The organism is Kitasatospora sp. NPDC041917 (genome assembly GCF_055589745.1).
On the sequence record NZ_JBVJBI010000005.1, the window covers coordinates 170,263 to 285,605 of the forward strand.

The 115,343-nt window shown below is 74.6% G+C and carries 86 protein-coding genes, 1 tRNA gene and 2 pseudogenes (2 of these 89 only partly in view); 44 read left to right on the top strand and 45 right to left on the bottom strand.

Annotated features, from left to right (window positions below; translation table 11 throughout):
• From ACZ6EM_RS08130 to ACZ6EM_RS08140, 3 genes are all read left to right on the top strand, one after another.
• Positions 1-1,419: the 3' portion of a 4-coumarate--CoA ligase family protein gene (locus ACZ6EM_RS08130; RefSeq protein ID WP_465772031.1), read on the top strand. The gene continues 180 nt to the left of window position 1, outside the view; the window shows 1,419 of its 1,599 coding nt (coding positions 181-1,599); the start codon falls outside the window, past its left edge; the stop codon is at positions 1,417-1,419.
• A gap of 113 nt (positions 1,420-1,532) precedes the next feature.
• The gene (locus tag ACZ6EM_RS08135) at positions 1,533-2,153 is read left to right on the top strand and encodes a TetR/AcrR family transcriptional regulator (RefSeq protein ID WP_452179777.1); all 621 of its coding nucleotides are present in this window, start codon (positions 1,533-1,535) and stop codon (positions 2,151-2,153) included.
• 146 nt (positions 2,154-2,299) lie between these two features.
• Positions 2,300-4,777, top strand: coding sequence for a SpoIIE family protein phosphatase (locus tag ACZ6EM_RS08140; RefSeq protein ID WP_465772032.1), 2,478 nt, complete (start codon positions 2,300-2,302; stop codon positions 4,775-4,777).
• Positions 4,778-4,843: 66 nt separating this feature from the next.
• On the opposite strand, the gene ACZ6EM_RS08145 is transcribed toward ACZ6EM_RS08140, so the two are convergent.
• The 7 genes from ACZ6EM_RS08145 to ACZ6EM_RS08175 form a co-directional block, all read right to left on the bottom strand.
• On the bottom strand, positions 4,844-6,415 hold the full coding sequence (locus tag ACZ6EM_RS08145) for an MFS transporter (RefSeq protein WP_465772033.1): 1,572 nt from the start codon (positions 6,413-6,415) through the stop codon (positions 4,844-4,846).
• Positions 6,412-7,059: a TetR/AcrR family transcriptional regulator gene (locus ACZ6EM_RS08150; protein WP_465772034.1), complete on the bottom strand. Its 648-nt coding sequence runs from the start codon at positions 7,057-7,059 to the stop codon at positions 6,412-6,414. Before ACZ6EM_RS08150 ends, ACZ6EM_RS08145 begins: the two co-directional genes overlap by 4 nt.
• Before the next feature lie 204 nt (positions 7,060-7,263).
• Positions 7,264-7,656, bottom strand: a complete 393-nt coding sequence (locus ACZ6EM_RS08155; protein ID WP_359913654.1) for a cell division protein SepF — start codon at positions 7,654-7,656, stop codon at positions 7,264-7,266.
• A gap of 282 nt (positions 7,657-7,938) precedes the next feature.
• Entirely contained in the window at positions 7,939-8,451 is a 513-nt protein-coding gene (locus ACZ6EM_RS08160) for a DinB family protein (RefSeq protein WP_401043638.1), read from the bottom strand.
• Positions 8,452-8,518: 67 nt separating this feature from the next.
• Positions 8,519-9,235, bottom strand: a complete 717-nt coding sequence (locus tag ACZ6EM_RS08165; RefSeq protein ID WP_380549738.1) for a TVP38/TMEM64 family protein — start codon at positions 9,233-9,235, stop codon at positions 8,519-8,521.
• 90 nt (positions 9,236-9,325) lie between these two features.
• Positions 9,326-10,096, bottom strand: coding sequence for a dienelactone hydrolase family protein (locus tag ACZ6EM_RS08170; RefSeq protein WP_465772035.1), 771 nt, complete (start codon positions 10,094-10,096; stop codon positions 9,326-9,328).
• Between the two features lie 95 nt (positions 10,097-10,191).
• Positions 10,192-11,436, bottom strand: a complete 1,245-nt coding sequence (locus ACZ6EM_RS08175; protein ID WP_380549743.1) for an MFS transporter — start codon at positions 11,434-11,436, stop codon at positions 10,192-10,194.
• A gap of 109 nt (positions 11,437-11,545) precedes the next feature.
• Here ACZ6EM_RS08175 and ACZ6EM_RS08180 point away from each other — a divergent pair, with 109 nt between their 5' ends.
• The 7 genes from ACZ6EM_RS08180 (at position 11,546) to ACZ6EM_RS08210 (ending at position 17,805) form a co-directional block, all read left to right on the top strand.
• On the top strand, positions 11,546-12,730 hold the full coding sequence (locus tag ACZ6EM_RS08180) for an ROK family transcriptional regulator (protein ID WP_401051722.1): 1,185 nt from the start codon (positions 11,546-11,548) through the stop codon (positions 12,728-12,730).
• Positions 12,731-12,821: 91 nt separating this feature from the next.
• Positions 12,822-13,238, top strand: a complete 417-nt coding sequence (locus ACZ6EM_RS08185; RefSeq protein WP_359913640.1) for a TOBE domain-containing protein — start codon at positions 12,822-12,824, stop codon at positions 13,236-13,238.
• Between the two features lie 96 nt (positions 13,239-13,334).
• Positions 13,335-13,790, top strand: a complete 456-nt coding sequence (locus ACZ6EM_RS08190; protein WP_465772036.1) for a hypothetical protein — start codon at positions 13,335-13,337, stop codon at positions 13,788-13,790.
• A gap of 5 nt (positions 13,791-13,795) precedes the next feature.
• Complete coding sequence (locus ACZ6EM_RS08195) at positions 13,796-14,491, top strand: glycerophosphodiester phosphodiesterase (protein ID WP_401051727.1); 696 nt, start codon at positions 13,796-13,798, stop codon at positions 14,489-14,491.
• The gene (locus tag ACZ6EM_RS08200) at positions 14,488-15,585 is read left to right on the top strand and encodes a winged helix DNA-binding domain-containing protein (protein WP_452179769.1); all 1,098 of its coding nucleotides are present in this window, start codon (positions 14,488-14,490) and stop codon (positions 15,583-15,585) included. The genes ACZ6EM_RS08195 and ACZ6EM_RS08200 overlap by 4 nt, the downstream gene beginning before the upstream one ends.
• A 98-nt stretch (positions 15,586-15,683) precedes the next feature.
• Positions 15,684-16,784: an AI-2E family transporter gene (locus ACZ6EM_RS08205; protein ID WP_380549752.1), complete on the top strand. Its 1,101-nt coding sequence runs from the start codon at positions 15,684-15,686 to the stop codon at positions 16,782-16,784.
• 103 nt (positions 16,785-16,887) lie between these two features.
• The gene (locus tag ACZ6EM_RS08210) at positions 16,888-17,805 is read left to right on the top strand and encodes a Vgb family protein (protein ID WP_465772037.1); all 918 of its coding nucleotides are present in this window, start codon (positions 16,888-16,890) and stop codon (positions 17,803-17,805) included.
• Here the strand turns inward: ACZ6EM_RS08210 and ACZ6EM_RS08215 are convergent.
• From ACZ6EM_RS08215 to ACZ6EM_RS08225, 3 genes are read right to left on the bottom strand one after another with little or no spacing between them, the layout of a single operon-like run.
• Positions 17,796-18,353: a GAF domain-containing protein gene (locus tag ACZ6EM_RS08215; protein WP_465772038.1), complete on the bottom strand. Its 558-nt coding sequence runs from the start codon at positions 18,351-18,353 to the stop codon at positions 17,796-17,798. The two genes, ACZ6EM_RS08210 and ACZ6EM_RS08215, sit on opposite strands and share 10 nt — an antisense overlap.
• Complete coding sequence (locus ACZ6EM_RS08220) at positions 18,337-19,209, bottom strand: S8 family peptidase (protein ID WP_465772039.1); 873 nt, start codon at positions 19,207-19,209, stop codon at positions 18,337-18,339. Before ACZ6EM_RS08220 ends, ACZ6EM_RS08215 begins: the two co-directional genes overlap by 17 nt.
• Positions 19,206-22,322, bottom strand: a complete 3,117-nt coding sequence (locus tag ACZ6EM_RS08225) for an adenylate/guanylate cyclase domain-containing protein (RefSeq protein WP_465772040.1) — start codon at positions 22,320-22,322, stop codon at positions 19,206-19,208. Before ACZ6EM_RS08225 ends, ACZ6EM_RS08220 begins: the two co-directional genes overlap by 4 nt.
• A 341-nt stretch (positions 22,323-22,663) precedes the next feature.
• On the opposite strand from ACZ6EM_RS08225, the gene ACZ6EM_RS08230 reads away from it, so the two are divergent.
• The 3 genes from ACZ6EM_RS08230 (at position 22,664) to lanKC (ending at position 26,819) form a co-directional block, all read left to right on the top strand.
• On the top strand, positions 22,664-22,840 hold the full coding sequence (locus ACZ6EM_RS08230) for a hypothetical protein (RefSeq protein WP_380636940.1): 177 nt from the start codon (positions 22,664-22,666) through the stop codon (positions 22,838-22,840).
• 159 nt (positions 22,841-22,999) lie between these two features.
• The gene (locus tag ACZ6EM_RS08235) at positions 23,000-24,220 is read left to right on the top strand and encodes an MFS transporter (protein WP_465772041.1); all 1,221 of its coding nucleotides are present in this window, start codon (positions 23,000-23,002) and stop codon (positions 24,218-24,220) included.
• 40 nt (positions 24,221-24,260) lie between these two features.
• Complete coding sequence (gene lanKC, locus ACZ6EM_RS08240) at positions 24,261-26,819, top strand: class III lanthionine synthetase LanKC (protein ID WP_465772042.1); 2,559 nt, start codon at positions 24,261-24,263, stop codon at positions 26,817-26,819.
• Positions 26,820-26,859: 40 nt separating this feature from the next.
• On the opposite strand, the gene ACZ6EM_RS08245 is transcribed toward lanKC, so the two are convergent.
• Complete coding sequence (locus ACZ6EM_RS08245) at positions 26,860-28,764, bottom strand: AfsR/SARP family transcriptional regulator (RefSeq protein ID WP_465772043.1); 1,905 nt, start codon at positions 28,762-28,764, stop codon at positions 26,860-26,862.
• Positions 28,765-29,434: 670 nt separating this feature from the next.
• On the opposite strand from ACZ6EM_RS08245, the pseudogene ctaD reads away from it, so the two are divergent.
• The 4 genes and pseudogenes from ctaD to ACZ6EM_RS08265 form a co-directional block, all read left to right on the top strand.
• Positions 29,435-31,105 (top strand): annotated as a pseudogene (gene ctaD / locus ACZ6EM_RS08250) (aa3-type cytochrome oxidase subunit I); the annotation flags it as partial.
• Positions 31,106-31,377: 272 nt separating this feature from the next.
• Positions 31,378-31,911, top strand: coding sequence for a hypothetical protein (locus ACZ6EM_RS08255; protein WP_452180845.1), 534 nt, complete (start codon positions 31,378-31,380; stop codon positions 31,909-31,911).
• A 197-nt stretch (positions 31,912-32,108) separates the two neighbouring features.
• The gene (locus ACZ6EM_RS08260) at positions 32,109-32,828 is read left to right on the top strand and encodes a response regulator transcription factor (RefSeq protein WP_359900914.1); all 720 of its coding nucleotides are present in this window, start codon (positions 32,109-32,111) and stop codon (positions 32,826-32,828) included.
• 336 nt (positions 32,829-33,164) lie between these two features.
• Positions 33,165-33,521 carry a pyridoxamine 5'-phosphate oxidase family protein gene (locus tag ACZ6EM_RS08265; protein ID WP_359901048.1) on the top strand — a complete coding sequence of 119 codons (357 nt, stop codon included), beginning with the start codon at positions 33,165-33,167 and terminating at the stop codon, positions 33,519-33,521.
• A 21-nt stretch (positions 33,522-33,542) separates the two neighbouring features.
• Here ACZ6EM_RS08265 and ACZ6EM_RS08270 read toward each other — a convergent pair whose 3' ends face one another.
• Together ACZ6EM_RS08270 and ACZ6EM_RS08275 are read right to left on the bottom strand one after the other, a co-directional pair.
• On the bottom strand, positions 33,543-34,124 hold the full coding sequence (locus tag ACZ6EM_RS08270) for a TetR/AcrR family transcriptional regulator (RefSeq protein ID WP_401053874.1): 582 nt from the start codon (positions 34,122-34,124) through the stop codon (positions 33,543-33,545).
• Positions 34,121-35,269: a saccharopine dehydrogenase family protein gene (locus ACZ6EM_RS08275; protein ID WP_465772044.1), complete on the bottom strand. Its 1,149-nt coding sequence runs from the start codon at positions 35,267-35,269 to the stop codon at positions 34,121-34,123. Before ACZ6EM_RS08275 ends, ACZ6EM_RS08270 begins: the two co-directional genes overlap by 4 nt.
• Before the next feature lie 38 nt (positions 35,270-35,307).
• Here ACZ6EM_RS08275 and ACZ6EM_RS08280 point away from each other — a divergent pair, with 38 nt between their 5' ends.
• On the top strand, positions 35,308-36,147 hold the full coding sequence (locus ACZ6EM_RS08280; RefSeq protein WP_465772045.1) for an alpha/beta fold hydrolase: 840 nt from the start codon (positions 35,308-35,310) through the stop codon (positions 36,145-36,147).
• 66 nt (positions 36,148-36,213) lie between these two features.
• Here the strand turns inward: ACZ6EM_RS08280 and ACZ6EM_RS08285 are convergent, their stop codons facing one another.
• Positions 36,214-37,911, bottom strand: coding sequence for a sensor histidine kinase (locus ACZ6EM_RS08285; RefSeq protein WP_401054870.1), 1,698 nt, complete (start codon positions 37,909-37,911; stop codon positions 36,214-36,216).
• Positions 37,912-38,303: 392 nt separating this feature from the next.
• Here ACZ6EM_RS08285 and ACZ6EM_RS08290 point away from each other — a divergent pair, with 392 nt between their 5' ends.
• Positions 38,304-39,155: a universal stress protein gene (locus ACZ6EM_RS08290; protein ID WP_401054869.1), complete on the top strand. Its 852-nt coding sequence runs from the start codon at positions 38,304-38,306 to the stop codon at positions 39,153-39,155.
• A 236-nt stretch (positions 39,156-39,391) separates the two neighbouring features.
• Positions 39,392-40,399, top strand: a complete 1,008-nt coding sequence (locus ACZ6EM_RS08295; RefSeq protein ID WP_452180943.1) for an Acg family FMN-binding oxidoreductase — start codon at positions 39,392-39,394, stop codon at positions 40,397-40,399.
• A gap of 110 nt (positions 40,400-40,509) precedes the next feature.
• On the opposite strand, the gene ACZ6EM_RS08300 is transcribed toward ACZ6EM_RS08295, so the two are convergent.
• Genes ACZ6EM_RS08300 through ACZ6EM_RS08310 form a run of 3 tightly spaced genes read right to left on the bottom strand, consistent with a single transcriptional unit; the run spans position 40,510 to position 43,459 of the window.
• Positions 40,510-41,022, bottom strand: coding sequence for a copper chaperone PCu(A)C (locus ACZ6EM_RS08300; RefSeq protein ID WP_465772046.1), 513 nt, complete (start codon positions 41,020-41,022; stop codon positions 40,510-40,512).
• Between the two features lie 41 nt (positions 41,023-41,063).
• Positions 41,064-43,301: a heavy metal translocating P-type ATPase gene (locus tag ACZ6EM_RS08305; RefSeq protein WP_401055276.1), complete on the bottom strand. Its 2,238-nt coding sequence runs from the start codon at positions 43,299-43,301 to the stop codon at positions 41,064-41,066.
• A complete protein-coding gene (locus ACZ6EM_RS08310; RefSeq protein ID WP_465772047.1) occupies positions 43,298-43,459 on the bottom strand; it encodes a hypothetical protein in 162 nt (53 codons plus the stop codon). Before ACZ6EM_RS08310 ends, ACZ6EM_RS08305 begins: the two co-directional genes overlap by 4 nt.
• Positions 43,460-43,783: 324 nt before the next feature.
• Here ACZ6EM_RS08310 and ACZ6EM_RS08315 point away from each other — a divergent pair, with 324 nt between their 5' ends.
• Positions 43,784-45,550, top strand: a complete 1,767-nt coding sequence (locus tag ACZ6EM_RS08315) for a TROVE domain-containing protein (RefSeq protein ID WP_465772049.1) — start codon at positions 43,784-43,786, stop codon at positions 45,548-45,550.
• Here the strand turns inward: ACZ6EM_RS08315 and ACZ6EM_RS08320 are convergent.
• The 3 genes from ACZ6EM_RS08320 to ACZ6EM_RS08330 all read right to left on the bottom strand — a co-directional run bounded on the left by ACZ6EM_RS08320 (position 45,488) and on the right by ACZ6EM_RS08330 (position 47,872).
• Positions 45,488-45,889 carry an NTP pyrophosphohydrolase gene (locus tag ACZ6EM_RS08320; protein WP_401045574.1) on the bottom strand — a complete coding sequence of 134 codons (402 nt, stop codon included), beginning with the start codon at positions 45,887-45,889 and terminating at the stop codon, positions 45,488-45,490. The genes ACZ6EM_RS08315 and ACZ6EM_RS08320 overlap by 63 nt on opposite strands.
• Before the next feature lie 71 nt (positions 45,890-45,960).
• A complete protein-coding gene (locus ACZ6EM_RS08325; protein WP_465772050.1) occupies positions 45,961-46,374 on the bottom strand; it encodes a PPOX class F420-dependent oxidoreductase in 414 nt (137 codons plus the stop codon).
• 139 nt (positions 46,375-46,513) lie between these two features.
• Positions 46,514-47,872: a D-alanyl-D-alanine carboxypeptidase family protein gene (locus tag ACZ6EM_RS08330; RefSeq protein WP_452191710.1), complete on the bottom strand. Its 1,359-nt coding sequence runs from the start codon at positions 47,870-47,872 to the stop codon at positions 46,514-46,516.
• A gap of 191 nt (positions 47,873-48,063) precedes the next feature.
• On the opposite strand from ACZ6EM_RS08330, the gene ACZ6EM_RS08335 reads away from it, so the two are divergent.
• On the top strand, positions 48,064-48,261 hold the full coding sequence (locus ACZ6EM_RS08335) for a hypothetical protein (protein ID WP_359900946.1): 198 nt from the start codon (positions 48,064-48,066) through the stop codon (positions 48,259-48,261).
• Between the two features lie 84 nt (positions 48,262-48,345).
• Here ACZ6EM_RS08335 and ACZ6EM_RS08340 read toward each other — a convergent pair whose 3' ends face one another.
• Positions 48,346-49,200 carry a TetR/AcrR family transcriptional regulator gene (locus tag ACZ6EM_RS08340; RefSeq protein WP_465772051.1) on the bottom strand — a complete coding sequence of 285 codons (855 nt, stop codon included), beginning with the start codon at positions 49,198-49,200 and terminating at the stop codon, positions 48,346-48,348.
• An 81-nt stretch (positions 49,201-49,281) separates the two neighbouring features.
• Here ACZ6EM_RS08340 and ACZ6EM_RS08345 point away from each other — a divergent pair, with 81 nt between their 5' ends.
• The 3 genes from ACZ6EM_RS08345 to ACZ6EM_RS08355 all read left to right on the top strand — a co-directional run bounded on the left by ACZ6EM_RS08345 (position 49,282) and on the right by ACZ6EM_RS08355 (position 55,057).
• Entirely contained in the window at positions 49,282-50,133 is an 852-nt protein-coding gene (locus tag ACZ6EM_RS08345) for a siderophore-interacting protein (protein WP_452179937.1), read from the top strand.
• Between the two features lie 305 nt (positions 50,134-50,438).
• Positions 50,439-53,936 carry a S8 family serine peptidase gene (locus tag ACZ6EM_RS08350; protein ID WP_465772052.1) on the top strand — a complete coding sequence of 1,166 codons (3,498 nt, stop codon included), beginning with the start codon at positions 50,439-50,441 and terminating at the stop codon, positions 53,934-53,936.
• A gap of 152 nt (positions 53,937-54,088) precedes the next feature.
• Complete coding sequence (locus ACZ6EM_RS08355; protein WP_401045590.1) at positions 54,089-55,057, top strand: alpha/beta fold hydrolase; 969 nt, start codon at positions 54,089-54,091, stop codon at positions 55,055-55,057.
• Positions 55,058-55,087: 30 nt separating this feature from the next.
• On the opposite strand, the gene ACZ6EM_RS08360 is transcribed toward ACZ6EM_RS08355, so the two are convergent.
• The 3 genes from ACZ6EM_RS08360 to ACZ6EM_RS08370 form a co-directional block, all read right to left on the bottom strand.
• Positions 55,088-56,512, bottom strand: a complete 1,425-nt coding sequence (locus ACZ6EM_RS08360; protein ID WP_401045593.1) for a vWA domain-containing protein — start codon at positions 56,510-56,512, stop codon at positions 55,088-55,090.
• Complete coding sequence (locus tag ACZ6EM_RS08365; protein ID WP_401045595.1) at positions 56,509-57,381, bottom strand: AAA family ATPase; 873 nt, start codon at positions 57,379-57,381, stop codon at positions 56,509-56,511. Before ACZ6EM_RS08365 ends, ACZ6EM_RS08360 begins: the two co-directional genes overlap by 4 nt.
• 185 nt (positions 57,382-57,566) lie before the next feature.
• A complete protein-coding gene (locus ACZ6EM_RS08370; protein ID WP_359900971.1) occupies positions 57,567-58,235 on the bottom strand; it encodes a Tat pathway signal sequence domain protein in 669 nt (222 codons plus the stop codon).
• A gap of 585 nt (positions 58,236-58,820) precedes the next feature.
• Between ACZ6EM_RS08370 and ACZ6EM_RS08375 the strand changes: the two genes are divergently transcribed.
• The 4 genes from ACZ6EM_RS08375 (at position 58,821) to ACZ6EM_RS08390 (ending at position 62,479) form a co-directional block, all read left to right on the top strand.
• Positions 58,821-59,549, top strand: coding sequence for a TetR/AcrR family transcriptional regulator (locus tag ACZ6EM_RS08375; protein WP_401046126.1), 729 nt, complete (start codon positions 58,821-58,823; stop codon positions 59,547-59,549).
• 189 nt (positions 59,550-59,738) lie between these two features.
• Positions 59,739-60,395 carry a DUF6230 family protein gene (locus ACZ6EM_RS08380; RefSeq protein ID WP_359900974.1) on the top strand — a complete coding sequence of 219 codons (657 nt, stop codon included), beginning with the start codon at positions 59,739-59,741 and terminating at the stop codon, positions 60,393-60,395.
• Positions 60,396-60,397: 2 nt separating this feature from the next.
• A complete protein-coding gene (locus tag ACZ6EM_RS08385; RefSeq protein WP_359900976.1) occupies positions 60,398-60,928 on the top strand; it encodes a DUF6114 domain-containing protein in 531 nt (176 codons plus the stop codon).
• A 315-nt stretch (positions 60,929-61,243) separates the two neighbouring features.
• Positions 61,244-62,479: a globin domain-containing protein gene (locus ACZ6EM_RS08390; RefSeq protein WP_465772053.1), complete on the top strand. Its 1,236-nt coding sequence runs from the start codon at positions 61,244-61,246 to the stop codon at positions 62,477-62,479.
• 64 nt (positions 62,480-62,543) lie between these two features.
• Here ACZ6EM_RS08390 and ACZ6EM_RS08395 read toward each other — a convergent pair whose 3' ends face one another.
• The gene (locus ACZ6EM_RS08395; RefSeq protein ID WP_465772055.1) at positions 62,544-63,947 is read right to left on the bottom strand and encodes a selenium-binding protein SBP56-related protein; all 1,404 of its coding nucleotides are present in this window, start codon (positions 63,945-63,947) and stop codon (positions 62,544-62,546) included.
• 109 nt (positions 63,948-64,056) lie between these two features.
• On the opposite strand from ACZ6EM_RS08395, the gene ACZ6EM_RS08400 reads away from it, so the two are divergent.
• The 4 genes from ACZ6EM_RS08400 (at position 64,057) to ACZ6EM_RS08415 (ending at position 66,858) form a co-directional block, all read left to right on the top strand.
• Positions 64,057-64,305, top strand: coding sequence for a hypothetical protein (locus ACZ6EM_RS08400; protein WP_465772056.1), 249 nt, complete (start codon positions 64,057-64,059; stop codon positions 64,303-64,305).
• Positions 64,306-64,323: 18 nt separating this feature from the next.
• On the top strand, positions 64,324-65,295 hold the full coding sequence (locus ACZ6EM_RS08405; RefSeq protein WP_401046114.1) for an alpha/beta hydrolase: 972 nt from the start codon (positions 64,324-64,326) through the stop codon (positions 65,293-65,295).
• Between the two features lie 125 nt (positions 65,296-65,420).
• The gene (locus ACZ6EM_RS08410; protein ID WP_359901057.1) at positions 65,421-66,215 is read left to right on the top strand and encodes a spermidine synthase; all 795 of its coding nucleotides are present in this window, start codon (positions 65,421-65,423) and stop codon (positions 66,213-66,215) included.
• A 94-nt stretch (positions 66,216-66,309) separates the two neighbouring features.
• Positions 66,310-66,858, top strand: coding sequence for a hypothetical protein (locus tag ACZ6EM_RS08415; RefSeq protein WP_401054516.1), 549 nt, complete (start codon positions 66,310-66,312; stop codon positions 66,856-66,858).
• A gap of 27 nt (positions 66,859-66,885) precedes the next feature.
• On the opposite strand, the gene ACZ6EM_RS08420 is transcribed toward ACZ6EM_RS08415, so the two are convergent.
• From ACZ6EM_RS08420 to ACZ6EM_RS08435, 4 genes are all read right to left on the bottom strand, one after another.
• Positions 66,886-67,656 carry a hypothetical protein gene (locus ACZ6EM_RS08420; protein WP_465772057.1) on the bottom strand — a complete coding sequence of 257 codons (771 nt, stop codon included), beginning with the start codon at positions 67,654-67,656 and terminating at the stop codon, positions 66,886-66,888.
• On the bottom strand, positions 67,640-68,869 hold the full coding sequence (locus ACZ6EM_RS08425) for a hypothetical protein (RefSeq protein ID WP_452179931.1): 1,230 nt from the start codon (positions 68,867-68,869) through the stop codon (positions 67,640-67,642). Before ACZ6EM_RS08425 ends, ACZ6EM_RS08420 begins: the two co-directional genes overlap by 17 nt.
• Before the next feature lie 67 nt (positions 68,870-68,936).
• A complete protein-coding gene (locus tag ACZ6EM_RS08430; RefSeq protein WP_452179929.1) occupies positions 68,937-69,611 on the bottom strand; it encodes a hypothetical protein in 675 nt (224 codons plus the stop codon).
• A 179-nt stretch (positions 69,612-69,790) separates the two neighbouring features.
• The gene (locus tag ACZ6EM_RS08435) at positions 69,791-70,444 is read right to left on the bottom strand and encodes a helix-turn-helix domain-containing protein (RefSeq protein ID WP_465772058.1); all 654 of its coding nucleotides are present in this window, start codon (positions 70,442-70,444) and stop codon (positions 69,791-69,793) included.
• A 65-nt stretch (positions 70,445-70,509) separates the two neighbouring features.
• Between ACZ6EM_RS08435 and ACZ6EM_RS08440 the strand changes: the two genes are divergently transcribed.
• On the top strand, positions 70,510-70,992 hold the full coding sequence (locus ACZ6EM_RS08440) for an SRPBCC family protein (protein WP_401054440.1): 483 nt from the start codon (positions 70,510-70,512) through the stop codon (positions 70,990-70,992).
• Positions 70,993-71,301: 309 nt separating this feature from the next.
• Here ACZ6EM_RS08440 and ACZ6EM_RS08445 read toward each other — a convergent pair whose 3' ends face one another.
• The 11 genes from ACZ6EM_RS08445 to ACZ6EM_RS08495 form a co-directional block, all read right to left on the bottom strand.
• Complete coding sequence (locus ACZ6EM_RS08445) at positions 71,302-73,905, bottom strand: response regulator (protein WP_465772059.1); 2,604 nt, start codon at positions 73,903-73,905, stop codon at positions 71,302-71,304.
• Positions 73,906-73,942: 37 nt separating this feature from the next.
• Positions 73,943-74,488 (bottom strand): heme NO-binding domain-containing protein, encoded by a 546-nt coding sequence (locus tag ACZ6EM_RS08450; RefSeq protein WP_465772060.1) that lies wholly within the window; start codon positions 74,486-74,488, stop codon positions 73,943-73,945.
• 23 nt (positions 74,489-74,511) lie between these two features.
• Positions 74,512-74,928 carry a nuclear transport factor 2 family protein gene (locus ACZ6EM_RS08455; RefSeq protein ID WP_465772061.1) on the bottom strand — a complete coding sequence of 139 codons (417 nt, stop codon included), beginning with the start codon at positions 74,926-74,928 and terminating at the stop codon, positions 74,512-74,514.
• Between the two features lie 30 nt (positions 74,929-74,958).
• Complete coding sequence (locus tag ACZ6EM_RS08460) at positions 74,959-76,086, bottom strand: phosphopantetheine-binding protein (protein WP_465772062.1); 1,128 nt, start codon at positions 76,084-76,086, stop codon at positions 74,959-74,961.
• A 5-nt stretch (positions 76,087-76,091) separates the two neighbouring features.
• Positions 76,092-78,950, bottom strand: coding sequence for a type I polyketide synthase (locus tag ACZ6EM_RS08465; protein ID WP_465772114.1), 2,859 nt, complete (start codon positions 78,948-78,950; stop codon positions 76,092-76,094).
• 141 nt (positions 78,951-79,091) lie between these two features.
• Positions 79,092-81,377, bottom strand: a complete 2,286-nt coding sequence (locus ACZ6EM_RS08470; RefSeq protein WP_465772063.1) for an MDR/SDR family oxidoreductase — start codon at positions 81,375-81,377, stop codon at positions 79,092-79,094.
• Positions 81,374-94,657, bottom strand: a complete 13,284-nt coding sequence (locus ACZ6EM_RS08475; RefSeq protein WP_465772064.1) for a type I polyketide synthase — start codon at positions 94,655-94,657, stop codon at positions 81,374-81,376. Before ACZ6EM_RS08475 ends, ACZ6EM_RS08470 begins: the two co-directional genes overlap by 4 nt.
• Before the next feature lie 134 nt (positions 94,658-94,791).
• The gene (locus ACZ6EM_RS08480; protein WP_465772065.1) at positions 94,792-95,028 is read right to left on the bottom strand and encodes a DUF5988 family protein; all 237 of its coding nucleotides are present in this window, start codon (positions 95,026-95,028) and stop codon (positions 94,792-94,794) included.
• Positions 95,029-95,369: 341 nt separating this feature from the next.
• Positions 95,370-96,455 (bottom strand): response regulator, encoded by a 1,086-nt coding sequence (locus ACZ6EM_RS08485; RefSeq protein WP_465772066.1) that lies wholly within the window; start codon positions 96,453-96,455, stop codon positions 95,370-95,372.
• Positions 96,456-96,751: 296 nt separating this feature from the next.
• Positions 96,752-97,216, bottom strand: a complete 465-nt coding sequence (locus tag ACZ6EM_RS08490) for a HEAT repeat domain-containing protein (protein ID WP_465772067.1) — start codon at positions 97,214-97,216, stop codon at positions 96,752-96,754.
• Positions 97,213-99,024, bottom strand: a complete 1,812-nt coding sequence (locus ACZ6EM_RS08495; protein ID WP_465772068.1) for a glycoside hydrolase family 15 protein — start codon at positions 99,022-99,024, stop codon at positions 97,213-97,215. Before ACZ6EM_RS08495 ends, ACZ6EM_RS08490 begins: the two co-directional genes overlap by 4 nt.
• Before the next feature lie 476 nt (positions 99,025-99,500).
• Here ACZ6EM_RS08495 and ACZ6EM_RS08500 point away from each other — a divergent pair, with 476 nt between their 5' ends.
• From ACZ6EM_RS08500 to ACZ6EM_RS08515, 4 genes are all read left to right on the top strand, one after another.
• Positions 99,501-100,313, top strand: a complete 813-nt coding sequence (locus ACZ6EM_RS08500) for a class I SAM-dependent methyltransferase (protein WP_465772069.1) — start codon at positions 99,501-99,503, stop codon at positions 100,311-100,313.
• A 201-nt stretch (positions 100,314-100,514) separates the two neighbouring features.
• A complete protein-coding gene (locus ACZ6EM_RS08505) occupies positions 100,515-101,180 on the top strand; it encodes a DedA family protein (protein WP_380544087.1) in 666 nt (221 codons plus the stop codon).
• A gap of 158 nt (positions 101,181-101,338) precedes the next feature.
• Entirely contained in the window at positions 101,339-102,010 is a 672-nt protein-coding gene (locus tag ACZ6EM_RS08510) for an O-methyltransferase (protein ID WP_401054280.1), read from the top strand.
• 154 nt (positions 102,011-102,164) lie between these two features.
• Entirely contained in the window at positions 102,165-103,064 is a 900-nt protein-coding gene (locus tag ACZ6EM_RS08515; protein WP_359901043.1) for a Gfo/Idh/MocA family protein, read from the top strand.
• A 132-nt stretch (positions 103,065-103,196) separates the two neighbouring features.
• Here the strand turns inward: ACZ6EM_RS08515 and ACZ6EM_RS08520 are convergent.
• Positions 103,197-103,322 (bottom strand): annotated as a pseudogene (locus tag ACZ6EM_RS08520) (GNAT family N-acetyltransferase); the annotation flags it as partial.
• An 11-nt stretch (positions 103,323-103,333) separates the two neighbouring features.
• Positions 103,334-104,482 (bottom strand): hypothetical protein, encoded by a 1,149-nt coding sequence (locus ACZ6EM_RS08525; protein ID WP_465772070.1) that lies wholly within the window; start codon positions 104,480-104,482, stop codon positions 103,334-103,336.
• 524 nt (positions 104,483-105,006) lie between these two features.
• On the opposite strand from ACZ6EM_RS08525, the gene ACZ6EM_RS08530 reads away from it, so the two are divergent.
• The 3 genes from ACZ6EM_RS08530 (at position 105,007) to ACZ6EM_RS08540 (ending at position 110,538) form a co-directional block, all read left to right on the top strand.
• Positions 105,007-106,881, top strand: a complete 1,875-nt coding sequence (locus tag ACZ6EM_RS08530; protein WP_465772071.1) for a transglycosylase domain-containing protein — start codon at positions 105,007-105,009, stop codon at positions 106,879-106,881.
• A 198-nt stretch (positions 106,882-107,079) separates the two neighbouring features.
• Positions 107,080-107,274, top strand: a complete 195-nt coding sequence (locus tag ACZ6EM_RS08535) for a ribosomal protein L7/L12 (RefSeq protein WP_465772072.1) — start codon at positions 107,080-107,082, stop codon at positions 107,272-107,274.
• A 228-nt stretch (positions 107,275-107,502) separates the two neighbouring features.
• Positions 107,503-110,538, top strand: a complete 3,036-nt coding sequence (locus ACZ6EM_RS08540; RefSeq protein WP_465772073.1) for an ATP-binding protein — start codon at positions 107,503-107,505, stop codon at positions 110,536-110,538.
• Positions 110,539-110,846: 308 nt separating this feature from the next.
• Here ACZ6EM_RS08540 and ACZ6EM_RS08545 read toward each other — a convergent pair whose 3' ends face one another.
• Entirely contained in the window at positions 110,847-111,611 is a 765-nt protein-coding gene (locus ACZ6EM_RS08545; protein WP_465772074.1) for an alpha/beta hydrolase family protein, read from the bottom strand.
• Here ACZ6EM_RS08545 and ACZ6EM_RS08550 point away from each other — a divergent pair.
• Positions 111,547-111,789, top strand: coding sequence for a TetR-like C-terminal domain-containing protein (locus ACZ6EM_RS08550; RefSeq protein WP_465772075.1), 243 nt, complete (start codon positions 111,547-111,549; stop codon positions 111,787-111,789). The genes ACZ6EM_RS08545 and ACZ6EM_RS08550 overlap by 65 nt on opposite strands.
• Before the next feature lie 212 nt (positions 111,790-112,001).
• On the opposite strand, the gene ACZ6EM_RS08555 is transcribed toward ACZ6EM_RS08550, so the two are convergent.
• Entirely contained in the window at positions 112,002-112,445 is a 444-nt protein-coding gene (locus ACZ6EM_RS08555; RefSeq protein WP_465772076.1) for a hypothetical protein, read from the bottom strand.
• A 78-nt stretch (positions 112,446-112,523) separates the two neighbouring features.
• Complete coding sequence (locus tag ACZ6EM_RS08560; protein WP_465772077.1) at positions 112,524-112,907, bottom strand: PASTA domain-containing protein; 384 nt, start codon at positions 112,905-112,907, stop codon at positions 112,524-112,526.
• Positions 112,908-113,211: 304 nt separating this feature from the next.
• Here ACZ6EM_RS08560 and ACZ6EM_RS08565 point away from each other — a divergent pair.
• Positions 113,212-113,283: transfer RNA gene (locus ACZ6EM_RS08565), tRNA-Ser, on the top strand.
• A 3-nt stretch (positions 113,284-113,286) separates the two neighbouring features.
• Positions 113,287-115,343: the 5' portion of a hypothetical protein gene (locus tag ACZ6EM_RS08570; protein ID WP_465772078.1), read on the top strand. It continues 331 nt past the right edge of the window; the window shows 2,057 of its 2,388 coding nt (coding positions 1-2,057); the start codon lies at positions 113,287-113,289; its stop codon lies beyond the right edge, outside the window.

The following is a 115,343-nucleotide window of genomic DNA, read 5'->3' on the forward strand; positions in this document are numbered from 1 at the left end:
GAGACAGGCGTGCGCCGCGGTGACGTCGTCGCCCTCTTCAGCCCCAACTCGACCGCCTACCCGATGGCCTTCTACGGCGCGACCAGGGCCGGCGCCACCGTCACCACGGTCTCCTCCTTCGCCAAGCCCGCCGACCTGGCCGGCCAGCTGCGCGACAGCGGCGCCCGCTGGCTGGTCACCGTCTCCGCCTTCCTGTCGACCGCCCGTGCGGCCGCCGAACTCCTCGCCGAACAGGGCCACCCGCTGGCCGGGACCGTCGTCCTGGACGGCGCCGAGGGCCACCGCTCGCTCGCCGACCTGCTGGCCGCCACCGGCCCCGCCCCCGAGGTCGCCATCGACCCGGGCGAGGACATCGCCGTGCTGCCGTACTCCAGCGGCACCACCGGCCTGCCCAAGGGCGTGATGCTCACCCACCGCTCGATCGCCACCAACCTCGCCCAGTGCGACGCCCTCTACCGCCCCGCCGAGGGCGAACGGGTGCTCGCCGTCCTGCCCTTCTTCCACATCTACGGGCTGGCCGCGCTGCTCAACCAGCCGCTGCGCTGCGGCGCCACCGTGGTCGTGCTGCACCGCTTCGACCTGGAGCAGTTCTGCCGCACCGTCCAGGACCACCGGGTGCAGGCCCTGGTGGTCGCCCCGCCGATCGCCCTCGCACTGGCCCGGCACCCGATCGTGGACCAGTACGACCTCTCCTCCGTCGAGTACCTGCTGTGCGCCGCCGCCCCGCTGGACCATGAACTCGCCGACGCCTGCGCCCGGCGCCTGGGCCTGCCGCACCTGCTCCAGGGCTACGGCATGACCGAGCTCTCCCCGGTCACCCACGTCGTCTCCCCGCGCGAGGGCGACCCCTCGCCCGGCTCGGTCGGCCGAATGGTCCCCTCCACCGAGCTGCGGATCGCCGCCCTGGACGGCTCCGACGGCGACCTCGGCCCCGGCGAGCGCGGCGAGCTGTTGATCCGCGGCCCGCAGGTGATGAAGGGCTACCTGGGCCGCCCCTCCGAGACCGCCGCGGTGGTCGACGCCGACGGCTGGCTGCACACCGGCGACGTCGGCTTCGTGGACGAGCGCGGCTACCTGCACATCGTCGACCGGGTCAAGGAACTGATCAAGTACAAGGGCTACCAGGTCGCCCCCGCCGAGCTGGAGGCCGTCCTGCTCGGCCACCCGCAGATCACCGACGCCGCCGTGATCGGGGTCCCGGACGCCGAGGGCACCGAGTGCCCCAAGGCCTTCGTGGTCCGCGCCCCGGGCAGCGCCCTGACCGAGGAGGAGGTCACCGGGTACGTCGCCGGGCAGGTCGCCCCGTACAAGAAGGTCCGCGCGGTGGAGTTCGTGGACGCCGTCCCCAAGTCCGCAGCCGGCAAGATCCTCCGCCGCGAACTGCGCGCCCGCGAGGCCGGGCGCGCCGGCGTCCGCTGACCGGACCGGGCCGCCCCGGCGGCCGAAGACCGGCGCCCGTCTGTGAGGATCTTCCTGCCGCGCCCCGACCGGGACCCGCCGCGCCCCGATCGGAACAGGAACCGCCCGCCGCCATGACCAGCCACCCCGCCGCCCGCGCCCCGCAGCAGGACCGCAGCCGAGCCACCCGGGCCCGGCTGCTCGCGGCGGCCGTGGAATGCCTGGCCGAGCTCGGCTGGCACGGCTCGACCGTCACCGTCGTCGCCGAGCGGGCCGGGGTCTCCCGGGGCGCGGCCCAGCACCACTTCCCGACCCGCGAGGACCTCTTCACCGCGGCCGTCGAGCACGTCACCGCCGAGCGGCTGGCAGCCGTCCGCGCCCACGCGGACGACCTGCCGGCCGCCGGGCCGGACCGCACCGGGGCCGTGGTCGACATGATCGTGCGCCTCTACACCGGCCCGCTGTTCCGCGCCGCCCTGCACCTGTGGACCGCCGCCGCCACCGAGGAGGTGCTGCGTGAGCGGATCATCGCCCTGGAGGGCCGCGTCGGCCGGGAGGCCCACCGGGCCGCCGTGGAGTTCCTGGACGCCGACGAGAGCCGCCCCGGCGTGCGCGAATCCGTGCAGGCCACACTGGACCTCGCCCGCGGACTGGGCCTCGCCAACCTGCTCACCGATGACAGCCACCGACGTTCCGGAGTGATCCGGCAGTGGGCGGGCGTTCTGGAGAGTACGCTGCGGCCGGTACGCCCATGACGCCCGTACAACCGGAGCGGCCGGACGCCCCCTGACCAAGGGGTCGCCGGGCGGCCGATGTCCGTGCAGTCTGGAGAAGAATCCCGGCCGGCACGGACCGCGAGGCCCCCGGCCGGGCACGAGCCGAACCGGGGTGCTGCCTGATCATGCACGGACACGAGTGGGACGCGACCGACGCCGACCCGGCACCGGGCGGCAACCCCGGACGTTCCGACGGCACGTACCCCGAAGGCCATCGGCTCGTCCCGCTCGCCACGGTGCTGCTCCAGGACGACGGACTGATCCTGCACTGGAGCGAGGACGCCGAGGCCCTGCTCGGCTACTCCTCCGAGGAGGCCGTCGGCAGCTACGCCGCCCAACTGCTCACCGACGAGTCCGACCGCTCCGAGGTGCTCGGCCTCTTCCAGCGGATCATGGGTGGCAGCGGCTGGTCCGGCGTCTTCCCGGTGCGCCACCGCGACGGCCACAAGGTCGACCTGGAGTTCCGCACCTACCCGATCGCCGGCCCGGGCGGCACCCTGCTGCTGCTCGCCACCGCCTCCGACACCCGCGCCCTGCACGCCGTCGAGGCCGACCTCGCCGTGCTGGACGGCGTCTTCGACCGCTCGCCGATCGGCATGGCCGTCTACGACACCGAACTGCGCTACATCCGGATCAACGAGGCGCTGGCCCGGATGAACGGGGTGCCGGTCGCCGCCCACCTCGGCCGCCGGATATCCGCCGTGCTGCCCGGCATCAACAGCGCCGAGATCGAGCAGATCATGCGTCAGGTGCTGAGGACCGGCAAACCCGTGGTGGACGCCCGCTCGCACGGAAGGGTCCCCGGCGACCCCAAGCGGGACCACGCCTGGTCCGCCTCCTACTTCCGGCTGGAGGACTCCACCGGCCGGATCTTCGGGGTCTGCTCCTCGATCATCGACGTCACCGAGCGGTTCCAGGCCGAGGCCCGCGCCGCCCGCGCCCAGGAACGGCTCGCCACCATCGCCGAGGCGACCGCCCGGATCGGCACCACCCTCGACCTCCAGCGCACCGCCGAGGAGCTGATCGAGGCGGTCGTCCCCCGGTTCGCCGACTTCGCCACCGTCGACCTGCTGGAGCCGGTGCTGCGCGGCTCCGAGCCCACCGTGATCCCCTCCGACCGGAACATTACGCTGCGCGCCGTCGCCGTCGGGGAGTCCTACGAGAGCGGCCTCGCGCACGCCGTGGACGTGGTCGGCGAGACCTCCGAGTACTCCCCGGACCGCAGCTACGTCCAGTGCCTGCGCAGCGGGAAGCCGCTGCTGCGCTCGCACGTGGACGAGGAGGCGCTGCGCGGCCTGGTGGCCAGCGAGGACCGGGTGGCCCCCGGCATAGCGGCGGGCATCCACTCGTACCTGATGGTGCCGATCACCGCCCGGGGCATGGTGCTCGGCGGCTCCGAGTTCATCCGGATGCGCAACCCCGAGCCGTTCACCGCCGCCGACGTCGCCCTCGCCGAGGAACTGGTCGCCCGCACCGCGCTGGCGCTCGACAACGCCCGGCTCTACCGCCGCGAGCGGGAGACCGCGCTCACCCTCCAGCGCAGCCTGCTGCCGCAGGAGGTGCACCGCACCCTCGGCCTGGAGATCGCCTACCGCTACCTGCCCAGCAGCGTGGTCAGCGAGGTCGGCGGCGACTGGTTCGACGTGGTGCCGCTGTCCTGCGGGCGGGTCGCCCTGGTGGTCGGCGACGTGATGGGCCACGGCATCCGGGCCGCCGCCACGATGGGTCAGCTGCGCACCGTCGCCCGGACCCTCGCCACCCTCGACATGCCGCCCGAGCAGGTCCTCACCCGGCTGGACGAGACCGCCACGGGGATCGGCGAGGGCCAGTTCGCCACCTGTGTCTGCGCGGTGTACGACCCGCTGGAGCGCACCGTCCAGATCGCCTCGGCCGGGCACCTGCCGCCGGTCCGGGTGGGCCCCGACGGCACCGCCGCCCGGGTGGACGTGCCGCCCGGGGTGCCGCTGGGCGTCGGCGGGGTGGCCTTCGAGTCGATCGAGTTCGACATTCCCGAGGGCGGCATGGTCGCGCTCTACACCGACGGCCTGGTCGAGCGGCGCGGCCAGGACCTGGACGCCGGCATCGACCTGCTCGCCCGCACCCTGTCCGGCCCCGGCCGGACCCTGGAGGAGAACTGCGACGCCGTCCTCGCGGCGCTGGTCACCGACGGCACCGAGGACGACATCGCGATGATCATGGCCCGGGTGCTGCCGCTGCCCGCCGACCGGATCGCCACCCTGCCGCTGTCCGGCGGGGGCCGGGTGCCCGGCAAGGCCCGCCGCTTCACCCGCGCCACCCTGGAGGCCTGGGGCCTGTCGGCGGTCACCGACTACGCCGAGCTGCTGGTCAGCGAGCTGGTCACGAACGCCCTGCTGCACGCCGACGCCCCGCGCCGGCTGCGGCTGTTCCGCGACCGGGTGCTCACCGTGGAAGTCTCCGACGCCGGCGGCCAGACGCCCCAGCTGCGCCCGTTCGCCGAGCAGGACGAGGGCGGACGCGGGATGTTCCTGGTCAGCGAGCTGGCCCAGCGCTGGGGCAGCCGGCTGACCCGGGACGGCAAGGTGGTCTGGGCGGAGCTGGAGCTGCCCTTCGGGGCCTCCTAGGGAACGGCCGCTCCGGCAGACGGGAACGGCCGTTCCCCCGGGGGAAACGGCCGTTCCCGGGCACTGCTACGCGGTGACCGTCGGCTGCTCGGCCGGTGCGTCGACCGCGCCCTGCGAACCGGTCGCCGCCCCGGGCCTCGGCTCGGACAGCCCGCGCAGCAGCCGCCAGGCCATCACGGCCGCACCGACCAGCAGCGCGGCGGCCAGCAGCCCGGCACTGTTCATGCCGTTGACGAAGGACTCCCGGGCGCTCGCCAGCAGCGGCCGGGCGAGCTCCGGCGACAGGCCCTGCGCCGTCTCGACGGCCGAGCCCAGCGATTCGCCGGCCCGGGCGGCGGCCGCCGGGTCCGTCCCGGCCGGTACCGCCAGCCCGTTCGCGTAGATCGAGCCGACCACCGAGCCCACCAGGGCGATGCCGAGCGCGGTGCCCAGCTCGTACGCCGTCTCCGAGACCGCCGAGGCGGCCCCGGCCTTGTCGGCGGGCGCGGCGGTCAGCACCAGGTCGGCGCCGAGCGTGTAGACCACGCCCTCGGCCGTCCCGACCAGCAGGAAGGAGGCGGCCAGCAGCAGGTAGGTGGTGTCCTGCGACAGCCAGCCGAGCGCGCCCACGCCCAGTCCCATCGCCAGCAGGCAGGCCGTCAGCGCCTTGCGGGCGCCGAAGCGCCGGGCGATCGCGGCGGTGAGCAGACCGCCGGCCACCGAACCCGCGAAGGCCGGCAGCTCGGCCAGGCCCGCCTGGAGCGGCTGGTAGCCGCGGACCAGCTGGAGGTACTGCGAGACCACGAAGATCACGCCGGAGAGCCCGACCAGGGAGATCAGCGAGGCCGAGACGGCCGCCGTGAACCGCCGGTCGCGGAACAGCCGGACGTCGAGCAGCGGGGTCTCCAGCCGCAGCTGGCGGCGGACGAAGAGGAACAGCGCGGTGGCGCCGAGGACGAAGGCGACCGGCACGTTCCAGCGGTCCACGCCGTGCGCGGCGGCCTCCTTGATCGCGTACACCGTGCCGATCACGCCGGCCATCGACAGCAGCACGCTCAGCACGTCCCAGCGGCCCGGCTTCGGGTCCTTGGACTCCGGCAGCAGCCAGGCGCCGGACACCAGCAGCAGGATCAGCACCGGGATGTTCAGCAGGAACACCGAACCCCACCAGAAGTGCTCCAGCAGGACCCCGCCGACGACCGGCCCGAGGGCGGCGCCGGCGGTGGCGGCCGCGCCCCAGATGCCGATCGCGGTGGCCCGCTCCCGGTCGTCCGGGAAGAGGCCGCGGATCAGCGAGAGCGTGGACGGCATGATCGTCGCCCCGGCCACGCCGAGCAGCGCGCGGGCCAGGATCAGCCAGCCGGCGCTCGGCGCGTAGGCGGCCAGCAGCGAGGCGGCGCCGAAGGCGGCGGACCCGGCCAGCAGCAGCTTCTTGCGGCCGATCCGGTCGCTCAGGGCGCCCATGCTGACCAGCAGGCCGGCCAGCACGAAGGAGTAGGAGTCGCCGATCCAGAGCAGCTGGGTGCCGCTGGGGCGCAGCGTCTCGCTGATCGACGGGATGGCGAGGGAGAGGACGGTCGCGTCCAGGGCGACCACGGTCACGGCCAGGACGAGGACGGCGAGGCCGGTCCAGCGCTGGCGGGCGGTCAGGGTGTTCATCGTTTATCGGTGTCCGGCCTGTGGTCGGAAGTGCTGTGGACAGGGGTGGCGGTGCTGTGGGCGGTGCTGCCGGCGGTGGCGCCGACGGGGGTGCGGGTGTCCGGTCTGCGCAGCGCGCCGCCGAGGAACAGCTCGGCGAGCGAGAAGGCGGCGTCGCGCGGGGCGAGCCGGCCGTCCTGGATGGACCAGCCGACGCCGGCCACCAGGTCGAAGAAGGCCTCGCTCAGCCAGGCGGCGCTCAGTTCGATGCGGAACACGCCCTGCTGCTGGCCGCGCAGGAAGAGCGCGTGCAGCCGGGCGATCTGGACCTCCCAGAGGTCGTTGATGTCCTCGTGCTCGTAGAGCTGGTTCTCACCGGCCAGGAAGGCGCAGAGCATGGCGTCCGGGACGGAGGCGTCCACCAGGCGGCGCAACGCGGCCTCGGCGTCGCCCCGCTCGACGTCGGCGGTGTCCAGCGCGGAGGCGAAGCGGCGCAGCCCGAGCAGGCCGATCTCGCGGATCAGCGCGTCGCGCCCCGGGAAGAGCCGGTGCAGCGTGGCGCGGCTGATGCCGGCGGCGCGCGCGATCTCGTCCAGGTGGGCGGTCGGGCGGCGGGAGAGGACGCCGACGGCGGCTTCCAGGACGGTGTCGCGATCGGTGGCCATGCATCGAGTCTAGTTCACATGAGACGTGGATGTCTCATTCTTTTGTCCGGGCTCTCAGGTGAGGCGTCGGGTCTCGGTGGGCGGGCAGCAAAAAACCGGGGACGGTGGGTGTACCGTCCCCGGTCCGGGGTGCCGCCGTGTCCGGCTGTCGTCGCCGGCCGCCGCGTTCGGTCGCCGCCGGGCGGCGGCGGGCCGGCTCCGGCCTCAGCTCTGGTTGTAGAAGCCGGTCTCGTCCATCGGGCGGTCGATCACCATGACCTCGACGTCGGCCGGGGTGAGCAGGAAGACCCTCCGGGCGATCCGCTCGATGCCGCCCCTGGTGCCGAAGATCAGCCCGGAGGCGAAGTCGACCATGCGCTTGGCCTCGGCCTCGTTCATCTCGGTGAGGTCCATGACCACCGGGATGCTCGCCCGGATGTGCTCACCGACCGTCCGGGCCGCCTCGAAGCCCGTCGGCCGCAGGGAGACGATCTTCGTGGGCGCGGGGGCGGCCGGAACCGTCTCCTGATCCACCCACTCGTCGTCGTACACCGCGGCCGGGTAGTTCCCCGAGGGCATCAGCCACCCGTTGTGGTGCTCGTCGCGAAGTGCTCCCATGCCGTGCCTCCCTGCCTCGTCCCGTCCTGGTCCCCCGGGGTCGCGTGCCGTTCTTGACACGTCATCCACTCGTCGGAACTGTCCGAGTATCGCACTGTTCACCGGTCCCGTGCCCGCTCGCAACCCCCGTACGAGTCGTGCCGCGCCGGAAACCCGGGCGAACCCGGGCACTTCCAGTGACGCGGCGCGGCACCGTACGGTTGCGCGCGTTGACCTTATCGGTCGCGGTCACGGCTTAATTGACCTTCTGTCAACAATGAGGAAACGATTTCACCCGTCGCGTCACTCGCCGGTCGCGCCGTCGATCAATTCGCGCAGAAGATCCGCGTGGCCGTTGTGTCGCGCGTACTCCTCGATCATGTGGGTGAGGATCCAGCGCAGCGTCACCGGCTCGCCCCGGCGCGGGTTCTTGGCGACGGTGTCCAGCGGCAGGCCGGCGGCGGCGAGGCGGGCGGCCTCGACCTCGGCGCGCCAGGTGGCGAAGTCGGCCGCGACGTCGGCGGTGTCGACGTCGTCGAAGTCGGCGTCCTCGTGCTCCTTGGTCCAGAAGTGCCCGGCGATCTCCCCGCCGAGCAGGACGGACTGGAACCAGTACTGCTCCACCTCGGCCATGTGCCGGACCAGGCCCAGCAGCGAGAGGTTGGACGGCGGGACGGAGCGCAGCCGCAGCTGGTCGTCGGTCAGACCCTCGCACTTGAGGGCGAGGGTGCGGCGGTGGTAGTCGAGGAAGGCGGTCAGAGTGGCGGCCTCGTCGGCCGTCATCGGCGGGTCCACCCGCGGGTTCGGTTCGGTCATGCGCGCCATCCTGGCGTCCGGCCGCGCGCGGGCGCGAGCGATTTTGCTCCCGGCCCCGTGGGGCGGATCAGCCGGCCGTCGCCCGGCGGCGGGTCCGGACCGTCCGCCAGAGGCCCACCACGCTGCCCAGCACCAGCAGGGCGATCACCCCCGCCGACAGCAGGAAGGCCGCCGAGCCCGGCCGGCCCGCGCTGGCCGCCGCCGTGACGTACACCGCGGTGGTCGGCACCACGCCGATCGCGGTGGCCAGCACGAAGGGCAGGAAGCGGACCCCGGAGAAGGCGGCGCCGTAGTTGGCCGCCTGGAACGGCATGCCGGGCAGCAGCCGCAGCACCAGCACGCTGCGGAAGCCCTGCTCGGTGAACCGCCGGTCCAGCGCCCCGAGCACCTTCCCGCGCAGGTACGGGCGCAGCGCCTCCCGGCCGAGGCCCCGGCCGAGCCCGAAGGCCAGGGCCGCGCCCACGGTGGTGCCGAGCACCGCCAGCAGCACGCCCTGCTGGATGCCGAGCAGCAGACCGGCCACCGCGTTCAGCGCCGGCCGGGGCACGAAGGCGAGCGTCCCCACCGCGTAGACCAGGGCGAACAGCGGGCCGAACCAGTACCCCGGCATCCGGTCCGCCAGTCCGCCGGACAGCAGCTCCGTCGGGCTCCACAGCAGCAGCGACCCGGCCGTCGCCGCGAGCACCACCACCAGCAGCGCGAACCGCCACCACGGGGAACGCGGTGCGACGGCGGGCGCCTGCGGCACGGCGGGCGGCACGGGAACGGCATCGGGCTCGAACACCGCCCGAGCCTAACCGGTGCCCGGGCCCCGCCGGCGCCCCGGGCACCAGGCCCCGCCGGCGCCCCGGCGGGCCGACCCGCGGGACGGACCTCAGCTCGGTCGGGAGAGGAACCCCAGCAGGCGCTGCCACGAGTCACGGGCCGCGTCGGCGTGTTCGACGGCGGCGAGCTCGAAGAAGTTGTGGGGTGCCCCCGGATAGCTGACGAACTCGTGGGGGCAGCCGGCCGCGGTGAGCGCCGCGTCGAAGGCCTCGACGGTGGCGGCCGGGATGTGCTCGTCGGCGCCGCCCCAGAAGGCGAGCACCGGGGCGGTCAGCCCCCCGGCCAGTTGGGTGGGCCCGGGGGCGCCGTTGAGGGTGTCCGGGTAGCCGTAGTAGCCGACCGCGCCGGCCAGGCCGAAGCGCGGTGCGGCGGTGCGGAAGGCCTGCCGGCCGCCGAAGCAGAACCCGAGCGCGACCACCTCGGCTGGCCCGGTGGCGCGCAGCCGGTCCAGTGCGGCGGTGATGTCGGCGTCCAGTCCTCCGGGGGTGAGCGCGAGCAGGTGGGGGAGCAGGTTCGGCATTTCGCCGAATTCCGCCGGGCGCTTTTCCGGGGCGGCTCCGGCGGTGCGGCCGTAATAGTCGAGGGCGAGGGCCGGGTGGCCGTGTTCGGCGAGCCGGGCGGCGGTCTGCCGATAGAACGGGGAGAGGCCCCTGTTGTCCGGCAGGACGAGCACCGCGGGCCCGGTGGCGGTCTCCGGCCGGGCCAGGAAGGCGCCGAACCGGGTGCCGTCGGCCGAGGTCAGGGTGAGTGGGGCGGCCTCGGCCAGGGGACACGGGGCGGGGCCGAGGGCGGGCGGGGCGGCGTCCGGGTCGTAGCACACGGGGGAATTCCTCTCGCGGAGCACGAAAACCGCCGGGCGCGGTGTGCGTCCGGCGGTTCGAGACCTTAGCGGGAAATTCCCTCAGGAATTCATCATCATATCGCGGAGAGATCTTTTCCGGAAGGCTTTTCCGGTGACATTGCGGTCACGTTCTCGCCGCCGGAATTCCGTTCGGCCAGCCGCAGCGCCCCGGCGCTCAGCAGCAGGGCGCAGGCGAGCGCGGTGACCAGGCCGAAGGAGACGGTCAGCGAGGTGGCCTGGGCGAGGGCGCCGATGACCGCGGGGGCGATCAGGCCGGAGGTGTAGGTGACGGTGGCGACGCCCGCGATGGCCTGGCTGGGGTTGGTGCCGATCCGGCCGGCCGCGGCGAAGGCGAGCGGGACGATCACCGCGATGCCGATGCCGATCAGGGCGAAGCCGGGGATGGCCAGTGCCGGGCTGTCCGCGGCGACCACCAGCAGGCCGCCGACGGTGGCGACGGCGCCGCCGATGCGGGTGGTGCGGACGGCGCCGAGGCGGCGGATCGCCGCGTCCCCGGCGAGCCGGCTGACCGCCATGGTGAGCGAGAAGGCGGTGTACGAGGCGGCGGCGACGGTGGCCGAGGCGCCGGTGACGTCCCGCAGGTAGACGCCGCTCCAGTCCATCGAGGCGCCCTCGGCGAAGACCGCGCAGAAGCCGACCAGTCCGATCACCAGCGAGCTGCGCGGCGGCAGCGCGAACCGCGGCGGCTCCTCCGCGCCCTCGTGCGCCCGGAGGTCGGGCAGGCCGCGGCAGACGGGCTGCGCGAGCGCGAGCAGGACCAGCGCGGTGACGGCGAGCTGGATCCGGGCGTCGAGGTCCAGGTGGGCGGCGAGGATGCCGAAGGGGGAGGCCAGCAGGCCGCCCGCGCTCCACATCCCGTGCAGCCCGGACATGATCGAGCGGCCGAGCCGCTCCTCGATCTCCACGCCCTGGGCGTTCATCGCGACGTCGGCCATCCCGGAGGTGGCGCCGTACACCAGCAGGGCCGCGCACAGCACCGGCAGCGAGGGGGCGAGCGCGGGCAGGGCGAGGGACAGGCACCAGAGCGAGATCAGCCCGCGCACCGCGGCCCGGCCGCCGTAGCGGTGCACGAAGCGGCCGGCCAGCGGCATGGCGAGGGAGGAGCCGACGGCGGGCATGACCAGGGCCAGGCCGAGCTGGCCGGCCGAGAGGTCGAGGTGGTGCTGGATCCAGGGGATGCGGGTGACGAAGCTGCCGGTGACGGCCCCGTGCACCAGGAAGGTCAGGGCGATGCTCCTCCGGGCCCGGCGGGGCGCGGTCAACGGCTCCGGCGGTGGTGGTGCGGTGGTTCCGCTCATGGGGTCTTCCCTCCCGGTCGCGCGGTGAGGGGCGCGACAGTGCCCTGTGACGGTCGCTAAATTATCAGGAAGGGACCCTGATAGAAATGCTCTGGAAGGATGAGCTGCCATGACCACCGCGCGTACGGCCACGCCGAGTACCGCCCGGGCGATCAACGACCGGTTGGCGCTCAACCTCCTGCTCGAACAGGGCCCCCTGACCGCGACCGAGCTGCGCGACCTCACCGGCCTCTCCCGGCCGACCGTCGCCGACCTGCTCGAACGCCTCCAGCGCACCGGACTGGTGGCCGTCGTCGGCGAGCGCGGCGAACAGCGGCGCGGCCCCAACGCCCGGCTCTACGCGCTGGTCGCCTCCCGGGCCCACCTCGCCGCCTTCGACGTCCGCTCCGGTGGCGTCAGCCTGGTCGTCGCCGACCTGGCCGGGCGCGGCCTGGCCACCGCCGAGGTCCCGGTCGAGGGCGACGGCGGGCCGGACACCGCCGGGACCATCGTCGCCGCCCTGCTGGACACCGCGCGCGCCGTCGGCGTCGAACGGCTGCACACCGTCGCGGTCGGCGCCCCCGGACTGGTCGACCAGGCCACCGGCCGGCTGCAGAGCACCGGCAAGCTCCCCGCCTGGCACGCCGAACTCCTCGCCGCGCTGCGCGAGCTGCCCGGTACCGAGGTGATCCTGGAGAACGAGGTCAACCTGGCCGGGCGGGCCGAGTACCGGGTCGGTGCCGCGCGCGACCGCGACACCTTCGTGCTGCTGTGGCTCGGCCACAGCGTCGGCGCCGCCGTGATCCTGGACGGGCGGCTGCGCCGGGGCTTCTCCGGCGGCACCGGCGAGATCTGCTTCCTGCCCGTTCCCGGCACCGTCGCCCTACCCAGCGCCGACAGCTGCGAGGGCGGCTTCCACGGCCTGGTCGGCAGCGCCGCGATCTGCGCGCTGGCCCGCGCCCACGGACTGCCCGCCGGCCCGGCCGGGGACGCCCCCGCCGCCGAGGCCGCCGTACGGGCCGCCCTGGCGGCCGGCGCGGCGGGCGAGGTCTTCCTGGACGAGCTGGCCGAGCGGATCGCGATCGGTGCGGCGAGCGTCTGCGTGGTGCTGGACCCCGGCTGCGTGGTGCTCGGCGGCGAGGTCGGCCGGGCCGGCGGGCCGGAGCTGGCCGGGCGGGTCGAGCGGCGGCTGGCCCGGCTCTCCCCGCTGAGCACCGAGGTGCGGGCCGGCACGGCGGGCGGCGGCGCGGTGCTCGCCGGGGCGGTGCTCACCGCCGGGGACGCGGTGCGGCGCGACCTCTTCGGCGAGCCGTGACCGCCCTCGCGTGATCACCCGCGCGGTCCGTACGGCAGGATGGCGCAGGGGCACTCGCCCCGGGAATCAGAACCACCGTCAGGAGACGCTCATGGGCCAGCCCGAGGTGCCGGCCAACCCGTACCGCATCGGCGAGGCCGCGGCGCTGCTCGGCGTCAGCGCCGACACCATGCGGCGCTGGGTGGACGCCGGGCGGGTCGCCGCCGCGCGGGACGAGCACGGGCACCGGATCATCCCGGGGGCCGAGCTCGCCGCCTTCGCCCGGGAGCTGGCCCGGCCGGAGAACTCCGAGGCGGAGGGCCGGCCGTCCTCGGCGCGCAACCGCTTCCCGGGGATCGTCACCCACGTGGTGCTCGGCGACGTGGCCGCGCAGGTGGAGATCCAGGCCGGGCCGTTCCGGGTGGTGTCCCTGATCAGCCGGGAGTCGGCGGAGGAGCTGAACCTGGTCCCCGGCGCACCCGCCACGGCGGTCATCAAGTCCACCAATGTGATGGTCGAACGACGCTAGTCGGGGTCCGTCGCCCGAGCGCGGGCCTGCCTCGGCCGCCCCGGCCCCACGAGCCCCACGAGCCCCACGAGCCCCGGAACCGAAGGAGAGGCCCGGATGACACCCCCGCACCTGCCGACCACCCAGAGCGCCGTGCTCGCGATCGAGGCCGTGGCCGACCGGCACGGCCGCACCGTCCGCGCCCAGCACGACATCGGCCGCGACCGGACCTTCGCCGGGCTGGTCGGCCCGGGCGGTCCGGGCGGTCCGGACGGGGAACTGGACGCCGTCCCGCACGAGGCACTGCTGGAGTTCGACGGCCGCCCCGCCGTCACCGTCCGGCTGTTCACCCACGACGAGGTCACCGTGACCGTCGAGGGCATCGCCTTCGACGTCGACCGCGACCGCGTCCCCGGCTTCCTGAACGCCCTCTGGTCCGACCTGGTGCACGTCAAGGCGCGCACCTTCCCGCCGTCCACCACGCTGATCGTCACCGTCCCGGGGGAGCCGAGCCACCGCGAGGCCATCGGCGTCCACGACCTCACCCCCTGGCTCGCCGGAAGGATCCGTTGAACGCCATGGCCAAGCCGCTCGCCGTCGCCCACCGCGGCGACCCCTACCGCCACCGCGAGAACACCCTGCCCTCCGTCGAGTCCGCGCTCGCCGCCGGGGCCGACGCCGTCGAGGTGGACGTCCGGCTCACCCGCGACCGGGTGCCCGTGCTGCTGCACGACGGCACCCTGGAGCGGCTCTGGCGCGACCCGCGGTCGATCGACCGGGTCACCGTCGACCAGCTGGAGGAGCTGCGACAGGGCCCGCTGACCGTCCCCACCCTCGCCGAGGCGATCAAGACGGTCGCCGCCGTCGACGGCCGCAGGCTGCTGATCGACCTGGACGACGCCGGACCGGCCGCGGCCACCTGGTCGGTGGTCACCGGGCTCGGCGCCGAACGCGCGGTCGCCTTCTGCGGCCCCACCGCCGCCATGCTCGCGGTGCGCGAACTGAGCCCGGACGCCGAGATCGCCCTCACCTGGAAGCAGCCCGGGATGCCCGTGCGCGCCCTGCTGGACGACCTGCGCCCGCGCTACCTCAACCCGCCGTTCGGCCTGGTCACCCCCGCCTTCACCGCCGCCGCGGCGGAGCAGGGGCTCGCCGTCTCCACCTGGACCGCCGACCTGCGCCGCACCATGCGCCGGCTGCGCGAGAGCGGCGTCGCCTCCATCACCTCCAACCGGATCGGCGTCCTGCGCTCCGTGCTGGACGGCCGCCGGTGACCGGACCGGTCCTGAGCCGACGGGCGCTCGGCCGGGCCCTGCTGGCCCGTCAGCACCTGCTCGCCCGCACCGACCAGCAGCCCGCCGCACTGATCCACCACCTCGGCGGCCTCCAGGCCCAGGCCGCACCCCAGCCGCCCTACCTCGGACTGCTGGCCCGGCTCGACGGCTTCACGCCCGAGCGGCTGAGCACCCTGATCGAGCAGCGGGCGGTGGTCCGGACCGCCCTCCAGCGCGGCACCATCCACCTCGTCACCGCCGAGGACTGCCTGACGCTGCGCCCGCTCCTCCAGCCGATGCTGGACCAGGCGATGCGCACCACCTTCGGGAAGCGGCTGACCGGCCTGGACCTGGACGCGCTCGCCGCCGAGGCCCGCACCCTGGTCGAGGAGCGGCCGCGCACCTTCCAGCAGCTCGGCGCGCTGCTCGCCGCGAGCCGCCCGGACCGTGACCCGGCCGCCCTCGCCCAGGCCGCCCGCTGCCGACTGCCGCTGGTGCAGGTCCCGCCGCGCGGGCTGTGGGGGCGCGGCGGCCCGGCCGCCCACACCACCGCCGAGGCCTGGCTCGGCCGCCCGCTCGACCCGTCACCCGGCCCGGACGGCCTGGTGCTGCGCTACCTCGCCGCGTTCGGCCCCGCCTCCGCGGCCGACCTGCGCCAGTGGTGCGGCCTGGCCGGCCTCGCCCCGGTGCTGCGGCGGCTCGCACCGAGCCTGCGGGCCTTCCGGGACGAACAGGGCCGGCAGTTGTACGACCTGCCCGAGGCGCCCCGCCCCGACGAGGACACCCCCGCGCCGGTCCGGCTGGTCGCCCCGTTCGACAACCTGCTGCTCTCGCACGCGGACCGTACCCGGGTGCTGTCCGAGGAGCACCGGGGCCGGGTGATGACCCGCAACGGCATCGTGCACGGAACCCTCCTGGTGGACGGGCTGGTCGCCGGGACCTGGCGGCTGACCGGCGACCGGGAGGTGGCCGTCGCCCCGTTCGCCCCCCTGCGCCCGGCCGACCGGCGGGCCGCCGAGGCCGAGGCGCAGCGGGTACTGGTCTTCACGGGGGCGGGCGAGGACGGCGCGGTGCGGTTCGAGGCCCCCGGGTAGCTCGTTCGGGTGCTCCCGGCCGATCCGCCGCGCGGGCCGTCGGAACCTCTGCTGAGCTGGGGCGGTCCGGAATCGTCGAGACCCCGGCGGAGGCGACCGTGTCCGTGGAGCGCGCGTCCGGCGAGGAGCGGCGGCCGGACCACCGCAGGCCGTACCTGATGCTGCCGCCCGCGCTGCGGCAGGCGGCGGCCTGGTCGCTGGCGGTGATCCTGCTGATCGCCGTCGCCTCGCTGGTGGTCTTCGCGCTGGTCGAACTGCGGGCCGCGACCGTGCCGTTCCTGCTGGCGCTGCTCGGGACCTCGCTGCTCTACCCGGTGGTGCCCTGGCTGGTGCGCCGGGGCGTCGGGCGGGGCCTGGCCGCCGGGCTGACCTGCACGGTGCTGGTCACGGCGGTCGGCGGGGTGATCGCCCTGCTGGTCAACTCCCTGGTGCACAGCGCCCCGCAGATCGCCGCCTCGCTCCCGGAGGCCGGGCGGCGGCTGGCCGGCTGGCTCGGCCCCTTCGGGTCGAAGATCCAGCACGCGCTGAGCAACGCCAAGGGCGAGACCAACTCGCTGGTGTCCACCCTCACCAACGGCGTGCTCTCCGGGCTCGGCCTGCTCACCCAGCTGATCACCGGCGGGGTGCTGGCGCTCGCCCTGGTGTTCTTCTTCCTGCGGGACGGCCACCGCACCGGCGACGTCATCCGCTCCTACCTGCCCGAGCGCAGTGCCACCACCGTGATCGCCTGCGCCGGGCGGGCCTTCGACGCGATGGCCGGGTTCATGCGCGGCACCACCCTGATCGCCCTGATCGACGCGAGCTTCATCACCATCGGCCTGCTCGCCCTCGGTGTGCCGGGCGCGCCGGGGCTGGGCGCGCTGGTCTTCATGGGCGCCTACATCCCCTTCGTCGGGGCCTTCCTGTCCGGCACGGCGGCGGTCCTGGTCGCCCTCGCCGACGGTGGCATCGGCACGGCGCTCTGGGCGCTCGGCGTGGTGCTCACGGTGCAGATGATCGAGGGCAACATCCTCCAGCCGGTGATCCAGAGCCGCACGGTGGAGCTGCACCCGGCCACCATCATGGTCGCCGTGGTGGCCGGCGCCGGCATCGCCGGCATCATCGGCGCCCTGCTCGCCGTCCCGGTCTGCGCGGCCGGAATGGGCGTCGTCTCGGTGCTGCGCGGGGATCCGGACCGGTCGGCGGCGCCGGACCGCTGAGCAGCGGGCCGGGCGGAGCGGAAAGCGGGTTGCCGTCGGTCGGGGGATCATGTGAGCATTGCTAATGCGACATGAGTCGCAATAGTGCTTCGGGAGGGGTCGCATGGAACTGTTCGAGGTGGCCGAGGCGGGAGCCGGGCCGTACGGGGTCGCCGTGGGGCCCGACGGGGGCGTCTGGTTCACGCTGGTGCACAGCGGGGAGATCGGGCGGCTCGCCCCGGACGGGACGGTGCGGCGCCACGGCCTCGGGGCGCCCGGGTGCGGGCCCGCGGTGATCACGGCGGGGCCGGACGGGGCGCTCTGGTTCAGCCGGATGCGGGACCACCGGATCGGGCGGATCGACGTCCACGGGCGGGCCGGCTCGTTCGAGCTGCCGGGCGAGGACCCCGGCCCGTACGGGATCGCCGCAGGACCGGACGGGGCGCTCTGGTTCACCGAGCTGAACGCGAACCGGGTCGGGCGGATCACCGTGGACGGCGAGGTGACGCGGTACCCGCTGCCGGTCGACGGGGCCTTCCCGTCGCTGATCACGGCCGGGCCGGACGGGGCACTGTGGTGCACGCTCAACCAGGCGGACGCGGTGGCGAGGGTCGGCACCGACGGCGCGGTGACCGTCCACCGGCTGCCCACCGAGGGCACCGCGCCGGTCGGGATCACCGCCGGGGCGGACGGCGCGCTCTGGTACGTCGGGATCGGCGGCGGGCTGGTCGGGCGGATCACCGTGGACGGGAAGGTGACCGAGCATCCGCTGGCCGACCGCTCGGCCAGGCCGCACGCCGTCGCGGCCGCACCGGACGGGGCGCTCTGGTTCACCGAGTGGGGCGCCGGCCGGATCGGGGTGCTCACCCCGGACGGGCGGCTCGACGGCCACCCCGTCCCGGGCGCGGGCGCCGAGTCGCACGGCATCGCCGTCGCCCCGGACGGCACGGTGTACGCGGCGCTGGAGCGCGGGCAGATCGCCCGGCTGACCCCGGCCCGGGACGCCCGGGACGCCCTGGGTGCCCGGGGCGCTCAGGGCTGACGGCGCAGCAGCTCCTCCAGGTCGGCGAGCAGGCCGAGGGCGGCGGCGCGGTCGGGGGCCGGCGCCGGGGCGGGGGAACGCTCGGCGATCACCCGCAGGGCGGCGGCGGCCTGGCGCGCGAACATCGCCAGCAGGTCCAGCTCGGGCAGGCTGGCGCGGGCCTGCGGGGCCGGGTCCAGCACCTCCAGGACGCCGAGCACCTGGCTGCCGTGGGTGAGCGGCGCGGCCATCAGGGCGGTCGGGACGTACGCGGTGGACTCGGCGAAGTCCCGGTCGAAGGTGCGGTTGGCGCCCAGGTCGTCCACCACCATCGGCTCGCCCGAGGCGGCCACCCAGCCGGCGATCCCCCGGCCGGCCGGGAAGCGGCGGCCCACCAGCGACTCCTCGCCGCGCCCGGAGACGGCCTGGAAGACCAGCTCCCCGGCCGCCTCGTCGAGCAGGCACACCGAGCCCGCCTGGGCGCCGAAGATCGCCCGGGCGACGTCCACCACGGACTGGAGCAGCTCGCGGGCCAGCGGGTCGACGGCGGGGTCAGTGCTGAGGGTCATCGGGCGCCTCCGGGGTGGGGGTGGAAGGGACCTGGACGTTGGCCGCGGTGAGGTAGAGCGCGCTCTTCAGCTGGAAGGTGGTCAGCCTCGGCCGCCGGGACAGGATGCGGGCGCAGAGCCCGGCCACGTACGGGGTCGCGAAGCTGTTGCCGGTGGTGCGGATGGTGACGCCGCCGAGCCAGGGCACCCGGACGTTCTGGCCGGGCGCGAAGAACTCCACCGGCGGGGCCGGGTTGTACAGGTGCAGCCGCGGGTCGTCCTCCTGGTGGCTGCCCACCGAGATGACCGAGGAGAACCGCCACGGGTAGCTCTCCACCGGCGTGTTGTGGGCGGAGGCGACGATCGCGGTGCGGGCGAAGAAGGCGTCGTCGGCGATCGCGTGCAGCTCGTCCAGGAAGCGGGTCCGGGTGGTGGAGAGGCTGAGGTTGATCACGTCGAAGCGCTGCCCGACGGCCCAGCGCAGCCCGGCGATCAGCATGTCGCCGGTGCCGGTGAAGCGCTCGCCGAGGACCCGCACGCTGTAGAGCTCGCAGTCCGGGGCGGTGCGGCGGATGATGCCGGCGCAGGCGGTGCCGTGCCCGCAGGTGTCGCCGGCGGAGTCCGGGCGGACGACCAGCTCCCTGGTGGCCGGGTCCCTGGCCACCGCCCAGGAGCCCTGCACCGGCCCGACCAGCGGGTGGTCGGGCTCGATCCCGGAGTCGACCACGCAGACCCGTACGCCCTTGCCGGTGCCCCCGCCCCCGCCGGTGCCCCCGCCGCACTCCTCGCCGTCGGGGGCGACGGCGTCGGCGAGCACCGGCAGGTCGGCGGGGGTGCGGTCGCGCAGGCTCCAGGTGAGGCCGGCCGGGCCGCTCACCGGGTGCCCCCGAGCCGCTCGGCGCGCCGCACGCCCGGCAGGTGGCCCTTGGCGGCGAACCGGTCCCGGGCCGTGGCGGCGGCCACCGCGGCCTCGGCGGGGCGGTCGAGCAGCAGCAGGGCGTGCGCCCGGTCGAGCGCGGTCAGCGCCTGCAACAGCAGCGACTCGGTGGCCTCCGCGGCGGCCAGGGCGGCGGCGGTCAGGTCCAGGGCCGGCGCGGCCTCGCCCCGGGTGGCGGCGAGCCGGCCGCGCAGCGCGTCCAGTTCGATCGCGAGCACCGGCGGCAACGTGGCGAGGGCGTCCGCGCCGTCCAGGTGCCGGGCGGCCTGGGCCGGGCGGTCGGTGTCCAGCAGGACCCGCGCGGTGGTCAGGGCGAGGCGCGGCAGCGGGGCGGGGCTGCCCTGGTGACGGGCGATCTCGGCGGCGTCGGCGAGCAGGTCCAGCGCCTGGCCGCTCTGGCCGAGGGCGGCCGCCGCCTGGGCGGTCAGCGCGGGCAGCGCCACCATCGCCTCGGCCAGCGACAGCTCCCCGGCCAGGCTGTTGGCCTCGGCGAGCAGCAGCTCGGCCTCCTCGGGGCGCTCGCGCAGGGCCAGCAGGACGGCCAGCGGGCCGTTCAGCGCGACCCGCACGGTCCGCCGGCCGGTGCCGTGCTCGCCGAGCAGGGCGCGCAGCCGGAAGGTCGCGTTGGGGACGGGCTCGGGGCCGGCCAGCAGGGAGGCGGCCAGTGCGGCCAGCACGGCGGCCCGGTCCAGCTCGGCGTCGGTGCGGCAGACCCGGTCGAGGGCCTGGTCCAGCAGCCGCTCGGCCTCGGTGTGCCGGCCGGCCAGCAGCTGCTCCTCGGCCAGCCGCAGCCCGGCCCGGGCCCGGCCGAGGTCGTCCCCGGTGTCGGTGAACAGCGGCAGGACGGCGCGGGCGGTCGCGGCGGGCTGGTCCGGGCCGGGCGGCAGGCCGCGGGCGGCCAGCGCGAGCCGGGCGTGCGCGGCGTCCAGCGGGTCGGCGGCCGCGTCCCGCACCTGGGCGAGGACGGGCAGCGCCTCCTCGGCGCGGCCGAGCGCCAGCCGGGCCTCGCCGAGGCGGCGCAGCGTGGGGCCCGCGGCGCGCTCGCCCGGGTAGTGCAGCCGGACGGCGCGCTCCAGCAGGTCGGTGGCGGCGGGCAGGTCGGCGCGGGCCAGGGCGCCGGCCCCGGCGGCGCCGAGGGCGGTGGCCGCGCGGGTGCGCAGCACGTCGGTGCGGGTGTCCAGCAGGCCGAGTTCGAGCCGGTAGCGGTGGGCGCGTTCCAGGTGGCCGCCGACGGCGGCGTCCCCGGTGGAGCGGACGGCCGGCAGGTCGGCGGCGCGCTCGTGGCGTTCGGCGCGGGCCCGCTTGGACATCGACTGGTAGACGGACTCCTGGACCAGGCCGCTGCTGAACCGGTAGCCGGTGCCGGCCGGTTCGACCAGCCGCAGCTCGGCCAGCCGGGCCAGCGCGGCGCGCAGCCGCGGCGGGGTGTCGTCGCCCCCGGCGGACGGGCCGGCCGGCAGCCCGTCGATCGGGCCGGTGAAGACGTCGTCCTCCGGGTCGGCGAAGGCGTCCTGATCGCTGCCGCCGTGGGCGAGTTCGGCGAGTTCGGTGGCGGTGAAGGCGCGGCCGAGGACGGCGGCGAGGTCGAGGGTGGCGCGATCGTCGCGCTCCAGCCCGTCGATCCGGGCGCTGAGCAGGGCCCGTCCGGTGGGCGGCAGTTCGTCGGTCAGGACGGGACCCTCGGTTTCGGTGAGGGCGGCCAGCAGCTCCTCCAGGTGCAGCGGGTTGCCCTCGGCGCGCTCCAGCAGCCGGGTGGGAACCGCGTCCTGGTGGGCGCTCAGTTCGGTCAACTGCGCGGCCAGCAGGGCGGATTCGTCCCAGGAAAGGCCGCCGACCGGCAGTGCCGGCAGCTCCGGGCGGGCGGCCGGGAGCTCGGGGCGGGTCAGGCAGAGCAGCAGCACGGGGGCCGCGCCGAGCTCGGCCGTCAGCCACCCGGCGGCGTCCACCAGCGCCGGGCCGGCCCACTGGCAGTCGTCCAGGACCAGGACGGCCGGGCGCTCGACGGTGCGGCCCCGCAGGATCGCGGCCAGCAGCTCCAGCGAGCGGCGGGTGTCGAGGCCCGGCGCCGTCGCCTCGTCCAGCCGGGCCAGCGCCTCGGCCGGAGCGGCGCCCCCGGGCTCGTCCAGCAGGGTCCGGACCGCCTCGGCGATCGGCGCCAGCGTGCCCTGCTCGCCGAAGCTGCGGCAGCGGGCGGTGCCGCAGCGCGCGGTGCGCCGGCCGACCCGCTCGCGCCACTCGCGCACCAGCCGGGTCTTGCCGATGCCGGCCTCGCCGGCGACCAGCAGCAGCTCGGCCCCCGAGCCGCCCGCCACCCGTGCCAACGCGGCGTCCAGCTGCGCCAGTTCGCGCTCCCGGCCGACCAGCGGGACGTCGAAGCGGCGCAGCAGCTCCGGGTCGTCCTCGTCCAGGGCGACCAGGCGGTAGGCGGTGACCGGCTCGGCCTTGCCCTTGAGGTGCAGCGGGCCGACCTCGTCCACCTGGGCGGCCGGACCGGCCGCGCGCAGCGTCTGCGGGCCGATCAGCACCTGGCCGGGGGCGGCCCGGGTCTGCAGCCGGGCGGCGATGTTCACGGTCTCGCCGGAGATCAGCGCCTGGCGCGCCGAGGCGTCCGAACCCGCCACCACCTGGCCGGTGTTGACACCGATCCGGACGTCCAGGCGGACCCCGAGGGTGGCGTCCAGCTCGGTGTTGAGGTCCTCCAGGTCCTCCAGCATGGCGAGGGCGGCGGCCAGCGCCCGGTGGGCGTCGTCCTCGCGGATCACCGGGACGCCGAAGACGGCCATCACGGCGTCCCCGATGAACTTCTCCAGGGTGCCGCCGTGCGCCTCGATCCGGCGGTGCATCCGCTCGAAGTAGCGCAGGATCACCTCGCGCAGGGTCTCCGGATCGAGCGCGCCGGACAGGGCGGTGGAGTCGACCAGGTCGCAGAAGACCACCGTGACCAGCTTGCGCTCCTCGGCGGCCAGGTCGAGGGCGGCGCCCCGGGCGGCGCCGCAGGAGGGGCAGAACTGGTCGTTGGTGCCGACGGGCTGGGCGCAGAGTGGGCAGGGCATGGTGGCCGTCCTTCGGTCGTCCTTCGCTGTGCGGGGCGTGCGCGGCGGAGCGGAGCGGGAGTGCACGGGCGTTCCCGGCCAGGGTCGCGGGCGCGGCTTCGGGCCCGGTTCGGGAACGCCTGGCGAGCGGTATGGCCGCAGGCGGGGCGGGGTGCGGGGGGCCTGCCGGCAGGGCCCGGTGCAGCCCGCGCGGCCCGGCGCGGCCGCGCCGACCTGCGGACATACCGGATCCCAACCGGCCCCGAAGCCGGGCGCAGCCGGTCCCGCCCAGCATGGTGGGCGACGGCGGGCGGCCGCCCGCCGTCGCCGTCACCACCCCCCATGCGGAAGGGAGTTCGACCATGGCCGAGAACATGGAGCAGCAGAACGTCGGCGAGAGCGGCGAGGAGGGCCCGGAGGTCGAGGCGCACGTGGCCAACATCCTGGACCTCCAGTCGATGAAGGTCCTGAGCGAGGCCTCCGACGGCAACTGCTTCAGCCTGATCAGCTACGTCGCCGGCGCCGAGACCTCCGCCTGACCGGAGTCCGCACGCCGGGCCGGGCACGGGGGCGGACGCACCGCCGCCCCCGGCCGCCGGCCGCCGAAGGCCTCCGGGTCGGTCCCGCCGGGACGGGACCGACCCGGCCCGATCCGCACCCCCGCGGGTGCCCCCGCCCGACGACCACGGAGGACGGCCATGGAGCCCACCCCGCTCGCCCACAACCGGGACTTCCGGCTGCTCTGGGCCGGCGGCCTGCTGGCCTCGCTCGGCTCCCAACTCGCCTCGATCGCCCTGCCGTTGCTGGTCCTGCGGGAGACCGGATCGGCCGCCCGGGCGGGCGCCGTCGGCACCGTCTCGGTCGGCGCGCTGCTGCTCACCATGCTGCCCGGCGGGGTGCTCGCCGACCGGATCGAGCGGCGCCGGCTGATGCGGATCTGCGACGTCCTCGGTCTGTTCGCGGTCGGCGCCCTGGTCGTCGCCGTGCTGCGCGGGCACACCCCGCTGCCGCTGGTCCTGCTGGTCGCCGCCGCCGGGGCGCTGATCACCGGCGTCTACGGGCCCGCCGCGGGCGGGCTGCTGCGCGCGGTGGTGCCCACCGGGCAGGCCCGCGAGGCCTCCTCCCGGATGCAGGCGCGCGGCGCGGCCGCCCGGCTGATCGGACCACTCGGCGGCGGGGCGCTGTTCGCCTGGCACCCGGTGCTGCCGTTCCTCGCCGAGGGCGTCGGACTGCTGCTGTCCACCGTCTGCGTGGCGCTGATGCGGACCCGCTCGCTGCCCGCCGCGACGAACGGGCCGGTGCTCGGCCGGGCCGAGCTGACCGCCGGACTGGCCTTCATCTGGCACCGGCCCTATCTGCGCACCCTGCTGCTGATCTTCGGCCTCGGGATGAACTTCGCGTTCAGCGCGCTGATGTTCGCCACCCTGGCCGTCGCCTCCGACGGCGGCCGCTCCGGCGTCGGAGGCGGCACGGTCGTCTCCTGCACCGCGGCCGGCGCCCTGGCCGGCGCGCTGCTGGCTCCCCGGCTCGGTGCCCGGGTCCGGGACGGCAGCCTGGTCGCGCTCGCCTGCTGGGCCTGCGCGCTCACCGCCGGGGTCCTGGTGCTCACCCGGGTGCCGCTGCTGATCGGACTGCTCTGCGCGGCCTGCATGTGCCTGTCCACCGTCGCCAGCATCGGCTTCGTCTCCGGCATGCTGATCGCGGCGCCGCCCGACCGGATCGGCCGGGTGCAGAGCGCGGCCGCCTTCCTGTCCACCCTGGTCCAGCCGTTCGGCCCGCTGGCCGCCGGCACCCTGCTCGGCTCGCTCGGCGGCACCCGGACCTTCGCCCTGCTGGCCCTCGCCATCGCGCTCTGCGCGGCCGTGGTCACCTGGGCGCCGCCGGTCCGGCGCGGACCGCAGCCGCGCCCGGCCGTCTGAACACCGCCCGCTCCCGGAAGACTTCGGAACAGGAGGCCCCATGGCCGGCGCCCACGAGACCCAGCTGTACTGCCTCGCCGATCCGATGTACTACGACACCCCCGGGCGGCTGCGGGACGGGGCGAACCGCTACCCGCTGGGCCTCGGCGAGCCGCCCGCGGGCTGGCGGCGGGAGCAGCGCGGGCTGTGGACGGTGCTGCGGCCCGAGGTCCCGTCGGCCGACTCCCGGCTGCCGGAGCAGGGCTGGAAGCTGCACGTGTCGGCGGTGCGGGAGGGCGCCGAGCGGACGCTGGAGGCCGTCGCCCGGATCTGCCTCGACCGCCGGGTCGCGTTCAAGTTCCTGCGCGGCCCGGCGGCGCTGGCGGTGGCGAACGGCAAGTTCGCGGGGCGTGGCAGCAGCGGCAAGTTCATCACCGTCTACCCGGCCACGGAGGGCGAGTTCCTCACCCTGGCCGAGGAGTTGGCGCGGGCGCTGGACGGCTTCCCCGGGCCGTACGTGCTCACCGACCTGCGGATCGGCGACGCCCCGGTGTTCGCGCGCTACGGGGCCTTCGTCGAGCTGTGGTGCCAGGACGCGGCCGGGCGGGTCGTCCCGGCCCTGCGCGACCCGTCCGGCGCGCTCGTGCCCGACCCTCGCGAGCCGGCGTTCCGGCTGCCCGGGTGGGTCGAGCCGCCGGCCGCGCTGCGCCCGCACCTGGCCGCCCGGGCGGCGGCCCGCGGGCGCCTGCCGTACCGGATCGTCGAGGTGCTCCGGTTCTCCAACGCCGGCGGGATCTACCTCGCCGAGCGGCACGGCACGGGGGAGCGGGTGGTGCTTCGCGAGGCCCGCCCGCACACCGGGCTGGACGGCGCCGGGGCGGACGCCCTGACCCGGCTGCGGCGCGAACAGTGGGCGCTGGAGCGGCTGGCCGGGCTGGCGTGCGTGCCGCGGCTGCACGAGGTGCGCACGGTGTGGGAGCACACCTTCCTGGTGCAGGAGCACGTCGAGGGCGTCCAGTTGTTCACCGAGGCGATCCGGCGCTACCCGCTGGTGCACCAGAACTGCACACCGGAGCAGCGCGCCCGGTACGCGCGGTGGGTGGGCGGGGTGGTGGCGGGGCTGGAGCAGGCGCTCGCCGCCCTGCACGGGCGGGGCGTGCGGTTCGGGGACCTCCACCCGTCCAACGTGGTGCTCCGGCCGGACGGGTCGGTGGTGCTGGTGGACTTCGAGTACGCGGCCGGGCTGGACGACCGGCGGGTGCCGGTGGCCGGCGCGGCCGGACAGCACGTCCCGCCCGGACTGACCGGCGCCGAGGCCGACCGCTGGCTGCTCTGGGCCACCTGGCTGATGCTGCTGATGCCGGTGCTGGAACTGGCCGACCTCGACCCGGGCAAGCTCCCGGCGCTGGAGCGGCGGGCGCGCGAGTGGTTCGGACTCGGGGAGGAGGAGGGGCCGGTGCGCCCTGGAGCGGTGGCCCTGGTGGAGTCGGCGAGCGAGCGGCGCGGGCGGGAGCTGCTGGCCGGGCCCTCGCTGGACCCGGTGCGCCGGGAGCTGGTCGCGGGCCTGCACGCGGGCGCCACCCCGGACCGGCCGGACCGGCTCTTCCCCGGGGACGTGGCCGGGTTCGCCGACGGCGGTACGGGCGTGTCGCACGGCGCGGCGGGGGTGCTGTACGCGCTGCACCGCGCCGGCGCCGACTGGCCGCAGGAGTACGCGGACTGGCTGGTCGCCGCGGTGCGCCGGCGGGCTGACCGCCCCGGCACCGGCGGACTGTACGACGGGCCGCTCGGCACCGCGCTGGTGCTGGCCCGGATCGGCCGGACGGAGGAGGCGGAGGAGCTGCTCGGGCGCGCCCGCACCGCCCGCCCGGCCCGGGAGGCGGGCCTGTTCGGCGGCCGGGCCGGCGCGGCGCTCGCCCGGCTGCGGCTGGCGCGGGCGCTGGACCGCCCCCGGGAGCTGGCCCACGCGCTCGACGACGCACGGGAGTTGGCCGCGGTGCTGCGCGGCGAGCCGGTGCCCGGGCTGGACGGGCCGGCGGCCGCCGGGCTGCTGTACGGGCTGGCGGGGATCGCTCTGCTCCAGCTGCGGCTGTACCGGCGGACCGGCGAGCGGTGGCTGCTCGACTCCGGGCGGACCGCGCTGGAACGGGCCGTGGCCGGGTGCGTCCGGGTGCCCGACGGGTCGGTGCAGGTACTGGAGGCCGGGCGCCGGCTGGCCTACCTGGACCGGGGCAGCAGCGGGATCGCGCTGGTGGTGCGGGAGTTCCTGGAGCACGCGGAGCTGCCGGGCGGGGAGGCCTTCCTGGCGGACGTGCGCAAGGTCTGCGCGCCCGGGTTCATCCGGGAGCCGGGCCTGTTCCGCGGGCGGGTCGGGCTGACGCTGGCGCTGGACCGGCTGGGCGGGGCGCCCGCGCGGGAGGCCGTGCTCGGGCAGGTGCGCAAGCTCCAGTGGCACCTGGTGGCCCGGCCGGAGGGGCTGCTGGTGCCGGGGATGAGGCTGCGGCGCTTCTCGGCCGATCTGCACACGGGCGCGGCGGGGGTGCTGCTGGCGCTGAGCGGGCTGGAGGAGGGGCCCGGGGAGCGGCGGGCGGACGTGCTGGACCTGCTGACCCTGGGGTGAGCGAACCGCGGTCAGGTCAGTGCCGGCGCCCGTACGGCCGTCAGGTCAGTGCCGGCGCCCGTACGGCCTCCACCGCGCGTTCGCGGGCGTGGAGATGGGTGAGCCGCGGCAGGGCGTACAGGGCGGCGTGGGCGGTGACCTCGCCGGTGGGGGAGGTCACCGCCCCGGTGTCGGTGAGCGCCTCCAGGGTGCGCAGGGTGAGCCGCTCGGGCCGGCCGAGGGCGGCGGCGGCCTCGGGGAGGGTGAAGAGCAGGGCGAGCGGCAGGGCGGCGAGCCGGGCCAGGGCGAGCCGTCCCCGGTCGGTGAGGTCGCGCCAGCCGGAGTCCAGCCGGGCGCGGACGGTGACGTCCCCGGCGACCAGTTCGTCCAGGGCGCCCGCCGGGTCCTCCAGCCGGGCCGCGTACTCGGCGAGCGGGAGATGGCGCAGCACGGCCAGCCGGGTGCCCGCGACCCGGACGGCGAGCGGCAGCAGCCCGCAGGCGGCCACGATCCGGGCGGCGGCGGCGCGGTCGGCGCCGGTCCGGCCGGTGCCGACGATCCGGCCGAGCAGGTCCAGGGCCTCGGTGGGGGCGAGCGGCGGGACGGCGACGCGGCGCACCGAGGCGAGGCCGGCCAGCTGGCTGCGGGAGGTGACCAGCACGGCGCTCGGGCCGAAGCCCGGCAGCAGCTCGCGGACCACGGCCTCGCCCGGGGCGTCGTCCAGGATCAGCAGCAGCCGGCGCCCGGCGAGCGAGGCGCGCCAGAGGGCGGCGGCCCGGGCCGTGTCGCCGGGGCCGGGTTCGGGGGCGTGGTCGGGGTCTTGGGCGGGGGCGAGCCGAACGGTCCCGACGGGTGCGACGGGTGCGGCGCCCGGGCGGCCGGTGAGGACGGCGAGTTCGGCGAGCACCTCGGGCAGCGGGCGGGCGGTGCCGTCCTGGGCGCGCAGCCGGACCAGCACCCGGCCGTCCGGGAAGCGGTCGGCGAGCAGGTGGCCGGCGTGTACGGCGAGCGCGGTCTTGCCGCAGCCGGCCGGGCCGGAGAGCACCGCGACGCGCCCGCCGCCCTCACCCAACTCGTCGACGAGACAGCGTAGTTCGTCGGTTCTTCCGGTGAAGTCGGCGGTGTCGGCGGGCAGCAGCGCGGCGCCGTTCGGCCCGGCGCCGCGCTCCGGGCGGGCGGCGGTGGGCAGGGAGCGGCCGCGGGCGAGCAGCTCCCGGTAGCGGGCGGTCAGCGCGGGGCTCGGCTCCAGCCCCAACTCCCGGGCGAGCAGCTGGCGGTGGGTGTCGTAGACGGCGAGCGCCTCGGCCTGGCGGCCGGACAGGTGCAGGGCGTTCATCCGGGCGGCCTGGAGGCGCTCGCGCAGCGGGTGGCGCTCGGCGAGCTCGGCGAGGTCCTCGGCGACGGCCCCGGGGTTGCCGAGCTCCAACTCGGTCTCCGCCCAGTCCTCGTGGACGCCCAGGCAGCGGGCCTCCAGCCGGTCCGCCTCCGCCTCGACGGCCGGCGAGCGGCGCAGGTCGGCGAGCGGCGGGCCCTGCCAGAGGTCGAGGGCCTGGCGCAGCAGCCGGGCGGCGGGGGCGAGCGCTCCGCCGTCGGCGGCGGCCCGGCCGGCCCGGGCCAGGGCGCGGAACCGCAGCAGGTCCAACTCGGGCTCGGCGACCCGCAGCAGGTAGCCGGCGGCCGAGTGCACCAGCCGGTCGGGCCCGTCCCCGCGGCCGAGCAGGGTGCGCAGGGTGCAGATGTAGACCTGGAGGTTCTTCCGGGCGGTGCGCGGCGGCTCCTCGGGCCACACCGCGTCGGTGAGCAGGTCGACCGGGACGGCGGTGTTGGCGCGGCTCAGCAGGACGGCCAGCACCAGCCGCTGCTTCAGCGGCCCGAGGGCCAGCGGGCGGCCGTCGGCCTCCCCGGTGAGCGGGCCGAGGACGGCGAAGCGCAGCCGGGCGGGGGTGGCGGGCTGGGCCAGGGGCATCGGCGTACCTCCGGGGCGTGGGCGTTCGCGTGGGCTTGGGCGTTCGCGGCAACGGTGTGGCAGGTGGCGGGGCGGCCGTGGTGCGGGTGCGGGTGCGGGTGCGGGTGCGGGTGCGGGTGCGGCGGTGCGGCGGTGCGGTGTGGGCGCAGGCTACTTGACGGCCGATCGGCGCTGAAGGCCGCGGATTCGGCCGGGTCCGCTCCCCCCGGGCTCATGGCCGGGGCCCCGCGGCGGGGGGTCGACGCTGGGGTCCGTACGGCTGCGCGGTCGCCGTTCCGGCAGGTCGGCCGGGGTGGCGGGGCCCGGTCGGGCCGGGTGGACGGGCGGCCCGCGGGGCGCCGCCGGGCGGGCGTACGGGGCGGTGGGGAAGGGCGCGTTCCGGCGGTTCTCGACCGGGGCTCCGCGCCGCGGTGAGCGCGGCGCGAGCGGGCGGCGATCCGGGCACGCGGCCACCCGACGGCCGGTCAGGAGGCGCCGGACGCCCGGCCGGGAGGCGCCGGTCGGCCGGCCGGGAGGTCCCGGGTGCGCGGTCGGGAGGTCCCGGTCGGGTCCCGGGAACTCGGGCCCAGCGGCCCCGGGCGGGCGGGCCGAAGGGCCCTGGGGTGCGGAGGGCGCCTGTTCGGATCATGGAGCGCCATCCATTCGCACGACGTTCCGAAGGAGTGCGTCCTTGAGCGCCACCCAGGCACAGGGCGACCCCACCTCACCGCCGACGGCCCTCCCAGCAGGGACGGCCAGGGCCAGGAGGCCCGGTTCGGCCCTGGTCAGACTGCTGACCACCACCGACCACAAGACGATCGGCACCATGTACCTGGTGTCGTCGTTCGCGTTCTTCCTGATCGGCGGCATCCTCGCCCTGGTCATGCGCGCCGAACTCGCCCGGCCCGGAACGCAGATCCTCTCCAACGAGCAGTTCAACCAGGCCTTCACCATGCACGGCTCGGTGATGCTGCTGCTGTTCGCCATGCCGCTGTTCACCGGCTTCGCCAACTGGATCATGCCGCTCCAGATCGGCGCGCCGGACGTCGCCTTCCCGCGCCTGAACATGCTGTCCTACTGGCTGTTCATGTTCGGCTCACTGATCGCCGCGGCCGGCTTCGCGACCCCGCAGGGCGCCGCCGACTTCGGCTGGTTCCTCTACGCGCCGCTGTCCGACGCGATCCACTCGCCCGGCGTCGGCGCCGACATGTGGATCATGGGCGTGACGCTGTCCGGCTTCGGCAGCATCTTCGGCGCCGTCAACTTCATCACCACCATCATCTGCATGCGCGCTCCGGGCATGACCATGTTCCGGATGTCCATCTTCTGCTGGAACGTGCTGCTCACCTCGGTGCTGGTGCTGCTGGTCTTCCCGGTGTTGGCCGCCGCGCTGCTGGCGCTGGAGTGCGACCGCAAGTTCGGCTCCCACGTCTTCGACCCGGCCAACGGCGGGGCGATGCTCTGGCAACACCTGTTCTGGTTCTTCGGGCATCCCGAGGTGTACATCCTGGCGCTGCCGTTCTTCGGGATCGTCTCCGAGGTCATCCCGGTGTTCAGCCGCAAGCCGATGTTCGGCTACTCCGGCCTGATCGCCGCGACGGTGGCCATCGCGGGCCTGTCGGTGACGGTGTGGGCGCACCACATGTACGTCACCGGGCAGGTGTTGCTGCCGTTCTTCTCGTTCATGACCTTCCTGATCGCCGTCCCGACCGGGGTGAAGTTCTTCAACTGGGTCGGCACCATGTGGCGGGGCTCGCTGAGCTTCGAGACCCCGATGCTCTGGACGGTCGGCTTCCTGGTCACCTTCCTGTTCGGCGGCCTGACCGGCGTGCTGCTCGCGGCCCCGCCGATCGACTTCCACGTCTCCGACTCGTACTTCGTGGTCGCCCACTTCCACTACACGCTGTTCGGCACCGTGGTCTACGCGATGTTCGCCGGCTTCCACTTCTGGTGGCCGAAGATGACCGGCAAGAAGCTCGACGAGCGGCTCGGCCGGATCACCTTCTGGACCCTGACGGTCGGCTTCCACGCGACCTTCCTGGTCCAGCACTGGCTGGGCGCCGAGGGCATGCCGCGCCGGTACGCGGACTACCTGGACTCGGACGGCTTCACCACCCTGAACACCTTCTCCACCATCGGCTCGTTCCTGCTCGGCCTGTCGATCCTGCCGTTCCTCTACAACATCTGGAAGACCGCCAAGTACGGCGAGAAGGTCACCGAGGACGACCCGTGGGGCTGGGGCCGCTCGCTGGAGTGGGCCACCTCCTGCCCGCCGCCGCGGCACAACTTCGTCAAGCTGCCGCGGATCCGCTCCGAATCCCCGGCCTTCGACCTCCACCACCCGGACATCGCGGCCATGGACGTCCTGGCGCACAGCGGGAAGCCCGCCACGCACCTGGGCGACGTGGAGCCGACGAAGTACGACCGGCCGCTGAGCCGGGCGGACCGGGCGGCCGCCGCCGTCGCGGTCAAGGCCCCGCCCTCCGAGGCCGCCGCGTCCACCGATTCACCCTCCTCGGGCGGCTGAGCCCGCCCCTCGTACGCCGTCCCCGCCCGCGTCGCTGCCCCCGGGCGGGCGGGGACGGCCCACTTCTCCCCTTCTCCCCTCCCCTTCGTGACCAGGAAGGCCGGGTCGTGAACCACACCGTTCTCGCCATCGGCACCGCCGCCCTCACCGCGAGCGGCTGTGTCTGGTACCTGCCCGCCATCGCCGACCTCCAGGCCGGCGCCGACCGGCCCCGCTCCACCCGTACGGCCGCCGCGGCCTGCGTGCTGTGGTGGGCCGGGCTCGCGCTCGCGGGCGGGCTGCTGCTCGTCGTGCCGGACTGGCGGCCCGCCGCACAGATCGCGCTCGCCGGACTGGTCGGCGGCACGGCGCTGCGGATGCGGGCCCTGTGGGACCGCCGCCGGGAGGTGAAGGAGACCGCGGCCCGCTGGGCCGCCCTGGACGTAGGGCCCGCCCCGCGCTCCCACCGGCCGCCGGCCCTGGCCCTGGCCGGGTGGCTGGTGGTCGGTGCGGCCGTCGCCTCGCTCGGGGCGGTCGCCATCCTGGTGTCCGGCGGCGGCGAGGTCGTGCCCCGGGTGGTGCTCGCGGCGGTCAGCGGCGCGGGCATCGCGCTCGCCTTCCTGCTGATGGGGCTCGGGAACGTACGGCGGCAGGGGCGCTGAGAACGCTTCCGCCGGCGCGCCTCCCGAGCGGCCCGGCGGACCGGAGGAGACCCGCGGGACCGGCCCCGGCCCGGCCTGGGCCGTGCGGCCCGGCCGGAATGGGGCCGTTGGGCCCTGGGTCCGCGGCCGGGTCCGGGGGATGATGCCCTGGGCCCCGCTGGGAGTGTGCGGGGGTGCGACGAAGGTGGAGCCGCGTGATGGCGACCAAGACGGAGGGTGCCGGGGCCCCGGCACCGGTCCGGGTGTTCCTGCTGGACGACCACGAGGTGGTGCGCCGCGGCGTGCACGACCTGCTGGACTGCGAGCCGGACCTGGAGGTGGTCGGGGAGGCGGCGACGGCCGAGCAGGCGCTCGTCCGGGTGCCCGCGCTGCGGCCCGACGTGGCCGTGCTGGACGTCCGGCTGGGCGACGGTGACGGCGTCTCGGTCTGCCGTGAGCTGCGCTCGCGGATGCCCGGGCTGGCCTGCCTGATGCTGACCTCCTTCGACGACGAGGAGGCGCTGCTGGACGCCGTGATGGCGGGCGCCGCCGGGTACGTGCTCAAGCAGATCAGCGGGACCGACCTGGTCGCCGCCGTCCGCACCGTCGCCTCCGGCCGCTCGATGCTCGACCCCGGCGCCGCGACCCGCCTCCTGAACCGCCTGCGCAGCGACGCCGAACCCGCCCAGCCGGTCACCACCGGACCGGGCCTGACCGCGCGCGAGCAGGAGGTCCTCGAACTCATCGGCGAGGGCCTGACCAACCGGCAGATCGGCGAGCGGCTCTACCTCGCCGAGAAGACCGTCAAGAACCACGTGTCGCGGCTGCTCGCCAAGCTCGGCGTCGAGCGGCGGGTGCAGGCCGCCCTGATCGCCACCGAGCTGCGCCAGGCCTCCGCGGCCGCGCAGCCCTCCGTGCTGCGCACCGGCCGGGGCTGAGCCCGGCCGTTCGGCACCGTCTGTGCCCGTTCGGTGCGGTGCAGTGCCGTTCGGGGCCGAACGGTCCGTCGGCCCCGGGCCTGGGACCCGGGGCCGACGGCCCGCCGGGCGGGGCTCTCGCCGGGCCCGGCCGGGACCATCGGCCCTCGCGGCCCGGCCCGGGCCCGGGCGAGCATCGCTCGCATGAACCGCGACCACGTCCCGTCCCCCCGGCCCGTCCCGTACGACCCGCCCGGTCCGTTCGACCGGCCCGTCCCGGCCGTCGCGTACGACGGCCCCGCTCCGTTCGAGCGGCCCGTTCCGTCCGGCCGCCCTGTTCCGCAGGACCGGCCCGACCTGCCGGAACTGCGCGAACTCGACCGGAAGCGGTCGCTGGAGCTGCTGGCCCGGGCCGACGTCGGCCGGGTGGTCTACACGGTCGACGCCCTCCCGGCCGTCCTGCCGGTGCCGTTCCGGCTGGCCCCCGGCGGTGTGCTGCTCTCGGCACCGGCCGGCTCCGAACTGGCCCGGGCGGTGGACGGCGCGGTGATCGCCTTCGAGGCCGACGAGGTGGACGGCCGGGACGGCTCCGGCTGGTTCGTCACCGTCCTCGGCCGCGCGCAGGTCCGCCCGGCGGCCAGGACGGCCGATCCGGGCGGCACGGTCCGCATCCGCATCCGCCCGGAACTGGTCATCGGCCGGTGCCTGGCCTGAGCCGGCGGCCCCGAGGCGTCCTCACGGCCCCAGCAACGCCAGGGCGGTGCGCAGGAGTTCGGCGTCCGCCGCGGCGTCCGCGGTGCCGGCCAGGCCGGAGCGGAAGAGCGAGGCGCCCTCGATCAGCATGACGAACACCTGGGCGCGGGCGTGCCGTTCCTCCTCCGTCAGGGCCGGTTGGCGTTCGGCGAGGAAGCAGGCGACCAGCTCCCGGTAGCGGTCGTAGAAGGCCCGGACGGTGGCGGCCACCGAGGGGTCGCGGGCGGCCAGTGCCCACAGCTCGGCGAACAGGCGGACCAGGCGCACGTCCTGCTGCTCGGCGAGCAGTTCGCGGAGCAGGGCGTCCTCGTCGCGGCCCGGGTCGAGCAGCGGTGCGAGCCGTTCCACCGAGCGGGCGAGGACGCGCTCCAGCACGGCGGCCACCAGCTCGGCGTGGGTCGGGAAGTAGTGCTGGAGGTGGCCGAGGCGGACGCCCGCGGCGGCGGCCACCGCTCGCATGGACAGTTCGGTGCCGCCCGCGGTGACGAGCAACTCCTCCGCGGTGTCCAGCAGTTGCTCCCGCCGCTGGGCGCCCTTGCCGCTCAGGCCCCGGACGCTGCTCATGCCGCCGCCGCCGTGCCGCGCCGCCCGTCGGCCCCGGTGGCCGTGACGGTGACGGTGACGCCCAGGGCCGCCAGGTCCTCCAGGACCTGCCCGGGGCGCGGGGTCTGCTCGGGGAAGGCCACCCCGGCGGGCGGCGGGGCGCCGTCCGTGCCGAGCACCCGGCGCAGCGCCAGCAGGGCGCCGACGGCGGTGAGCCGGGCCTGGCCGCCCCGGTCCTCGACGGTGGCGGTGAGGGCGCGTCCGGCGGAGGCGACGTCGGTGCGCAGCAGGGCGGTGCCGCCCTCGCCGGGGGAGTGGAGCAGGGCGCGGCGGGCCGGCTCCCAGCGGTCGCCGCGGCCCCAGCGGAAGAAGCCGGCGTGCCGGGCCGCGAGCAGGGCGGTGGTGGAGGAGCGGGAGCTGAAGCCGATCCGGGTGGCGGCGGTGGTGGCGCCCAGGGTGAGCGGGAGGGTGAACTGCTCGGGGGTGTCGATCCCGGCGACCAGGGTCGGGGTGTCGCCGATGCGGACGGTCCGCGGGCGGCTGAGCGGGGTGACGGAGCGGCGCCGGCCGTCCTGGATCACCTCGTAGTCGAGTCCCAGGCGGTCCATGAACTCCACCGAGTCGGCGCCGGCCCGGTCCGCGAGGTCCCAGCGGATGGCGGTCTCGATCCGCTCGGCCCGGCCCAGCCGGTCCGCCAGGGCGGCGGCGACCAGGCTGGTCACCCCGCCCATCCAGGCCGAGGAGAGCAGCACCGGGGCGGTCGGGCGCAGCAGGGCGGCGAGCGTGGCCGCGCGCTGGAGCCGGGCGGTCCAGCGGGTGACGTCCACGTACGGGACGCCCGCGCGGACGGCGGCCCGCAGCACCCGGTCGTCCGGGTCGTTGACCACCCCGACCACGGCCCGTACGGCGGCGGTGAACGGCTCGGGGTCGGCGAGGTCCCAGCGGCGGACGGTGGTGTCGTCCAGTTCGGCGGCGAGGGCGGCGCCGCGCTGCTCGGAACGGCCGGTGAGCAGCAACGGCCAGGTGGGGGAGGCGAGTCGGGCGAGTTCGGCGCCGACGGTGCCGTAGCCGCCGACCAGCAGGACGGGGCCGTCGGGGTTGTGGCTGAGGCGGTCCGAGGGGAAGGTGGGGTGCGGGGGGAGTTCTGAGACGGATGTGGGGCTCATGGAGACAAATATAGGTCGCCCGACCTAAAATTTTCGTCATGACGTACTCCGATTCCCCCGAACAGACCTTTGACCTGCGTTCCTTCGACAGCGGCCACGGCCGCCTCGCCTACCTCGACGCCGGTACGGGCGAACCCCTGGTGCTGCTGCACGGCGGCCTGCTGGACCGCCGGAGCTGGGCCGACCAACTCCCGGCCCTGCTGCCCGAATACCGGGTGATCGCCCCGGACACCCGCGGCCACGGCGCCTCCGACAACGCCGGCCGGCCCTTCCGCCCCGCCGACGACCTGGCGGACCTGCTGCGCCACCTCGGCCTGGGCCCGGTGACCGTGATCGGGCTCTCCATGGGCGGGACGATCGCCCTCGACCTCGCCCTCGAACACCCCGAACTGGTCCGCGCGCTGGTGATCAGCGGCAACGGCACCAGCGAATCCGAGTTCACCGACCCGTGGCTCGGCGAACTCGCCGCCCACCAGACCGCCGCGCTCGCCGAGGGCGACGCCGAGGCCTGGCTCGACTCCTTCACCAGCCTCGCCTCCGGGCCGCACCGCCGCCTGGACGAGGTCGACCCGGAGGTGGTGCGCCGGCTCAAGGAGATGACCCGGAGCACCGTCGCCAAGCACACCCCCGACGAGCCCCAGTACCTGGTGCCGGTGACCGACACCTGGAAGCGGCTCACCGGGATCACCGTCCCGCTGCTGGCGATCAACGGCGGCATCGACTCCGTGGACCACATCAACCTGGCCGAACGGGTCGTGCGCACCGTCGTCGAAGGCCGCGCGGTGATCGTCGAGGGCACCGGGCACTACCCCAACATGGAACGGCCGGAGGAGTTCAACAGCCACCTCCTCGGCTTCCTGCGCACCCTGCGCGGCTGACGGCTGACGGCTGACGGCTGACGGCTGACGGCTGACGGCTGACGGGAGGCGGGTGGCGGGAGGGCCTCAGGACCCGATCGGGGCCTCCCAGACCAGCCGGGTGCCGCCGCCCTCGGCCGGGTCGACGGTGAAGGAGCCGCCGACCCGGTCGGCGCGCTCGGCCAGGTTGCGCAGCCCGCTGCGCCGCCCGCCCTCGGGCACGCCGACGCCGTCGTCCGTCACGCTCAGCGCCACCCGCCCGGCCAGGGCACGCAGCGTCACCTCGACCCGGGATGCCTTGGCGTGCCGGGCGGCGTTGCTGAGCGCCTCGGCGAGGACCGCGACCACGTGCCCGGCCAGCTCCTGCGGCACGTCGGTGTCCAGCAGGCCCTCCATGCTCAGCCGGGGCGGGAAGCCGAGCGGACCCTGGGCGTCGGTGACCACCCGGGTGGCGCGGGCGCGCAGGCCGCGGTCCGGCTCGCTGTGGGCGCGCAGACCGAAGATGGTCGAGCGAATGATCTTGATGGTCTCGTCCAGGTCGGCCACCGCCCGGGCCACCCGGTCCGCCGCGGCCTGGCTCTCGATCAGCCGGCCCGCGCTCTGCAGCGTCATCCCGGTCGCGAACAGCCGCTGGATCGCCAGGTCGTGCAGGTCCCGGGCGATCCGGTCGCGGTCCTCCAGCAGGTTCAACTGCTCGGCGTCACGCCGCCGTTCGGCCAGCTCCAGGGCCAGCGCCGCCTGGTCGGCGAAGCCCAGCAGCGGACCGGTCTCCTCCGGCCCGAACGCCGGCCGACCCTGCGCCCGGGCCAGCAGCAGCACGCCGCGCCCGTACCCGGCACCCGTACCCAGCGGGACCGCCACCGCCGCGCCCAGCCCGTCGAAGCGGCCCGCCGGACCGGCCGGGAAACGGGTGTCGCAGGCCAGCTCGTCACTGGTGGCCGGCGAGCCGGAGGCGTACGCGGCGCCCGACAGCGTGCCGTCCACCGGCACCGTCACCCCCAGCCGCGCGGACGGCGTGCCACCCAGCGCGACCTCCACCGTCAACTCCTCGGCCCGCTCCTCCGGACCGGCCAGCGCCACCGAGACGTCCGCCAGCTCGGCGCCCGAGATCTCCCGCGCCCGACGGGCGATCAGCTCGACCACCTCCAGCCGCGGCGCCCCCGACAGCAGACTGCGGGTGATCTCGGTGCTCGCCCGCAGCCAGCGCTGACGCAGCTGCGCCTCCTCGTACAGCCGGGCGTTGTCGATCGCCACACCGGCCGCGACCGCCAGGGTGGAGATCACCGCCTCGTCGTCCTCGTCGAAGTCCAGCCCGCCGCGCTTGTCCGTCAGGTAGAGGTTGCCGAACACCTCGCCGTGCACCCGCACCGGCACCCCCAGGAAGGTGTGCATCGGCGGATGGTTCGACGGGAAGCCCGCCGAGGCCGGGTGGTCGGACAGCACCGGGCAGCGCAGCGGCCGCGGCTCGCGGATCAGCTCGCCCAGGATGCCCCGGCCCGACGGCGGCGGGCCGATCTCGGCGATCTCCTCCTCCGTCAGGCCCACCGTCAGGAACTGCGACAGCGTGTGCCCGTCCGGCCCGATCACCCCGAGCGCCCCGTACCGGGCGTCCACCAGATCGGCGGCGGCCTCCACGATCCGGTGCAGCGCCTGCGCCAGATCCAGCTCCCGCCCGACCGCCAGCACCGCCTCCAACAGGCTGTGCACCCGGTTCTGGGTGCCGCGCGCCGCGTCGATCCGCCACTGGAGCTCCTCCAGCAGCTCGTCCAGGCGCAGCCGTGGCATCCGCGCGCCGCCACCCGCCGCGCTGCCGTCCGCTCCGCCCACCGCTGTCCTCCTCGTCGTGCTGCCCTGACCGGCCCGTCCATCGTCCGGACGCGCCCCGTCCGCCCCGCGGACGGCCGCCCCCACCGCCCGACCCGACTCGGGTGCCGTCCGACCAGCGGGATTGCCGTGTTCACGGTAGTGCCCCGGTGTCGGTGGTGGGGACGGCGGGGTCGGCCGTAGGCTCCGTCGGGCGGGCCTTTCGTCCCGCCGCGCAGGGTCCTGAGGCCTCTGCCGCCGGGCCGCGCGTCGCTGCCAGGGTGGGGGAGGAGCGGACGGGGCGTCAGAGCACACCGCGGCCCGCACCGAACCGCCGAGCGTCGACGACCTGTCGACAGTGTGGAGGAACAGTCATGACGTCAACCGTGCTGGCCGGGGTCGACGGATCGCCGCAGAGCGCCGCGGCCGCCCACTGGGCCGCCGCCGAGGCGGTGCGCCGGGGCGCCTCGCTGCGCCTGGTGCACGCCTGGCCGTGGCTGACCGACGGCGTGTCCTCCTTCGCCGACGCGGACGACCTGCCCGAGGCCGTCCGCCGCACCCTCGCCGAGGCCGCCGAGGACATCCGCGGCCTGCACCCCGACCTGGCCGTGGAGACCGACGCCGTCCTGGACGCACCGGTGGACGGCCTGCTGGCCGCCGCCGCGGAGGCGGAGCTGCTGGTGCTCGGCTCGCGCGGCCGCGGCGGCTTCACCGGCCTGCTGCTGGGCTCGGTCAGCATGTCGGTGGCCGGGCGCAGCACCGTGCCGCTGGTCGTGGTGCGCGAGGAGGGCGAGGCCGCCGCGGGCGAGGTGGTGGTCGGCGTCGACGCCCACACCCCCGAGACCGAGGTGCTCGACTTCGCCTTCCGCGAGGCGGCCCTGCGCGGCGCCCGGGTCCGGGCGGTGCACGGCTGGGAGCTGCCGCCGGTGTTCGGCTACGCGGGCGGCGCCGTCCCGGCGGCCGAGCTCGCCCAGCTGGAGGCGCTGGAGGCCAAGCTGCTCTCGCTCGCCCTGGCCGGTCCGCGCGAGCAGCACCCGGAGGTGGAGGTGGTCGAGGACGTGCAGATCGGCGCCGCCCGCGCCCTGGTCGAGGTCTCCGCCGGCGCCGCGCTGGTCGTGGTCGGCCGGGGCCGCCGCCCGGTCGAGTTCGGGCCCCGGCTCGGCCGGGTCGCGCACGCCGTCCTGCACCACGCCGAAGCCCCCGTCGCGGTCGTCCCGCACGGGTGATGGACGGCCCGTCCGGTGGATCCGCCCCCGTCCCGATCCACCGGACGGGCCCGACGGCCCCCGCCCGGGCCTCCCGAGCGGGAGGCCCCGGCCCGGCGGCCGCGAGGACGGGTCCAAGGGCCCTGTTCCCGGACCGGTCGGGGCGCGCACGCTCGTAAGCAGCGGGACCCGCGGGCCCCGTGCAGTCGAACCCCGCGGTTGAAGCCGAAGCCTCGCGGTTGAAGGAGTGGATCGCCATGACGCTCGACCCGGCTCTCACCCAGATGCTCAGCGCGGCCGACCTGCGCCTGCTCGCCGCGGCCGGCGGCGCGGCGCCCTCGCTGCACAACAGCCAGCCCTGGCGCTTCGCGCCGACCCCGGACGGGCGCGGGCTCGCCGTGCACGCCGACACCGGGCGTTCCGTACCCCTGGCCGACCCGGTCGGCGCCGCGGTGCACATCGCGGTCGGCGCGGCCGTGTTCAACCTGCGGGTGGCGGCCGGCCGGCTGGACCGGGAACCGCAGGTCCGGCTGCTGCCGGAGGCCGCCGAGCCCGGCCTGCTCGCCGTGCTCGACCTCTCCCGGCCGGCCGTCGAGGAGACGCCCTTCGGCCGTGACCTCTACCCCGCGATCGCCGCCCGGCACTCCAGCCGCGAGCCCTTCACCCAGCGCGACGTCCCCGAGGCGGTGATCGGCGAGCTGATGGCCGCCGCCCGCGAGGAGGGCGTCGCGCTCGCCGCACTGGAGGAGGACGGCGTGCGGCGGGTGCAGGCGCTGACCGCCGAGGCCGAGCGCCGCATCGCCGACGACCCGGCCCGCGTCGCCGAGTCCCGCGCCTGGCTGCGGTCCGACGACGGCACCGCCGAGGACGGCATCCCGCAGGCCGCGCTCGGCCCGCAGGACCACGACGCCCGGGTGCCGATGCGCGAGTTCGCCGGCCGCCCGCCGGAGGCGCCCGCGCAGCCCTCCCGGCGGTTCGAGGCGCTGCCCCAGCTGTGCACCCTCACCACTCCCGGCGACGGCCCGCTGGACTGGCTGCGCACCGGGCAGGCGCTGGAGCGGGTCTGGCTGCTGGCCACGGTGCACGGCGTCCGGCTCACCATTTGGCACCAGGCGATCGAGTGGCCGGACATTCGCTGGGCGCTGCGCGACCCGGCCGCCGGTCCGGGGCACGTCCAGCTGGTGCTGCGGGCCGGCTACGGCCCGCCCGGTGCGGCGACCCCGCGCCGGACGGTGGAGGAGACGCTCGGGGAGCGTCCCGCCTGAGCCGAGCGCCCTGCCCCGGGCGTCACTCGGAGCGCCCCGCCTGGAGCGTCTCCCCGGCCCCTGGGGCTCGAAGCCGTCGGGCTTCGGGCCCCAGGGGCCTTCGGGGACGGTCAGCGCGGCCGTTCGGCCGCGGGCAGCACCTGGGCGGCGAGCCGCAGCGACGGACTGTGCCGGAAGGCGAGGGTGAACTCCACCCACTGGCCGGCCCGCAGCTGCGGCGGGTCGGCGATCATCAGGTCCGCGTCCTCCGGGGTCATCCGCAGTTCGCCGCGGCCCGGCACCGGCAGCGCCGAGGCCGGCTCCCAGCGGCCCGCCGCGCCCTGGTGCAGGTGCCGCTTCAGCGTGATCCGGCCGCCGAACTCCCATGAGGCACCGGTCAGTTCGTCGGGGACGTCGCCCGGGTTGCGGACCGTGAAGAAGGCCGCCGTGGCGGTGGCCGCACCCGCCGTCGGCAGCAGCACCCAGCCCGGTTCGGCCGTCACGGGGAGGGCGCGGCCGGCCCCGCCGACCGCCGTCCACCCGGTGAGCAGGACCAGGGCCAGGGCCGCCGCGCCGACCGGCGGGCCGGCCACCGCGAGACGCCCGGCGGTCCTCGCCGCCGTCCCTCCCTTCGCACGCTTCACACCCGTCACGCCCCTCACGCCCTTCCTGTCCTTCACGCCCCTCACCGCCGTCCTCCCCGGCGCTGTCCCCGCCCCGGCTCCCAGGTGCGCAGCCGCAGGCTGTTGCCCACCACGAGCAGCGAGCTGAGCGACATCGCGACCGCCGCCAGCATCGGGTTGAGCAACCCGACCGCCGCCAGCGGGATCAGCACCAGGTTGTAGCCGAAGGCCCAGAGCAGGTTGGCCCGGATGGTCGCCAGGGTCTGCCGCGCCAGCCGTACGGCGTCCACCACCGCCTCGATGTCGCCGCGCACCAGGGTCAGCCCGGCCGCGCCGATCGCGGCGTCACTGCCGGAGGCCAGCGCCACCCCGAGGTCCGCCGAGGCCAGGGCCACCGCGTCGTTGACACCGTCGCCGACCACCGCCACCGTCCGTCCGGCGGCGCGCAGTTCGGCCACCACCTCGGCCTTGCGCTCGGGGGAAGCCGAGGCGTGCACCCGCTCGATGCCCAGCTCGGCCGCCACCGCCCGCGCGGCGCCCGGGCCGTCCCCGGTCAGCAGGACGGTCTCCAGGCCCAGCCCGCGCAGCCGGTGGAGCGCCCGCCAGCTGCCCGATCGCAGGGTGTCGCCGACCACCAGGACGGCCGCCGGCCGCCCGTCCAGCTCGACCGCGACGGCCGTACGGCCCTCCTCCGCGGCCTGTGCGGCCGCCTCGGCCAGGGCCGGCGGCAGGACGGTGTCGTCCGGCCGCACCACCCGCACGGCCCGGCCCTCGACCGTCCCGGACACCCCGAGCCCGGTGGTGGCCGCGAAGCCGTCCACGGCCGGCGGCGGTCCGCAGCGCTCCCGGGCCGCCGCCGCGACGGCCCGGCCGATCGGGTGCTCGGAGCGGTGCTCGACCGCGCCGGCCAACCGCAGGGCCTCGTCCTGCGCGAGGCCGTCGGCGGTGGTGACGGCCGCCAGCTCCATCCGTCCGGTGGTCAGTGTCCCGGTCTTGTCCATCACCACCGTGTCCACCCGGCGCAGGCTCTCCAGCACCTCCGGGCCGCGCACCAGCACGCCCAGTTCCGCGCCCCGCCCGGTCGCCGCCAGCAGCGCCGTCGGCGTGGCCAGTCCGAGCGCGCACGGGCAGGCCACCACCAGCACCGCGACCGCCGCCGTCACCGCCGCCTGCGGGGCCGCGCCCGCGCCCAGCCAGAAGCCCAGCACGCTCGCCGCGATCGCCAGCACGCAGGGCACGAACACCCCGGCCACCGCGTCCGCCAGCCGCTGCGCCCGTGCCTTGCCGGCCTGGGCCTGCGCCACCAGCGCGGTGATCCGGGCCAGTTGGGTGTCCGCGCCGACGGCCGTGGCCCTGACCACCAGGGCGCCGCCCACGTTGACCGTCGCACCCGCCACCACGGCGCCCGGGCCGACCTCGACCGGCACGCTCTCCCCGGTCAGCAGGCTCAGGTCGAGCGCCGAACCCCCTTCGACCACCACCCCGTCGGTGGCCACCCGCTCGCCCGGCCGCACCACGAACTCCTGCCCGGGCAGCAGCAGTTCGATCGGCACCAGGCGCTCCTCGCCGTCCGCCCCGCGCAGGCACACCTGCTTGGCGCCCAGCTCGGCCAGCGCCCGCAGCGCGGACCCGCTGCGCCGGCGCACCCGGCCCTCCAGCAGTCGCCCGGCCAGCACGAACAGCGGTACGCCGACCGCCGCCTCCAGGTACACGTGCGCGGTGCCGCCGCCGTCGGCGGTCAGCGAGAACGGCATCCGCATGTCCGGATCGCCGGCCCCGCCGAGGAACAGCGCGTACGCCGACCAGCCGAAGGAGGCCACCACACCCAGGCTGACCAGGGTGTCCATGGTCGCCGCCGCGTGCCGCAGGCCCCGCAGGGCCCGGCGGTGGAAACCGGCCGACCCCCAGGTCACCACCGGGACGGCGAGCGCGAAGCAGACCCACTGCCAGGCGGTGAACTGCGCCGACGGCACCATCGACAGCACCAGCACCGGGACGGCCAGCAGGGCGGTGACCAGCAGTCGCCACCGCTCGTCCGGCTCCTCGGCCGCCATCCCGACCGGAGCCCCCGCGGGCAGCGGCTCGGCGGTGTAGCCCGCCCGTTCGACCGCCGCCACCAGCTCCGCGACCGGGATCCCGGCCGGGTGCAGCACCCGGGCCCGCCCGGTCGCCAGGTTCACCCCGGCCGTCACCCCGTCGATCCGGGCCAGCCGCTTCTCCACCCGGCCCACGCAGGCGGCGCAGGTCATCCCGCCGACCGCCAGATCGGTGGCGACCACGGGCTCGGCGACGGCGCTCACCGCGTCCCGCCCATGTCGTGCCCGCCCATTCCGGGGGACGCCCCGCCCCCGCCGCTCGGCCGCAGCCCGGGCGCCACCGGCCCCACCTGCCGACCCACCCCGTAGGCCACCACGAACACCACCACCAGCAGCAGGAGGAACCCCACCAGCACACTCAACGGCCGGACACCCGGCGACTTCGCACTCACCTCCCAGCAGTCGGACACGACCGCGGAACGGTTCCCGTACGGTCCGAAATCGAGGTGCGAATAATCGGATGACGAGCCGCGGCCCGACCGGGTAGCGTCCGGGACGGCGCCTCCCGATGCGCCTGGCCCCGGTTACTTCCTTTCGAAAACCATCAAGTGACACCGGTGCCGATTCTGATCCCGGGAGGCGCCCGTCCCGGCACGCGCCGGTTTCGGCCCGCGCCCGTCCCCGCGTGCCCCGCCTCGCCCTTCCCCTCCCGCTCCGGCCCGACCACCCACCAGGGGGACCTCTGCATGACCCGGTTCAACCGCCAACGGACCAAGGCCGCCACCAGGGCCGAGATCCAGCGAGAACTACCGGGACTCACCGCACGGGGGGTGTCCTCCCCGCTCTCCACCCACGGCCAGTGGCCGATCCCGGAGGTCCAGCGCCTGCGCTCGGCGCCGCCGCCGGTCGTCCGGCGCACCGCGGCCACCCCGGAACGGACGGCCGCCCCGGGAACGGCGGTCACCAACCATCAGGGCGGCACCGGCTACCTCCGGGAGCCGAAGGAGGAACTGTTCCTCCTCGCCGTCTCCCACCTGTTCGGCCAGGAGAGCTTCTACGAGTCGGCCGTCGAGCGCGACGAGCGGTACGTGCGGCTGATCCGCGAGCACGCCGTGAGCGACCCCGAGTGGACCCTCGGGCTGCTGCGCCGGCTGCGCACCGGGTTCCGCGTCCGGACCGCCGCCCTGGTCGGGGCCGTCGAGTTCGTCCACGCCCGGTCGGCGGCCGGCGCCGCCGGGTACTCCCGGCAGGCCGTCGACGCGGTGCTCCAACGCCCCGACGAGCCGGGCGAGTTGCTGACGCACTGGACCGGCCGGTACGGCCGTCGGCTGCCCCAGCCGCTGCGCCGCGGCATCGGCGACGCGGTCCGCCGGCTCTACACCGGCCGCGCACTGCTGAAGTACGACACGCCCTCGCGCGGCTTCCGCTTCGGTGACGTCCTGGAGCTCATCCACCCCGCGCCCGACCCGGACAAGCCCTGGCAGGGCGCGCTGTTCCGGTACGCCCTGGACCGCCGACACCGCCCGGACCGCGCCCTGCCGCCCGCCGACCAGCGCCTGCTGAGCGCCCACCACGAACTGCTCGGTGTCCCGCCGGCCGACCGCAGGGCGCTGGTCACCGAGCCCGGCGGCGCGCAGCGCCTCGCCGAGGCCGGGATGACCTGGGAGGCCCTGGCCGGCTGGCTGCAGGGCCCGCTGGACGCCGCCGCCTGGGAGGCCGTCATCCCCTCGATGGGCCCGATGGCGCTGGTGCGCAACCTCCGCAACTTCGACCAGGCCGGGGTCGGCGACGAGCCGGCGGCGCGGGCGGCCGGCCGGATCGCCGACCCGGAGGAGGTCCGGCGCTCCCGGCAGTTCCCGTTCCGCTTCCTCGCCGCCCACCGCGCCACCCGCTCGTCCCGCTGGTCCGAGTCCCTGGAGGCCGCCCTCGGGCACTCGCTGGCCGGGGTGCCCGTGCTGCCCGGCCGCACCCTGGTGCTGGTGGACCGCTCGTCCTCGATGTTCGACCTGCCGTCGGCCCGGACCCAGCTGAACCGGGCGGACACCGCCGCCGTCTTCGGCACCGCGCTGGCCCTGCGGGCCGAGCGGGCCGACCTGGTCCAGTTCGGCACCGGCAGCCGGGCGGTCGAACCGGAACCCTCGGTGCTGCGGACCCTGGGGCTCTTCCGCAACCTGGGCGGCACCGACATGGCCGGCGCGGTCCGCCGGCACTACCGGGAGCACGACCGGGTGGTCGTGGTCACCGACGAGCAGGCCCACCGGTCGAGCGCCGACCCGTTCGCGCCCGTCCCCGAGGACGTCCCGGTGTACACCTGGAACCTGGCCGGCTACGCCGTCGGCCACACCGCCCCCGGCCCGCGCCGCTACACCCTCGGTGGCCTCAGCGACGCGTCCTTCGAGCTGATCCCGCTGCTGGAGAGCGGCCAGGACGGCGGCCACCCCTGGGAGCAGTCAGCTCCGCACACTGCGCGGCCCGGTCGCCCCGGCGCCCAACACGCCGACCCGGGAGCGTAGTTCACGGTCGGCGGTGACCACCAGGCAGGTCCGCTCCGGGTCCTCGGTGCGGGCCGCGCGGACCAGCTCCACGATCCGGTCGTCCCCGCTGCCGCTCGCCGCGACCACCCGCACCCCGGCCACCCCGTCGACGCCCCGGGCCGCGCCCTCCACCACCAGGACCACCTCCAGCGGGCCGGGCAGCTCCGGCACGCCCCGGGCGGCCACCGCGACCAGCCCGTCCCGCAGCCGCTCGGCGGCGCCCCGCCGGTCCCGCCACCAGCCGTCCGGCACGGAGCCGACCACGTTCGCGCCGTCGACGACCAGCAGGGGAAGCGGCCCGGCCGCGTTCTCGTCCATGGCCGCCAGCCTGCCACGTCGCCCGGCCCGGCTCGGGTCGCCCGGCGTGCCGAGCGGCCCGCACCCGTAGCTCAGTCCGCGAGCGTGATCCGGATGCCGACGGTGCCGCGCTCGCCGCGCCGCAGCCGGCTGCCGAGCAGGGTGAGCACGCCGAGCAGGCCGTACTTCTGGCGCAGCAGCGTGCGGTAGGCGGCGGTGCGCTCGGGGCCGAGGATCTCGGCGGTGGCGGGGTACTGCTCGCCGGTCGGGTTGCCCTTGACGTCGCAGGGGCCGACCAGCACGTCCGCGCGGTTGCGGATCCGCTTGACCTTCCAGGAGTCCGCGACGGTCCAGACGCCGAGCGTCTCCCCGTCACGCACCACCCACACCGGGGTCGGCACGGTGGTGCCGTCCTTCTTGTACGTGGTGACGAGCAGGTAGCTCCCGGAGGAGAGCCGGACGATCCGGGAGAGCCGGTCCGCGGCGGAGGGGTCGGGCGTGGTCATGGCCGGAAGTCTAGAGGGCGGTCCACCGGAACCCGGCCGGCGCGCTCCCCCGGAAGGGCGTGGGGCGTGCGCCGAGGCCGCCGGGGAAGGGCCGGTCCGGCACCGGGACGGGCAGCGGGCCGGCGGCCTTCCTCGCCGGTCAGTCGGATCCGGCGCGGTGGGTTCGGGCGCGGGGGCGGGCGGTGCGGGCGGTGCGGACCAGCGTGCGGGCGTGGCGGACCACGCGGCGCCGGCCGCGGCCAACGACGCCGGTGGCGCCCCCGACGGCGGTCGCGCCGCCCCCGCCGTACGCGGGGACGGGAACGGCCCGGGCGGGCGCGGCTCGGCGGCGGGCGGCGGTGCGGGCGGTGGCCCAGGCGGCGAGCGCGGTGCCGAGGGCCGTGGCGGTCCAGACGGCGGCGGCGAAGCCGGAGTCGGAGCCGCCGGCCACCGGCGGGCGGGCCCAGGGCGGGAGCTGGTCGGCGGCCTCGGCCGCGGCCCCGGCGGACGGGGAGGGCGAGGGGCCGGCGGGCTCGTCGACCAGTTTGCCGACCGGCCGGACCTTTCCGGCGGCCGCGAAGCCCCAGTCGAGCAGGCTGGCGGCCTCGTCGTACACCGTGCCCTGCGCCTCGGGGTGCATCACCGTCACCAGCAGGGTGCGGCCGTCGCGTTCGGCGGCGCCGGTGAAGGTGGCGCCCGCGTTGGTGGTGTAGCCGTTCTTGACGCCGATCAGGCCGGGGTACTTGCCGAGCAGCCGGTCGGTGTTGGCGATGTCGAAGCTGGTGCGCCGGCCGGTGAGCTTGTCCAGCCCGCCGGGGAAGCTCGCGGTGCGGGTGGAGCAGTAGGAGCGGAAGTCGGTGTTGCGCAGCCCGGCCCGGGCGAAGAGCGTGAGGTCGTAGGCGGAGGAGACCTGGCCGTCCATGTCGTAGCCGTCGGGGGAGACCACATGGGTGTCCCGGGCCTGGAGCGCCCGGGCGCGCTCCTGCATCTCGGTGACGGTCCGCTGGATGCCGCCGTTCATGTGGGAGAGGACGTGGACGGCGTCGTTGCCGGAACTGAGGAAGACGCCCCGCCACAGGTCCTCGACCCGGTAGGCCAGGTTCTCCTTGACGCCGACCAGGCTGCTGCCGGCGCCGAGGCTGGCGAGTTCGGCCGTGGTGACCTTGTGTTCCAGGCCCCGGTCGAACTTGGGCAGCACGGTGTCCGCGAACAGCATCTTGAGGGTGCTGGCCGGGGGCAACGGCAGGTGGGCGTCACGGGCGGCGAGCACCTCGCCGGTGGCCGCGTCGGCGACCAGCCAGGAGCGGCCGGTCAGTTCGGACGGCAGGGCCGGCGCCCCGGCCAGCGGTTCGACCTGGACGGCCGGGCGGCCGAGCCGCTCCCCGCCGACGGCGGGGACGGAGTCCTGGGCGAGGGCCGCCGGGGCGACGACGAAGAGCACCAGGGCGGCACAGGCGGCGGTGCCGGCCACGGCCCTGGTGACATGCGGGGACTTCTGTTGCACACGCTTGGGCTGCACACGGCGAACGTACCCGGGCCGCCACCGGGCCGCCGGGCCTGCTGCTCCGTCCGGAGTTCTGCGGACGCGTGCGGAGCCCGAGGGGCCACCCGGAGCCGTGCGGACCCGTGCGGAAGGGACGACTTTGGTGGCGCGGGTCCGCACCGAAAGTCGGACGTCCGGCGACCGGCCGCCTTCCTAGGCTCGGGGGCATGAAGACCCTGCTCGGCTACCTCGGTTCGGTGTTGATCGTCGGCGGCGCCTCGGGCCTGTTGTCCACCTGGATCGAGGGCTTCCGGCTGTTCGGCTTCGTCCGGGTCCTGGTGCCGGCGGGCCACGAGATCGCCGGGTACGCCACCCTGGTGGTGCTCGGTGTCCTGCTGGCGCTCCCCGCCGCCCGGCACGGCTAGGGCCCGGTGGCGGTCGCGGGCGGTGACGATGACGTGGTGGCCGCACCGCCCGCAGCGGCCCGGTTCTCGGCTCCCGGGACCGCGTCACCGTGGATCCGTCGGGAGGCCCTCCGCCGCGATGCCGTCGAGCAGCACGGCGAGCCCGCTGCGGAAGGCCTCCAGGTGGCCGTCCTCCGGGGCGCCGCCTTCGCTCTGCAGGGCGACGAGCAGGGGGAAGCGTTCCGCGAAGTCCGGGGCGAGTTCGACCAGTCGGGCGGAGCGGCCGGCCCACCAGTCCTCGTCGGTGACGCCGGTCGCGGCGGCCGCGCCGCGCGCGTCGGCGGTGGTGGCGGCCAGGCCGCGGACGAACTGCCAGAGTGCGGCGACCGCCCCGCGCAGCCGCCGGGGAGCCAGTGCGGCCGGTCGCAGCGCGCGCAACAGCGCCTCCATCGCGGCGAGTTCGGCGGGGCCGAGCACCGGGCGGGCCTGCGAGACCTGGAGCACCCAGGGGTGGCGCAGGTAGCAGGCGTACAGGTTCTCGGCCCAGGCGGTGACGGCCCCCCTCCAGTCCTCGGCCGTAACGGGGTCGTCCGGGAGTCCGTCGGGGAGTCCGGACGGGTATTCGGCGGGGCGCTCACCGGGGAGTTCGGAGGGGTATTCGGTCGGGCGTTCGACCGGGAGCTCGGCGAGCACCCGGTCGTGCATCAGGTCGAGCAGTTCGGCCTTGCCGGGCACATAGGTGTAGAGCGCCATCGCGGTGCGGCCGAGCCGTTCGCCCACGGCGCGCATCGACAGTGCGGCCATGCCCTCGGCGTCGGCCACCGCGATTCCGGCCGACACGATCGCGTCCACGCTCAGGCCCGGCTTGGGGCCACTGCGCCCGGTGCGCGGTTCCGCGGGCGCACCCCAGAGCAGGGCGAGCGAGCGATGGGCGTCGCCCTGTCCGGCGTAGACGGTCATCCGACATCTCCTTATGGCGTAAAGTATCGCCCCTGCGGCAACTCTTTATGCCGTAAGGTTACCAATCGAAGGGGTTTCGCGATGACATTGCCCGTCACCTTCGTCGAGGTCGTCGAGGTCCGCCGGATCACGCCGCGCACCGCCCGGATCACCTTCGCCGCCGAGGAACTGCCCGACGCCGTCGGTACCGCCCCCGACCAGCAGCTCAAGCTCTGCTTCCCCCGCCCCGGCCAGCGCGAGCCGGTGCTGCCCGCCCGGCAGGACGACCCGATGGGCTGGTACCGGGCCTACCTGGCGATCCCCGAGGAGCGGCGCCCGCTGCTGCGCGGTTTCACCCTGCGCGGTCGGCGCCCCGGGACCCGGCTGGTCGAGATCGACTTCGTGCTGCACGGCGACACCGGTCCGGCCGCCGCCTGGGCGCTGCGGGCCGCGCCGGGGGACCGGCTCGGGATGGTCGGCCCCTCCGCGCTGTACGCCCCGCCGGTCCCGTTCGCCGAGGCCGCGGCGGCAGCCGACTGGGTGCTGCTGGCCGGTGACGAGACCGCGCTGCCGGCGCTCGCGACGCTGGTCGGGGCGCTGCCCGCCGGGGTGCGGGCGGTGGCGTACGTCGAGGTCGCGGACGAGGCCGAGCGGCAGCCGCTGGAGGGGCCGGAGGGCCTCGACGTGCACTGGCTGCACCGGGACGGCGCCGCCCCGGGCGCCGTGCTGACCGGGGCCGTCCGGTCCGCCGAGCTGCCGCCGGGCCGGCCGTTCGCCTGGCTGGCCGGCGAGGCGGGGGCGGTCCGGGCGCTGCGCCGCCACCTGGTCGAGGAGCGCGGGGTGCCGAAGGCGTCCGTCGACTTCACCGGCTACTGGCGCCACCGGCTGACCCAGGACGACGCGCCGACCGCCGAGGACCTGGCGGACGCTCAGGAGCGGCTGGCCGGGTCCTGACCGGGACGGGTCGGACGGGCGGGCGGGCGGCGGCCTCGACAGGAGCCGGACGCGCCGGTTCGCCGGGTGCGCCGTTTCGTCGGGCGGTGGCGCGGGAAGGGAGCCGCCACCGCCCTTCCCGCGGTGGAGTCGCCCCGGGTCCGGTAAGGGCCGATCGGCTGAAAGATGATGATTCGGCCCGATTTCCTCCGTGAATTTTACTGATTGATGGTCAACTTTACTTTCTGATGGGGATTTACCCCCTTGTCGTGATCCTCTCAGGTGCGTTGGAATGCGTCAGCTATCCATCTGACGAGAGGATTTATATGATCGGCTGGCGGAAAACCCAGCTGGCGGCGGCCGTCACGGTCACCGCCGCGTCGATGGTCCTGAGCCTCGGGACCATGGCGAGCGCGGCCCCGGCCCCCGACCCGCAGAACGCCCGGGCGGCGTCCGCGGACGGGGCCCCGGTGCCGGTGATCGTGATTCTGAAGGACCAGATCGCGGACGCCCCGGCCGACCACGGCCACCTGGGCGCCCGGCAGCAGAAGACCGCCGACGCGCAGGCGCCGCTGCTGAAGAAGGTCAAGGCGGCCGGCGGCACCGACATCAAGAGCTTCGTGGTCGGCAACGCCTTCTCGGCCACGGTCGGCCCCGCCCTGCGCGCCCAGCTCCAGGCGGACCCGGCCGTCTCCACCGTGGTGGCCGACGCCCAGGTCCAGGTCGCCCCGGCGGCCGCCGGAAAGGCGAAGGCGGCCAAGGACGCTGCCGCCGCCGGCGCCAAGGCGCCCAAGCCCGATGCCGCTCCGCAGGCCGTTTCGGGCAGTAACGGCCAGGGGGCGGAGGAGAACGCGACCAACACGGTCTGCCCCTCCGACCCGAGCAAGCCGCTGCTGGAGCCCGAGGGCCTCTACTCGACCCGGGCCGTCACCGGCAACGGCAAGCCCGGCGTGGAGGACCTGGCCACCGGCAAGGGCGTCAAGGTCGCCTACATCGCGGACGGCCTCGACCCCAACAACCCGGACTTCATCCGGGCCGACGGCTCGCACGCCGTGGTCGACTACCAGGACTTCGCGGGCGACGGCTGGGACGCGCCGACCGGTGCGGCCGAAGCCTTCGGCGACGCCTCGGCGGTCATCGCCCAGGGCCGCCAGGTCTACGACGTCTCCACGTTCGTGAACTCCTCGCACCCGCTCCCGGCCGGCTGCAACATCCGCATCCGCGGCCTCGCCCCGGACGCCGACCTGGTCGCGCTGAAGGCCGGCGGCGAGATGATGTCCAACTCCTCGATCCTGCAGTCGATCGACTACGCGGTGCGGGTCGCCCACGTCGACGTGCTGAACGAGTCCTTCGGCGGCAACGTCACCCCGGACAGCGGCGCGCACGACACCATCTCGCTCTTCAACGAGCAGGCCGTCAAGGCGGGTGTCACCGTCGCCGTCTCCAGCGGTGACGCCGGCATCAGCGGCACGGTCGGCACCCCGGCCACCGACCCGTACGTGATCGCGGTCGGCGCCTCCACCGACAACCAGAACTACCAGCAGACCGGTTACGCGGCCTCCCGGTTCTCCAACAGGACCTGGAGCAACAGCCGGATCTCCGCGCTCTCCTCGGGCGGCTTCACCCAGGCCGGCCGGACCGTCGACCTGGTCGCCCCGGGCGAGTCGGACTGGGCGCTGTGCACGCCCGACACCAGCAAGTACACCGACTGCACGGGCTACAACGGCCAGCCCTCGCCGATCCAGCCGTTCGGCGGCACCAGCCAGTCGGCCCCGTTCGTCACCGGCGCCGCGGCCCTGGTCATCCAGGCCTACCGCGACACCCACGGCGGCGACTCGCCCGCCCCGGCGCTGGTGAAGAAGTTCCTCACCGGCACCGCCACCGACCTCGGCGTGCCGGCCGAGGAGCAGGGCGCCGGCCTGCTGAACGTCCGCGCCGCCGTCGAGGCCGCCCGCGGCTACGACGACGGGGACGGCACCGACGGCGCGAAGACCGTCGTGGTCAACACCGGCCAGGTCGACATCGCCGGCGCCCCCGGCTCGACCCACACCGCCGACGTGTCCGTCACCAACACCAGTGACACCACCCAGACGGTGAGCGCCGCGACCCGCAGCTTCGCCCCGCAGTCGGGCAACCAGCAGACCGTCCAGCTGGACCCGTCCTCGAAGGACACCTTCAAGTACGCGACCAACGGCGCGGACTGGGTGCAGAAGCAGGTCAAGTTCACCGTCCCGGCCGGCGCCGACCGCCTCGCGGCCTCGATCGCCTGGCAGGGCGCGCCCACCCCGGTCACCAACGGACCGGTGGTCCGCATGACGCTGCTCGACCCCTCGGGCCGCTTCGAGACCAACACCCGTCCGCAGGGCGGCGCCACCCCGGCGAACTTCGGCCTGGTGGACGTTCCGCACCCGGTGGCCGGCGAGTGGACCGCGATCCTCTACACCCCGGCCGGCAAGGCCGGCTACAGCGGCGCCGTCCAGCTGGGCACCGCCACCCAGCGCGCGGTGCCGGCCGGCACCGTGAGCCCGAACACCACCGACCTGAAGCCGGGCCAGACCAAGACCCTCAAGGTCCAGCTCACCACCCCGGCCACCAGCGGTGACTCCAGTGAGGCCGTCCTGGTCTCCAGCTCCAACGGCAACACCACCAGCGTCCCGGTCGTGCTGCGCAGCCTCGTCCCGGTCAGCCAGGGCAAGGGCACCTTCACCGGCACCGTCACCGGTGGCAACGGCCGCAGCGCCTCGCCGACCCAGAGCTTCGCGTACGCCTTCGACGTCCCGAAGGGCCAGAAGGACCTGCGGGTCGGCGTGACCGTCGGCAAGGACCCGAAGCTGCTCATGCAGGGCGCGCTGATCAGCCCGAACGGCACCCCGGTCGACATCGAGGGCAACGGGCAGTTCGACGCCCAGGGCAACCTGGCCGGCACCGGCAACGGCGTCTCGGCCACCGCCGTCAACCCGGCCGCCGGCCGCTGGCGGTTCGTCCTGAACGTGCTCGGCCCGGTCAGCGGCCAGGAGCTCGCCCAGGACTTCACCGGCACCGTCGCGTTCAACCAGAACCAGGCCACCGCGGCCGGTCTGCCGAACGACGCCCGCACCGTGCTGGCGGCCGGCAAGCCGGTCACCGTCCAGGTGAACTACACCAACAACACCGTCGCGACCCAGCGGATCGCGGCCGACGGCCGGCTGGACCGCCGGGTCGACCTGGCGCTGGTGCCGCAGGGCGCCTCGGCGACCGTCAGCCTGCCGCTGAGCCTCAGCTCCGCGGTGCCGTCCTTCCTGGTGCCCCCGGGCACCGACCGGCTCAAGGCCGTGGCGGCGTCCTCGACGCCGGCGCAGATCGAGCTGAGCGCCACCACCGGCTCGCCGGACCTGTTCGGCGACCTGAAGAAGGCCCAGGACGGCTCGACCGTCTCGGTGGTCACCGACAACGGCACCGCCGAGCAGCCGGTCGTCCCCGGCACCTGGGGCACCTTCGTCCAGCAGATCGGCCCGTTCGGCAGCGGCTCCGCGCCCGCCGGCACCTCCACCATCACGGCCACCGCGCACACCCAGGCCTTCGACCCGGCGCTGACCTCCAGCACCGGTGACCCGTACGCCGCCTCGGTGAACGCCTCGGCCGCGGCCGCCACCCCGGTGACCGTCGCCCCCGGCGCCACCGGCTCGCTCCAGGTGACGCTGACCCCGACCGGCCCGAAGGGCAGCACCGTCAAGGGCGTGCTGTACCTGGTGTCCGGCCCGACCGGCGTGGCCACCGCCAACAACGTCCTGAACACCACCGGTTCGGTGCTCGCGGCGATCCCGTACAGCTACACCGTGAACTGACGTCGGATCAGTTCCGTTCAGGCCGAGGCCGTCCCGGGATTCCGGGGCGGCCTCGGCCGCTTCCGCCGCCCGGAGCCGGCGGGGTTCCGGGGGCGATCGGCTGGGCAGGGTCGGAAGTGACGGCATGTCTTCACCGGATGGGGAGTGGCGAGTTGAACGACGCGATCAAGCACGGCGAGATCGAGGTGAACGGCGTCCGGCTGCACTACGCGGAGCAGGGCGAAGGCCCGCTGGTCCTGCTGCTGCACGGCTTTCCGGAGAGCTGGTACTCCTGGCGCCACCAGTTCGCGCCGCTCGCCGAGGCCGGCTACCGGGTCGTCGCGCCGGACCAGCGCGGATTCGCCCGCAGCGACCGGCCCGAGCGGGTGGACCAGTACACCCTGCTGCACCTGGTCGGCGACGTGACGGCGCTGATCGGCGCGCTCGGCGAGGAACGGGCGGTCGTGGTCGGGCACGACTGGGGCGCGCCGGTGGCCTGGGCCACCGCGGCGCTGCGGCCGGACCTGGTGCGCGCCGTGGCCGGGCTGAGCGTGCCGCCGCTGCCGGTGGGCGGGCCGCCGCCGCTGGAGGCCGCCCGGGCCGCCTTCGGCGAGGGCTACTACCAGGTCTACTTCCAGGAGCCCGGCCGGGCCGACGCCGAACTGGCCGCGGACGTCCGGACCAGCCTGCGCCGCATCCTGTCCGCGAAGTCGCCGGACGGCACGCCGCGCGTGTGGATCGTCCCCGAGGGCCAGGGGCTGCTGGACAGCCTCCCGGAGCCGGAACGCCTGCCGGACTGGCTCACCGAGGCGGACCTCGACGCCTTCGAGGCCGACTACGCCCCGCACGGTGAGAAGGCCTTCACCGGCGGGCTCAACTGGTACCGCAACCTCGACCGCAACGCCGAACTGCTGGCCGCCTTCACCGGGGTGACGGTCGACGTGCCCGCGCTGTTCGTGGTGGGGGAGCAGGACCTCGTCAACGCGATGGTCCCGCGCCCGGTGCTGGACCACCTGCTGAGCCGGGTGCCCGGGCTGCACGGGCACGTCCGGCTGCCGGAGACCGGGCACTGGACGCAGCAGGAGCGCCCGGCCGAGGTCAACGCGGCGCTGCTGGACTTCCTGGCGCACCTGGACAAGTAGACCCGGCGCCCCCGCACCGTCGGACCGGCGTCAGACCGGCAGCAGGCGGGCGATCAGCTCGCCGAGGCGGCGGGCGTTGCGGCAGGAGTGCATCTCCACCACGCCCGCGTACACGAGGGCGGCGGAGTCGCCGGTCGGCCAGAGCGAGGGCTGCTCGGGGTTGAGCCAGAACACCCGGCGGGCCCGGCCGGCGATCCGGCGCAGCGCGTCCGGGTTGGGGTCGCGCTGGTTGTTCCTGGCGTCGCCGAGGACCAGCACGCAGGTGCGCGGGCCGACGGCGTCCAGGTGCCGCTCGGCGAACTCGCCGAGCGCGGCGCCGTAGTCGCTGTTGCCGTGGTAGCCCGTCACCTTGGCCTCGGCGAGGATCCGCGCGGCCAGGCGGGCCGGGTCGTCGTCGCCGCGCAGCAGGCCGGTCACCTCGGCGGTGCGGTTGACGAACGCGAACACCCGGACCTTGCTGAACTGTTCGCTCATCGCCCGCACCAGCAGCATGGTGAAGTCGGCGAAGCCCGCCACCGAGCCGGAGACGTCGCAGAGCAGCACCAGCTCCGGGCGGGCGGGGCGGCGCAGCCGGTACGCGGGGCGCAGCGGCACCCCGCCGGTGCTCAGCGAGCGGCGCAGGGTGCGGCGCAGGTCGATCTCGCCGCGGGCGGCGCGGCGGCGCCGGGCGGCCAGCCGGGTGGCCAGCTTGCGGGCCAGGGGGTGGACGGTGCGGCGCAGTTCGGCGACCTGGCCGCGCCCCGCGTAGAGGAAGTCGACCAGGTCGGCGGTGGGGGCGACGGCGCGTTCGGCGATCCGCTCGGGGCCGCGCAGCTCGGCGACCCGGCGGCGGGCCTCGCCGGCGGCCAGGGCGCGGAAGTCCTGGATGCGGCGGCGGATCTCGTCGGCGAGCACCAGGTCGGAGAGGTCCGGGGCGCTCCGCCGCTCGCGCAGGGCGGCCAGGACGCGGGCGAGCAGCGTCTCGGGGGCGAGCCGGCCCAGAGCCTGCTGGGCGGACCAGCCGTCCGAGCCCGGCGTGCCGCCGGCGCCGTACCGGCCGAAGGCCTCCACCACCTCGCCGGCCAGCCGGGCCTGGGCGGCGCGGTCGTCGTCGGCCAGCGCGGCGGCCAGGCGTTCGCGCAGCTGCTCGCGGAGCGGGTCGGGGCGGCCGAAGCGCGGCGGCTCGGGGTCGTCGGGGACCGGCGGCGGGTCGGCCCGGACGGCCTCCGGGGTGCCGACGCCGAGGGGGAAGAACAGGTCGAAGGTGGCGTCGAAGACGCTCCGCTGGCCCTCCGAGCGCAGCAGGGCCGCGGCCACACCGGCCCGCATCTGCTCGCGGTCGGCGAAACCGAGGACCTCCAGCACGGCGGCGGCGTCCACCGTCTCGGCCGGGCCGATCCGCAGGCCGTGCCCGCGCAGGGCGCGGACCAGGCCGGTGAGGCGGGCGGCGGTGTCGGCCCGCGGGGGCGTCGTCATGCGAGGGTGAGCTTCTGGGCGGCCTTGCGGACGTCGTCCTGGTGCTTGAGGATCACCCCGAGGGTCTCCCGGACGACCGCCTCGTCGAGGGTGTCGGCGCCGAGGGCGAGCAGGGTGCGGGCCCAGTCGATGGTCTCGGCGACGGACGGGGCCTTGCGCAGCTCCATCGCGCGCAGCGCGCCGACGACCCGGACCAGCGAATCGGCCAGCGTCCCGTCCAGGCCGGGCACCTTGAGGCGGACGATCCGGCGCTCCAACTCGGCCTCGGGGTAGTCGAGGTGGAGGAAGAGGCAGCGGCGGCGCAGGGCCTCGGAGAGCTCGCGGGTGGCGTTCGAGGTGAGCAGGACGAAGGGGCGGCGGGTGGCGGTGATGGTGCCGAGCTCGGGGACGGTGACCTGGAAGTCGCTGAGCACCTCCAGCAGCAGCGCCTCCACCTCGACGTCGGCCTTGTCCATCTCGTCGATCAGCAGCACCGTCGGCTCCTCGCCGCGGATCGCGGTGAGGAGCGGGCGGGTGAGCAGGAACTCCTCGCCGAAGATGTCGGTGCGGGCCTCCTGCCAGCCCTCGTCGCGGCCGGCGGTGATCCGCAGCAGCTGCTTGGCGTGGTTCCACTCGTAGAGCGCGCGGGCCTCGTCGATGCCCTCGTAGCACTGGAGTCGGACCAGCCGGGCGTGGCCGATCGCGGCCACCGCCTTGGCGAGTTCGGTCTTGCCGACCCCGGCCGGGCCCTCCACCAGCAGCGGCTTGCCGAGCCGGTCGGCGAGGAAGACGGTGGTGGCCACGGCCGTGGAGGCCAGGTAGCCGGTGGCGGCCAGCTGTTCGGCGGCGTCCGCCACCGAGGTGAAGAAACCCGTGCCGTTGTCGCTCATCCGCTCGCCCCGTCCTGGTTCGCCGTCTCCGTGCGGCGCCACCCTACCGGCCGGTCACTTCGCTGTCCCGGGGGTGGGCGACCGGGTCCGGGGGCGTGCCGCGGGGCCGGTGGGCGCGGCGGCGCACGGCCCGGTGAGGGTGCCGTGCGCCGCCGCCGTCGGGGCGGGCCGGGAGGGCCCGGGCGTCAGTTGACGAAGAGGGCCGGGCTGCCGGCGACCGAGGTGTCGAGGACCGGGCCGTAGGTGGCGCTGAAGTAGCCGGTCGCGAAGCACAGGCTCGGCCCGGAGGCCAGGGCGAACGGCTGGCCGGTGAAGCCGATGGTGTTGCCGGTGTTGGAGGTGGTGCCGTTGATCCCGGTGGTGTTCTGGTAGTTGCAGTTGATGCTGCCCAGGATGGTGTTGAGCACCACCGTGGTGCCCATCACGCCGGCCGCGCCGGGGGTGAGCTTGACCGGGTTGCCGGGGCCGTCGCTGACGGTGTTGGTGAACGGCAGGCTGGTGACCGTGACGCTCTTGACGCCGGTGACGCCGATGACGTTGGAGGTGCAGGATCCGAAGGTCTGGGTGTTGAGCTGCTCGGTGGCGCTGCCCGGCGCGGCCGGGTTGGAGGTCACCGTCGCCGAGAAGGAGGAGGCGGCACACTTGACGCCGGTCGTCCCGGTGGCGCTGTTGTAGAAGGTCGCGGAGGTGCCGGAGACCAGGTTGGCGGTCAGTACGTCGCCGACGGCGACGGCCGGGCCGGTCGGGCTGCCGGTGGTCAGGACCGCGCCGGCGGCCTGGGCGGGGGCGACGGCCGCGCCGGTGAGGGCGAGTGCGGCGAGGGCGGCGGTGGCGAGGGTGCGGCTGATGCGCATGAGGGTGCCTCTCTCCGTCCGACGGACGGGTGGGGGAATCCCCGCGTGCGGGTGTGGTGGTGTGCACGACGGGGGAGGTGCATGGCGTACCGGAGTGCTTCGTACCGGAGGGCTTCGTACCGGTGGTTCGGCGCCGGTGGCCCGGTGCCGGGGCGACGTCCCGCGGGCTCGGCACCGGCCGGCGTGCGGGCGGGCCCGGCGCCACGGGCCCGCCCGATCGGTACGGCGGTGCGGACGTACGCAAGGGTGGGCGTACGGCGGTGCGGTGGTACGGCATTGCGGTGGCACGGTCCTGCGGTGGTGGTGCGGCGTTGCGGTGGCACGGTCGTGCGTACGGACGGCGGCGTGGAACACCAACGGCACCGCGCCGTTCGGTCGGGGACGTGCGGTGCCGTGGGGCACGTCGACGGCTGCCGCCGTCGCGCCCCGTCTCCGCCGTGGTCCCGTGGCCCGGGCGTTCGCCCGGGCTCCCCGGAGCCCCCGGAGGTCCGGCCGGTGGGGGCCTGCTGGCCCACCGGTTGGAAACCTGTCAGTGTTGTAAACCCGGTGTTCCATCAATGTCAATACAGGACACAGGAGTTGGTGATGGATCGGAAGAACCTCCGTGGAGCCGACGTGGTCCTGCTGCCGGGCGCCCGGACCGGCCGCGATCCGGCCCGCTCGATCAAGCCCGGGCCGCGCCGGCTGCCCGCCGGTGTGGTCGCCGCGACCCAGCGCGAGCGGCTGCTGGACGGCCTGGTGCGGACCGTCGCCGAGCGCGGCTACCAGCACGCGACGATCAGCGACATCTGCCGCGCGGCGGGCGTGACCAGGCCGGTCTTCTACGAGCTGTTCAGCGGCAAGGAGGACGCCTTCCTGGCCGCGCACCGGCACGGCACCGGTGTGGTGATCCGGCGGATGGCGGCGGCCTTCACGGCCGAACCCGACTGGTGCCGGGGCATCCGGAAGGCGCTCGGCGCGATGCTCCAACTTCTCGCCGGAACACCGGCGTTCGCCACGATGGCGGTGATCGAGGTCGAGGCGGTCGGCTCGGCGGGCCGACGGGAGCGGGCCCAACTGCTGACCAGGTTCCGGGCGTTCTTCGATGAGGTGCCCCAACTGCCGGGCGGGGTCGACTCGAAGGAGATGGTGGACTCGGTGGTGGGTGGCGTCTACAGCGCGATCTACCGGTGGATCGACTCCGGCCGGACCGAACAACTGATGGAACTGCTACCGGTGTTGAGCATGTTCTGCCTGTCGCCGTTCCTCGGTCCGGCGGAAGCGGCCGAGAGGATGGGGGTGCGGGACTGGCCGAAGCGGGTCGCCGATTGGTGAAGATCCCTTCGTGCACCCGTATTGACCCGGCCAATACCGGGCAGTAGCTTCCCAGTTACTTACCGCGTGCTGACCGGACCCGCCCCGCTGCCGAGGGGCGGACGGCCCGGTCGCGCCCGGGGAACGCTGTCCGCGCCAGGACAACGTGCCAAGTGCCTGCAGACCCATCCACCCACAGGGAGCACACACATGGCCATGTCCGAGGACGCCGCCACGGCGGCCGAGACCCCGCAGACGCCGAGCGGGCCGAGAAGAGGACGGGTCCGGCTGAAGCGCACCGCCCTGATGGCCGTCCCGGCCGTCGCCGCCGGGGGCGTCCTGATGGCGCTCACCGCCCAGGGCGTGCTCGCCGCCCAGTTCTCCATCTCCGGAATGCCGTTCACCATCACCGCGGACAAGCTGGACGGCGAGGGCTTCGCCCAGTTCGGCGCGCTGGACTCGATGATCCCCGACAGCCCCAACGCCGGCTCCACCGGCGGTCAGGTGCTGGTCGCAGTGTCGGCGATCAAGAAGGCCGAGATCACCAACCTGTGCCAGAGCGTCGACCTCGGCGGCATCAACCTGGTGATCCACGCGGGCGACGGCGGCACCCCCGTCACCGCCTCCGACCTCACCACCGACTCCGACCTGCTCTCCGGCGACGCGGAGTTCAAGAACATCGAGATCGGCGGCGACGCCAGCACCTACACCAAGGCCGGCCCGGTCGGCAAGGGCGGCGCCGGTGTCTTCGGCCAGCAGGCCGACCACGTCACCCTGACCCACCTGAACCAGCACAACTACGCGAGCACCGCCGTCGGGTTCAAGCTGCCCAACCTGCGGCTGAGCTTCAGCTCCACGGGCTGCTGACCATGACGGAGTCCGTACCGGAGCCGGCCGGCACCGGCGAGGGCACCGCGGCACGGGCCGAGGGGGTGGCCGCCGAGGGGACGGCGGCCGCGCCCGCCCAGGCCGCGGCGGCCACCGCCGCCGAGCCGACCGCGCGCCCGACCAAGCGCGACTGGCGGGGCAAGCGACCGTTCTGGGGCGGGCTGCTGGTGACGCTCGGCGGCGCCGAGATCCTGTTCACCCTGAAGGCCCCGCTGCCCGTCATCCTGCACATCGGGATGCAGGGGCTGGCCGGGTACCTGGTGCCGGCGGTGATGATGCTGTGCGGCCTGCTGATCCTGTTCAATCCGGCGCAGCGGCTGTTCTACTCCATCCTCGCCGTGCTGGCCTCGCTGGCCAGCTGGCTCACCTCCAACCTGGGCGGCTTCGTGATCGGGATGCTGCTCGGAGTGGTCGGCGCCTGTCTCACCTTCGGGTGGCTGCCCGAACAGCCGCTGCGCCAGGGCCGGCAGCGGCGGCTGGAGCGCCGGGAGACGCACCGGGCAGGGGTCTGACGACGGCGGTGCCCCGGGTCCTGGTGGTGGGAGAGCACCGGGGCGTGGGGCACCCGCCCGTCGCACCCGTTCCTTCGCGGCCGTCCTGCCGCGCGTGTCCTTCGGCGGCTGTCCTTCCGGGGCCGCCCTTCCGGGGCTGTCTTTCCGGGGCCGTGCCCGCCCATCCGGGCGGTCCGGTCCGTGGTGGCCGAAAACCATCCCGGTCCACACGTACCAACGCAAGGGGTCGATGGTCCCGGGTTCCTCCGGGGCGATCGGCCCTTCTCGCGCTCGGCGGCCCGGCAGTTGACTGGGCGGGACATGGACAACAGCAGCATGAGCACTGGCACCGCCACCGCCACCGCCGAGTACGACCGCCTGATCGCCCGCCATCACGCGATGCGCCTGCGACGCCAACTCCTCGCCCCCTCCTCCTCGGGCGGCGGCGACTTCGGGTACGGCGCGTACGGCGAGGACGGCGGCTACGACGGCGCCGCCGACCAGCACCTGATCCGGCGCGACCTCGACCTGATCTCCCCGCTCGCGGACCTGATCGACCACCTCTACGCGGTGATGTTCAGCCATCGCCCGTATCTGCGACCGCTCTTCCCCGTCTCGATGGAGTTCCAGCAGTTCCACCTGGAACGGATCTTCCACCACCTGATCGACCACCTCGACCGCCCGGCCGAACTGGAGCAGACACTCCGCCAACTCGGCCGCGACCACCGGAAGCTGGGCGTCCGGCCGGTGCACTACGAGGCCTTCGAGGAGGCCCTGTGCGCGGCCGTCCGGCACCGGGCCGGCGAGCGCTGGACCGAGGACCTGGAGGGCGCCTGGGTGCGGATGCTGCGCTTCGCGGTCGGCGCGATGGTGGCCGGCGCCGACTCCGCGCTCACCGAACCCCCGTACTGGCACGCCGTGGTGACCGGCCACGAACGCCGCCGCCCCGACCTCGCCGTGCTGCGTGTGCGCACCGGCGAGCCGTACCCGTACCGGGCCGGGCAGTACGGCACCGTCGAGCACCCGGCGCTGCCGCACACCTGGCGGCAGTACTCGATGGGCTGCGCCCCGCGCGCCGACAACGAGCTGGAGTTCCACGTCCGCCGCACCGGCCCCGGCGGGGTCAGCGCCGCCCTGGTCGAGCACATCGCCGTCGGCGACCGGCTGCGCCTCGGCCCGCCGCGCGGCAGCCTGCTGCCCGACGACGACGCCCGCGACCTGCTGCTGGTCGCGGGAGGCACCGGCCTCGCCCCGATGAAGGCGATCATCGAGCAGCAGACCACCCGCCGGCCGACCGGCCGCCGGGTCCACCTGTTCGTCGGCGCCCGGGAGCGCGCGGACCTCTACGACTGGCATTCGCTGGCCGAACTCGGCCTGCACAAGCCGTGGTTGACCGTCACCCCGGTCACCGTCGGCGAGCTCGCCGACACGGTCGCCTCGGCCGGCGACTGGCGCGAGCACCTGGCCTGCGTCACCGGGCCGATCGGCATGGTCGGCTCCGTCCGCACCCGGCTGGCGGCGGCCGGGCTGCCGTCCACGCAGGTGCGGTTCGACCAGGCGCTGTACCGGTGACGCCGGCCGGACGGCCGGCGGACCGGCGGCCGCCGACCAGGCGGCCGTCCGCTCCGTCGGCGGGTCAGCGGTAGCAGTAGGAGTCGGAGGAGGCGTCGCCGCCCGCCAGGTGGGTCTGGTGGACGCGCAGGCCCCGGAAGTCGGCGCCGTGCGGGAAGAAGCGCTCGTCGATGCTCAGCCCGCCGGCCTCCGGGTCGGCGTCCAGCTTGACCATCCAGGGCTCGATGCCCTCCGGGTAGAACTGGTCGTCCCAGGCGCCGTAGAGCGAGTTGGTGAGGTACAGCCGCCGACCGTCCCGGCTGATCTCCACCATCTGCGGCGCCCCGCTCAGCGGACGGCCGGGCTCCGCCGGGTGCGGGGTGCGGGCGGCGATCCCGCCGAGCCGCACCGAGCCGGCCAGGCGGGGGTGGAACGGGTCCGAGACGTCGTACTGGAACAGCTCCCCAGTGCCCCACGCCGAGACGTACAGCCAGCGGTCGTCCACCGACAGGTTGATGTCCGTGACCAGCGGCGGCACCGCGCCGAACGGCTGCAGCGCGGGCGGCAGATCCTCGGCCTTGGCCGGCTCGGCGGGGATCTCGATCACCTTGCGCGCGGTGAACGCCGGCCCGTCCCGGTACCAGAGCCACACCGAGGAGGAGAGGTCCTCGACATTGGTGACCACGCCGACGAAGCCCCACTCCGCCTGCGGATCGTGCGCCGGGCGCAGCTCCAGCACCATCTGGTACTGGTCGCCGAGGTCCACCCGCTGGAGGTGGCGCCCGGAGTCCAGCTCCCAGAAGTGCAGCGCGTGGCCGTACTTGCGCCCGAGCAGGAGGTCCGGCACCACGCCGTCCTCGACCATCGACGGGGTGCCCCACTCGCTGGTGATGCCCACGTTGGTGCCCAGGTGCCACCAGACGTCGTACGCGAAGTGCTGCGGACCGCGCTCGGTCTCCCAGGGGCGCAGCACCTCGAAGGTGGTGTGGTCGAGCAGCGCCACCCCGCCCGGCCCGTCCTCGCCGTCGGCGCCGCCGAGGCAGGAGAGGAAGACGCCGTCGGGGCCGCAGTGCAGGGTGTGCGGGCGCGAGTAGCCGGCCTTGGCGGCCAGCTCCTCGGCCTCGATCGTCTTCACCAGGCGCGGGCGGACCGGGTCGGGCCGGGTGTCCAGGACGTGCAGCCGGGAGGAGCGCAGCCCGGGCAGCAGCAGGTAGCGCCGCTCGGGGTTCTCGTGGCAGGCGTGGGCGAGGGCGCTGGAGCAGGCGTTCCAGCCAAAGTGGTGCAACTCGTCGCCGAGCGTGGGCAGTTCGGCGAAGTTCAGAACCTTCCCGTAGCTCGCCGAGTCCGGATCGGTGTCGACGCTCAGCAGTGCGTCCGGCTGCTGCCCCGACCGGTCGAACCCGGCCACGTACGCCAGCTTCTCCGGCGGAGCGGCGATCGCCTCGGCGGCCGAACGGTAGAGCGACGGATCGGTATGCCCGTGCTGCATGCAAACTCCCCAACTCGCCTGGTCTGTCCGGGAAGCGTTCCACAGAACCACCGGCGCACAGGAGGCGCACGAGAAGCGGCCGGGAGGCGCGGGCGGCTACCCTGACCGGGTGCACAACAGCATTCGCGGGGGCAGCTTCCAAGGCCCGGTCGTCCAGGCGGACACCGCGCACGTGACGGAGGGCAGCACCTGGATCGCTCTCCAAGCCGTGTTCAAGGACCTCGGCCGGCACGAGGAAGCCGAGGAGGCCCGTCGGCAGGTCGATCGTGCCACCGACGACGCCCACGCAGCGTTCTCCGAAAGCATTGCGATCATCACATCGCGCCAGGTCGGAGATGTCGGGGTCGACAACGGCTGAGCCAGTACAGTCACCCTCATGGAGTTCCGTGAAGACATCCTGGGTGCCCCCTACGAGGCCGCCGAGCTGACGCTGCGGCCGGACGACGAGGGGGCGGTGTGCGCGACGCTCGTCCGCCGGCCGGTGCCCGGGGCGGACCGGGCCGTGCTGTACATCCACGGGTACAACGACTACTTCTTCCAGACCAACCTCGCGGACCACTACACCGCGCTCGGCTTCTCCTTCTACGCCCTCGACCTGCGCAAGTACGGCCGCTCGCTGCGCCCCCACCAGTCGCCGAACTTCGTCCGCGACCTCACCGAGTACGACGAGGAGATCGACGAGGCCGTCCGGATCATCCGCGAGGTGGACGGGCACCGGCAGCTGCTGCTGAACGGGCACTCCACCGGCGGGCTGATCGGGGCCCTGTGGGCCGGCCGGCGGGCCGGGCGCGGGGTGGTGGACGGGCTGTTCCTCAACAGCCCGTTCCTGTCGATGCCGGTCGGGCCCGCGGTCCGCACACTCGGCGGGCCCGCCGTGACGGCGGTCGGGCGGCTGGCGCCGACCCGCGTCCTGCCGTCCGCGCTCAACCCGCACTACACCCACAGCCTGCACAAGGACCACCAGGGCGAGTGGGACTTCGACCTCACCCTCAAGCGCCCCGAGAGCTTCCCGCTGTACGCGGGCTGGCTGTCGGCGATCCACCAGGGCCACCGGCGGCTGCACCGGGGACTGGGCATCGACGTGCCGGTGCTGCTGATGGCCTCGACCCGGTCCATCTCCACCACCACGTGGCACAACGCGCTGCACCACGCCGACGCCGTGCTGCGCGCCGACGACATCGCCGCGCAGGGGCCGCGGCTGGGCCGGCACGTCACCGTCGTGCGGATCAAGGGCGGCATGCACGACCTGGTGCTGTCCGGTGCGGAGGCCCGCGCCGAGGTGTTCGCCGAACTGGACCGCTGGCTCGCCGCCTACCTCGACGTCGAACCCGTCGGGGAGCACGCGTGACCTTCCCGCAGCACGAGGGTGCCGAGCACATCGAGCAGGCCGAGGCCGACGAGCACGACGAGCACGACGAGCACGACGAGCCGGTGCCCGTCGGGCGGCGGACCGACCTGGGCTTCGCCAAGCTCATGCCCGACCTCGACCGGGACGGCGGCTGGCTGCTCACCCTGGACGGCACCCCCCAGTCCTACGTCGACCTCGCCGACCCGACCCACCTGGAGTTCGAGTACACCCGGCGCCTCGGCCACCTCGCCGACGCCCTCGCCCCCGCCGGACAGCCGCTCGACGCGCTGCACCTCGGCGGCGGCGCCCTCACCCTGCCCCGCTACCTGGCCGCCACCCGACCCGGCTCCCGGCAACGGGTGGCGGAGGTGGACGGACCGCTGCTGGAACTGGTCGCCGAACAGCTGCCCTGGCAGGGCCCCGGCGCGGACATCACCGCGACCGTCGGCGACGCCCGGGAGGCCCTCGCCGAGACCCCGGCCGGCTCGCAGGACCTGGTGATCGCCGACGTCTTCCACGGCTCGCGCACCCCCGCCCACCTCACCTCCGTGGAGTTCCTGCGGCTGGCCGCCGCCGCGCTGCGCCCCGGCGGCTGCTACGCGGCGAACCTGGCGGACGGCCCGCCGCTGGCCTTCGCCAAGGCGCAGGCGGCGACGGTGCGGGCGGTGTTCCCGTACGTCTGCCTGGTGGCGGAGGCGCCGGTGCTGCGCGGCCGCCGGTACGGCAACATCCTGCTGGCCGGCTCGACGGCGCCCCTGCCGGTGGCCGAGCTGACCCGGCTGCTCGCCGGCGACATCTTCCCGGCCCGGCTCACCGACGGGGACGACCTGGCGGACCTGGTCGGCCGGACCGCCCCGGTCACCGACGCCGAGGCCACCGACTCCCCACCCCCACCGGACGGCGCGTTCAGCATCGGCTGAGCCCAGGCCCCGCACGCACGGCGGTCGGAAAACCGGTGGGCCTCCTGCTTCCGCCCGGGTAGCGTGCGGGGACGATCCCGGAGGAGGCGAGGCGATGCGGCCGTTGCTGCTGGTGGACGTCGACGGACCGCTGAACCCGTGCGCGGCGAAGCCCTACCGGCGGCCCGAGGGCTACGAGACCCACCGGTTGACGACGCCGCGCTGGGAGGCGGCCGAGCGCCGTCGGCTCACGGCCTGGGGCCTTCCCCACAAGGCGCCGAAGCCCCTGCGGGTCTGGCTCAACCCGGCCCACGGCCCGGCCCTCGCGGCGCTTCCCTTCGACCTGGCGTGGGCGACGACGTGGCAGGAGGAGGCCAACGCCTTCATCGGCCCCTTGCTGGGGTTGCCCGCCCTGCCGTACATCCCCTGGTCCGAGCCGCGGCCCGAGCCGGGCGGCGGGGTGTTCTGGAAGACCCCGCAGATCGTCGCCTGGGCGAAGGGCCGCCCGTTCGCCTGGGTCGACGACCTGATCACGGACGCCGACCGGGCCTGGGTGGAAGCCCACCACCCGGGCCCGGCACTGCTCCACCACGTCGACCCGAAGGCCGGCCTGACGGTCCAGGACTTCGCCCGACTGACGGACTGGTCCAACGCGCTCGGCTGACCGCACGAGCGGCCCGAGCCTTCGAGGTCAGACGGGCGGCGTCAGGTCGCTCTCGCTGATGGTGTACGTGAGCGGGGGGTAGACGAAGTCCGTTTCCGTGTTCTCACGGCGCCGCAGTCGGTAGAACTCGTGCCTCTGCTCGTCGTCGGCCGGCACGAGGCGCTCACCCTGGGGGAGGTGCGCCTGTCCGTCGCGAAACCGGACGAGTGTTTTTGACGTTCGAAAGGTTACGCCCAGCCATTGGTTGTCCGCCGTGCGGGCGGGCGGGTCCAGGACGATCTTGTGTCTGAGTCGCCGGTTCGAGTCGACGGAGAACGCGACGATACTGTGGTGGGCGAGGGGGATCTCGAACTTCCCACCATCGGGCCCCTTCGATTCGAAGATCAGCTTCCTCGGCGGGCTCGCGTCGGGATGCTGGTAGCAGGAGAAGACGGCGATGAACGACTCGTCGGCCAGATCGAGGGCCTGGTCGGAGTGGCCGCCCATGGTTGCGTAGGCGTTCGTGTAGCTCTCGATGAGAGCGTTGTTGAAGCCGACCGAAAGCGCCGCCCGTTCTTGAACCTGTCGTGCCAGCCGTTCGTGCACCGCCCGGAAGCGCTGCGTCGGGCTGCTGTAGCGAGTGGTGGTCCGTACGAGGGGCGCATCACCCGCCTCGTCGATCCTGGCGAGCACGGCGCCTCGGCGGCCCTTCCCCACCTCTTCCAGGCGGGCCGACGCGGACAGTTCCGCGAAGAGGTTCCCCTCGGTGGGCAGTGTGCACGAGAGGATCTCGTCCGAGATCCTAGATGCGGGGGGCAAGGTAGTCTCCCGTGTTCATGCTGAAGAGGAATTCGTCGCCGTAGTCCATGAAGGACGAGGTCCTGTTCTCCTCGGCGTACAGCCTGCGCAGCTCGTCCATGCCGGCCGGTGTGGGTGGCTCCAGTTCCACCGGTTCTCCGTCCCGTTCGAGGAACGTGCGGCCGTCCTTGTGGACGGCTTCGGTGTTGGAACAGCGCACCACGTAGCCCAGGCGGGTCGGGAGCAGCTCGGCGTCCAGCGACGAGGGCCGGATCTCGTGGGTGTAGAGGCGGTTGGTGGACAGCGGCATGAAGAACACGGAGCCGGGGTGGAGGGTGACGGTGAACTGCGGGGGGAGTGCGACCCCGTCGAGTTCCGCGGTCCGCTCCTTGAGGCGGAAGTGGAGTCTGGTCAGCCCGCTGGCGCCCTTCACCCCGAAGTCGTAGGCGTCCTCGGCCAGGGGCTGCAGCTTGTCGAGCCGGTCGTAGAAGGTGCAGAAGGCCATGATGCCGTTGGCGGGCATGTCCTTGGTCTTGTCGGCATGGGCCGAGATCTTCGCCTTGGACTGCTTGCGCTCGGCCGTGGCAAGGGTGTTGTGGTAGATCTGCGCGAGGACGTGATTCAGCGGTGCCTGGTTCCGGAAGACGGCGGCGGCCTCGCGGTTCAGCGCTTCGACGATGCGCGTGTCGGTCGGGCGGAAGCTCTCGGTCGGCCCCGAGAGATTCGTGGAGCACCGGAGCAGGCGGAAATGCAGTTCGTCACCGTTGCGCGTGACGGGCGTCAGATAGATCCCGCTGCGATGGGCCGCGCCGGGCTTGGTGGACTCCGTCAGGGACTGGAACGCGTGCTCCGTACGGATCCGCCCGAAATGATCGTCGCCGAGTCCGAAAAAGCGGCGGTAGTACACGCCGACGCCGTGTACGCGGACGGGGACCCGGCCGAGGTCGACGAGGCTCCAGGGTTCGTCGACGTCCTCGCGGTAGCCGTGCGACCGCTCCCGGATGACGAATACCCGCGCAGCCGCGGCCAGTTGACGGCCACTGATCCCGGATACGTCGCCACACAGGTAGACCGTCCTCCGGGCGAGGTCGGGCGAGCCGGAAGCAAGCTCCTCCGGCGTGATCGTGGACCCGAAGAAGTCCCTGATCACGTCGTTGTCCTGCGACATCGAAGGTGCGACCAGGATGTTGCCCGCATCCTCGATGCGGGCTTCCGTCGGCTCTGTTGTGTGCATCAAACGGTACCTGTCATTCGCGGATCCTGGTGGATTCTCAAACCGTGGACATGGCCATGGCCCGCACTCATTCATTCAATTCGGGGTAGTGGCCGCGCTGGTACGTCGACAGCTGGGAGACGGCGAGCTCTGCCTCGCCGCGGCAGATGACGCAGACGCGGCGCCGGTGGCACGCGGGGCAGTTGACCCGCCCGCGGGTCTCGTCGGGCAGCCAGCCGCGTCCCCCGCAGTCGTAGCACCAGCCCAGGCCTTCGCACTCGTAGCAGAGCACGAATCCGGCCGTGACGGTCTCGGCCGTGCGCACCGGCTCGGGCCGCTGGAACTCCTCCGGTTCGTACAGGGCCATCGCCGGTGTCTGCCCGCTGAACCACACGGTGGAGGTGTGGTCGACCGTACGGATCTCGATGCTGCAGCCGTCGCGGCGGCCGGTGACCACGATGCGGGGCGTTCCCTTGGCGTCCTCCTGCGAGGTCGCGACCGCCCAGCCCGCGGAGTGGAGCAGCGCGGCCGCGCGAGCGGCGGTGTCGGCGGCGCCGGCATGCGCGGGGCGCTTCCCCGTGCTGCCGCTGGCCGAGTACTGGTAGCGGAGCGGTTCATGCCAGTCGACGACCTGTGGCGTGTCGAGCAGCGGCAGGCCGAGATCGCTGCCGGGGGCCAAGTCGTCGATCAGCTCGACCAGTTGTGACCGCAGGGCCAGGCCCAGCCGGTCCAGCTCTTCCCGCGCACCCGGTACGGGCCCCATGACGCCCCCTCCTCGCCCGGCGGTGCCGTCGCCGGGCGGTCCGTTCGATCCCCGGGAGTCTATGCGGTGTTCGTCTCACCGGGCCCGGGACTGCGAACGGTCGCGGGCCGATGCCGTCCACCGCGTCGGCGACCGCGGCCCGGGTTCGGAGGCGCGGGGACTGCCGCCCGGGCGGCGCGTCATGGACGGTGGGGGCCGAGCCGGGCGAGGAGGTCGTCGGCGCACTCCTCGGCGAGTTCCTCGGTGTGTTCGGGGAGTTGCGCGCCGGCCCGCAGGTGGCGTCGGACCAGCGAGAGCGGCAGCTCGATGAGGGCGAGCACCACGCGTTCGACGGACCGGGGGTCCTCGGTCGGCGACCCGGCCCCCAGCAGTACGGCGAGGGCGGCGAGCGCGCCGTGCACAGTCCGGTTGCCGAGATCCGCGCGCAGGCGGTGTTCCTCCGACCAGTCCGCGCGTCCGAAGTCGTCGGGGCCGTAGAGGAGCAGGGCCGCCTCCTGCGGGTGGGCCCGGGCCCATGCGACCACCTGACGGGCCGCCGCCCGCGCGGTCTGCCGCGCGTCGGTGGTCGTGGCGAGCGGCAGGGGGGTGAGGTCCTGGCCGAGTGCCGTGCCGAAGGCCGCGAGGTAGCCCTGCTGGAACCGGTCGACGGTCCGCAGCCAGAGTTCGGCGAGCAGGGCGCTCCGTCCCGGGAAGCGGTAGTACACCGAGCCGCTCGGGGCTCCGACCTCTCCCGCGACCGCGGCCATGGTCACCGCGGCCGGGCCGGACTCGGCGGCCAGCCGGACGGCGGCGTCGAGAAGCTGGTCGGAGTCGAAGCGGGGTGGTCTCGCCATGAGTTGGAGGGTACTCTCCACAATAATTAGAGAGCAGTCTCTATAACTGCCCGGAAGGTGAGCCGATGGCTGTCCACAACGTGCACGAACGCCTGCTGCCCGCGAAGGAGACCGAGGTGGGGGCGTTGATCGACACCCTGGCCGGCACCGGCGACCTGCTGTGGCCGCAGGACACGTGGCCCTCGATGCGGTTCGACCGTCCACTCGCCGTGGGCGCGGTCGGTGGGCACGGCCCGGTCCGCTACACCGTCGACGCGTACGTCCCCGCGACGTGGGTGCGCTTCGGCTTCACCGGGCCACGCGGCTTCCACGGCTTCCACGAGTTCACCGCCACGGCCGTCGACGAGCGGCACACCCTGCTGCGCCACACGCTCGTCCTGACCGCCCGCGGCCCGGCACGACTCGGCTGGCCGCTCGCCTGGCGGCCGCTCCACGACGCGCTTCTGGAGGACAGTCTGGATCGCGCGGAGAGGGCCTGCACGGGCACGGTGGCCCGCCCGGCGCGGTGGAGCCCGTACGTACGGTTGCTGCGCGCGATCGTTCGCTGATCGCCGGCCCGGGCCGGTCCGCCGAACCCGCCGCCCGGACAGGTGAGTTCCGCGGAGCCGGGGTCGCCGTGAGCCGGCCCCGGCGGGTCGGAGTCCGAAGTGCTCGACGGCCCGTTCGGCGACTTCGTCGGGCTCCAGGCGGGTGTTGTCGATCAGCAGGTGCGCACCCGGGATGTGCGCGAAGTCGTCGGACACGCGCCCGACGACGCGCCGTCAGGACGACGACGGTCAGCGGTCAGCGGCCGGGCGAGCCCGATCGCGCGGCACCGGCCCGCGCGGTGTGCGCGGGCCGGTGCCGCGCGGGGCCCGTCACTCCACCGGCCGGGTGCCCAGGTCCGCGCTGCCGGACCGGGCCTCCAGGTCGGCGAGGACGCCGAACAGCTGGCTCTTGGCCCGCAGGAACTCGTCGTTGACGTCCTGCACGTCGAAGCTCTCGGTGGTTCCCGCGCGGGCCCTCTTCTCGATGTCCTCCGCCAGGCCGGACAGGGGTCCGGCTCCCAGGGCCCGGGCACTGGACTTGAGCGTGTGGGCGGCTCGCAGGGCTTCGCTCGGGAGTCCGTGCGCGATGGTGGAGATCAGCCCCGGGGCGTCGTCGACGAACAGCTGGGCGAGCTCCACGACCGATGACGTCCCGCCGATCTCGTCGCACAGTCTGGCCAGGACGTCCGGAGTGACGGAGGCGGCCGGCGGGGCGGCTTCGGCGGGGGCGACCGCCGTCCCTCCGGCGGCGGGTGCGCGGCTCAGGGCCGCGGCCAGGCCGTCGCTCTTGATCGGCTTCGCCAGGTAGTCGTCCATTCCCGCGGCGAGGCAGGCTTCGCGGTCGCCCTGCATGGCGTTCGCCGTCATGGCGATGATGTAGGGGCGGCGACCGGATCCGATCACCTGATTGATCTTCCGTGACGCTTCGAGGCCGTCCATGACGGGCATCTGGACGTCCATGAGCACCACGTCGTAGTCGCCGTCCCGGACGGCGTCGACGGCCTGGCTGCCGTCCTCGACGATCTCGGCGACGTAGCCGAGTTTCTTCAGCAGCAGTACGGCGAGCTGCTGGTTCACCGCGTTGTCCTCGGCGAGCAGGATCCGCAGATCGGTGGGCTCCCCGTTCACCGGGGCGGGCGGCGCGGTACGGGCCGCCCGCTCTCCCACGATCACGGACAGGAGCGTGTCGTGCAGTTGCGAAGCCCTGAGGGGCTTGGTCAGGACCGCCGAGAACTCCCGGTCGTCGATCGCGTGCCGGGAGGTCGCCAGCGAGGTCGCCAGGATGAGCGGCAGCCGCTGACGGCCGGGGATCCGGTGGATCCGGGCGGCCAGCTCGACGCCGTCCATGTTCGGCATCATCATGTCGAGGACGGCGACGTCGAACGGGTCGTTCGAGGTGAGGATCCGCAGCGACTCCTCGGGGGCGGACGCTTCGGTGGAGAGCATGTGCCAGGAGTCGGCGTGCCGCCGGATCACCTCGCGGTTCAGGTCGGTGTCGTCGACGATCAGCAGGCGCTTCAGCCGCAGGGGCTCTTCGGCGGAGGGCGGCCGGTCGACCGCGCCGACGCCCAGGTCGATGGTGAAGCCGAAGACCGATCCCACCCCGACCTCGCTCCTCACCTCCATGTTCCCGTTCATCATCTCCACGAGACGTTTGCTGATGGCCAGGCCCAGCCCGGTTCCCCCGTACTTGCGCGTGGTGGAGGAATCGACCTGGCTGAAGTTCCTGAAGAGCCGGCCCATGCGGTCCTCGGGGATCCCGATGCCGGTGTCCGAGACGGCGAAGTGCAGCCTCGCCACGGTCGGGTCGCCCGGTCGGTCCCCGGCGGTCTTGACGGTGAGGACGACATGGCCGGATTCCGTGAACTTGACCGCGTTGGAGAGGAGGTTGGTCACGATCTGCCGCAGGCGCATCCCGTCGCCGACCACGCAGTCCGGAATGTCGGGGGCCACCAGGCAGGCGAGATCGAGGCCCTTCTCCGCGGCGCGGGCCGCGATGACGTCGATCGCGGACTCGACGGTGTCGCGGAGCGAGAACTGCCTGTTCTCCAGTTCCAGACCGCCGGCGTCGATCTTGGAGAAGTCCAGGACGTCGTTGATGATGCCGAGGAGGGCTTCGCCGCTGGAGTTGATGATCTCGGCGAAGTTCCGCTGCTCGGGCGTCAGCGCGGTGGCCAGCAGCAATTCCGTCATGCCGATGACGGCGTTCATCGGGGTTCTGATCTCATGGCTCATGGTGGCGAGGAACTCGGTCTTGCTGCGGGCCGCGGTCTCGGCGACCAGGCGGGCGTTCTGCAGTTCCTGCTCCGCCCGCAGGCGTGCGGCCACCCGTGACACCTGGGCGCCGACCTGGCTCAGCAGGGCCGGCAGGATGTCGTCCTGGCCGGCCGTTCCCGGTGGCGAGAAGAATTCGAGCACGAAGAGGACGTCCGATTCGTCGGACACCGGAAGCGTGAGGAACCGGGTCATGCCGAGATCGCGGCAGGGTGCCAGGTAGTCGACTCCGTCGTCCCCGGCGCCGATCTCGCCCGCCGCGATGTCACGGGTCAGCAGGGCGCGGCCCGCGGGCCCGTGTCCCGGCGGGACGGTGAGGGTGCCGGTTTCCCGGAGGGAGCCCAGCTGCCAGGGGTCGGCCGCCCACCAGTGCCGCGGATGCGAGGCGAGCACCCCGTGGTCCGGGACGAGCGACAGCGCGTGGCCGACCGGGAATCCCGCGAAGACGCAGACGCCCTTCACGGCGGCGAGGAGCGGGCCGTTCATGTCGACCGCGTTGTTGCAGGCCGCGGCGACGGATTCGAGCAGTTCCAGGCCACGCTGTTTCCTGAGCTCCTGTTCCTTCGCGTCGTGCAGCTTGCGAATCATCTCCTCCGATATCAGCTCGGCCTGCCGCCGGGCGTCGCGTTCCTTCCGGAGCAGGTCCTCCAGGAGGGTCACGTGCCGATCCGCATCCCGCTGATGCTCCACTGCGCACTCACCCCTGTCGCGTGAGGGTGACCTCGAAGACGCACTCCGGGTCTCCTCGTCCGGTGCAGCTGGACTGGTCGATCCTGACGTCCTCCCCGAAGTGCTCGGCCGCCCCTTCGATGAGTCCTTCGCCGAACGCGCACAGCTGCCGTTCCGAGCTGTAGCTCATGACGAGGACACCGCTGGCGGGTGTCTCGAACCTGAAGCTGGGCACGGCGGCCCCGGGATACAGGCGCCGCACTTCCGGATGGATGATGTCCTCCAGGGTCAGCAGGAACGTCCGGGCGGAGCTGTGCCCGGCGAAGAACATCGGGTACCGTTCGGCGAAAATCGGCAGGGCTTCGCGGCCCAGCCAGCGGACGACCTCCGTCTCCGACTTCCCGAACATGGGCGCCGCGGCGGCCACGATGCTCATGAACTCCTCGTCGGGGTAGTTGCCGAGCGAGGTGTACGTTCCGTCGACGCCGGAGGCGTCGATCAGTTCCCCCCAGGCCAGCAGCCCGTACTGCCGGGAGACCACCTCGTTGAGGAGGTCGAAGACGACGCCCTTCATGCTGCCTCACCTCCGCTTTCCGGTCAGCCCTGGATCTGCCCGAGCTGGGAGAGCATCGTCATGACGTCCCAGTAGTAGACGGCCTCGGACATGAGGCCGTCCGCGTCCAGCGCGGCGATGACCGCGACCGACACCGAGAACGTCCGGCCGACGCTCTCGGCGTTCCACACGCCGGTGACCTCGTTCACGACGGTGCCGGTCATGGTGAAGACGAACGCACCGCGGTCGCCGGCGGAGAACGCGTCGTCGAGGCTGGCCGTCAGGTCCGCGTTGGTCATCCAGGACGTGTACAGCTCGTGGACCTTGTCGCGGCCGTGGAGTTCGCAGTTGATGCCGGGCTCGGCGTAGTGCACGTCCCGGCTGTAGCAGCCGGCCGCTGCGTCGATGTCCTTCCGGTTGACGGCGTCGATCAGTCGCGCGAATACCTTGGTGTCCGTCATCGGGGTTCCCTCCGGGTTCATGGGCGGCGGTCAGATCCAGCGGGCGGCGATGTCCGCGGCCTCGGCCGCGTGGGCGACCATGACCGAGTAGTGGTCGGCCGCCAGGTCGGCGCTCTCCAGGCTGTCGGGCCACCGGTTGTTCAGCCGGACGCCGTCGGTGTACGGGAGCGGTTCGGTGGCGCGGATGGAGTACGTGGGGGCGGCCGTGCCGGGGAGCGGGTGGCCCCGGAGCATGCTGTAGTGCCAGCCGAAGGCGGTGAGCGCGGGGGTCTCCAGCGAGACGATGTCGGGCCAGGACTCCAGCAGGGACTTCGTGCCGCCGTTGAAGACCTCGTCGGACAGGTCCTCGGGGACGGGGGTGTCGATCAGCAGGACGGCCTCCGGCCCCGCGCCGCGGGACTCCAGTTCGGCGGCCACCAGCCGGGAGGCCCAGCCGCCGGAGCAGTACCCCACGAGCACGAACGGGGCCCCGTCGGCGCAGCGCTCCACCGCGGGGGCCATGGCCCGGCCCAGGGCGGCGGGCGACTCCGGGACGGCGTCGGGGCGGGCGTAGCCGGGGTAGCGCAGCGCGTGGACGTCGTGGAGGCCGAGGAAGCGCCTGGCGAAGCGGCTGTAGGTGAAGTTGCCGAGGAACGGTCCCAGCGAGTCCAGGCAGATGATCTTCTTGCTCTCCGGTCCGCGGGAGAGGCGTGCCGGGGGCGGCGGAGGGCCGGCGTCGTCGGCGCCGCTGTAGCGGGGGCGCAGGCGGGCCGCGGCGGCCAGGAAGTCGAGTGCTTCGACGGCTCTGCCCTCCTCGACGGTCTTCCGGAAGATGTCGCCGATGCCGTCGGCCGCGGGCGGGGCGGTGGCCGGCGCCTCCTGGCCCTGCCGGGCGAGCGAGGCGCAGAGGAAGGCGGCGAGGTCGGCCGGGGTGGGGTTCTCGCCGACCACGCCGAGTTCGAATTCGAGGCCGGTTGCCTTTTCGAGGCCGTTGACCAGCCGGACGGTCATCAGCGAGTCGAAGCCGAGCTCCTGGAAGAGCTGGTCGTCGTCGATCTCCTCGACCGGCAGGTCCGAGATCGCGGCGGCGTGTTCCTTCACCAGCGCGATCATCGGTTCGAGCCGCGGGGGCGCGGAGGCGGGGGACGCGGGGGAAGCGGTGGCGGATTCCTGGTTCATGGTCGTCATCCGGTGGGATCGGGGGACGGTGGTGTGCCGCCGTCCGGCGGGGTGGGAGCGGAGGGGCGCGTGGGCCCGGGCCCGGGTGCGAGCCAGTAGCCGCGGCGCTGGAACGGATACGTCGGGAGGTCCGCCGGGAGCGCGGACGTGCCGGGGAGCGCGGGCGTCCAGTCGACCGGGGCCCCGGCCACCCAGAGGGCGGCGAGGGACAGCAGGAACGAGGTGGGCTCGTCGGCGTCGAGGCCGAGCGTTCCGGTGACGGTGACGGTGACGGTGGCCGCCTGGCCCGGCGACGGTGCGCCCGGCGATGCCTCGCCCGGCGACGGCGCGCCGCCGCGGTACGCCTGGTGGTTCTCGGTGATGGCCGGGACCAGGACGGGCTGCGGGCCGAGGTCGACGAAGTGCCGGTATCCCGCCGCCAGCAACGAGCGGACGCACTCGTCGAACCGGACCGGCTCCCGCACGTTGGCGTACCAGTAGCCGATGTCCAGGAGCTGGCGGTCGATCAGCTCGCCGGTGACGGTCGAGTGCAGCGGGATGCGGCCCTTGCGGGGGCGGAGGTCGGTGGCGGCCAGCAGGTCGGAGCGGACGGCCTCGACGGCCCGGGTGTGCGCGGCGACGCGGATGGGCAGCCGGTGCGCGGCGATCCGCTCCGTCCGGCAGTGGTCGAGCAGCCGCTCCAGGGCGTCGTCGGGGCCCGCGACCACCACGGACGAGGGGCTGTTGACGGCGGCGACGGACAGCGGGGCGTGCAGCGCCGAGAGCAGTTCCGCGGCGCGCTCGGGGGACAGCGGGAGGGTCACCATGCCCCCGGTGCCCGCGATCCGGCCGAGGGCCCGGTCGCGCAGGGCGACCAGGGAGGCCGCGTCGTCGAGGGTGAGGGCGCCGGCGACGTGGGCGGCGGCGATCTCCCCCTGGGAGTGCCCGATGACGAGATCCGGTTCGACGCCGTGGTGGCGCCAGAGTGCCGCGAGGGCGACCGAGGTCGCGAAGAACAGCGGCTGGACGAGCTCCGGCCGCTCCAGCTCCGCCGTGGTCGCCGCGTCGCCCAACAGGTCGGACAGGCTGCGCCCGGTGTGCGGGCGCATGGCCCGGTCGCAGGCCTCGAACGCCTCGCGGAAGACGGCCGAGTCGTGGAGCAACTGCCGTCCCGCGGTCGACGACTCGGCGCCCTGGCCGGGGAAGACGAAGACCGTGCCACCGGGTTTGCGGGCGGCCGTGCCGGACACCAGGTGCCGGTGCGGGCGGCCCTCGGCGAGCGCGCGCAGGGCGTCGAGGAGCCGGGTGCGGTCGGCGGCGACGACGGCCGCCCGGTGGCGCAGCCGGGCGCGGGTCGTGGCGAGGTCGTGGGCGGCGTCGGCGGGGTGCAGCCCCGGGTGGGCCTCGGTGTACGCCGCCAGGACCGCGCCCTGGGCTTCGAGGGCGGCGGCGTTCCTGGCGGAGATCAGCCAGGGGACCGCACCGTCGCGGCGGGGCGGTTCGGCGGGCGGGCTCCCGGCCGGGGGAGCCGCTTCGAGGACGAGGTGGGCGTTGGTGCCGCTGATGCCGAAGGAGGACACCGCCGCGCGCGCGGGCCGTCCGGTGTCGGGCCACGGTCTCGGGCCGGTGAGGAGCTCGACGGCGCCGGAGTCCCAGTCGACGTAGCTGCTCGGCCGGTCGAGGTGGAGGGTGCGGGGGGCGGTGCCGTGCTGGATCGCGAGGAGCATCTTGATGACGGAGGCGACGCCGGCGGCGGCCTGGGTGTGGCCGATGTTGGACTTGAGCGAGCCGAGCAGCAGCGGCCGGTCCGGCGGGCGGCCGCGGCCGTAGGTGGCGAGTACGGCCTGGGCCTCGATCGGGTCGCCCAGTCTGGTGCCCGTCCCGTGCGCCTCCAGGACGTCGACGTCCGCGGGGGTGAGCCCGGCGTCCGCCAGGGCCCGTCGGATGACCTTCTGCTGGGCCGGACCGCTGGGCGCGGTGAGGCCGTTGCTGGCGCCGTCCTGGTTGACGGCGCTGCCCCGGAGCACGGCGCGTACGGGGTGGCCGTGGCGGCGGGCGTCGGAGAGGCGCTCCAGGACCAGCAGGCCGGCGCCCTCGGCCATGCCCATGCCGTCGGCGGTGTCGGCGAACGCCTTGCACCGGCCGTCGGCGGCCAGGCCGCGCTGGCGGGAGAACCCGATGAAGGGACGCGGTGTCGCCATCACCGTGACGCCGCCGGCCAGCGCCAGGTCGCACTCGCCCGCGCGCAGGGCCTGACGGGCGAGGTGGATCGCGACCAGCGAGGACGAGCAGGCGGTGTCGACGGAGAGCGTGGGGCCCTCCAGTCCCAGCAGGTAGGCGATGCGGCCGGAGACGACGCTGGTGGCGCTTCCGGTGACGAGGTGGCCCTCGACCCGGCTGTCGTCCCACCAGGCCTCCCCGTAGTCCTGCCAGGACACCCCGGCGTAGACGCCCGTGTCGGTGCCGCGCAGTGCGGAGGGGTTGATGCGGGAGCGTTCGAGGGCCTCCCAGGCCACTTCGAGCAGGATGCGCTGCTGAGGGTCCATCGCGAGAGCTTCGCGCGGGGTGATGCCGAAGAACCCGGCGTCGAAGTCCTGCGGGCGGGAGAGGAATCCGCCGTGCGTGGTGGTGGAGGTGCCCGAGCGGTCGGGGTCCGGGGAGTACAGCTCGTCCAGCGGCCAGCCCCGGTCGTCGGGGAAGGCGCCGACGGCGTCGCGGCCCTCGTCGACGAGCTGCCACAGCCCGGCGGGCGAGTCGACCCCGCCGGGCAGCCGGCACCCGCACCCGATGACGGCCACCGGATCGCCGGAGCCCGCCTCGGCGGCCTTCAGGCGGTCACGGAGCCTGTCTATCTCGGCGACGGCGCGCTTGAGGTAGGTGCGGATCTCCTCCTGTTCCGCCATGGTTCGGTCCTGCCTTTCGCGTGGGTGGGGGGAGGGGCCGGGGGCGCGCCGGGCCGGCCGGAGCCCGGGCCTGCCGCCGGTAGGGGCGGTGACGGTACGGGCGGTGACGGCACGGCAAGGGGCTCAGCCGCCCTCGGCGGCGGGTCCGGTGTCCGGCGCGGCCTCGGCCGCGGTCAGGACGGGGGCGTCCGTGTGGCGGGACGTCTCGTAGAGGCGGGCGAGGAGGGCGGGGCGCTGCGGGTCGGGGGCCGACGGCAGCACCACCAGCGTGGCGGCGAGCCCCAGCGAGTGTCGGTGATCGACCAGCGATTCCAGTACGGCGAGGCCCCGTACCGGGTCGTCCGGGGCGCGGGCCGGGCCGTTCGGGCCCGCGGTGGCGATCAACAGGAAGGTTTCCAGGGGGAGTTCGAGGGTCGACCGGTGCAGGATCGCGGCGGTGCCGGCCGGTTCGTCGTCGGCCGGTTCGCCACCGGCCGGTTCGCCACCCGCCGGTCCGTCGCCGTCCGGCGCCCTCCGGTCGTCGGCGGCGGTGTGCACGACGGCGGTCAGCGGGGCCACGGCCGAGGCGTCCGCCAGGACCTGCCGCACGGCGTCCGGGTCGGTGGGATCGGCGTTCACCGGATGGAGCTCGGCCGGCCGGCCGGCCAGCCGCGACCGGAGCCGGGCGAGGCCCTCGTCGTCCTCGTCGTGGGGTGCGAGGAGCCAGATGTGCCGGGAGCCCCGGCCGGTGGCGAGGTGGTCGGCCAGCGGCACGGTGTCGGCGAGCGGGCCGACCAGCAGGACGCCGTCCCGCGCGTCCCCGGGCGGCGGGATCCGCAGCACCAGCTTGCCGGTGTGCCGCGCCCGGCTCATGTGGTGGAAGGCGGCGATGGCGTCCTGGACGTCGAAGACGTGGACGGTGGGCGGGTGGAGCACTCCGGTGGCGAAGAGCTCCCGCAGGTCGTGCAGGATTCCGGCGAGTTGCGGCGGTCCGGCCGCCTCCCGGAGGTCGAAGGGCAGGTAGGAGACGCCGGGGTGGTCCCGGGCGATGTCGTCGGGGTCGCGCGGGTCGGTCTTGCCCATCTCCACGAACCGGCCTCCCGGACGCAGCAGACGCAGGGAGGCGTCGGTCGCCTCGCGGGCGAGGGCGTTGAGGACGACGTCGACGCCCCGGCCGGAGGTGGCGTCCAGGAACTCCCGCTCGAAGCCGGTGTCCCGGGAGGAGGCGATGTGGTCGTCGTCCAGGCCCAGCCACCGCAGGGCCGCGTGCTTGGGCGGGCTCGCCGTGCCGAACACCTCGGCGCCCGCGTGGCGGGCGAGCCGGACGGCGGCACTGCCGACGCCACCGGAGGCGCAGTGGACCAGGACGCGTTCTCCGGCCGTCAGCCGGCCGAGGTCGAACAGCCCGTAGGAGGCGGTGGCGAAGGCCACCGGGACGGCGGCGGCGCGGGCGGCCGGCCAGCCCGGGGGCACCGGGACGAGCAGCGGCTCGTCGGTCACGGCGACGGGGCCGAACGCACCGGTGAGCAGGCCCATCACCCGGTCGCCGGGCTTCAGCCGGGTGACGTCCGGGCCGGTGTCGAGCACCGTGCCGGCCCCCTCGGCGCCCAGCGGTCCAGGGTCGCCGGGGTAGAGGCCGAGCGCGTCCAGGACGTCGCGGAAGTTGATCCCGGCGGCCCGCACCGCCACCCGCACCTGGCTGCCCACGAGGGGTTCGCCGACCTCCTCGCAGCAGTCGAGGGCGAGGCAGTCCAGGGTCCCCTTGCCGATCAGGCTCAGCCGCCAGGGCGGTGGGCCGGGCAGCGCGAGCCGGACGTGTCCCGGGGGGAGGGGCAGGAGCGCGGCCGGAACCGACTCCGGCGCGAGGACCTCGCCGGCTCTGATCGCCAGCTGGGAACGCGGGGAGCCGAGCGCCGCGGCGAGCGCCCGGAGGGAGGCCGGGTGCCCGTCGAGGTCGACCACCGCGAACCGGCCGGGCCGTGCGCCGGCCGCGGCCAGCACGCGCTCCCGCAGGACACCCTGCCGCGGATCCGTCACCCGGTCGGTGTCGCGGGCCAGGACGGCGCCCCGGGTGAGGACGACCAGGCGGGGCGCCCGCTCCTGCGGCAGGGCGAGGGCGGCCTCGACGAGGGCCAGTGTCCGGTCGGCCGCGCCGGCCGCCGGTACCACCAGGACCCCCGTCGGCAGCCCGGCCTCCGGACCGGGGGTCAGCAGCGGGACGCCCGGGTGGGCCGCGCGCACCTCCTCGGCGGCCGCCGGGAGCCCGGCGGTCGGGGACAGCACCGCCCAGGCGGAGGGGGCGGCGGCGACCGGAGCGGGGTCCCAGCGGATCTGCGCGAAGGACGGTTCGCGGCCCGGGGCGCCGTCCCGGCCGGCAGTGGCCCGGACGAGGCCGTTGAACGGCAGGGTGCGGGGTGCGGTGGCAGTCATTCCTGGATCCCGTCGATGGCGGCGAAGAGCGCGGCGTCCTCGGCGGTCCCGGCCCAGTGGGTCGCCGGCTCCGGTTCGGTGGCCCCTTCCGCCGGCTCGGCGGCGGAGACGGGCCGCAGGTCCGCCAGGAGGCGGGCGGCGAGCGCCCCGGGCGTGGGGTGGTCGAAGACCGCCGTGATCGGCAGCGCGGCCCCGGTGGCCCGGTTGACCCGGTTGCGCAGCTCGACGGCGGTGAGCGAGTCGAAGCCCAGGTCGGCGAAGGGCGCGTCGGCGTCGATGTCGTCCGTCGAGGAATGGCCGAGGACCTGGACGACCTCGCTGCGCACCAGGTCGGTGAGGATCCTCCCGGCCTCCTTCGGGTCGGCGTCGGCGAGCCGGCGGGGCAGGGTCCGCTCATCGGCCTCGGCGGCCTCGACGGCCTGCGCGCTCTGCTGCCGGGGCCGGACGAGGTCGCGCAACAGCGGCGACGCGGCGCCGTCGTGGTGCAGGGCCACGCCGCTCAGCCGCAGGGGCAGCAGGACGGCCTCGTCGAGACGCTGTGCCTCGTCGAGGAGCGCGAGGTTGTGGGCGGCGGGCAGTTCGGCGATGCCCAGGTGCTCCAGCCGTCGCAGCGCGGTGGCGTCCAGATGGCCGGTCATGGCGCTGCGCTCCGCCCACAGGCCCCACGGCAGGGACAGGGCCGGCAGGTGCAGGCCGCGCCGGTACTCGGCGAACGCGTCGAGGAAGGAGTTGGCCGCCGCGTAGTGGGCCTGCCCGGGGGTCCCGAAGACCCCGGCCGCGCCGGAGAACAGGACGAAGGCGGCCGGGGCGTGCGCCAGGGTGGCCAGGTGGAGGTTGATCGCGCCCTCGACCTTGGGCCGCAGCACCGCGGTCACCTGCTCGTCCGTCAGCTTGGCCACGGTGCTGTCGTTCAGGGTGCCCGCGGCATGGACGACGGCGGTGAGCGGCCGGTCGCCGAGATGGGCGGCGAGGACGGCGTCCAGCTGCGCGCGGTCGGCGGTGTCGCACGCGGCGATGGTGCAGTGCGCGCCCAGCTCGGTGAGCTCGGCCCGCAGGGTGTCGGCGCCGGCGGCGGCCTCGCCGCCCCGGCTGAGCAGGAGCAGGTGGCGGACGCCCTGCTCGGCGACGAGATGGCGGGCGAGCAGCCGGCCGAGGGTGCCGGTGCCGCCGGAGACCAGGACGGTGCCGTCCGGGCCGTACGGCAGTGGCGCGGGCGGCGGGACGGCGGCCCGGGTGAGCCGGGGTGCGTACACCACGCCTTCGCACAGGGCGAGTTGCGGCTCGGTGTCGAGCGGGAGCGTGGCCAGTGCCGATGCGTCGGGCTGCCCGGTCGCGGGGTCGACGACGCGGCCGAAGTCGTCGACGTCGAAGAGGGTGAACTGACCCGGAGCCTCGTTCTGCGCGGAGCGGACCAGGCCCCAGACCGCGGCGGCGACCGGGTCGGGCGTCCCACCGGGGACCGTCGCGACGGCCCGGTGGGTGAGCACGACCAGCCGACTCGTGGCCAGGCTCTCCTGGGCGAGCCAGCTCCGCAGCAGCTCCAGCGTCCGCCGGACGGCGGCGTGGACGGCCGGAGCGAGGCCCTCCGGCCCCGGGGTGCCGGTCGGCAGGGGGTGCAGCACCAGGTCGGGGGCGGGCCGGGCGGAGCCGAGATCCGCCACGAGGGCCGCCGGGGCCGGGTGGAGCGGCGGGGGCCAGCCGCCGTCCGGCCGGGGCCCGGGAGCGGCGCCGAGCCACACCGCGCCCGGCTGTCGGCCGGGCGGGGTGGCGGAGGCCACGGGCTTCCAGGAAAGGCGGTACAGACCCTCGCCGCCGAGACGTCGGCGCGGAGCCCGGGCGCCGGCCGGCCGCATGACCAGGCGCTCGATCCGTACCACCGGGTTGCCGTCCCCGTCGGAGACGTCGACGGTGACGCTCTGCTCGTCCAGCGGCCGGATGCGGGTGCGCAGTGTTCGCGCGCCGGGCCGGTGGAGCCGGACACCGCCCCAGTGGAAGGGGAGTTCGACGCCGGCCGGGCGGCGGAGCAGCAGGCCCTGGAGGGCCGCGTCGAGCAGGGCCGGGTGCAGGGCGAAGGCGGGGTCCTCGGCGGCCAGGTCGTCGGGGAGCCGGGCCTCGGTGAAGATGTCCTGGCCGCGCCGCCAGATCCCGGTCAGCGCCCGGAAGGCGGGGCCGTAGTCGTAGCCGCGCAGGCCGATGTCGGCGTAGAACTCGTCCACGTCCAGCGGAACGCTGTGGTCGGGGGGCCAGGACTCGGGCGCCGGCGTGTCGGGCGGCGGCGCGGAGGGGGCGAGGACGCCTCGCGCGTGCAGGGTCCAGGGTTCGCCGGTGACGGCGGTGTGCGGCCGGGAGCGGACGGTGACGCTCCGGCGTCCGCCGGGGTCCGGGCCGCCGACGGTGAGGTGGAGCTGGGTGCCGTCCTCCTCGCCCAGGTGGAGCGGGGCGAGGAGGGTCAGCTCGGTCAGGTGCGGGCAGCCGGACTCCCGGCCCGCGTGCAGGGCGAGGTCGACGAAGGCCGTGCCGGGCAGGATGGGGGCGCCGTGGAGGGCGTGGTCGCGCAGCCAGGGGTGGGTGCCCGGGCCGGCCCGGCCGGTCAGGACCAGGCCGTCGTTCTCGGGGTCGGGCAGGCTGATGTCCAGGACCGGGTGGTCGGTGGAGGCCGCGCCCAGGGTGGCCGCGCGTTCCTGCCGGGTGTCGGCGCCGGAGGTGTCGACCCAGAAGCGCCGCCGCTGGAAGGCGTAGGTCGGCAGGTCCGACGGCTGCCCGGGGTGGTGCGGGTTGAGCGTGGCGGTCTCGACGGCGACGCCCTCGACGTGGGCTCGGGCGACGGCCGCCGTGACGTGGCGCAGCGTGCCCTCGCCGCGGTGCAGGGTGGGCAGGGCCGTGGCCGGCCGGTCCGCCTCGTCCGCGATCTCCAGCACCGCGCTGGACAGCAGCGGGTGGGCGCTGGGTTCGACGAAGAACCGGTAGCCGTCCTGGAGGAGGGCCCGGGCGGCCAGGTCGAACCGGACCGGTTCGCGGAGGTTGCGGTACCAGTAGGCGGCGTCCAGTTCGGCGGCGTCCACCGCGGCGCCGGTGACCGAGGAGTAGAAGTCCAGTTCCCCGGCGGCGGGCGCCACGGGGGCCAGCAACTCCACCAGCTCGGTGCGCAGTTCGTCGACCTGGGGGGAGTGGGCGGCGTAGTTGACCGGGATCCGGCGCGCCCTGACCCGGTCGGCGGCGCACTCCTCCCGCAGCGCCTCCAGCTCGTCCGCCGGGCCCGCGACCACCACGGCCCGGGGGCTGTTGACCGTGGCGACGGTGAGCCCGGGGTGCGGTTCCAGCCGCCGCAGCGCGTCCTCGTGGGAGAGCTGGAGGGCGAGCAGGCCGTGGTCGCCCTCCAGACGGGTCAGCGCGCTGCTGCGCAGGGCGACCACGCGGGCGGCGTCGGTCGGCGAGAGGACACCGGCGAAGCAGGCGGCGGCGATCTCGCCCTGGGAGTGCCCGACCACGGCGTTCGGCCTGACCCCGGCGGCGTGCCAGAGCCGGGCGAGGGAGAGCTGGACGGCGAAGAGCGCGGGCTGGACCACGTCCACCCGGTCCAGCAGTTCGGCGCCGGCCCCCGGGGACAGCGCGCGCCGCAGCGACCAGTCGGTGTACGGGGCCAGGGCGTCGGCGCACTGGGCGATGCTGTCGGCGAAGACCGGGCTCTCCTCGATCAGCCGGGCCGCCATGCCGGGCCACTGCGAGCCCTGGCCGGCGAACACGAACACCGTCCGGCCCTCGGCGGCCCGTCCGGTGACCAGGTCCGGGTCGGTGTCCCCGCTCGCGAGCGCGCCGAGCGCCCGCAGGCAGCCGTCCAGGTCGGGGGCGGTGATCGCGGCCCGGTGGGCCAGGCGGGCGCGGCCGGTGGCCAGGGCGTGGCCGACCGCTTCGGCGGAGGAGGGCGGGTAGGCGTCGAGGTGGAGGCGCAGCTTCTCCGCCTGGGCCCTGAGGGCAGCTTCGCTGTGCCCGCTGACCAGCCAGACGGGTGGCGCCAGGACGGGCGGCCGGACGGTCGGGTCGGCGGTCGGGTCGGCGGTCGGGTCGGCGGCCGGTTCCGGTTCCGCCGGGGCCTGTTCGACGATCAGGTGGGCGTTGGTGCCGCTCACCCCGAAGGCCGAGACGGCGGCGCGGCGCGGTCGGCCGGTGTCCGGCCAGGGGACGCTCTCGGAGAGGATCCGCACGGCGCCGGTGCCCCAGTCGACGTGCGGGGTCGGGGTGGCGGCGTGCAGGGTCCTGGGCAGGACGGCGTGCTGGAGCGCCAGGACGCTCTTGATCAGTCCGGCGACGCCGGCGGCGGCCTGGGTGTGGCCGACGTTGGACTTGAGGGAGCCGAGGTGGGCCGGCCGGTCGGCGGCGCGGTCGCGACCGTAGGTGGCCAGCAGGGCCTCGGCCTCGATCGGGTCGCCCAAGGTGGTGCCGGTGCCGTGGGCCTCGATCAGGTCGACGTCCCCGCTGCTCAGCCCGGCCCGTTCCAGGGCCTGGCGGATGACGCGCTCCTGGGACTTCCCGTTGGGCGCGGTCAGGCCGTTGCTGGCGCCGTCCTGGTTGACGGCACCCGCGCGGATCACCGCCAGGACCGGGTGGCCGTTGCGGCGGGCGTCGGACAGCCGTTCCAGGACGACCGTTCCCGCGCCCTCGGCGAACCCGGTGCCGTCGGCCTCGGCCGCGAAGGAGCGGCAGCGGCCGTCGGGGGACAGCGCCCGCTGCCGGGAGAACTCGATGAACAGCCCGGGCGAGGCGATCACGGTGACCCCGCCGGCCAGGGCCAGGGCACTGTCGCCCAGGAGCAGCGACTGGCAGGCCAGGTGCACGGCCACCAGGGACGAGGAGCAGGCGGTGTCGACCGAGACGGCGGGTCCTTCGAGCCCGAGGACGTAGGCGACCCGCCCCGAGATCACGCTCAGCGGTTTGCCGGTGGTGAGGTAGCCCTGCATCTCCTTGGGCGCCTCGTGCGAGCGGGAGCCGTAGTCCTGGTAGACGGCGCCGGCGAACACCCCGGTGGTGCTTCCGCGCAGCGACCAGGGATCGATCCCGGCCCGCTCCAGCGCCTCCCAGGACGTTTCGAGCAGCAGCCGCTGCTGGGGGTCCATGGAGAGGGCCTCGCGGGGCGAGACGCCGAAGAACTCGGCGTCGAAGTCGGCCGCGCCGGTGAGGAACCCGCCCGAGGTGACGTAGCTCTTGCCGTGCGCGGCGGGGTCGGCGTCGTACAGTCCGGCGAGGTCCCAGCCGCGGTCGTCGGGGAACGAGGAGATGGCGTCGGTGCCGGCCTCCAGCAGCGTCCACAGCTCCTGCGGGGTGTCGACCCCGCCGGGCAGCCGGCAGGCCATGCCGATGACGGCGATCGGTTCGACGGAGGAGCGGGGCTCGGTGACCGCCGCCGGGACCTGCCGGGCCGTCCGGTCCGCGGCCTTCCCCGGTGCTTCGCCACCGTCCAGCCGGGCGTGCAGGTGGGAGGCCAGGGCGGCGGGCGTCGGATGACTGAACGCCAGGCCGGTCGGCAGGCGCAGGCCGGTCGAGCGGGACAGGCGGTTGCGCAGCTGGACGGCGGCCAGGGAGTCCAGGCCGAGTTCCTTGAACGGCCGGTTCGGGGCGATCGAGTCGGGCGTGCGGTGGCCGAGGACGGCCGCGGTGGTGGAGCGCACGAGGTCGGCCAGCACCTGCCGCTGCCGGGCGGGCGGCAGTTGCGGGTAGTCGGCCGGAAGCCCCGTGGCGGTGGCGTGCCCGGAGTCCTCGCTCCGCTCCTGCCGGGCCCGGCGGACCAGGGGGAGATCGTCCAGCATCGGGCTGGGACGGTCGGCCGCCCGGGCGGCCAGGAACAGCGGCCAGTCGAAGCGGGACACGACGATCCGCGGTTCGCGGCCGGTGGCCAGCGCGGGCAGGGCGGCCGCGGTGGACTCGCCCGTGAGCGAGAGCAGGCCCCGCTCTGTCATCCAGTCGCCGTGTCCGGCGCCGAGGCCGCCGGGGGCGAGGCCCCACGCGATGGAGGTGGCCGCCAGGCCCTGCGCCCGGCGGACGTCGGCGAGCGCGTCGAGGTAGGCGTTGGCCGCGCCGTACGCGCTGTGGCCGCCCATGCCGACGGTGCCGAGGACCGAGGAGTAGAGGACGAAGGCATCGAGGTCGCGGCCTTCGGTGAGGTCGTGCAGGTGCTGCGCCCCCTGGGCCTTGACGGCCAGCACCTGCTCCAGGTGGTCCTGCGTCAGCTGGTCGATCATGGCGGCCGACAGGACGCCCGCGGTGTGCACGACGCCCGTCAACGGCTCGTCCGGTGGGACGGCGGCGAGGACGGCGGCGAGCGCGTCCCGGTCGCGGACGTCGCAGGCGGTCACGCTCACCCGGCTTCCCAGGGCCGTCAGTTCGGCCGTGAGCTGGGCCGCGCCCTCGGCGTCCGCGCCGTGCCGGCCGAGCAGCAGCAGGTGCGGGGCGCCGGCGGCGGCCAGGGCCCGGGCCGCGTGGGAGCCGAGGAAGCCCGTCCCACCGGTGACGAGGACCGTCCCCCGTGGCGTCCAGCCGGGGCCCGGCGGCAACGCGGCCCGCCGCAGGCGGCAGGCGTAGCCGCCCCGGGACCGGACCGCGATCTGGTCCTCCGGGCCCGCTGCGGCCAGGACGGCGCAGGCCCGGCGCAGGCTCTCCGGATCCGGTCCGAGCGGGAGGTCGAGCAGGCCGGCCCAGCGGTCGGGGTACTCCTGGGCGGCGGCGCGGCCGAACCCCCAGAGCGCGGCCTGGGCGGGGTCGACCACGCGGTCGCGCTCGTCGACGCGGACGGCCTCGCGGGTGGCGCACCACACGGGGGCCTCCGCGCCCAGGTCGTCCAGGGCCTGGAGCAGGGTGGCGGTGTCGGCCAGCAGGCGGCTGGGTCGCGACTGCTCGGGCGGCCGGTGGGAGAGGAACGAGACGACGGCCTCCGGCCGCGGGGCGTCCGCCCCGCCGTCCAGCAGTCGGGCCGCCCCGGCGCGGTCCGTGCCCGGCGGCAGCACCACGGTGCGGACGTCGGCTCCGCCGGTGGCCAGGGCGGTGGCCAGGGCCCGCGGCCAGGGACCCGCGTCCGGGCCCGGGGTGACCAGTAGCCAGGTGCCCCGGGCGGTCGACGCGGGCTGGGCGGCCATCGGTAGCCAGGAACTGGTGAAGCAGGAGTCGCCGAGGCGGGCGCGGGATTCGCGGGAGCCGTGCCAGGCGGCGAGCGCCGGGAGGACGTCGTGGACCGGGGCCTCGTCGGCCAGCCCCAGCAGGGCGGCCACCGCGGTGGTGTCCCGGCGTTCCACGGCCTCCCACAGCGACCGTTCCTCGCCGTCACCGTCCGGCCGGGCGCCGTCGGCGGCCTCCGGCACGGCGGGCAGCCAGTAGCGCTCCCGCTGGAAGGCGTAGGTGGGCAGCGCGACCCGCCGGGCCCCGCCGAGTACCGGAGCCCAGTCCACCGGAAGGCCGTGGCACCAGGCCCGTGCGAGGGCCAGCAGCAGGTCGGCGGGTTCCCCGGCGTCCCGGTGCAGCGAGGGGAGCACGGTGACGTCCGGCGGCGGCTCGGCGCTGTCGGCGGTCTCCTGGATGCCGACCGCCAGCAGGGGGTGCGGACTCATCTCGACGAAGGTGTCGTGCCCCGCGGCGAGCAGGGCCCGGACGGTGGACTCGAAGCGGACCGGGCTGCGCAGGTTGGTGAACCAGTACGCGGCGTCCAGCAGGCGGGCCGGGTCCGTGTCCGCGGTGACGGTCGAGTAGAACGGGATCCGCGCCGGCCGCGGGACGATCGCGGCCAGGGCCCTGGTCAGGGGCTCGTGCAGGACGTCGATGTCGGCGCAGTGCGAGGCGTAGTCGACCGCGATCCGGGCGATGCGCACGCCCTCCTCGTCGCACCGGGCGAGGAGGCGCTCCAGCTCGTCGCGCGGTCCGGAGACCACGGTGGACGCGGGGCCGTTGTACACCGCGATGCCGAGACCGGGACAGCCGTCCCGCAGCCGCTCCTCGACCTCGGCGGCCGACAGCCTCAGGGAGGCCATCGCCCCGTCGGTGGCCAGCGTGCCGACCAGCCGGCTGCGGGTCACGGTGGCCAGGACGGCGTCCTCCAGGGTCAGCGCACCGGCCACCCAGGCGGCGGCCAGCTCACCCTGGGAGTGCCCGACCACGGCGTCCGGAGCCACCCCGTGCGCGCGCCAGACCTCGGCGAGCCCGGTCATGACGGCGAACAGGGCGGGCTGCACCACGTCGTCGCGCTCCAGGGACGGGGCCGTCGGGTCCTGGGCCAGCACCGACCGCAGCGACCAGTCGCAGTGCGCGGACAGGGCCCGGTCGCAGGCGTCGACGTGCGCGCGGAACACCGGCGAGGCGGCCAGCAGGCCGCGCGCCATCCCGGCCCACTGCGAACCCTGGCCGGGGAAGACGAAGACCGTCCGGTGACCGGGTCGGGCCTCGGCCTCGACGGCCTCCCGGGAGGCGGCGCCGTCGGCGTCCGCCGAGCGGGCCAGGGCGTCCAGGGCCGCCGACAGGGCCTGCGCGTCGTCGCCGACCACGGCCGCCCGGTGGTCGAGCGCGGTCCGGGTGGTGAGCAGGGACCAGCCGATGTCCCGGGGGTCCGCCCCCGGGTCGTCCCGCAGGAACGCGGCCAGCCGCCCGGCCTGGGCGCGCAGCGCCCGCGGATCGGCGGCGCTGAGCGCCCACGGGAGGGCGGACGCACCCCACTTCGCGCCGGAGCGGGCGTCGGGGCGATCGTCCGAGCCGGCGTCGGGGCGGTCATCGGGGCGGTCGTCGGGCGCCTCCGGAACGCCGTCCGGAGCCTCTTCGAGGACGACGTGGACGTTGGTGCCGCTGATCCCGAAGGAGGAGACGCCCGCCCGCCGGGGGACCGGTCCACGCGGCCAGCGGACGCGCTCGGTCAGCAGCCGCACCCGCGCCGCCTCCCAGTCGACGCGGGTCGAGGGCGTGTCGATGTGCAGGCTGGCGGGCAGCTCCTCGTGCTGGAGCGCGAGCACCATCTTCACCAGACCGGCGACTCCGGCGGCGGCCTGCGCATGGCCGATGTTCGACTTGAGCGAGCCCAGCAGCAGGGGGCGGCCGGCGTCCCGGCCCTCGCCGTAGGCCCGGCCCAGCGCCTGGGCCTCGATCGGGTCGCCGAGCGTCGTCCCGGTGCCGTGGGCCTCGACCGCGTCCACGGCGGCGGGACCCACACCCGCCTGCGCGAGCGCGCGCCGGACGACCCGCTCCTGCGCGGGCCCGCTGGGAGCACTGAGACCGCTGCTCGCACCGTCCTGGTTGACGGCGCTTCCGAGCAGGACCCCCAGGACCGGATGGCCGTGGCGGCGCGCGTCGGAGAGCCGTTCCAGCAGGACCAGGGCCCCGCCCTCGCTCCACGCCGTGCCGTCGGCCGCGTCGGCGAACGGCTTGCACCGGCCGTCGGGCGCCAGCCCGCGTTGGCGGGAGAACTCGATCCACATGCCCGGCGAGGAGAGCACGGCCACCCCACCGGCCAGCGCCAGCCCGCACTCGCCGGAGCGCAGCGACCGGCAGGCCAGGTGGACGGCCACGAGCGAGGAGGAGCACGCGGTGTCGACGGTCAGCGCGGGCCCGTGGAGACCGAAGGCGTACGCCAGCCGCCCGGAGGCCACACTGGTGGTGGTCCCGGTCAGGGCGTAGCCGGCGCCCTCGCCGGACGCCTGCTGCATCCGCGGGCCGTACTCCTGGGCGGTCGCACCGATGAACACGCCGGTGTCGCTGCCCCGCAGCGAATCGGCGGGGATGCCGGCGCGCTCGAACGTCTCCCAGGCGGTCTCCAGCAGCAGGCGTTGCTGGGGGTCCATCGCCAACGCCTCGCGCGGGGAGATGCCGAACAGGCCGGCGTCGAACTGCGCGGCGTCGTACAGGAAGCAGCCCTGGCGCACGTACGTCCTCCCGGACGCGTCCGGGTCGTCGGAGAACAGCCCGTCGAGGTCCCAGCCCCGGTCGCGGGGGAAGTCCGCGACGGCGTCCCGTCCCTCGCGCACCAGGTCCCACAGCTCCTGCGGGGATCCGATGCCGCCGGGCAGCCGGCAGCCGAGCGCGACGACGGCCACCGGATCACGGCTCTGCTCCGGGAGACCGGCGGACGGGTCCTGGGCCCGGGAGGTCCGCCCGTCCTCGGCGGCCAGCAGCCGGGCCACCTCGGTCGCCGCGGCGCGCGGGGTCGGGTGGTCGTACGTCAGGGTGTCCGGCAGCGTCCGCCCGACGGCCGTGCCGAGTTCCACGGACAGCTGCACGGCGGTGAGGGAGTTCATCCCGAGGTCCGCGAACGAGCGGCGCGGATCGATCCGTTCGCCGGCCGGGTGGCCGAGCAGGGCGCTGGTACGGCTCAGGAGCAGGTCCAGGACGGCCCGTTCGGGATCCGGGCCGGTGAGGGCGGCGAGGTCCGGTGACAGGTGCGTCGGGTCCGTGGGCGAGGCCGCAGGCTCGGTCGGTGCGGTCGGTGCGGTCGGTGCGGTCGGTGCGGTCGGTGCGGTCGGTGCTGCGGAGGGCGGGCGGCCGGTCTCCGCGGGAACGGCGGCGCCCGCGGCCCCCTCGGGCGTCAGCCAGTGCTCCCTGCGCTGGAAGGCGTACGTCGGCAACGCGATCCGCCGTGCGGGCAGGTGCCCGAAGACCGCGGACCAGTCGACCGGGACCCCGTGGACGTACAGCTCCGCCAACGCCCCCGACAGCGCGGCCGGTTCCGGGACCGTGTCGCTGAGCAGCGCGATCGTGCCGCGGTGGTCCGCTCCCTCCGCCTCCAGGCAGCGCCCCGCCATCGTGGTCAGGGTGGCGTCGGGTCCGAGCTCCAGGAAGTGGGCGGCCCCGCTCCGGGCGGCGGCGCGGACGGCGTCGCAGAACCGTACGGTTCCCCGCAGTTGATCGACCCAGTACCCGGCCGTGCACAGGTCCTCCCCGCGCGCCGGGGCGCCGGTCAGGGAGGAGACCACCGGCACCTCCGGCGGCCGGAACCGGATCGACGCGGCGACCTCCGCGAACTCGTCCAGCACCTCGTCGACCTGGGGCGAGTGGAAGCCCTTGGCCACCCGGAGGATCCTGGTGCGCGCTCCGCGGCGCCCGAACGCCTCGGCCATCGCGCGCACACCGCTCGCCTCCCCCGACACGACGACGGCCCGGGGGCCGTTCACGGCGGCGAGCGAAACCCGACCGCTCCATTCGTCCAGCAGCGGGGCGATCTCCTCCTCGGTGGCCTCGATCGCCGCCATCGCCCCCTCCGGGAGCGCGCTCATCAACCGACCGCGCTGCGCCACCAGCAACGCCGCGTCCGGCAGGGAGAACACGCCCGCGACGAACGCCGCGGACAGCTCTCCGATCGAGTGGCCGAGCAGGACGTCCGGGTGGATCCCCCAGCTGGTCAGCAGCCGGTGGAGCGCGACCTCGAACGCGAAGAGCGCCGGCTGGGTGTAGGCGGTGTCGTCCAGCAGGGCCGCCTCGTCGCCACCCGGGTCGGCGAACACCACGGACGCCAGCGGGCGCGGGAGGTGAGCGTCCAACGCCGCGGCCACCTCGTCGAAGGCCGCCGCGAACACCGGCTGGTGCCGGTGCAGTCCACGGCCCATCGCGGGACGCTGGCTGCCCTGTCCCGTGAAGACGAAGGCGACGCCCTGCCGACCGCACGTCTCGCCGGTGCGGACGAGGGGCGAGGGACTCCCCGCGGAGACGTGGGACAGTCCCTCCCGCAGCGCGTCCTGCCCATCGGCGACGACGGCCGCGCGCCAGTCGAAGTGGGTCCGGGTCGTCGCCAGCGAGTACGCGACGTCGAGCGACTGCGGCGGCGTGCCCCACAGGGCGCCCGGAGCAGCCGGGGCCGGATCCTCGACGCCCTCGACGCCCTCGACGCCCTCGACGCCCTCGACGCCCCCGACGTCCCCGATGGCCTCGACGCCCTCGGTGGCCCGGACCGCCGAGGTCAACTGGCCGAGCAGCGTACGGGCCTGGGCCTGCAGGGCCTCCCGCGTCCGCCCGGACAGCACATGGACGTGCTCCGAGCGCACCCGTTCCACCCGCGGTTCCGTTCCGTCCGTCCCCGGGGCCTCGGACACCACCACATGGCAGTTGGTGCCGCCGAGCCCGAAGGAGTCGACCGCGGCGACCAGTGGCACCCGCCGGGGCGACCAGTCCTCCAGGGCGAGCGGAACCCGCAGGTTCAGGTCCCCCAGCCGGATGAGCCGGGACGGCTCCCGGTAGTTCGGCTGCGGGACGATCGCCCGGTGCCAGACCGAGAGAGCGGCCTTGATGAAGCCCGCGATCCCCGCCGCGGCCTCCAGGTGACCGATGGCGGCCTTGACCGAGCCGACCGCCACCGGGTGTCCGCTGTCGTGGGCGGCGCCCAGCGTGCCACCCACGGACCGCGCCTCCACCACGTCGCCGGTCGGCGTCCCGGTGGCGTGGAGTTCCACGAACTGCACCGAGTCGAGGGTCCCGGCGCGGTCGTTCACCCGGCGCAGCAGCTCCTGCTGCGCCGCGACGCTGGGGTGCGTCAGACCCGGCCCGCCGCCGTCGTTGTTGACGCCGCTGCCCCGGACGACGCAGTAGATCCGGTCTCCGTCCGCCAGTGCCGCGGACAGGGGTTTGAGCAGGACGACCCCCGCGCCCTCGCCGGGTACGAAGCCGTTGGCATCCTTGTCCAACGGCCGGCAGCGGCCGTCGGGTGAGAGGGCGCCGAACTGCCCGGCTCCCGCTGCCCCGTCCTGATCGAGCAGCAGACTGACGCCGCCCGCCAGGGCGGCTTCGGAGTCTCCGCGCAGGAGGGACGCGCAGGCCAGGTGAAGGGCCACCAGGGACGACGACTGCCCGGTGTCCACCGTCATGCTCGGACCGCCGAGCCGCAGCGCGTAGGACACCCGGTTGGCGATCATGCTGCGCTGGAGCCCCGCGAAGGTGTGCAGGCCGTAGCCGCCGGCGCCCTGACGCCGTGTGATCACGGCGTAGTCGTCGCGCATGGCCCCGAAGTAGACGCCGGTGTCGAGCCCGCTCAGTGCGGACGGCCGGATTCCGGCGTCCTCGATGCTCTCCCAGGCCACTTCGAGGGCCAGCCGCTGCTGCGGATCGAGCGCGGCCGCCTCCTTCGGCGAGATCCCGAAGAAGTCGGCGTCGAACTCCGCCGGATTCTCGATGAATCCACCGAGGCGGGGGCGGTTCGGGAGCCGCGCCCGGGAATCGTCGGGCGGTGCGGAGATCGCACTGGCGCCACCGGTCAGGAGGGACCAGTAGGACCGGACATCGGGTGCCGAGGGGAATCGGCAGCTCATCCCGACGACGGCGATTCTGTCGTCCACGGACATCACGCTCCTCCACCCGCGGCGCGTCGGGTCGCACCGGGGCGTACCGGATCGGGCCGACGGGTGCCGCGGTCGACGGGTGCCGCACGGGTCGATCCCGGGCTGGCGGCCGCGGTGTGACGGTCGGTGTGCTACTCGGCTATCGACGTGCTGTAGGTCCAGCTGAACACCGGCAGCAGCCGGCCGTCCACGTACTCGGTTCCGCCGTTCTGCTCGAAGTGGTGGTGCTGCCCGTAACGGGTCACGACCACCTGGGCGCCGGACATGGCCGTCGAATGATCTGACGAGGCGTTGGGCAGGCTCTCCGGCCGCCCTTCCAGGACGACGTCGCGCTCGGCTCCGCCGGAATCTGTGACATGAATTCGCATGGACATTCTGTGGCCACCCTGGATGTTGGACCGACAAGGGGGAGTGATTGCGAAGAGTTATCGTTCCAGGTTCTCCGGCCGGGTTTCCCGGGCCCGGTCGGGCTCGGTGGATACCCTCGGTCATTATTTTGCGTTCTGTTGACGCACCAAATCTGCGGAAACTGCTCGATATGTCACCAGTACAGCACGCCTGATCTGTCGGTGCAAGAAGTTCCGGGGCCGGGGTTGATGGAAGGTTTTATGAATGAAAAATACACGATCATTCGGTGTTGCTCGCGGTTGACCAGGGGGGGGAGGTGTTCTCTGTCTGTCACCCGGTGGCCGTTCTGGGGCGCTGTGCCTCAGGAGTCCTGCCCGAAATCCTCTTTCCGGCGGCAGCCCCAGACCCCGACGGTCGACCGCTTCCCGCGGAGCGGCAGGTCCCCGACGAAGACGAGGTCGTCCGGAGGGCTGCTCAGCATCGAGTAGGTCTCGCCGGACAGCAGAATCGCGTGCGGGGCCTCCTTCGTCATCTGTTCGAGACGCGAGGCCGTGTTCGTGGTGTCGCCGACCGCCGCGTACTCCAGGCGGCGGGCGGACCCGACCGTGCCGGACATCACCGGCCCGCTGTTCAGGCCGATCCCGATGCGGAACCCCGTGCCCAGTCCTTCCTGCCGCAGCCACGCGTTGAAGGCGGGGAGGGCGTCCCGGTCCATCGTCCTGGCCGCCGCCAGGGCGAGGTCGGCGTGGAACTCCTGCTCGATCGGTGCCCCGAAGGCGGCCATGATCCCGTCACCCAGATAGGACACCAGGGTTCCGCCGTGGTCGAGAATGACGTCGCTCATCGAGCCGAGGTACTGGTTGAGGGTGCTGATGACCAGGTCCGGAGGGCTGTCCTCGGCCCAGGAGGTGAAGCCGCGGAGGTCGGCGAACATGATCGTCGCGGTGCGCTTCTCCCCCTTCAGCCTGAGGTCCTCGTCGACCTGCAGGAGGACCTTGTCGACGATGGGCGGGGGGATGAAGCGGGCGAACATCCCGCGGATCCGGTCCTGCTCCAGGTCGTGCAGCCGCTTCCGGTTGAGGCTCGCGTCGATGCGCGCTCGAAGAAGGACCTTGTTGGCCGGTTTCGGAATGTAGTCGGCCGCACCGAGGCTGATCGCCTTGACGATGCTGTCCATGTCTTCGACCCCCGAAATCATGATGACCGGAATATCGCGCGTCGCGACGTCCTTCTGGACGTGCTCCAGCACGCTGAAACCGTCCATTCCGGGCATTTCGATGTCCAGTAGAACGGCATCCACGTCTTTCGTCGACAGGAGGTCGCAGGCTGCCTGGCCGTCCTCCGCGGTGATCGCCAGATACCCTTCCATTTCGACGAGCCTGGTGAGGAGCATCCTGTTGACGGGATCGTCGTCCACCACCAGGACGCATGGCTGGTCAAATTTCATGTCGAAGCCTCCCTGCAAGGATTTCGGCACCCCGCAGGATCCGGGCGTACGAGTGCCCGGTCAATAGCCCGCCACCGTGCTCGTTTCGCTGAATCGCAGGCCCTGCGATCCGCCGCGCGGCTGGGGTGCCGGATGGCGGGTCCGTTTCGCTGCCGTGCGAAATGAACCTGCCATCACCATTGTTGCGGAAATCCTCCGCAAAGCCAGAGCCGGTGGGCCTGGCCGGTTCGGCTCGGCTCGGCCCGGTTCGGTTCGGGCCGGTTCGGTGTTCCCGGGGCGACGGGGACGGGCGGCCGTCAGTCGGCCGAATCCGCTCGGCCGGCACTTCGGACGAGATGGTGCAGGGCGAGTTCGGCCTCGGTGCGGACGCTGGCATCCGGATCGTCGAGCAGGAGCCGAAGGGTCCGAACGGCTGCCGAGCTGTCCGCCCGCTGATAGTCGAGGCGGCCCAGGGACCAGGCCACCAGGCTGCGAACGAAGCCGGCGGGGTCGGAGCTCTCCGCCGAAAGGGCGCGGACGACGTCCTCCTCCCGTTCGGGATCCGCCCTCGCGAGAGCCGCCGCCGCCCACACCCGGACGAAGCTCAGCGGGTCGTCCAGTGCCGCCTCCAGCAGGGGCACCGCGTCGGCCGAACCGGTCTCTCCCAACGCGTACACGCCCAGCCGACGCTCGGTCGGATCGTCGCTCCGTGCGAAGGCCGCCCAGGCGGCGGTCGGCCGGCCCAGGTACTCGCCGCTCCCCGAACGCTCGTCCCCGTTCATACCGTGCCTCCGCCCAGGGCCCGGTCGAGGGCGCAGGCGGCGCTGATCAGACTCAGGTGGGTGAGTGCCTGTGGATAGTTGCCGGCGCCCTCTCCGGTTTCCGAGGTCTCCTCCGCGAAGAGGCCGAGGTGATTGGCGTGGGTGAGCATCTTCTCGAACAGGAACCTCGCCTGCTCGACCTGGCCGGCGAGAGCCATCGCTTCGACGAGCCAGAACGTGCAGATGTTGAACGTCCCTTCGTTCCCCTGAAGGCCGTCACCCGCGGCCGTGCTCACCTCGTACCGGTACACCAGGCTGTCCGACGAGAGGTCCTCCACGATGCTGCGCAGGGTGCCCAGCATTCTCGGGTCCTTCGGTGAAATGAAGCCGACCATCGGCATGGTGAGGATGCTGGCGTCCAGGGCGCTCGCCCCGAAGCACTGCACGAAGGTGCCGCGTTCGGCGTCGTAGCCCTCCCGCATGATCGTCCTGAAGATCTCGTCGCGAGCGGCCGTCATGCGACCGCTGTCCAGTGGGAAACCTCGGCGCGTGGAAATCCGCAAGGTCCGGTCCAGGGCCGCCCAGCACTGCAGCTTCGAATGGACGAAGTTCTGCTTCCGGCCCCGGATCTCCCATATTCCTTCGTCAGGCCGGTGCCAGTTGGACGCGACCCACTCGGCCATGCGTTCAAGGTGCCGCCACAGATCGTAGGAGATGTGGCAGACACGTGCGTCGAAGATGTCGATCGCCGTGAGCAACTCGCCGTAGATGTCCAGCTGGAGCTGCTGCGACGCCCCGTTCCCGATGCGCACCGGCCGCGAATCCCGGTATCCCCGCAGGTGGTCGAGGACGATTTCGTCGAGCAGGGAACTCCCGTCGACCCGGTACATGAGTTTCAGCGGACTTCCCTCCCCGGTCTCCTTCGCGCGTTCCTCCAGCCACCCCATGAAACGGATGGTCTCCTCGGTGAACCCGAGTTGCATGAACGCCGAGAGGGTCAGTGCCGCGTCCCGTATCCAGGTGAAGCGGTAGTCCCAGTTCCGGTCCCCTCCCACCTCCTCGGGAATGCTGGTGGTCGGGGCCGCGACGATCGCGCCGGTCGGGTCGTGCGTCAGGAGCTTCAAGGTGAGGGCGGAGCGCCACACCATCTCCCGCCACCGGCCGGTGTAGGTGCACTGGCCGAGCCAGGCCTTCCAGTAGTCGATGGTGCGGTGCAGGAGGTCCTGCCCCGTCAGCCGCGCTTCGAGCAGGTCGCCCGGACTGCCGACGCCCTCCACCTGGCGCAGGAGGAAGGTGGCCTCCTCGCCCTCGTGCAGGGTGAACTCGACGCAGACCCCGTTGTCCACGGTGGCGAGCGGGAACCTGCTGGTGAGGGCGATGGAGAAATCGCCGCCGTGGAATACGGCTCCGCGTCCCTCCTGGGTGATTTCATGTCCCTTTCGGGCGAAATCGAAGGCCGGTAGACAATCGAGACGGAAGGACATGCTGCCGCGCACCGCCTTGGCGATGCGGACGATCTGATGAGACTTCACGTCGGAATCCGAGCGTTTGACCGGCATGAAGTCGACCAATTCGCCCACGCCTTCCGTGCTCAGGAAGCGCGTGATCAGGACGGCGGTGTCGGGCATGTACATCTGCTGGCGGCGCCCCGGCAGTGTCGGCGATATTGTGAAATATCCTCCCCGCCGGTCGTCGACCAGGCGGGCGAACACGCTCGGTGAATCGAATCTGGGAAGGCAGCACCAGTCGATGGAACCGTCCGTACCGACCAGGGCCGCCGTGTGCATGTCCCCGATCAGTCCGTAACTCTCAATCGGTTTGTAGCTCATGCCGGTTCCTGTTTGGCTTCGAGCTGAACATGATTCAATCATGCTCTGCCGGGACCTCGGCTGCCAGCCGTGCGGCCGCCCCTTCAGCGGTCGGGCCCGCTCCGCGGCCTGCACCCCGCGTGGAACAACTCGGCCTCCACGGTGGACCGGTGGCTGCCCGGGGCGATCCCGCGGACCGCCCACTCTGCCCGCGCCGCCCACTCTGCCCGCGCCGCCGCCGGTCGCTCCGGCGCCCGCTCCCGGCTGTTCGCCCGGGCCGACGAGGTTGAGCACGGAGGCGGACCGTACCCGGGCCTCGACCCTCCCGTCCCGGTCCGGTGCGCCGGTGCGTCGGCGCGTCGACGGGACGGGAGGGACGGACGGGGTGTCAGAATCGGCGGGTTCATGCCCATGACGGGAACGCGGCCGGAACACCGGCCGGAACGTGGCGGGACCACGGCGGAGACGCGACGGGACCAGGTCCGAAGGAGCGAGCGATGAGTGGCGGGGTGCGGCCGGAGCTGGGACAGGTGTCGGAGACGGCGCTGTGGACGCTGTGGCACCGGGCGGTGGAGGCGCGGCGGCCGGACACCGTGCTGCCGGACCCGAAGGCGGTCGAGCTGGTGGGCCGGATCGACTACCCGTTCGCGACGCGGTTCGGGGAGAACGCCTTGGTGAGCCAGCTCCAGGCGCTGCGGGCGGCCTGCTTCGACCGCGAGGTGTCCGACTTCCTGACCCGCTGCCCGCGCGGCACCGTGGTCGGGCTCGGGGACGGCCTGGAGACCCAGGCCTGGCGGGTCGACAACGGCCGGGCGAACTGGCTGTCGGTGGACCTGGCGGAGACCGCCGCGCTGCGTCGGCAGCTGCTGCCGCCGGACGAGCGGCACCGGATCGTCGCCCACTCGGCCACCGACCCGGGCTGGATGGACGGGGTGGACCCGGCGAACGGGGTGCTGATCAGCGCCGAGGGGGTGCTGATGTACCTGCGGCCGCAGGAGGTCCGCGGCCTGATCGCGGCCTGCGCCGAGCGTTTCCCCGGCGGGGCCATGGTGCTGGACGCGGTGCCGCGCTGGTTCAGCCGGCGGGCCGTCGAGGGCAAGCTGCGGGACCGGTACTACCAGGCGCCGCCGATGCCGTTCGGGATGGACGCGGACGAGTGCGGTCTGCTGGCCACCGCGCACCCGGGGGTCGTCGACGTGCGGGAGGTGTACCCGGAGGGCGGACGCCCGCCGCTGAGCACCCTGCTGCCGCTCGTGCGCCGGATCAAGCAGCGCCCGTCCGTGATCGCCCTGCGTTTTGCCCAATCTTGAAGAAACGCTGGTCAACCTGGAACCATGGTGTCGGGGCGCACGTCGTAACCACGGGTGATCGGCCGGGGGGACAGGCCGCCCGGCACGTTAGGCTCGCTCTGGGGGAGCGGCCTGGGTGCCGCCATCGGACGAATTGCCGGGACGGGCACGCTGCTCCAGGGGGAGGGCGGCCCGTCCCGTCCTGCCACGGAGGGACTGGCCTTGCACATCGACGCCTGGATCGAGGGGATTCCGCCGACGGCGGTGTACGCCGTTGTCGGTCTGATCATCGGGCTGGAGTCGCTGGGCATTCCGCTGCCCGGCGAGATCGCCCTGGTCACGGCGTCCCTCATGGCGGTCAAGGGTGTGGTGAGCCCGTGGGGCGTCGCCATCTGCGCGATCGCCGGCGCGATCATCGGCGACTCGATCGGCTACTCGATCGGGCGCAAGGGGGGCAAGCCGCTCTTCGAGAAGCTGGGACGCAAGTTCCCCAAGCACTTCGGGCCCTCCCACCTGGCCACCGCCGAGCGCTCGTTCCAGAAGTGGGGCATGTGGGCGGTCTTCTTCGGCCGCTTCATCGCCCTGCTGCGCATCTTCGCCGGTCCGCTCGCGGGCGCGCTGAAGATGCCGTACTGGAAGTTCCTGATCGCCAACGTGCTGGGCGGCGTGGTCTGGGCCGGCGGTACGACGCTGCTGGTCTACAAGGTCGGCAAGAGCATCGAGCCCTGGCTGGCCCGGTTCTCGTGGGCGGGCCTGGGGGCGGCGCTGGTGATCGGCCTGCTGTCGGCCTGGATCATGAAGCGCCGCGCCGCCAAGACGCACGCCAGGATCGAGGCGGAGGAGGCGGCCAAGGCCGCCGCCGCGGCGAAGGAGCCGGTCGCCGACTGACCACCCCGCCGGCCGGCCCCCCGGCCGGCCCCCGGCAGGGTCCCGGTCGATCGTCCGACCGGTCCCGGACCGGTCGTCCACCACCACCGTCGTGGTGCCCTCGGGCCCTCGGAGTAGCATCGGTCGGGTACTGCCGATCTTGCACTCCGGAGGGCCCGATGTCTTCGCAGCCGACCTGGGACGCCGTGGACGCCTACTTCTCCGAGCGGCTGGTCGGACACGACCCGGTGCTGGAGCAGGCCACGGCCGCCGCCCGCGCGGCCGGGCTGCCGAACATCGCGGTGGCCCCCAACCAGGGCAAGCTGCTGCACCTGCTGGCGCTGACCCTGGGCGCGAAGCGGATCCTGGAGGTCGGCACGCTCGGCGGCTACAGCGCCATCTGGCTGGCCCGGGCGCTGCCCGCGGACGGCACCCTGATCACCCTGGAGCTGGACCCCCGGCATGCCGAGGTCGCCCGGGGCAACCTGGCGGCCGCCGGGCTGGCGGGGGTCGCCGAGGTGCGGGTGGGCCGGGCCGCGGACTCGCTGGCCGAACTGGTGGAGCAGGGCGCGGACCCCTTCGACCTGGTCTTCATCGACGCCGACAAGCCGAGCAACCCGGAGTACTTCCGCCGGGCGCTCCAACTGACCCGGCCGGGCTCGCTGATCATCGTCGACAACGTGGTGCGCGGCGGCGCGGTCGCCGACCCGGCCGGCACCGACCCGGCGGTGGTCGGCACCCGGGCGCTGCACGACCTGATCGCGGCCGAGCCGAGCGTCACCGCGACCTCGGTGCAGACGGTCGGCAGCAAGGGCTACGACGGCTTCACCCTGGCCCGCGTCCGGGGCTGAAAGTCCGGGGCTGAAAGTCCAGGGCCGAGACCCGCGCCGCCAGGGCGTACGCGGGCCCACCCGTACCACCGGCGCTCATGCGCGCCCACCTTCACCACTTACGCCCACCTGTACCACGCGCGCTCACCCGCGCTGACCGGAGAACGGAGACATCGTGCGGATCGGACTGCTGGGGACCGGCCCCTGGGCGGAGCGGGTGCACGCGCCCGTCCTGGCCGAGCACCCCGGGCTGGAGTTCACCGGCGTCTGGGGCCGCCGACCGGAGGCGGCCGAGGCGCTGGGCGCCGCGCACGGCGTGCCCGGGTACGCGGACCTCGACCGGCTGCTGGCCGAGGTGGACGCGGTCTCCATCGCGCTGCCCCCGACCGTGCAGGCGGGTCTCGCGGTACGGGCCGCCGAGGCCGGCTGCCACCTGCTGCTGGACAAGCCGGTCGCGCTGACCGTGCCGGACGCCCGGGCCGTGGCCGAGGCGGTGCGCGAGCACAAGGTCGCCTCGGTGGTCTTCTTCACCGTGCGCTTCGGCGGCGAGCAGATCCCGTGGATCGAGCGGCAGGCGGAGCTGGGCGGCTGGTTCACCGGCCGCTCGGACTGGCTCGGCTCGGTGTTCGCGCCCGGCAGCACCAGCCCGTACGCGGCCTCGCCGTGGCGGGTGGAGAAGGGTGCGCTGTGGGACGTCGGCCCGCACGCGCTGTCCGTGCTGCTGCCGGTGCTGGGCGACGCGACCCAGGTGACGGCGGCGGCCGGCCCGCTGGACACCGTGCACCTGGTGGTGCGGCACGCCGGCGGAGCCTCCAGCACGCTCGCGCTCAGCCTGACCGCGCCGCTCGCGGCGGGCGGGACGGGCATGGAGCTGCGCGGTGAGCACGGCGTGGTGCAGCTGCCCCCGCGCGGCGAGGGCCCGGTCGCGGCCCTGCACCGGGCGCTGGACGCGCTGCGGGCCTCGGCCGCCTCCGGCGAGCCGCACCCCTGCGGGGCGGACTTCGGGCTGCGGGTGGTGGAGATCCTGGTCGGCGCCGAGCGTTCGCTGGCGAGCGGCGGCCCGGTGGAGGTCTGAGCGGTCGACGCGGCCGGGCCCGGGCGAGGACCGGGCGGGGACCGGCGGTTCGGACGGACGTCGGGTAGGGACCGATGGTTCGGAAAGGCGCCGGGCGGGGCACGTGGGTGCCCCGCCCGGCGTCGTCCGTCGGATGCCGAACGGCGCGGCGTAGCGGACGGTGCCTGCGGGCAGCGGGTGGTCGGCGTCCAGGGAGAGGGCCATCAGCGCTTCGTCCGGGACGTCGATGGTCAGGCCGATGCCGTGGGCGCCGGCGCGCAGTGGACCGCTCAGACCGGCGGCACCGGCGGCACCGGCGGCACCGGCGGCAGCGACGGCCCGGCCGGCGGCGGGGCCGAGGACGGCCGGCGGTCGGCGGGGCGGGCCGGCGGGATGACCGGGGCGCGGAAGTCGCGCGGGCCGGTCCACAGCGCCGGGACGGCGTCGCTGCGGCGGGCCAGTTCGTACGCCAGGGCCTCGTAGTTGACCCGCCAGCCGTGGAAGTGCGCCCAGGCCTCCTCAACCGGGCGCTCACGCGGGAAACCGGCCGCGGTGATCATCGCGACGGCGCCCAGGTACTCGGCGTACGTCAGCCGGATCGGAATGTCCGGGTCCGGGTCCGTGTCGAAGTCGATCCGCAGCGAGCGGGCGATGTCGCGCAGCGCGGTGAAGCCGGCCCGGAGCACCAGCCGGGCCTCGGGCGGGGCCGAACGCGGGCAGAGCGCCAGGTGCAGGGCGGCGGCGTCCATCACGGCGATCAGTCCGACCACCCAGCTGCGGTTGGGCTGCGGGGAGCGGAAGGAGAGCAGCACCGGGTAGTTGGAGTGGCTCTCGCCGATGTCGGCGGCCAGCCGCTCCCAGTCCCGGTAGAGCTGGGGGAGCGCGGTCTCGGTGTCCACCAGGGACTGGCGGGCCAGCAGCTCGGGGCCCCAGGCGGGCTCGCCGGCCCGGGACTGCAGCAGCGTCACCTCGGTCTCGCGGCGCTGGTAGGCGGCGTAGAGGGTCGGCAGGTAGGAGATCTGGAGGGCGATCACCAGCGGGCCGCTGGCGGCGGCCAGGAAGTCGATCGCGGAGAGGTGCAGCCGGTCGCCGCTGGCGAAGCCGAGGGTGAACAGACTGGACCCGGCCTCGCGCACGGCCACCGACCAGCTGAGCTCCGAGGTGCCGTGCAGCAGCAGGGTGTAGGCGGTGAGCATGCAGCTGAGCCACACCCCGAGCATGCCCAGCAGCACCAGCGGCGCCAGCCAGGTGAGCGCCCGGTCCTGCGCGTGGTAGCCGCGGCCCGGTCCGGCGACCAGCCGCAGCAGCCCGCGCAGCATCCGCCAGAGCCGCATCACCAGCGACGAGTAGAGCCCGCGCGGAACGACCAGCGTGCGCAGGATGCTGCCGACGATCAGCAGGAGCAGCATCGCGCCGAGGGCGGTCTGGATCATCCTCATGGCGTCATTCTGGCGGTACGCCGGGGCTGTCGCGGACCGGTGCCCGCGCGGGTCGGCCGTCGGCCGTCCGTCCCCCTGCCGTCCGCCCGCCGTCCGTGGCCCGGGCGCCCCGGTTCACCGCACCGAGTATGACCATGATCACACCAAGGCGAGGCATACGTACTGATGTTCCCACCGCGTCTATGTGTACGGAGGATCACGCCCACGAGCGAATCGGAGACCGGACTGTGCGTGCCCAGCAAGACAGCGCCGCCGAAGAGGAGAAGCCCGGGCGGCGACGGTGGCGCTTCCCACCGCGTCGGAGGCCGTTACGGGCGTGGCGCCCGCTCCGGGGGAGGCGCCCGTCCCCGGGTCCGTCCCCGGACCACTCCCCGGGCCCGTCCCCGAGCCGGTCAACGGACCCGTGCCGGTCCCCGGACCCGGGCGCCTCCCCGCGTTCGCCCCTGCGCCGGTTCCTGCGGATCGACTACCCGCGCCGCGGACGGCGCGGAGTCCGCCGCTGGCTCCCCTCCTGGCGGCAGCAAATGCTGGTGGCCGGGACCGGGGCGGCGGCGCTGACGGGCTGCCTGGCCTGGTTCTACACGAACACCGCCGTCCCGGCGGACCTCAACTCCTTCGCCACCCAGCAGAACAACGTCTACTACTGGGCGGACGGCACCGAGATGGCGCGGATCGGCCCGACCAACCGGCAGGAGGTGCCGCTCGCCCAGGTGCCGGAGCCGGTGCAGTGGGCGGTGCTGGCCGCCGAGAACGAGACCTTCTACACCGACCCCGGCATCTCCGTGACCGGCATCGGCCGTGCCGTCGTCCAGATGGTCACCGGCGGCGACACCCAGGGCGGCTCCACCATCACCCAGCAGTACGTCAAGAACATCTACCTGAACCAGCGTCAGGACATGTCCCGCAAACTCAGCGAGATCGCCATCGCGATCAAGCTGGACGACCGGATGAGCAAGCAGGACATCCTGGCCGGCTACCTGAACACCAGCTGGTTCGGGCGCGGCAGTTACGGCATCGAGCGCGCCGCGGCCGCCTACTACGGCAAGGACGTCTCCCAACTCGACCCGAGCGAAGGCGCCTTTCTGGCCGCCCTGTTGAAGGGCGCCGGGCAGTACGACCCGGCGATCAGCGCGGCGAACCGGGAACGGGCCGAGGAGCGCTGGTCCTGGATCCTGGACCGGATGGTGGAGGTGGGCAAGCTGTCCGCCGCCGAGCGCGCCCGGTACACGGTGTTCCCCGAGCCCAAGCCGCAGCCGAAGTCGGCGGGGCTGAGCGGCCAGATCGGGTACCTGGTGGACACGGCCCGCGCCTACGTGGAGAGCCACAGCGACATCACCCCGGCCCAGTTCGACCTCGGCGGCTACCAGATCCGCACCACCTTCGAGAAGCCGAAGGTCGACGCCCTGGTCGCCGCCGTCCAGCAGGGCACCGCGGGGATCGACCCGGACAACCGGGAGTCCGACAAGCTCCTGAAGGTCGGCGCCGCCTCGCTGGCCCCGGACGGCCGGGTCGTCGCGCTCTACGGCGGCCCCGACTACCTGAAGCAGGGCTTCAACAACGCCAACACCACGACGGTGCCGATCGGTTCGGCCTTCACGCCGGTGGTGTACGCCGCCGGGCTCGGCGAGGGAGTGCAGCGCCGGCGCGGCGGCGACCGCACCCCGGTCGCGCCCACCACCACCTACAACGGCGACGACGGGGTGAACGTGATGACCCCGGAAGGGCCGTACTGGGGACGGGACGGGAAGATCGTCAAGACCGCCAACGACGGCAAGCGGAACTGGGGCAGCGTCACCCTGCGGAACGCGGTCGAACAGTCCGTCAACGGGCCGCTGATGCAGCTCGGCATGGACGTCGGCCTGGACAAGGTGCAGAAGACCGCCACCGACCTCGGCCTGCTCCCCAACAGCCTCGGTGAACTCGTACCGGCCCTCGGCGTCGGCAACTCCACCCCCAGTGCCCTGCGCACCGCCGACGCGTACGCCGCCTTCGCGGCCGGCGGCTCCCACACCGACCCGTACTCGGTGCTCAGGATCTCCCGCAACGGCGTCCAGCTCCCCCTGCGCCTGCCCGCCGTCACCCAGGCACTCACCCCGGCGGTCGCGGGCGAGGTGGACGCGGCACTCAAGGGCTCCGTCCGCGACGGGGCCGCCAAGCCGGCGGCGGAGGCCGGCCCGAACCTGGCCGCCAAACCCGGCACCACCGCGGACCGCACGGCGGGCTGGTTCGTCGGCTACAACGGGCAGCTGTCGACGGCGGTCACCGTGTTCCGCGCGGACCTGAAGGACATGAAGCTCCTCTCCCTCGAAGGCCTGGGCGGCGCCACCCCGGACACCTCCGACGCCACCGTGCCGGCCCGGATCTGGACCGCCTACATGAAGACGGCCACCGGGCAGTAGGCCGGGCCGCCGCGGGGACCGTGCTGTACGGTCCCCGCAGCCGACGTCCGGTCGGGCCGGCCCGCGGACCGGGCGAATTCCGGTCGACCGGGCGTCGCGGCAGTGTCCATTCTCCGGACAACGGCTGGGGGCGGGGGAGCGGTGGCGGCGGACGGGTACGTCGAGTTGGTCTGTGACGGGGGGCCCATCCGCGTCGTGGTGACCGATGCGGGGCCGCGCGTGCTGGAGGTCGCGAAGGCCGTCAGGCGTCGGACCGGGCTCAGCCTGTGGCACGGCAAGGCCCTGCTCGGTCGGCTGCCCGCGGTTGTCCTCGACGACGTGACGTCGGACCTCGCCGAGGCCGTGGCGGCCGAGCTGCGAGCCGCCGGAGCGACCGTCGAGGTGCGGTACTGACGAGCTGCGGTACTGACGAGGTGCGGTACTGACGAGGTGCGGTACTGACGAGCTGCGGTACTGACGAGCTGCGGTACCGCCGAGGTGCGGTACCGCCGAGGTGCGGTGCCGGGCGGCGGACCGCAGGGCCGGTGGCCGCTGTTGATCAGTGCCCGGACTAGTGTCAGGGTCGTGCCGAGGTCGGTGGGCGCCACCCGATCGGGCGGCGGGGCGGGCCTCGGTGCGGTCGTGAGCATTGAGGGACTGAAGCGGATGAAGATGACGTTCGGGCTGCTGGGGCCCCTGACGGTCGATGTGGACGCCGTGCCGCAGGCGCTGCCGCGGGCCACCGTGCTGCGGGGGCTGCTGGGGGCCCTGCTGCTCGCGGAGGGGGAACGGCTGCCCGTGGGGCGGCTGCTGGACCTCGTGTGGGCGGAGCAGTCGGACCGGGTCGGCCGGGGCGCGGTGCACACCGGGATGTCGCGGCTGCGCACCTGGCTCGGGCGGTTCGGGGACGAGGCGGTGGCGCTGGAGTCCGACGGGCAGGGCTACCGGCTGGTGACCGGGCCGGACGCGGTGGACCTCGGACGGTTCCGCAGGCTCGCCGCCGACGGGGACCCGGCCGGGGCGATCGGCCTGCGGCGCGGCCCGGTGCTGGCCGGGCTGGAACGGGTGAACCGCGAGGACCCGCTGGTCACGACCGTGGAGCACGAAGTGCGTGCCACCGCCCTGGCGCTGGCCCGGGCCGCGACGGCCGCCGGAGCGTCCCGGACCGCCGTCCCCGCCCTGACGGCGCTCGCCGAGGAGTACCCGTTCGACGAGCCCCTGCAGGCCGCCCTGCTGGAGCTGCTGGCGGCGGACGGCCGGGCGGCCGAGGCGCTGCGCCGCTTCCAGGCACTGCGCCGGCGGCTGTCCGAGGAGCTCGGGATCGAGCCGGGCGAGCAGGTGCGGAACGTCTTCCTGGCGCTGCTGGCGCAGGACCGGGAGGGCGCCCGGCCGGACCCCGGGCCCGCCCGCGTGCCATCCCAACTCCCCCGGGACGTCCCGGACTTCACCGGACGCGACGAGCAGGTGCGGATCGTGCTGGACGCCCTGGCGGCCGGCCGGGTGCCGGTGATCGCGGGCATGGGCGGCATCGGCAAGACCGCGCTGGCCGTCCACACCGCCCACCTCGCCGCCGTCGACTACCCGGACGGCAGGCTCTACGCGGACCTGCGCGGGGCCGACGAGACGCCCGCCGACCCGGCCGGCGTCCTGGCCGCCTTCCTGCGCGCCCTCGGCGCCGACCCCCGGGAGGTCCCGGCCTCCCTGGAGGAGCGTTCCGCGCTGTACCGCACCCTGCTCGCAGGCCGCCGCACGCTCGTCCTCCTCGACAACGCCGCGGGGGAGCAGCAGATCGTCCCGCTGCTCCCGGGCACACCGGCGGCTGCGGACGACCGGCCGGGCGACGGGTCCGGCAACCGGCCCGGTGCCCGACCGGCCGTCCTCGTCACCAGCCGCGCCGCGCTCACCGCCCTGCCCGGCTCCCGGCTCGTCGACCTGCACGAACTCGACGCCCCCCACGCCGGGACGCTGCTGCGCCGCATCCTCGGGGACGAGCGGGTCGCCGCCGAACCGGTGGCCGCCGCCCAGATCGTCGAGCTGTGCGGCGGCATGCCGCTGGCGGTCCGCATCGCCGGGGCCCGCCTCGCCGCCCGGCCGCGCCGGACCCTGGCCCGGCTCGCCCACCTGCTGCGCGACGAACGGCGACGGCTCGACGAGCTGGCCGCGGGGAACCTGGCCGTACGGGCGGGCTTCGCCGTCGGCTACGCCCGGCTGTCGGAGCCGACCCGCCGCACGTTCCGGCTGCTCGGACTGCTCGACGCGCCCGACTTCGCGCCGTGGGCCGCGGCGGCGATGGCCGGCATCCCGCCGGAGCAGGCCGAGTGGCAGCTGGAGGAGCTGATCGACGCCCAACTCCTGCAGGAGACCGGCACGGAGCCGCATCTGCGCTACCGCTTCCACGACCTCGTCCGGCTGTACGCGCGCGAGCACGCCGAGGCCGCGGACGAACCGGCCGCGCGTACCGCCGCGCTCGAACGGGCCTTCGGCGCCTGGCTCTGGCTGGCCGAGCAGGCGGCCGACCAGGTGCCCGGGCCGTGCTTCGCGCCGATCCACGGCACCGCACCCCGCCACCCGATGCCGTCCGGCGTCGCGGCGGCACTGCTGGACGACCCGATGGCCTGGTTCGACGCCGAGCAGCCGGCCCTGAACGCGAGCGCCCGGCAGGCCGCCGCGCTGCGCATGGTGCCGGTGGCGTGGGACCTCGCCGCCTGCCAGGAGAAGTACTGCGACGTGCGGGGCCTGTACGACGACTGGCGCACCACCCACCTGACGGTCCTCCAGGCCTGCCGGACCACCGGCGACGCCCTGGGCGCGGCCGTGCTCACCCGCGGCCTGATCGAGGTGACGACCTGGACCACCCCGGCCGACGACTCCGGGACGACCGTCGACCTGAAGGACGGCACCGAGACGATGGTCGCGCTGGAGGCCCGCGCCCGGCACCTGCAGGGGTTGTTCGAGCAGGTCGGGGAGGAACGCGGGACCGCCGACGCCCTCGTCCTGACGGCCTGGAGCCTGGTGGCCCAGGGCCGCGAACAGGAGGCCCTGGAGGCCGGCCACCGCGCCCTGGACCTCGCCACCGCCCACGACCACCCGGGCGGCGAGGCCCGGGCACACCAGATCATCGCCATCGCCCACGGGGAGACGGACCTCGACCGCACGATCGAGCACCTCACCGAGACGCTGCGGCTGGCCCGGCTGATCGGCAACACCCGCTTCGAGGCGACCGCCATCCAGTTCCTCGGAGCCGCCCACGGCCGGGCCGGCCAGGTGGAGCGGGCCGGCGAGCTGCTCCTCCACTCGCTCGCCATGGCCCGCTGCCTCAAGGACCGCTACGTGGAGGCGTTCTCGCTGCTCTACCTGGCCATGCTGTACGCGGCCACCGGCGACGGCCGCGCCCGGGAGACGGCGGAGGCCGCACTGGCCATCGCCCGCCGGTTCGACCTGGGGCACCACCTCGCCCAGGCCCTCGGCATCCTGGGGGAACTGGACCTGGCGGCGGGGGACCACGCCTCGGCGGTCGCGCATCTGGAGGAGTCGGTGCTGGTGTGGCGGGCCCGCGGCTGGCGCTCCTTCCTGGCGGAGGCGCTGCGCGCGCTCGGCCGGGCGTACCAGGCGGCCGGGCTGCCGGAGTCGGCCGCGCGGGTGCTGGAGGAGGCGCGGGAGCTGAGCGACATCCGGTAGGCGGTGCGGGGTGGCGCGGGGTGGCGATGGCGAGCGGCCGGGGATCGGTAAGCGATCGGTAAGGCCCGGCTGCCTACGATCGATCTCCACGCACAGGACAGACGCACCCGTATCCGGCCGCAGGCCTGGTCGACGCGCCCGTCCCGTACGCGCCGCACGGGCGGCCGGTCGGGTTCGCGCAGGGGACGGACCCGGCCGGAGGCGCATCCGCGGGGGTGTCCCGCGGGCGTGGTCGGGTCGGTCGGTTGGTCGGCGCGGGGCGGGGCGGGCCGGGTCGGCGCGGAGTGGTCGGCCGGTGGGCGCGCCCGTCAGCTCGCGGGCCCGGCTGCCCGCGCCAGGGTGGTGTCCAGCCAGTCGAAGACCGTCTGGTGGAAGCGGAACATGGCGCCCATGTGGCAGTGTGCGCCCGCGCCCTCGGCCTCGGTCAGGGTGACGAGCGTGTGGGGGCAGGTCAGCGCGGCCTGGACCCGCTGGGGCTGGCCGCGGAAGAACTGGTCGTTCTCGGCGTCCAGGACGAGGGTGGGGCAGTCGATGAGCTGGGCGACGCCGTCGAGGGTGTAGTCGGCGGTGCGGCGGATGTAGTCCGCCACCGATGCGGCGCCGAACGTCCACACCCCGTTGCGCAGGGCCCAGCGCAACTGGGTGCTCGCCTGCATGAGCAGAGCCATGACCGGCTCCACGAGGTCGTCCCGGCCGGCCTCGATCCACTCGCGCAGGAACGGCGGCATGAACCGGTCGTGGGCCTCCCCGAAGCTGTACAGGCCGTCGTCCAGCACCAGGGCGGCCGGGCGGTGTTCGTGGGCGGCGGCGCGTGCGGCCAGGTAGCCGCCGAGGCTGTAGCCGAACAGGACCAGCCCGTCGGCGGCGATCTCGGGGCGGGTCAGCGCGTAGTCGACCACCGGGGTCACCACGGCCTCCCAGTCCGGGCGGAAGGCGAGCCGCTGGGCGCCCCGGCCCGCGACCCCCGGCCCCTCCGAGCAGCCCGCGCGCCGGACACCCGGCGGGCCGGTGCTCCAGGAGCTGGCGCAGGTGCTGATGACCGCCGTCCGCGACACCCGCCGCAGCAAGGCCACCGGCCTGCTGGAACGGGCGGTCGACCGCGGCGAACTCCCCGCCGATGTGGACCGCGAGCTCGCACTCGACTTCCTCGCCGGCCCGCTGTACTGGCGCCTCGCGGTCGTCCACACGGCGACCGCCCCCGACTACCTCGACCGCCTCACCGACAAGCTCCTCGCCGCCTTCGCCGCCTGACGGTCGAGGCTGTGCCGCGTTGCCGCCGGAGACTGCGTCGCCCCCTGGACCTGAAGGCGTGTTCGGCCTGCTCCGGCCTGCTCCGGCCTGCTCCGGCCTGCTCCGGCCTGCACCGGCTGGTGCAGGCCGGAGCAGGCGGACTCCTCGGCTGCCGACGGGTTCGTACGGCGGCGCCCCCTCGCGGTGGAGGGGGCGCCGCCGTACGGGTGTGCTCAGATCTTGACGGTGAGCCAGGCGCCGAGGCCGCTGCAGCCGCGGGCGTCGTAGGTGGTGCTGCGGTAGCCGGCCGGGATCGGCGAGTACGGGCAGGTCCAGATGCCGTTGCGGACCTGCTCGTGGAACCAGGCGCCGACGCCGCTGCAGCCCTTGACGTCGTAGTTCGTCAGCACGTAGCCGGAGACGATGGGCGAGCCGGAGCAGGTCCACAGCCGGTTCTGGGCGGGCTGCTGGTACCACGAGCCGTGGTTGTCGCAGCCGCCGGCGTTGTACATGGTGATGACGTAGCCGGCCGGGACGGGCGCCCCGGAGCAGCTCCAGCCGCCGGCCGCGGAGGCCGTGCCGGCGGCCGTCGTGCCGGTGAGCGCGGTCGCGAGGACGGCGACCGTGGCGGCGGCCCGTCCCGTGCGGGTCATCAGCTTGCGGAGGATCCTGGTCACGGCGACACCGTTCCGATCGGTCGTCTCCCCGCCGTGGGCACGGCGCGGGAGGGCGTAACAACGGGGATGCGCCGCACCCTAGTGGCGGTGATCGGGCCGCTGATAGATCCTCATCGGTGGATTTCTGTACCTGACCGAAAACGATCGATCGCATTCCGGTGGGCCCGGCCGCCACGGGCAGGTCTCGCCGAACTTCACGGCCGTCACACTGACCGGCTGACCGGTGAGGGCGGCGCCCGGAGCCGGATCCCGGCCGCACACCTGCCAGTTCGACTGCACCAGGACGGCGCGGTTCCTCGGGCCGGCGTCCTTGGTGCCGAGGGACGTGTTGCCCGGCAGCGAATCCCGTACCACCGAGACGGCCTTGCCCTTGAAATCGGGCATGGTGGATCCGGCCTCGGCGGGCCCGTTGGCGCCCTGGTCCTGGGCGGGGCAGTTCTCCTCCGGCTTCACCGCCCCCATGTCGATTTCTGTGCCGGTGGGGTGGCTGCCCGGGGCCGGGTTCTGCGCGCAGACCTTCCAGTTGCGGTCCAGGATCTGGTTGCGGTCGCGACCGAGCGCGTCGTGAGGGTCAGGAGGAAGAACCCGGCGCTCTGCGCGGTGTCCTGGGCGGACTGCAGCCCCATGCCGACGAGGTTCGGGAGCACGGCCGTTCGGGAGCACGGCCGTTCCGGCGGCGGCCGCAGGTGCGCCCGTTGCGGGTGCAGGAGCGGTGACGGAAAGCGCGTTGTGTCCGCGCGGGCCGAACGTCTAGTGTCACGCCCGACGGCGTGTAGCTCAGCAGGAGAGCACCGGGCTTGAGACCCGGAGGGCGCAGGGGCGGAACCTGCCACGTCGGCTTATGGACGACGACGCTGATCAGCAGCACTCCACCGGGGCCGGGGTGTCCGTGCCGTACCCGCAGCACCAGTTGGCCCGGGCGCTGCTCACCGCGCTGACCCACTCCGACGGAGAGACCCGCCGCCGTGCCGCGGCCCGCGCCGACCGCTGGCGCGCCGTGCTCGCCGGTGCCGCTGCCGGGCGGTCGGCCGTCGGCTCGCGCACCCCGCTCCCGGGGCTGCCCGCCTGGGTGACGCCCGAGGTCGTCCGCGGCGGCTTCGCCACCTCCGCCGCGAGCGCCGAGGGGCCGCTCCAGCCGTACGAGCGCGAGGCCGCGGCCCTCGCCGGGGTGCCGGCCGACCGCCGGGCCCTCTTCGCCCACTGCCTCACCGAGCCCGGCCTGGCCCGGCTGAACGAGCTGCTCGACAGCGGCCGCTACGAGGTCGCGGTGCCCGAGGAGGCGGCGCTGCTGACGGTCGCCTGGCTGGTCCGGGCCGGGGACACGGCCGCCGCGCTCGACCTCGTCGACACCCTCGAACCGTTCGCCTCCCGGCTGCGCTTCACTCCCCGGCCCTCCGCGCTGCCCGCACCTGACCCCGAGGCGGTGCACCGGCACACCATCGGCGACGCCGTCGACTCCCTCGTCGGCCGCCGGCCGAACGCCGCCGTGGAGGCGCAGCGCGAGGCCCTCGCCGTCTGGCAGCCCTTCGGCGACCGGCTGCTCGCCCACTGGCTGGAGACCGTCGACCCGGGGGCCACCGGCGTGGAGGCCGTCGACCCGGAGGCCGTCGAGCTGGAGACCACCGACCCGGAGGCCGCCGGTGACGCCGGACGGATACCGGCGGGCGTACCCGACGGCCGCTGGCGGGAGCGCGGCGCGCTGCTGCTGCGCCAGTACGGGGAACTCGCCGCGGCCCACACCCGCTGCACCAAGCACCGCGACCCGAAGGAGAACCTCGGCATCCTGCGTGGCGCCCTGGAGGAGGCCGTCGCCGGCCGGCCGCTGGACGCCCGCCGGCTGGGACTGCTGCGGCACGCGGTGGACTCCATGGTGCGCCGACGCGGCCGGCCGGGATCGGCCGCGCACACCGAACTGCGCGCCCGCCAGGCCGTCCAGGCGGCGCGGCCCTCGTACCACGACCTCGCCCAGCTCGTGCTGCGCCGGCTCGCCGTACAGCCCCAGGAGACGGGCGCCGCCGAGGTCGGACCGCTGGTCGCCGACGTCACCGCCGCCGAGGCGGCGGAGACCGGACTGCTCGCGGGCACCCCGGTTCCCGCGCCGGTCCGCCACCCCGTGGAAGCCACCCTGAGCGCCCCGATCGGCACCCTGGTGGAGCGCGGCGTCGTGCCCTCGGCCGAAGTCCTGGCCGAACTCGTCCCGCAACTCGTCGCCGCCACCGGCGTCGAGGCCTGTCCGGACGCGGCGCTGCGCACCCTCGCCGCCGCGAACTACCGGGCGTTCCGCAACCGCCGCTCGCTGCTCCTGCTGAACCTCGCCGCACAGGTGCGGGTCGAGGAACTGCCCTGGGTACGGGCGGTGGCGGCGCACCGCTCCGACGAGGACGGCCGCGGGCCCGCGCTCACCGCCCTGCGCCGGCTCGGCGAACTGGCCGTCCAGGCGTTCCCCGGCACGCTGCTGCCCAACGCGCTCGTCCGCGAACTCGCGGTGCTCGCCCGCCAGTCGGGGCTCGACGTGCCGCTGGTGGAGGAGTTGGCGGCGGACATCTTCGTCGGCAGGTTCACGCCGAAGTTCCTCGCGGCGGCGGGTGTCGCCGCGGAAGTGCTCGGCGGCACGCTGTACGAGCGCTACTACGGCATCGACTACGCGGCGCTGCGCGGGCTCGCGACGGCGGACGCGACGGCGGACGCGGGGCCGGCGCGGTTCGCCGAGCTGTGCACGGGGCGCGCCGGGCCGGGCCCGGCCCGGTCGGTCGCCGCCAACGGCAAGGTCGTCGAGCAGGCCCAGATCCTCACCACCCACAACCTCGCCGTCCTGGTGGACCGTGTCGGCATCCGCCCGAGCCCCGGCTGGGACGACCTCGCCCGCCGCGCCTTCACCACCGTCTGCCGCCGGACGGC

Coding starts and splice junctions, on each gene's coding strand:
- ACZ6EM_RS08135 (WP_452179777.1), top strand. CDS start 1,533: ATGACCAGCCACCCCGCCGCCCGCGCCCCGCAGCAGGACCGCAGCCGA.
- ACZ6EM_RS08140 (WP_465772032.1), top strand. CDS start 2,300: ATGCACGGACACGAGTGGGACGCGACCGACGCCGACCCGGCACCGGGC.
- ACZ6EM_RS08145 (WP_465772033.1), bottom strand. CDS start 6,415: ATGAACACCCTGACCGCCCGCCAGCGCTGGACCGGCCTCGCCGTCCTC.
- ACZ6EM_RS08150 (WP_465772034.1), bottom strand. CDS start 7,059: ATGGCCACCGATCGCGACACCGTCCTGGAAGCCGCCGTCGGCGTCCTC.
- ACZ6EM_RS08155 (WP_359913654.1), bottom strand. CDS start 7,656: ATGGGAGCACTTCGCGACGAGCACCACAACGGGTGGCTGATGCCCTCG.
- ACZ6EM_RS08160 (WP_401043638.1), bottom strand. CDS start 8,451: ATGACCGAACCGAACCCGCGGGTGGACCCGCCGATGACGGCCGACGAG.
- ACZ6EM_RS08175 (WP_380549743.1), bottom strand. CDS start 11,436: ATGAGCGGAACCACCGCACCACCACCGCCGGAGCCGTTGACCGCGCCC.
- ACZ6EM_RS08180 (WP_401051722.1), top strand. CDS start 11,546: ATGACCACCGCGCGTACGGCCACGCCGAGTACCGCCCGGGCGATCAAC.
- ACZ6EM_RS08185 (WP_359913640.1), top strand. CDS start 12,822: ATGGGCCAGCCCGAGGTGCCGGCCAACCCGTACCGCATCGGCGAGGCC.
- ACZ6EM_RS08190 (WP_465772036.1), top strand. CDS start 13,335: ATGACACCCCCGCACCTGCCGACCACCCAGAGCGCCGTGCTCGCGATC.
- ACZ6EM_RS08195 (WP_401051727.1), top strand. CDS start 13,796: ATGGCCAAGCCGCTCGCCGTCGCCCACCGCGGCGACCCCTACCGCCAC.
- ACZ6EM_RS08210 (WP_465772037.1), top strand. CDS start 16,888: ATGGAACTGTTCGAGGTGGCCGAGGCGGGAGCCGGGCCGTACGGGGTC.
- ACZ6EM_RS08215 (WP_465772038.1), bottom strand. CDS start 18,353: ATGACCCTCAGCACTGACCCCGCCGTCGACCCGCTGGCCCGCGAGCTG.
- ACZ6EM_RS08225 (WP_465772040.1), bottom strand. CDS start 22,322: ATGCCCTGCCCACTCTGCGCCCAGCCCGTCGGCACCAACGACCAGTTC.
- ACZ6EM_RS08230 (WP_380636940.1), top strand. CDS start 22,664: ATGGCCGAGAACATGGAGCAGCAGAACGTCGGCGAGAGCGGCGAGGAG.
- ACZ6EM_RS08235 (WP_465772041.1), top strand. CDS start 23,000: ATGGAGCCCACCCCGCTCGCCCACAACCGGGACTTCCGGCTGCTCTGG.
- lanKC (WP_465772042.1), top strand. CDS start 24,261: ATGGCCGGCGCCCACGAGACCCAGCTGTACTGCCTCGCCGATCCGATG.
- ACZ6EM_RS08245 (WP_465772043.1), bottom strand. CDS start 28,764: ATGCCCCTGGCCCAGCCCGCCACCCCCGCCCGGCTGCGCTTCGCCGTC.
- ACZ6EM_RS08260 (WP_359900914.1), top strand. CDS start 32,109: ATGGCGACCAAGACGGAGGGTGCCGGGGCCCCGGCACCGGTCCGGGTG.
- ACZ6EM_RS08270 (WP_401053874.1), bottom strand. CDS start 34,124: ATGAGCAGCGTCCGGGGCCTGAGCGGCAAGGGCGCCCAGCGGCGGGAG.
- ACZ6EM_RS08275 (WP_465772044.1), bottom strand. CDS start 35,269: ATGAGCCCCACATCCGTCTCAGAACTCCCCCCGCACCCCACCTTCCCC.
- ACZ6EM_RS08280 (WP_465772045.1), top strand. CDS start 35,308: ATGACGTACTCCGATTCCCCCGAACAGACCTTTGACCTGCGTTCCTTC.
- ACZ6EM_RS08285 (WP_401054870.1), bottom strand. CDS start 37,911: ATGCCACGGCTGCGCCTGGACGAGCTGCTGGAGGAGCTCCAGTGGCGG.
- ACZ6EM_RS08290 (WP_401054869.1), top strand. CDS start 38,304: ATGACGTCAACCGTGCTGGCCGGGGTCGACGGATCGCCGCAGAGCGCC.
- ACZ6EM_RS08295 (WP_452180943.1), top strand. CDS start 39,392: ATGACGCTCGACCCGGCTCTCACCCAGATGCTCAGCGCGGCCGACCTG.
- ACZ6EM_RS08315 (WP_465772049.1), top strand. CDS start 43,784: ATGACCCGGTTCAACCGCCAACGGACCAAGGCCGCCACCAGGGCCGAG.
- ACZ6EM_RS08320 (WP_401045574.1), bottom strand. CDS start 45,889: ATGGACGAGAACGCGGCCGGGCCGCTTCCCCTGCTGGTCGTCGACGGC.
- ACZ6EM_RS08325 (WP_465772050.1), bottom strand. CDS start 46,374: ATGACCACGCCCGACCCCTCCGCCGCGGACCGGCTCTCCCGGATCGTC.
- ACZ6EM_RS08335 (WP_359900946.1), top strand. CDS start 48,064: ATGAAGACCCTGCTCGGCTACCTCGGTTCGGTGTTGATCGTCGGCGGC.
- ACZ6EM_RS08340 (WP_465772051.1), bottom strand. CDS start 49,200: ATGACCGTCTACGCCGGACAGGGCGACGCCCATCGCTCGCTCGCCCTG.
- ACZ6EM_RS08345 (WP_452179937.1), top strand. CDS start 49,282: ATGACATTGCCCGTCACCTTCGTCGAGGTCGTCGAGGTCCGCCGGATC.
- ACZ6EM_RS08350 (WP_465772052.1), top strand. CDS start 50,439: ATGATCGGCTGGCGGAAAACCCAGCTGGCGGCGGCCGTCACGGTCACC.
- ACZ6EM_RS08360 (WP_401045593.1), bottom strand. CDS start 56,512: ATGACGACGCCCCCGCGGGCCGACACCGCCGCCCGCCTCACCGGCCTG.
- ACZ6EM_RS08365 (WP_401045595.1), bottom strand. CDS start 57,381: ATGAGCGACAACGGCACGGGTTTCTTCACCTCGGTGGCGGACGCCGCC.
- ACZ6EM_RS08370 (WP_359900971.1), bottom strand. CDS start 58,235: ATGCGCATCAGCCGCACCCTCGCCACCGCCGCCCTCGCCGCACTCGCC.
- ACZ6EM_RS08375 (WP_401046126.1), top strand. CDS start 58,821: ATGGATCGGAAGAACCTCCGTGGAGCCGACGTGGTCCTGCTGCCGGGC.
- ACZ6EM_RS08380 (WP_359900974.1), top strand. CDS start 59,739: ATGGCCATGTCCGAGGACGCCGCCACGGCGGCCGAGACCCCGCAGACG.
- ACZ6EM_RS08385 (WP_359900976.1), top strand. CDS start 60,398: ATGACGGAGTCCGTACCGGAGCCGGCCGGCACCGGCGAGGGCACCGCG.
- ACZ6EM_RS08390 (WP_465772053.1), top strand. CDS start 61,244: ATGAGCACTGGCACCGCCACCGCCACCGCCGAGTACGACCGCCTGATC.
- ACZ6EM_RS08395 (WP_465772055.1), bottom strand. CDS start 63,947: ATGCAGCACGGGCATACCGATCCGTCGCTCTACCGTTCGGCCGCCGAG.
- ACZ6EM_RS08405 (WP_401046114.1), top strand. CDS start 64,324: ATGGAGTTCCGTGAAGACATCCTGGGTGCCCCCTACGAGGCCGCCGAG.
- ACZ6EM_RS08410 (WP_359901057.1), top strand. CDS start 65,421: ATGCCCGACCTCGACCGGGACGGCGGCTGGCTGCTCACCCTGGACGGC.
- ACZ6EM_RS08415 (WP_401054516.1), top strand. CDS start 66,310: ATGCGGCCGTTGCTGCTGGTGGACGTCGACGGACCGCTGAACCCGTGC.
- ACZ6EM_RS08425 (WP_452179931.1), bottom strand. CDS start 68,869: ATGCACACAACAGAGCCGACGGAAGCCCGCATCGAGGATGCGGGCAAC.
- ACZ6EM_RS08430 (WP_452179929.1), bottom strand. CDS start 69,611: ATGGGGCCCGTACCGGGTGCGCGGGAAGAGCTGGACCGGCTGGGCCTG.
- ACZ6EM_RS08435 (WP_465772058.1), bottom strand. CDS start 70,444: ATGGCGAGACCACCCCGCTTCGACTCCGACCAGCTTCTCGACGCCGCC.
- ACZ6EM_RS08440 (WP_401054440.1), top strand. CDS start 70,510: ATGGCTGTCCACAACGTGCACGAACGCCTGCTGCCCGCGAAGGAGACC.
- ACZ6EM_RS08450 (WP_465772060.1), bottom strand. CDS start 74,488: ATGAAGGGCGTCGTCTTCGACCTCCTCAACGAGGTGGTCTCCCGGCAG.
- ACZ6EM_RS08455 (WP_465772061.1), bottom strand. CDS start 74,928: ATGACGGACACCAAGGTATTCGCGCGACTGATCGACGCCGTCAACCGG.
- ACZ6EM_RS08460 (WP_465772062.1), bottom strand. CDS start 76,086: ATGAACCAGGAATCCGCCACCGCTTCCCCCGCGTCCCCCGCCTCCGCG.
- ACZ6EM_RS08470 (WP_465772063.1), bottom strand. CDS start 81,377: ATGACTGCCACCGCACCCCGCACCCTGCCGTTCAACGGCCTCGTCCGG.
- ACZ6EM_RS08480 (WP_465772065.1), bottom strand. CDS start 95,028: ATGCGAATTCATGTCACAGATTCCGGCGGAGCCGAGCGCGACGTCGTC.
- ACZ6EM_RS08485 (WP_465772066.1), bottom strand. CDS start 96,455: ATGAAATTTGACCAGCCATGCGTCCTGGTGGTGGACGACGATCCCGTC.
- ACZ6EM_RS08490 (WP_465772067.1), bottom strand. CDS start 97,216: ATGAACGGGGACGAGCGTTCGGGGAGCGGCGAGTACCTGGGCCGGCCG.
- ACZ6EM_RS08495 (WP_465772068.1), bottom strand. CDS start 99,024: ATGAGCTACAAACCGATTGAGAGTTACGGACTGATCGGGGACATGCAC.
- ACZ6EM_RS08500 (WP_465772069.1), top strand. CDS start 99,501: ATGAGTGGCGGGGTGCGGCCGGAGCTGGGACAGGTGTCGGAGACGGCG.
- ACZ6EM_RS08510 (WP_401054280.1), top strand. CDS start 101,339: ATGTCTTCGCAGCCGACCTGGGACGCCGTGGACGCCTACTTCTCCGAG.
- ACZ6EM_RS08525 (WP_465772070.1), bottom strand. CDS start 104,482: ATGAGGATGATCCAGACCGCCCTCGGCGCGATGCTGCTCCTGCTGATC.
- ACZ6EM_RS08530 (WP_465772071.1), top strand. CDS start 105,007: ATGCTGGTGGCCGGGACCGGGGCGGCGGCGCTGACGGGCTGCCTGGCC.
- ACZ6EM_RS08560 (WP_465772077.1), bottom strand. CDS start 112,907: ATGGGGGCGGTGAAGCCGGAGGAGAACTGCCCCGCCCAGGACCAGGGC.